111 protein-coding genes, 1 tRNA gene, 1 other RNA gene and 2 pseudogenes (1 of these 115 cut by a window edge) are annotated in these 113,476 nt (G+C 64.7%); 56 read left to right on the forward strand and 59 right to left on the reverse strand.

The window, feature by feature from the left end:
• The 3 genes and pseudogenes from H276_RS24645 to H276_RS22895 all read left to right on the forward strand — a co-directional run.
• Positions 1–152 (forward strand): annotated as a pseudogene (locus H276_RS24645) (IS1380 family transposase); the annotation flags it as partial.
• A gap of 243 nt (positions 153–395) precedes the next feature.
• Positions 396–572 (forward strand): helix-turn-helix domain-containing protein, encoded by a 177-nt coding sequence (locus H276_RS24065; protein ID WP_255327476.1) that lies wholly within the window; start codon positions 396–398, stop codon positions 570–572.
• Positions 551–754 (forward strand): helix-turn-helix domain-containing protein, encoded by a 204-nt coding sequence (locus H276_RS22895; RefSeq protein ID WP_019971500.1) that lies wholly within the window; start codon positions 551–553, stop codon positions 752–754. The genes H276_RS24065 and H276_RS22895 overlap by 22 nt, the downstream gene beginning before the upstream one ends.
• On the opposite strand, the gene H276_RS25020 is transcribed toward H276_RS22895, so the two are convergent.
• From H276_RS25020 to H276_RS22905, 6 genes are all read right to left on the reverse strand, one after another.
• Positions 720–953 carry a VOC family protein gene (locus tag H276_RS25020; protein ID WP_196807903.1) on the reverse strand — a complete coding sequence of 78 codons (234 nt, stop codon included), beginning with the start codon at positions 951–953 and terminating at the stop codon, positions 720–722. The two genes, H276_RS22895 and H276_RS25020, sit on opposite strands and share 35 nt — an antisense overlap.
• A gap of 310 nt (positions 954–1,263) precedes the next feature.
• Positions 1,264–1,458 (reverse strand): hypothetical protein, encoded by a 195-nt coding sequence (locus H276_RS0111725; RefSeq protein ID WP_155943058.1) that lies wholly within the window; start codon positions 1,456–1,458, stop codon positions 1,264–1,266.
• 31 nt (positions 1,459–1,489) lie between these two features.
• A complete protein-coding gene (locus H276_RS0111730; protein WP_019971503.1) occupies positions 1,490–2,545 on the reverse strand; it encodes a hypothetical protein in 1,056 nt (351 codons plus the stop codon).
• A gap of 58 nt (positions 2,546–2,603) precedes the next feature.
• Positions 2,604–3,893 carry a hypothetical protein gene (locus H276_RS25025; protein WP_196807899.1) on the reverse strand — a complete coding sequence of 430 codons (1,290 nt, stop codon included), beginning with the start codon at positions 3,891–3,893 and terminating at the stop codon, positions 2,604–2,606.
• The gene (locus tag H276_RS0111740; RefSeq protein ID WP_019971504.1) at positions 3,890–4,171 is read right to left on the reverse strand and encodes a hypothetical protein; all 282 of its coding nucleotides are present in this window, start codon (positions 4,169–4,171) and stop codon (positions 3,890–3,892) included. Before H276_RS0111740 ends, H276_RS25025 begins: the two co-directional genes overlap by 4 nt.
• Before the next feature lie 271 nt (positions 4,172–4,442).
• Positions 4,443–5,186 carry a hypothetical protein gene (locus tag H276_RS22905; protein WP_019971505.1) on the reverse strand — a complete coding sequence of 248 codons (744 nt, stop codon included), beginning with the start codon at positions 5,184–5,186 and terminating at the stop codon, positions 4,443–4,445.
• A gap of 393 nt (positions 5,187–5,579) precedes the next feature.
• Between H276_RS22905 and H276_RS0111750 the strand changes: the two genes are divergently transcribed.
• Positions 5,580–7,193, forward strand: a complete 1,614-nt coding sequence (locus H276_RS0111750; RefSeq protein WP_019971506.1) for a hypothetical protein — start codon at positions 5,580–5,582, stop codon at positions 7,191–7,193.
• 391 nt (positions 7,194–7,584) lie between these two features.
• On the opposite strand, the gene H276_RS0111755 is transcribed toward H276_RS0111750, so the two are convergent.
• The 7 genes from H276_RS0111755 to H276_RS0111785 all read right to left on the reverse strand — a co-directional run bounded on the left by H276_RS0111755 (position 7,585) and on the right by H276_RS0111785 (position 13,832).
• A complete protein-coding gene (locus H276_RS0111755) occupies positions 7,585–8,088 on the reverse strand; it encodes a hypothetical protein (RefSeq protein WP_155943059.1) in 504 nt (167 codons plus the stop codon).
• 31 nt (positions 8,089–8,119) lie between these two features.
• Positions 8,120–8,677 carry a hypothetical protein gene (locus H276_RS0111760; RefSeq protein ID WP_231376660.1) on the reverse strand — a complete coding sequence of 186 codons (558 nt, stop codon included), beginning with the start codon at positions 8,675–8,677 and terminating at the stop codon, positions 8,120–8,122.
• A gap of 70 nt (positions 8,678–8,747) precedes the next feature.
• On the reverse strand, positions 8,748–9,542 hold the full coding sequence (locus H276_RS0111765) for an adenylate/guanylate cyclase domain-containing protein (RefSeq protein WP_019971509.1): 795 nt from the start codon (positions 9,540–9,542) through the stop codon (positions 8,748–8,750).
• A gap of 316 nt (positions 9,543–9,858) precedes the next feature.
• Positions 9,859–12,027 carry a class 1b ribonucleoside-diphosphate reductase subunit alpha gene (nrdE, locus tag H276_RS0111770; RefSeq protein ID WP_026356885.1) on the reverse strand — a complete coding sequence of 723 codons (2,169 nt, stop codon included), beginning with the start codon at positions 12,025–12,027 and terminating at the stop codon, positions 9,859–9,861.
• Positions 11,994–12,437: a class Ib ribonucleoside-diphosphate reductase assembly flavoprotein NrdI gene (nrdI, locus tag H276_RS0111775; RefSeq protein ID WP_019971511.1), complete on the reverse strand. Its 444-nt coding sequence runs from the start codon at positions 12,435–12,437 to the stop codon at positions 11,994–11,996. Before nrdI ends, nrdE begins: the two co-directional genes overlap by 34 nt.
• A 35-nt stretch (positions 12,438–12,472) precedes the next feature.
• On the reverse strand, positions 12,473–12,712 hold the full coding sequence (gene nrdH, locus H276_RS0111780) for a glutaredoxin-like protein NrdH (RefSeq protein ID WP_019971512.1): 240 nt from the start codon (positions 12,710–12,712) through the stop codon (positions 12,473–12,475).
• A 577-nt stretch (positions 12,713–13,289) separates the two neighbouring features.
• The gene (locus tag H276_RS0111785) at positions 13,290–13,832 is read right to left on the reverse strand and encodes an NADPH-dependent FMN reductase (RefSeq protein ID WP_019971513.1); all 543 of its coding nucleotides are present in this window, start codon (positions 13,830–13,832) and stop codon (positions 13,290–13,292) included.
• A gap of 88 nt (positions 13,833–13,920) precedes the next feature.
• Here H276_RS0111785 and H276_RS0111790 point away from each other — a divergent pair, with 88 nt between their 5' ends.
• From H276_RS0111790 to H276_RS0111800, 3 genes are read left to right on the forward strand one after another with little or no spacing between them, the layout of a single operon-like run.
• The gene (locus H276_RS0111790) at positions 13,921–14,529 is read left to right on the forward strand and encodes a TetR/AcrR family transcriptional regulator (RefSeq protein ID WP_019971514.1); all 609 of its coding nucleotides are present in this window, start codon (positions 13,921–13,923) and stop codon (positions 14,527–14,529) included.
• A gap of 4 nt (positions 14,530–14,533) precedes the next feature.
• A complete protein-coding gene (locus H276_RS0111795; protein ID WP_019971515.1) occupies positions 14,534–15,634 on the forward strand; it encodes a DNA polymerase IV in 1,101 nt (366 codons plus the stop codon).
• A 9-nt stretch (positions 15,635–15,643) separates the two neighbouring features.
• Positions 15,644–16,816, forward strand: coding sequence for an AAA family ATPase (locus H276_RS0111800; protein ID WP_019971516.1), 1,173 nt, complete (start codon positions 15,644–15,646; stop codon positions 16,814–16,816).
• On the opposite strand, the gene H276_RS0111805 is transcribed toward H276_RS0111800, so the two are convergent.
• Together H276_RS0111805 and H276_RS0111810 are read right to left on the reverse strand one after the other, a co-directional pair.
• Positions 16,813–17,664, reverse strand: a complete 852-nt coding sequence (locus H276_RS0111805) for an SDR family oxidoreductase (RefSeq protein WP_026356886.1) — start codon at positions 17,662–17,664, stop codon at positions 16,813–16,815. The two genes, H276_RS0111800 and H276_RS0111805, sit on opposite strands and share 4 nt — an antisense overlap.
• Before the next feature lie 22 nt (positions 17,665–17,686).
• A complete protein-coding gene (locus tag H276_RS0111810; protein WP_019971518.1) occupies positions 17,687–18,328 on the reverse strand; it encodes a TetR/AcrR family transcriptional regulator in 642 nt (213 codons plus the stop codon).
• Positions 18,329–18,457: 129 nt separating this feature from the next.
• Between H276_RS0111810 and H276_RS0111815 the strand changes: the two genes are divergently transcribed.
• Entirely contained in the window at positions 18,458–19,939 is a 1,482-nt protein-coding gene (locus H276_RS0111815) for a cytochrome P450 (RefSeq protein WP_019971519.1), read from the forward strand.
• Positions 19,940–19,951: 12 nt separating this feature from the next.
• Here the strand turns inward: H276_RS0111815 and H276_RS0111820 are convergent, their stop codons facing one another.
• The gene (locus H276_RS0111820; protein ID WP_019971520.1) at positions 19,952–20,443 is read right to left on the reverse strand and encodes a hypothetical protein; all 492 of its coding nucleotides are present in this window, start codon (positions 20,441–20,443) and stop codon (positions 19,952–19,954) included.
• A gap of 277 nt (positions 20,444–20,720) precedes the next feature.
• Between H276_RS0111820 and H276_RS0111825 the strand changes: the two genes are divergently transcribed.
• Entirely contained in the window at positions 20,721–21,482 is a 762-nt protein-coding gene (locus H276_RS0111825; RefSeq protein ID WP_026356887.1) for a sulfite exporter TauE/SafE family protein, read from the forward strand.
• 79 nt (positions 21,483–21,561) lie between these two features.
• Here H276_RS0111825 and H276_RS0111830 read toward each other — a convergent pair whose 3' ends face one another.
• The gene (locus H276_RS0111830) at positions 21,562–22,377 is read right to left on the reverse strand and encodes a class I SAM-dependent methyltransferase (protein WP_019971522.1); all 816 of its coding nucleotides are present in this window, start codon (positions 22,375–22,377) and stop codon (positions 21,562–21,564) included.
• Between the two features lie 152 nt (positions 22,378–22,529).
• Here H276_RS0111830 and H276_RS0111835 point away from each other — a divergent pair, with 152 nt between their 5' ends.
• Positions 22,530–23,204, forward strand: coding sequence for a helix-turn-helix domain-containing protein (locus tag H276_RS0111835; RefSeq protein ID WP_026356888.1), 675 nt, complete (start codon positions 22,530–22,532; stop codon positions 23,202–23,204).
• A gap of 23 nt (positions 23,205–23,227) precedes the next feature.
• Here H276_RS0111835 and poxB read toward each other — a convergent pair whose 3' ends face one another.
• Positions 23,228–24,964, reverse strand: coding sequence for a ubiquinone-dependent pyruvate dehydrogenase (poxB, locus tag H276_RS0111840; RefSeq protein WP_019971524.1), 1,737 nt, complete (start codon positions 24,962–24,964; stop codon positions 23,228–23,230).
• Positions 24,965–25,199: 235 nt separating this feature from the next.
• Between poxB and H276_RS0111845 the strand changes: the two genes are divergently transcribed.
• Genes H276_RS0111845 through H276_RS24070 form a run of 3 tightly spaced genes read left to right on the forward strand, consistent with a single transcriptional unit; the run spans position 25,200 to position 29,207 of the window.
• Positions 25,200–26,723, forward strand: a complete 1,524-nt coding sequence (locus H276_RS0111845; protein WP_019971525.1) for an ATP-dependent DNA ligase — start codon at positions 25,200–25,202, stop codon at positions 26,721–26,723.
• Between the two features lie 46 nt (positions 26,724–26,769).
• Positions 26,770–29,070 carry a carbon starvation CstA family protein gene (locus H276_RS0111850; RefSeq protein ID WP_019971526.1) on the forward strand — a complete coding sequence of 767 codons (2,301 nt, stop codon included), beginning with the start codon at positions 26,770–26,772 and terminating at the stop codon, positions 29,068–29,070.
• Positions 29,070–29,207, forward strand: coding sequence for a YbdD/YjiX family protein (locus H276_RS24070; RefSeq protein ID WP_019971527.1), 138 nt, complete (start codon positions 29,070–29,072; stop codon positions 29,205–29,207). Before H276_RS0111850 ends, H276_RS24070 begins: the two co-directional genes overlap by 1 nt.
• Before the next feature lie 58 nt (positions 29,208–29,265).
• On the opposite strand, the gene mgtA is transcribed toward H276_RS24070, so the two are convergent.
• A complete protein-coding gene (mgtA, locus tag H276_RS0111860; RefSeq protein ID WP_019971528.1) occupies positions 29,266–32,040 on the reverse strand; it encodes a magnesium-translocating P-type ATPase in 2,775 nt (924 codons plus the stop codon).
• Between mgtA and H276_RS0111865 the strand changes: the two genes are divergently transcribed.
• From H276_RS0111865 to H276_RS0111885, 5 genes are read left to right on the forward strand one after another with little or no spacing between them, the layout of a single operon-like run.
• A complete protein-coding gene (locus H276_RS0111865; protein ID WP_019971529.1) occupies positions 32,039–33,139 on the forward strand; it encodes a 4Fe-4S dicluster domain-containing protein in 1,101 nt (366 codons plus the stop codon). The genes mgtA and H276_RS0111865 overlap by 2 nt on opposite strands.
• Complete coding sequence (locus H276_RS0111870) at positions 33,120–33,971, forward strand: FAD/NAD(P)-binding protein (RefSeq protein WP_019971530.1); 852 nt, start codon at positions 33,120–33,122, stop codon at positions 33,969–33,971. The genes H276_RS0111865 and H276_RS0111870 overlap by 20 nt, the downstream gene beginning before the upstream one ends.
• A complete protein-coding gene (locus H276_RS0111875) occupies positions 33,972–34,730 on the forward strand; it encodes an oxidoreductase (RefSeq protein ID WP_019971531.1) in 759 nt (252 codons plus the stop codon).
• A complete protein-coding gene (locus H276_RS0111880; RefSeq protein ID WP_019971532.1) occupies positions 34,727–36,019 on the forward strand; it encodes a Ni/Fe hydrogenase subunit alpha in 1,293 nt (430 codons plus the stop codon). The genes H276_RS0111875 and H276_RS0111880 overlap by 4 nt, the downstream gene beginning before the upstream one ends.
• Positions 36,016–36,477, forward strand: coding sequence for a hydrogenase maturation protease (locus H276_RS0111885; protein WP_019971533.1), 462 nt, complete (start codon positions 36,016–36,018; stop codon positions 36,475–36,477). The genes H276_RS0111880 and H276_RS0111885 overlap by 4 nt, the downstream gene beginning before the upstream one ends.
• Here H276_RS0111885 and H276_RS0111890 read toward each other — a convergent pair.
• From H276_RS0111890 to H276_RS0111905, 4 genes are all read right to left on the reverse strand, one after another.
• Positions 36,458–37,168 carry a hypothetical protein gene (locus tag H276_RS0111890; protein ID WP_231376661.1) on the reverse strand — a complete coding sequence of 237 codons (711 nt, stop codon included), beginning with the start codon at positions 37,166–37,168 and terminating at the stop codon, positions 36,458–36,460. The two genes, H276_RS0111885 and H276_RS0111890, sit on opposite strands and share 20 nt — an antisense overlap.
• Positions 37,169–37,251: 83 nt before the next feature.
• Positions 37,252–38,538: a wax ester/triacylglycerol synthase domain-containing protein gene (locus H276_RS0111895; protein ID WP_019971535.1), complete on the reverse strand. Its 1,287-nt coding sequence runs from the start codon at positions 38,536–38,538 to the stop codon at positions 37,252–37,254.
• Between the two features lie 23 nt (positions 38,539–38,561).
• The gene (locus H276_RS0111900; protein WP_019971536.1) at positions 38,562–39,665 is read right to left on the reverse strand and encodes a Vms1/Ankzf1 family peptidyl-tRNA hydrolase; all 1,104 of its coding nucleotides are present in this window, start codon (positions 39,663–39,665) and stop codon (positions 38,562–38,564) included.
• A 19-nt stretch (positions 39,666–39,684) separates the two neighbouring features.
• Positions 39,685–40,089: a nitroreductase gene (locus H276_RS0111905; RefSeq protein ID WP_026356891.1), complete on the reverse strand. Its 405-nt coding sequence runs from the start codon at positions 40,087–40,089 to the stop codon at positions 39,685–39,687.
• A 199-nt stretch (positions 40,090–40,288) separates the two neighbouring features.
• Here H276_RS0111905 and H276_RS0111910 point away from each other — a divergent pair, with 199 nt between their 5' ends.
• Both H276_RS0111910 and H276_RS0111915 read left to right on the forward strand, forming a co-directional pair.
• Positions 40,289–40,573 carry a hypothetical protein gene (locus H276_RS0111910; protein ID WP_231376662.1) on the forward strand — a complete coding sequence of 95 codons (285 nt, stop codon included), beginning with the start codon at positions 40,289–40,291 and terminating at the stop codon, positions 40,571–40,573.
• 129 nt (positions 40,574–40,702) lie between these two features.
• Positions 40,703–41,333, forward strand: a pseudogene (locus H276_RS0111915) (dienelactone hydrolase family protein); the annotation flags it as partial.
• Positions 41,334–41,359: 26 nt separating this feature from the next.
• Here H276_RS0111915 and H276_RS0111920 read toward each other — a convergent pair.
• Positions 41,360–43,060: a GAF domain-containing sensor histidine kinase gene (locus H276_RS0111920; RefSeq protein ID WP_019971540.1), complete on the reverse strand. Its 1,701-nt coding sequence runs from the start codon at positions 43,058–43,060 to the stop codon at positions 41,360–41,362.
• A 168-nt stretch (positions 43,061–43,228) separates the two neighbouring features.
• Here H276_RS0111920 and H276_RS0111925 point away from each other — a divergent pair, with 168 nt between their 5' ends.
• The gene (locus H276_RS0111925) at positions 43,229–44,338 is read left to right on the forward strand and encodes a 3-oxoacyl-ACP synthase III family protein (RefSeq protein WP_019971541.1); all 1,110 of its coding nucleotides are present in this window, start codon (positions 43,229–43,231) and stop codon (positions 44,336–44,338) included.
• On the forward strand, positions 44,322–45,212 hold the full coding sequence (locus H276_RS0111930) for a 3-oxoacyl-[acyl-carrier-protein] synthase III C-terminal domain-containing protein (protein ID WP_019971542.1): 891 nt from the start codon (positions 44,322–44,324) through the stop codon (positions 45,210–45,212). The genes H276_RS0111925 and H276_RS0111930 overlap by 17 nt, the downstream gene beginning before the upstream one ends.
• Before the next feature lies 1 nt (position 45,213).
• Here the strand turns inward: H276_RS0111930 and H276_RS0111935 are convergent, their stop codons facing one another.
• Entirely contained in the window at positions 45,214–47,259 is a 2,046-nt protein-coding gene (locus tag H276_RS0111935; protein ID WP_026356893.1) for an erythromycin esterase family protein, read from the reverse strand.
• A gap of 161 nt (positions 47,260–47,420) precedes the next feature.
• On the opposite strand from H276_RS0111935, the gene H276_RS0111940 reads away from it, so the two are divergent.
• Positions 47,421–48,077 carry a hypothetical protein gene (locus H276_RS0111940; protein WP_019971544.1) on the forward strand — a complete coding sequence of 219 codons (657 nt, stop codon included), beginning with the start codon at positions 47,421–47,423 and terminating at the stop codon, positions 48,075–48,077.
• Positions 48,078–48,081: 4 nt separating this feature from the next.
• On the opposite strand, the gene H276_RS0111945 is transcribed toward H276_RS0111940, so the two are convergent.
• The 3 genes from H276_RS0111945 to H276_RS0111955 all read right to left on the reverse strand — a co-directional run bounded on the left by H276_RS0111945 (position 48,082) and on the right by H276_RS0111955 (position 53,592).
• A complete protein-coding gene (locus H276_RS0111945) occupies positions 48,082–48,516 on the reverse strand; it encodes a pyridoxamine 5'-phosphate oxidase family protein (protein WP_019971545.1) in 435 nt (144 codons plus the stop codon).
• A gap of 85 nt (positions 48,517–48,601) precedes the next feature.
• Complete coding sequence (gene otsB, locus H276_RS0111950) at positions 48,602–52,579, reverse strand: trehalose-phosphatase (protein ID WP_019971546.1); 3,978 nt, start codon at positions 52,577–52,579, stop codon at positions 48,602–48,604.
• Positions 52,576–53,592, reverse strand: coding sequence for a 1-phosphofructokinase family hexose kinase (locus tag H276_RS0111955; protein WP_019971547.1), 1,017 nt, complete (start codon positions 53,590–53,592; stop codon positions 52,576–52,578). Before H276_RS0111955 ends, otsB begins: the two co-directional genes overlap by 4 nt.
• Before the next feature lie 140 nt (positions 53,593–53,732).
• Here H276_RS0111955 and ppsA point away from each other — a divergent pair, with 140 nt between their 5' ends.
• The 3 genes from ppsA to H276_RS23625 all read left to right on the forward strand — a co-directional run bounded on the left by ppsA (position 53,733) and on the right by H276_RS23625 (position 57,479).
• Positions 53,733–56,009 carry a phosphoenolpyruvate synthase gene (gene ppsA, locus H276_RS0111960; protein WP_155943062.1) on the forward strand — a complete coding sequence of 759 codons (2,277 nt, stop codon included), beginning with the start codon at positions 53,733–53,735 and terminating at the stop codon, positions 56,007–56,009.
• 90 nt (positions 56,010–56,099) lie between these two features.
• Entirely contained in the window at positions 56,100–56,882 is a 783-nt protein-coding gene (locus H276_RS0111965) for a universal stress protein (RefSeq protein WP_036460974.1), read from the forward strand.
• Between the two features lie 12 nt (positions 56,883–56,894).
• The gene (locus H276_RS23625; protein WP_019971550.1) at positions 56,895–57,479 is read left to right on the forward strand and encodes a hypothetical protein; all 585 of its coding nucleotides are present in this window, start codon (positions 56,895–56,897) and stop codon (positions 57,477–57,479) included.
• Positions 57,480–57,487: 8 nt separating this feature from the next.
• Here the strand turns inward: H276_RS23625 and H276_RS0111975 are convergent, their stop codons facing one another.
• The gene (locus H276_RS0111975; RefSeq protein WP_019971551.1) at positions 57,488–58,873 is read right to left on the reverse strand and encodes a wax ester/triacylglycerol synthase family O-acyltransferase; all 1,386 of its coding nucleotides are present in this window, start codon (positions 58,871–58,873) and stop codon (positions 57,488–57,490) included.
• A 294-nt stretch (positions 58,874–59,167) separates the two neighbouring features.
• Here H276_RS0111975 and H276_RS0111980 point away from each other — a divergent pair, with 294 nt between their 5' ends.
• Positions 59,168–60,049, forward strand: a complete 882-nt coding sequence (locus H276_RS0111980) for a universal stress protein (RefSeq protein WP_019971552.1) — start codon at positions 59,168–59,170, stop codon at positions 60,047–60,049.
• 44 nt (positions 60,050–60,093) lie between these two features.
• Positions 60,094–61,074, forward strand: coding sequence for an Acg family FMN-binding oxidoreductase (locus H276_RS0111985; protein WP_019971553.1), 981 nt, complete (start codon positions 60,094–60,096; stop codon positions 61,072–61,074).
• Positions 61,075–61,108: 34 nt separating this feature from the next.
• Here the strand turns inward: H276_RS0111985 and H276_RS0111990 are convergent, their stop codons facing one another.
• Positions 61,109–62,563 (reverse strand): AAA family ATPase, encoded by a 1,455-nt coding sequence (locus H276_RS0111990; RefSeq protein WP_155943063.1) that lies wholly within the window; start codon positions 62,561–62,563, stop codon positions 61,109–61,111.
• A 247-nt stretch (positions 62,564–62,810) separates the two neighbouring features.
• Here H276_RS0111990 and H276_RS0111995 point away from each other — a divergent pair, with 247 nt between their 5' ends.
• Together H276_RS0111995 and H276_RS22915 are read left to right on the forward strand one after the other, a co-directional pair.
• Positions 62,811–63,635, forward strand: a complete 825-nt coding sequence (locus tag H276_RS0111995) for a universal stress protein (protein WP_019971555.1) — start codon at positions 62,811–62,813, stop codon at positions 63,633–63,635.
• A 95-nt stretch (positions 63,636–63,730) separates the two neighbouring features.
• Complete coding sequence (locus tag H276_RS22915; protein ID WP_155943064.1) at positions 63,731–64,210, forward strand: GNAT family N-acetyltransferase; 480 nt, start codon at positions 63,731–63,733, stop codon at positions 64,208–64,210.
• Between the two features lie 20 nt (positions 64,211–64,230).
• On the opposite strand, the gene H276_RS0112005 is transcribed toward H276_RS22915, so the two are convergent.
• The gene (locus H276_RS0112005; protein ID WP_026356894.1) at positions 64,231–65,229 is read right to left on the reverse strand and encodes an Acg family FMN-binding oxidoreductase; all 999 of its coding nucleotides are present in this window, start codon (positions 65,227–65,229) and stop codon (positions 64,231–64,233) included.
• Between the two features lie 141 nt (positions 65,230–65,370).
• Positions 65,371–66,186, reverse strand: a complete 816-nt coding sequence (locus H276_RS0112010) for a universal stress protein (protein ID WP_026356895.1) — start codon at positions 66,184–66,186, stop codon at positions 65,371–65,373.
• Between the two features lie 210 nt (positions 66,187–66,396).
• On the opposite strand from H276_RS0112010, the gene H276_RS0112015 reads away from it, so the two are divergent.
• The 5 genes from H276_RS0112015 to H276_RS0112040 all read left to right on the forward strand — a co-directional run bounded on the left by H276_RS0112015 (position 66,397) and on the right by H276_RS0112040 (position 70,679).
• Positions 66,397–67,443, forward strand: coding sequence for a zinc-dependent alcohol dehydrogenase family protein (locus tag H276_RS0112015; protein WP_019971559.1), 1,047 nt, complete (start codon positions 66,397–66,399; stop codon positions 67,441–67,443).
• 137 nt (positions 67,444–67,580) lie between these two features.
• The gene (locus H276_RS22920) at positions 67,581–68,054 is read left to right on the forward strand and encodes a universal stress protein (protein WP_019971560.1); all 474 of its coding nucleotides are present in this window, start codon (positions 67,581–67,583) and stop codon (positions 68,052–68,054) included.
• Positions 68,048–68,677 (forward strand): response regulator transcription factor, encoded by a 630-nt coding sequence (locus tag H276_RS0112025; RefSeq protein ID WP_019971561.1) that lies wholly within the window; start codon positions 68,048–68,050, stop codon positions 68,675–68,677. Before H276_RS22920 ends, H276_RS0112025 begins: the two co-directional genes overlap by 7 nt.
• A gap of 86 nt (positions 68,678–68,763) precedes the next feature.
• Positions 68,764–69,585, forward strand: coding sequence for a universal stress protein (locus H276_RS0112030; protein ID WP_019971562.1), 822 nt, complete (start codon positions 68,764–68,766; stop codon positions 69,583–69,585).
• 212 nt (positions 69,586–69,797) lie between these two features.
• On the forward strand, positions 69,798–70,679 hold the full coding sequence (locus H276_RS0112040; protein ID WP_019971564.1) for a universal stress protein: 882 nt from the start codon (positions 69,798–69,800) through the stop codon (positions 70,677–70,679).
• 10 nt (positions 70,680–70,689) lie between these two features.
• On the opposite strand, the gene fabG is transcribed toward H276_RS0112040, so the two are convergent.
• The 3 genes from fabG to purU form a co-directional block, all read right to left on the reverse strand.
• The gene (gene fabG, locus H276_RS0112045) at positions 70,690–71,430 is read right to left on the reverse strand and encodes a 3-oxoacyl-ACP reductase FabG (protein WP_026356896.1); all 741 of its coding nucleotides are present in this window, start codon (positions 71,428–71,430) and stop codon (positions 70,690–70,692) included.
• A gap of 94 nt (positions 71,431–71,524) precedes the next feature.
• The gene (locus tag H276_RS0112050; RefSeq protein WP_019971566.1) at positions 71,525–71,977 is read right to left on the reverse strand and encodes a MaoC family dehydratase; all 453 of its coding nucleotides are present in this window, start codon (positions 71,975–71,977) and stop codon (positions 71,525–71,527) included.
• A 34-nt stretch (positions 71,978–72,011) separates the two neighbouring features.
• Positions 72,012–72,902, reverse strand: a complete 891-nt coding sequence (purU, locus tag H276_RS0112055) for a formyltetrahydrofolate deformylase (RefSeq protein ID WP_036460958.1) — start codon at positions 72,900–72,902, stop codon at positions 72,012–72,014.
• Positions 72,903–73,320: 418 nt separating this feature from the next.
• On the opposite strand from purU, the gene H276_RS0112060 reads away from it, so the two are divergent.
• The 3 genes from H276_RS0112060 to H276_RS0112070 all read left to right on the forward strand — a co-directional run bounded on the left by H276_RS0112060 (position 73,321) and on the right by H276_RS0112070 (position 78,087).
• Positions 73,321–74,070, forward strand: coding sequence for a hypothetical protein (locus tag H276_RS0112060; RefSeq protein ID WP_026356898.1), 750 nt, complete (start codon positions 73,321–73,323; stop codon positions 74,068–74,070).
• Positions 74,067–76,220 (forward strand): Rv1355c family protein, encoded by a 2,154-nt coding sequence (locus H276_RS0112065; RefSeq protein ID WP_019971569.1) that lies wholly within the window; start codon positions 74,067–74,069, stop codon positions 76,218–76,220. Before H276_RS0112060 ends, H276_RS0112065 begins: the two co-directional genes overlap by 4 nt.
• 67 nt (positions 76,221–76,287) lie before the next feature.
• A complete protein-coding gene (locus H276_RS0112070) occupies positions 76,288–78,087 on the forward strand; it encodes a bifunctional diguanylate cyclase/phosphodiesterase (protein WP_051111430.1) in 1,800 nt (599 codons plus the stop codon).
• On the opposite strand, the gene H276_RS0112075 is transcribed toward H276_RS0112070, so the two are convergent.
• The gene (locus H276_RS0112075) at positions 78,037–78,939 is read right to left on the reverse strand and encodes an FAD-binding protein (protein ID WP_019971571.1); all 903 of its coding nucleotides are present in this window, start codon (positions 78,937–78,939) and stop codon (positions 78,037–78,039) included. The two genes, H276_RS0112070 and H276_RS0112075, sit on opposite strands and share 51 nt — an antisense overlap.
• Positions 78,940–79,490: 551 nt before the next feature.
• Here H276_RS0112075 and H276_RS0112080 point away from each other — a divergent pair.
• Together H276_RS0112080 and H276_RS0112085 are read left to right on the forward strand one after the other, a co-directional pair.
• Positions 79,491–80,201 (forward strand): TetR/AcrR family transcriptional regulator, encoded by a 711-nt coding sequence (locus tag H276_RS0112080; protein WP_019971572.1) that lies wholly within the window; start codon positions 79,491–79,493, stop codon positions 80,199–80,201.
• An 11-nt stretch (positions 80,202–80,212) separates the two neighbouring features.
• The gene (locus H276_RS0112085) at positions 80,213–80,869 is read left to right on the forward strand and encodes a ScbR family autoregulator-binding transcription factor (RefSeq protein WP_019971573.1); all 657 of its coding nucleotides are present in this window, start codon (positions 80,213–80,215) and stop codon (positions 80,867–80,869) included.
• 4 nt (positions 80,870–80,873) lie between these two features.
• Here H276_RS0112085 and H276_RS0112090 read toward each other — a convergent pair whose 3' ends face one another.
• The 3 genes from H276_RS0112090 to H276_RS0112100 all read right to left on the reverse strand — a co-directional run bounded on the left by H276_RS0112090 (position 80,874) and on the right by H276_RS0112100 (position 85,461).
• Positions 80,874–81,236, reverse strand: a complete 363-nt coding sequence (locus H276_RS0112090; RefSeq protein ID WP_026356899.1) for a PAS domain S-box protein — start codon at positions 81,234–81,236, stop codon at positions 80,874–80,876.
• A gap of 172 nt (positions 81,237–81,408) precedes the next feature.
• Positions 81,409–83,634 (reverse strand): RNA polymerase recycling motor ATPase HelR, encoded by a 2,226-nt coding sequence (gene helR, locus H276_RS0112095; protein WP_019971575.1) that lies wholly within the window; start codon positions 83,632–83,634, stop codon positions 81,409–81,411.
• 429 nt (positions 83,635–84,063) lie between these two features.
• Positions 84,064–85,461 carry a DUF2252 domain-containing protein gene (locus H276_RS0112100; protein WP_019971576.1) on the reverse strand — a complete coding sequence of 466 codons (1,398 nt, stop codon included), beginning with the start codon at positions 85,459–85,461 and terminating at the stop codon, positions 84,064–84,066.
• 299 nt (positions 85,462–85,760) lie between these two features.
• Between H276_RS0112100 and H276_RS0112105 the strand changes: the two genes are divergently transcribed.
• On the forward strand, positions 85,761–86,474 hold the full coding sequence (locus H276_RS0112105) for an LpqN/LpqT family lipoprotein (protein ID WP_026356900.1): 714 nt from the start codon (positions 85,761–85,763) through the stop codon (positions 86,472–86,474).
• A gap of 622 nt (positions 86,475–87,096) precedes the next feature.
• Here H276_RS0112105 and H276_RS0112110 read toward each other — a convergent pair.
• The 4 genes from H276_RS0112110 to pgm form a co-directional block, all read right to left on the reverse strand.
• Positions 87,097–87,558, reverse strand: a complete 462-nt coding sequence (locus H276_RS0112110) for a DoxX family protein (RefSeq protein WP_026356901.1) — start codon at positions 87,556–87,558, stop codon at positions 87,097–87,099.
• A 301-nt stretch (positions 87,559–87,859) separates the two neighbouring features.
• Positions 87,860–87,932, reverse strand: a tRNA-Ala gene (locus H276_RS0112115).
• A 55-nt stretch (positions 87,933–87,987) separates the two neighbouring features.
• Entirely contained in the window at positions 87,988–89,301 is a 1,314-nt protein-coding gene (locus H276_RS0112120; protein WP_019971579.1) for an MFS transporter, read from the reverse strand.
• Positions 89,298–90,968, reverse strand: coding sequence for a phosphoglucomutase (alpha-D-glucose-1,6-bisphosphate-dependent) (gene pgm, locus H276_RS0112125; RefSeq protein WP_026356902.1), 1,671 nt, complete (start codon positions 90,966–90,968; stop codon positions 89,298–89,300). The genes H276_RS0112120 and pgm overlap by 4 nt, the downstream gene beginning before the upstream one ends.
• Before the next feature lie 80 nt (positions 90,969–91,048).
• Here pgm and crcB (H276_RS0112130) point away from each other — a divergent pair, with 80 nt between their 5' ends.
• From crcB (H276_RS0112130) to mbtN, 6 genes are read left to right on the forward strand one after another with little or no spacing between them, the layout of a single operon-like run.
• On the forward strand, positions 91,049–91,444 hold the full coding sequence (crcB, locus tag H276_RS0112130) for a fluoride efflux transporter CrcB (RefSeq protein WP_019971581.1): 396 nt from the start codon (positions 91,049–91,051) through the stop codon (positions 91,442–91,444).
• Positions 91,441–91,809 carry a fluoride efflux transporter CrcB gene (gene crcB / locus H276_RS0112135; protein ID WP_019971582.1) on the forward strand — a complete coding sequence of 123 codons (369 nt, stop codon included), beginning with the start codon at positions 91,441–91,443 and terminating at the stop codon, positions 91,807–91,809. The genes crcB (H276_RS0112130) and crcB (H276_RS0112135) overlap by 4 nt, the downstream gene beginning before the upstream one ends.
• Positions 91,788–92,882 (forward strand): DUF190 domain-containing protein, encoded by a 1,095-nt coding sequence (locus tag H276_RS0112140; protein ID WP_051111426.1) that lies wholly within the window; start codon positions 91,788–91,790, stop codon positions 92,880–92,882. Before crcB (H276_RS0112135) ends, H276_RS0112140 begins: the two co-directional genes overlap by 22 nt.
• 29 nt (positions 92,883–92,911) lie before the next feature.
• Complete coding sequence (locus H276_RS0112145) at positions 92,912–93,205, forward strand: acyl carrier protein (protein ID WP_081625459.1); 294 nt, start codon at positions 92,912–92,914, stop codon at positions 93,203–93,205.
• Complete coding sequence (gene mbtM, locus H276_RS0112150) at positions 93,202–94,782, forward strand: long-chain-fatty acid--ACP ligase MbtM (protein ID WP_026356906.1); 1,581 nt, start codon at positions 93,202–93,204, stop codon at positions 94,780–94,782. The genes H276_RS0112145 and mbtM overlap by 4 nt, the downstream gene beginning before the upstream one ends.
• Entirely contained in the window at positions 94,779–95,954 is a 1,176-nt protein-coding gene (gene mbtN / locus H276_RS0112155; protein ID WP_019971586.1) for a mycobactin biosynthesis acyl-ACP dehydrogenase MbtN, read from the forward strand. The genes mbtM and mbtN overlap by 4 nt, the downstream gene beginning before the upstream one ends.
• 54 nt (positions 95,955–96,008) lie before the next feature.
• Here mbtN and H276_RS0112160 read toward each other — a convergent pair whose 3' ends face one another.
• Together H276_RS0112160 and H276_RS0112165 are read right to left on the reverse strand one after the other, a co-directional pair.
• On the reverse strand, positions 96,009–96,632 hold the full coding sequence (locus tag H276_RS0112160) for a GNAT family N-acetyltransferase (RefSeq protein WP_019971587.1): 624 nt from the start codon (positions 96,630–96,632) through the stop codon (positions 96,009–96,011).
• A 54-nt stretch (positions 96,633–96,686) separates the two neighbouring features.
• Positions 96,687–97,058, reverse strand: coding sequence for a DUF488 domain-containing protein (locus H276_RS0112165; RefSeq protein ID WP_019971588.1), 372 nt, complete (start codon positions 97,056–97,058; stop codon positions 96,687–96,689).
• A gap of 19 nt (positions 97,059–97,077) precedes the next feature.
• Between H276_RS0112165 and H276_RS0112170 the strand changes: the two genes are divergently transcribed.
• The 4 genes from H276_RS0112170 (at position 97,078) to dhaM (ending at position 99,780) form a co-directional block, all read left to right on the forward strand.
• Positions 97,078–97,275 (forward strand): hypothetical protein, encoded by a 198-nt coding sequence (locus H276_RS0112170; RefSeq protein ID WP_019971589.1) that lies wholly within the window; start codon positions 97,078–97,080, stop codon positions 97,273–97,275.
• 141 nt (positions 97,276–97,416) lie between these two features.
• Complete coding sequence (dhaK, locus tag H276_RS0112175; RefSeq protein ID WP_019971590.1) at positions 97,417–98,415, forward strand: dihydroxyacetone kinase subunit DhaK; 999 nt, start codon at positions 97,417–97,419, stop codon at positions 98,413–98,415.
• A 1-nt stretch (position 98,416) separates the two neighbouring features.
• Positions 98,417–99,052: a dihydroxyacetone kinase subunit DhaL gene (gene dhaL / locus H276_RS0112180; RefSeq protein ID WP_019971591.1), complete on the forward strand. Its 636-nt coding sequence runs from the start codon at positions 98,417–98,419 to the stop codon at positions 99,050–99,052.
• Positions 99,049–99,780 (forward strand): dihydroxyacetone kinase phosphoryl donor subunit DhaM, encoded by a 732-nt coding sequence (dhaM, locus tag H276_RS0112185; protein ID WP_019971592.1) that lies wholly within the window; start codon positions 99,049–99,051, stop codon positions 99,778–99,780. Before dhaL ends, dhaM begins: the two co-directional genes overlap by 4 nt.
• A 95-nt stretch (positions 99,781–99,875) precedes the next feature.
• Here dhaM and H276_RS0112195 read toward each other — a convergent pair whose 3' ends face one another.
• From H276_RS0112195 to H276_RS0112220, 6 genes are all read right to left on the reverse strand, one after another.
• Positions 99,876–100,346 (reverse strand): PTS glucose transporter subunit IIA, encoded by a 471-nt coding sequence (locus H276_RS0112195; protein WP_019971594.1) that lies wholly within the window; start codon positions 100,344–100,346, stop codon positions 99,876–99,878.
• A gap of 107 nt (positions 100,347–100,453) precedes the next feature.
• Complete coding sequence (locus tag H276_RS0112200; protein ID WP_019971595.1) at positions 100,454–100,813, reverse strand: hypothetical protein; 360 nt, start codon at positions 100,811–100,813, stop codon at positions 100,454–100,456.
• Positions 100,810–101,409, reverse strand: coding sequence for a hypothetical protein (locus H276_RS0112205; protein ID WP_026356907.1), 600 nt, complete (start codon positions 101,407–101,409; stop codon positions 100,810–100,812). Before H276_RS0112205 ends, H276_RS0112200 begins: the two co-directional genes overlap by 4 nt.
• A 118-nt stretch (positions 101,410–101,527) precedes the next feature.
• The gene (locus H276_RS0112210; protein WP_196807900.1) at positions 101,528–102,535 is read right to left on the reverse strand and encodes a DUF2993 domain-containing protein; all 1,008 of its coding nucleotides are present in this window, start codon (positions 102,533–102,535) and stop codon (positions 101,528–101,530) included.
• A gap of 81 nt (positions 102,536–102,616) precedes the next feature.
• Positions 102,617–103,345 (reverse strand): TIGR02206 family membrane protein, encoded by a 729-nt coding sequence (locus H276_RS0112215; protein WP_026356908.1) that lies wholly within the window; start codon positions 103,343–103,345, stop codon positions 102,617–102,619.
• Positions 103,346–103,491: 146 nt separating this feature from the next.
• A complete protein-coding gene (locus H276_RS0112220; RefSeq protein ID WP_019971599.1) occupies positions 103,492–104,367 on the reverse strand; it encodes a cutinase family protein in 876 nt (291 codons plus the stop codon).
• 383 nt (positions 104,368–104,750) lie between these two features.
• Between H276_RS0112220 and H276_RS0112225 the strand changes: the two genes are divergently transcribed.
• Together H276_RS0112225 and H276_RS0112230 are read left to right on the forward strand one after the other, a co-directional pair.
• Positions 104,751–105,014: a hypothetical protein gene (locus H276_RS0112225; RefSeq protein WP_019971600.1), complete on the forward strand. Its 264-nt coding sequence runs from the start codon at positions 104,751–104,753 to the stop codon at positions 105,012–105,014.
• Complete coding sequence (locus H276_RS0112230; protein ID WP_019971601.1) at positions 105,014–105,271, forward strand: hypothetical protein; 258 nt, start codon at positions 105,014–105,016, stop codon at positions 105,269–105,271. The genes H276_RS0112225 and H276_RS0112230 overlap by 1 nt, the downstream gene beginning before the upstream one ends.
• A 92-nt stretch (positions 105,272–105,363) precedes the next feature.
• Here the strand turns inward: H276_RS0112230 and ssrA are convergent.
• From ssrA to prfB, 7 genes are all read right to left on the reverse strand, one after another.
• Positions 105,364–105,731, reverse strand: a transfer-messenger RNA (tmRNA) gene (gene ssrA / locus H276_RS24075).
• Between the two features lie 173 nt (positions 105,732–105,904).
• Complete coding sequence (gene smpB / locus H276_RS0112235) at positions 105,905–106,393, reverse strand: SsrA-binding protein SmpB (RefSeq protein ID WP_019971602.1); 489 nt, start codon at positions 106,391–106,393, stop codon at positions 105,905–105,907.
• Between the two features lie 10 nt (positions 106,394–106,403).
• A complete protein-coding gene (gene ftsX, locus H276_RS0112240) occupies positions 106,404–107,300 on the reverse strand; it encodes a permease-like cell division protein FtsX (protein WP_019971603.1) in 897 nt (298 codons plus the stop codon).
• Positions 107,301–107,990: a cell division ATP-binding protein FtsE gene (gene ftsE / locus H276_RS0112245; protein WP_019971604.1), complete on the reverse strand. Its 690-nt coding sequence runs from the start codon at positions 107,988–107,990 to the stop codon at positions 107,301–107,303.
• 45 nt (positions 107,991–108,035) lie between these two features.
• Complete coding sequence (locus H276_RS0112250) at positions 108,036–108,563, reverse strand: hypothetical protein (protein ID WP_019971605.1); 528 nt, start codon at positions 108,561–108,563, stop codon at positions 108,036–108,038.
• Positions 108,564–109,556: a mechanosensitive ion channel family protein gene (locus H276_RS0112255; protein ID WP_026356909.1), complete on the reverse strand. Its 993-nt coding sequence runs from the start codon at positions 109,554–109,556 to the stop codon at positions 108,564–108,566.
• On the reverse strand, positions 109,543–110,661 hold the full coding sequence (gene prfB / locus H276_RS0112260; protein WP_019971607.1) for a peptide chain release factor 2: 1,119 nt from the start codon (positions 110,659–110,661) through the stop codon (positions 109,543–109,545). Before prfB ends, H276_RS0112255 begins: the two co-directional genes overlap by 14 nt.
• Positions 110,662–110,821: 160 nt before the next feature.
• Here prfB and H276_RS0112265 point away from each other — a divergent pair, with 160 nt between their 5' ends.
• The gene (locus H276_RS0112265; protein WP_019971608.1) at positions 110,822–112,189 is read left to right on the forward strand and encodes an FAD-dependent oxidoreductase; all 1,368 of its coding nucleotides are present in this window, start codon (positions 110,822–110,824) and stop codon (positions 112,187–112,189) included.
• A gap of 75 nt (positions 112,190–112,264) precedes the next feature.
• On the opposite strand, the gene H276_RS23630 is transcribed toward H276_RS0112265, so the two are convergent.
• Positions 112,265–112,888: a helix-turn-helix transcriptional regulator gene (locus H276_RS23630; RefSeq protein ID WP_019971609.1), complete on the reverse strand. Its 624-nt coding sequence runs from the start codon at positions 112,886–112,888 to the stop codon at positions 112,265–112,267.
• A 265-nt stretch (positions 112,889–113,153) separates the two neighbouring features.
• On the opposite strand from H276_RS23630, the gene H276_RS0112275 reads away from it, so the two are divergent.
• Positions 113,154–113,459 carry a helix-turn-helix transcriptional regulator gene (locus H276_RS0112275; protein ID WP_019971610.1) on the forward strand — a complete coding sequence of 102 codons (306 nt, stop codon included), beginning with the start codon at positions 113,154–113,156 and terminating at the stop codon, positions 113,457–113,459.
• Positions 113,456–113,476 carry the start of a hypothetical protein gene (locus H276_RS24650; protein WP_155943066.1) on the forward strand. Its footprint extends 207 nt past the window's final position, so the window shows 21 of its 228 coding nt (coding positions 1–21); it begins with the start codon at positions 113,456–113,458; its stop codon lies beyond the right edge, outside the window. The genes H276_RS0112275 and H276_RS24650 overlap by 4 nt, the downstream gene beginning before the upstream one ends.

Consider the following 113,476-nt stretch of genomic DNA (forward strand, 5'->3'; position numbering starts at 1 on the left):
GCCGACGCATCATCACCATCGCGGCCCGCCTGGCCCGACCCCAACGCAGGCCCATCTTGCACCTACCAACGCACTGGCCGTGGGCACAGCAGTGGCTCACATTGTGGCGCAACACCATCGGCTACAGCCCACCCCCGACCACCACCACCTGACCACCCGCCGCAAGGGCCCGACCGGAGCACACAGGAAAAGCTGGACAGACCAGCGGTTACAGGCTGCACACACCCGCAAGCCCGGCAAAATCACCCCCGAAACACCTCAACAAGGTCGATCCACGGATTGAGGCTAAAGCCACCCGAACCGACCCGAACGCCAACGCCGTCACCGCCCTGATCACGGCTCTACGCGATGCTCGTCTGACACCGCGAATCCTCACTCCGGACTCGCTGCTCTCAATCCCCGAAGCGGCCAGCGAGTTGAGGATCTGTAGATCGAATTTCTACCAGCTCATGTCCCGGGGTGAGATCCGAACGCTGAAGCTTGGGAGTCGCACGCTGATCCAATACAAGGAGATCGTCAGGTTCATCGATGAGTTGAACGGTGCGGGCTCATGGGTACGCCGGGCCCTCTGACCCCCGACTCGTTGTTGACCCTTCCGGAGGCGCGGGCCCTGCTGCGCATTGGCAACACCCATCTCTACAAACTGATCGGGCAGGGGAGGATCTGGACCTTGAAGCTCGGATCGCGAACCCTGGTTCCGTACAGGGAGATTCTGCGTCTCATTCGCGAGGCACTGGAAGAGGACCCGCGGTGAGAGCGACCGAGTTACCGACCTGATCCGTCACCAGCACCGTGCCCGATAGCTGGCGAACCTCAATCCCGGCGGCGGTGAGTCTCTCAACTGCGGCGTCCAGGTCCTCGACGGCGAACTCCAACTGCACTCGACTCGGAGGCCTGTCCTCGGACGCCGGCCGCAACTCCAACACGGCCCCGTCGGCCAGCGTTGCGGACACGCCGGAGCCGAAACATACTGCTACACAACATCTATTCTCTAGAAATGAGAATGAGCGATGATGAATAGCCCACCAACATAGATTTGCTACACCTGCAAAGCACTGTGCCCCATCCCGAATCGGACAGGGGCACAGATCATCTCGCCTCGACTCCGCAGTTACGGCCCACCGAGGAGCTGGTACTGGGTCCAACTCCCGTCCTTCCACCGCAAGTACACTCCGGTTCTATCGCGCGTCCCGCAGGGAAGTCCATCGGGTGCGTCCTGCACCGCGGCGGCGATTGGGTAGTCGAACGGGAACATCGACTCGATCACGCAGTAGTGCGGTGCAGGCGGGTTGTGGAGATGGCCCGCTCGTAGTCGCGGCCGTGAAGTTTCAGGAACTCGGGCTGCGCTGACCACCAGTCGAAGACGCCGTAGCGCTGCCACATGGTGTACTGCCCCGACAGCGCGGCGAGCACCGCCAGCACCGCGGCGGTGATCAGGATGCGTTTGCGGCGGCGCACCCACATCTGCGTCGGCAGTCCTGCCTGAGTGTCAGTCGTCGGCCGTACCCGCCCGCGGAAACACCAGCGCCCTGTCCGTCACCCGAATCAGCACACGTTGGATGGATCGCAGCAGAGCGAGGGCTTCGGGATCCCGGAACGGGCTGACCAGCTCGAACTCCACTCCCGCACCGAACATGTCGCTGGCCCAACTGATCTCGGCCAGAAACTGGATCCGCGACCAATCCAGCGTCGACAGGTCCGGCTCGTCAAGACCGAGCTGCTCGCAGAACCGGTCCACATCCGCGTCGAAGTCCGCCCTGTCGGCGTAACCGAGCACTTCCACCGGCGGCAGGTGACCGGAGGCGACACCGCCCCACATCTGCAACGCGGTGACCAGGAACTGCTTCTGCTCCCCCGACAGCACCGGACCGGCCTCCATCTCGCGGCGCATCTGCTCCACATGGTCGGACACTGCGGCGGCCATGTCATCGTCGGTGGCCCCGATGTGTGCGAGGAATGCGCCCTCCACGGACTCGGAGAGCGTGCCGAACCCCGGACCGAGCCGCATCCGCGGTCCCGCACCGGCCGCGTCGATCTGCTCGACGAGCAAGCCCTGATCCGGTTCGGTCGAACCTCGCACGAAGGTGTGATAGCGCACCCATAGCAGCTGGTTATCCGCCGTGATGTAGCCGCTGGCGCGCACCCCGAACACTCCGGGCAGCTTCGGCAGCACCATCGCGTCGACGCGGATACCGTCGGCGTGCCACTCCCGAAGACCCTTGCCCGCGCCTGCCATCAACAGGTCGGAGTCCAGCTCGCCGGTGAACCGGAATGCACTCAGCGTCTGCAACCCCGACCACCCGGGGTGCCCCTCCACCGTGGTCGCTACGACACGCAGCGGAGTCGCAGCACCGTCGGCGACCGCTAACGTCTCCCATCCGTCCGGGACCGGGGTGTCGGTCAGCCACGACGCCTCCACGGCCGGCAGCGGCGTCCACCCGTCGACCTGGCCCGCGATCAGATCGAGCAGCGAGGACTCGACCAGCACGCGACCCCACGGAGACTCGTCACCGTGACTGTTCCTGAACGCCGTGGTGTCACTCATCGGCTCATCAACCCCGTCCCAGGTTCCTGCATCCGCAACTCCTTCATATCGATCAGACTCACCCCGGCGACAACAGCAACAGCCCCAGTATCGCGGCGAGGCTCAGACCGCCCGCTGCCGCCGCGGGTGCGCTCACCTGCCCCGGGTTCAGATCCCCACCCAGGCTCGGCGGAGCCAGCGGGGTGTTCGGAAAGACCGACGGCCCCACCGGTGACACCGGCATGGGAGGAGGCGAGGGGTTCGCCAACCACGGCGGAAGCCTGCTCGGATCGGCGGGCAACGGAGGTATCGCGACGGGCGCGTGCGGGGCGGGTGCCGGTACGGGGTTCTCCACCGGGTGTGGCACCGTCGGCGGAAGGTTCGGCGGCGCGCTGATCACGGGAGCAGCTCCGGCGCCGCCGATCAGTCGCAGGAATTCGTCAAATCCCTTGACCGGCCGGTACACCGTGCCTTGATCCCCAGTCAGTGGGTCGTGGATCACGATGATCCCGTCTTTGTAGATCGCCGTCGACGACCGGCCCGGTATCGCACCCACATGCAGCGATGGATCCGTTCGAGGATCCCCGGTGAGCATGTCGTGCACAACCTTGGCGAGATCGTCCTGCGTCATCCCATTCCAGTCACTGAGGTGATCCCTCCACGCGTGCCCGTAGGCGATGTGTTGGGCATCCTCCATCACCTGGTCCCGACTCCACCCACCCGGAGGCTGGGGCGCACCAGGTCCGGAAGGAGGTGGGTCCAGCTTGAAATGGTTGTCCACCAGCTGTACGCGGTCGGGTTCGGCGCCGTGATCGTCCTCGCCTTCGAACCGGATCCCTTCCAGCTCACCGGCCTTCGCGTGCAGGCGCTCACCGACAAGGCTGTCGGTTTGCACGAGCTGCTCGGCGGTCCAGCGGATGTTCTCAGCGTGAACCGAGGCGGCGGTGTAGCGCGCCTGCGCGTTGGCGAGGTCGACCTTGCGGGTGTCCTTGACCGACAGGTCTTCACCGACGCGGAACCCGTTGTCCTCGGCCTCGGTGATGGCCTCCACGGCTTTGCGCTGCGCCGCCTGGATGTCCTGGGCACCGTTCTCAGCCAGGGTGGCCGCCTCACGCAGGACCGTGCCGTGACTGCCGACCACGCTGATGTCGTTGGTGACGCGATCGAGCGCGGCGTCTTTGGCGTCGCCCTCCCAGACGGTGCCGCCAGGGGCGGCAATGTTCTGACGGTGCTGCCCGAACAGGTCCTCGGAGGCGGTAGCCGCCTTCCTCCACGCGGCACCGGCGTTGGTGAGGTCCGTGGTCCTCCACGCCTCGATCTCCGAACGGGTAGGCAACCCCACAGTTGAACCGGCGGGGACAGCGCTCACACGGACACCGTGGAGACGACCCGTGCGCCGTCTCCGTCCGTGCCGTCGTACTGGCTGCTGCCGGTCGTCAGGGCCTCGGCCTGTCCGGTGATCCGCTGGGTTTGTCGCGTCTGCAGGGAGACGAGCGCGGCGTTCACCGCGGCGATACCTGCGCTGCTGGGCTTCGAGCCCGTCGCGGCGTCGAACCCTCCGTTGGTGAAGGCCGCAGACGCGGCCGAAGTGCTGTTCGCAGCGGCCAGCCGAAGCCCAGCCGCATCCACATGAAGTTCGTTTGCCATGCCAATCCCCCAACCGGCGAAATCCCTCATCGTGAGCCTAACTCAGGATTTGCACCCGGACCGGCGTGAGAGTGACCGCAGGAGCGGGTCACGTCTACCTGCCTGGGTACAGCACCGCAGCGGCTTCGGCGAAGTCGGCGAGCAGCGTGTCTTCACGTGCCTGCTGCACCTGGACCGCCCACCGCTCCCCGGTGGACCGAGGTGTACCTGGCCCGGGAGCGGGCGTGGTGGCGGCTGCTACGGGCTGCCGGTGCGGTATCGCCGGACTCCCTTAGTCGTCGTCCTCTGGCAGCTCGCTGATTACGTGCAGGTAGGTGATCCCACCCTGGTTCCCGCCGTTGGTCTTTCGATGCGCGCCGACTGCCGCCGCCACGGTCACCGAGCCGTCGTGGTGCACACTGGCCCACGCCTCCCACCACCACGAACCATCGCCGGTGGCGTTGTTAGGTGCGACCCAACGTCGCAAGCCCGGTCTTGGATTGAGGCGGTTGACGTTCTCGAGCGGATGCATGACGTTGCGGTTCGAGTAGCTGAGTGTGATGGGCTCGGCCTGCCTGAAGATCGCCTGTGCCTCTTCGCGAGTGGGGCGAACAAGCGCCCCGAGGATGCGCGGATGCGCGACGGCGATCAGCCAGGCCCGGTTCGCAGTGTCCCGACCCGCCGCGGCCTCGGCGTACAGCGCGTCGATCGCCGCGGTGGATCGGCGCTGTTCGTCGAACCGCGCCCGGTACATCGCCGCGATCTCACGTTCCTTCATCCACACGGTGTCGGCGCTGTTCCGTACCGGGGCACCGAAGTACTCATTCCTGTAGATCAGGTGCGGGCCCAGGACAACGACATCGTCCACGGTGAGCGTCAGCGTCACGAAGTCGTCAACGTGCTCCGCACGCACCGACGGCCAGATCTCCAACAGAACGCCGTCGCCCGCAATGGCGGCGGAACCCCAGACGATGAACGACGTGCCATCGGCTCCACTGCACTGCTTGGAAACGAGCATCCAGACGAGCTCCAACATGGTTCCTCCTTCGGTTTGGGGCTCCTCGGATGGATGACCCCTCACCTCTTAGGCCCCCGCAGAGCGCGTTTCACATGCCGCGCCACTAAACCGGGTCACACCGGTACCGGAACTCCTCCCATCGCAGACCACTCCGCGAGCGGGTCACCCGGCCCAGGCGTTGGCGATCGGTTCTCGTGGTCCTACCGGGTAGAACCCACAGCCGATCCACAGAATTGGGGTAGTCAACTACCCGTGCAGTTCTCGTACGTCGGACTTCTGATTGGTTTTGGACCCAATCGACAGGAGGACCGAATCGTGTTGCTTTCTCAGGAGTCCCAGTCCGAAACCCCACGGATAACCGAACCTTCCACATCACGTGCGCCAGCGGCTTGGCCGTCCGGACTCGTAGGAGTGACCGCCACGGGGCCGATCTACCGCACCACGGCCGAGATCGGTTACATCCCGTTGGGGTCCGCGCTGCACCTTCTCCAGGAACTCGCGCTGCGGATCGACCATCCCCGTGCTCGTGTCGTCTCTTCGCTCGCAGGCAGGGTTCAAGGAGAGGTGTCCCATAAGACCTGGATCCGTATGTCCGCTGCATTCACCGCTGGCTTGGCGGTAGCTCCGGTCGCGGTCCAGACGGCGGTGCTGCGCCAGGTCATTGCCGAAGTTCGAGCTTCTGGCAAGGTCGATGGGCTCGAACCGGTGCTCTGCGCGGCGATCAACGGTGTGTGGCCGTGGCTCCATCGGGAAGCTACCGACACCGTCATCGATTTCGCGCTGGCCAAACTCGCGGCCTCGGAGATCGCGCGGCGGCACACGGTGCCGGTTGTTGACCCGAACACGCGGACCGCGACGGTGTTCGGGCCTGGTGAGCTGAACAAGTTGGATTTGTCCGGCTGGCGCGCCGACCGAGCCATCCACAACGACGCATACCTGTCCGGAATCCCGGGACTCGGACCAACAGTCGGCGATATCACCGGCCGGTCACGCCCCGAGGACAGCATCGGCTGGGGATCCGGTGGTCTGAGTGCGTCCGACTTGATGGGCGACGGCCTCGGGCGCGGGCCAGCGGGCGTTCCGGGAGGACTACCGACCGTCAACGACCTACCCAGCGGCCACGGCCGGTCGAATGGAGCAGGACACCAGAGCCTCGACGACATCGCAGCCGGATGGCTCGGTGGCGGCCTGGGGCGCGGGCCAGCGGGCGTTCCGGGAGGACTACCGACCGTCAACGACCTCCCCGGCGGACGCGGCGCCGCCAGGACCCCAGGACGTCAGAGTCTTGACGACATCGCGAACGACTGGCTTCGCGGAACTGGGAGCGAGTGGGGACACGTCGGTCGGGAAATGGGTGGAGGCAGAGCGGGCGGCCTGATCAACGGCGGTTGGGGTGGTGGGACGCCGGGTGGGCCCTTCGGGCATCCTGGGCAGCTCGGCGTCGGGGCGGACGGTGTCAGCGATGCAACTGATCGGATCGTCAACGGCCTGATCGGCGTGGCTGCGGGAGTCGGCCTCGTCGTCAGTGGTCCGGCCACTGGTCCTGGCGCGCCAATCATGATCGGCGCAGGTTTCGTAGCCGTGGGCGCTGGTGCGTACTCAGTCGGTTTGGGAATCGGCGAACTCGTCCACGGCAGCCCGACAGTCGATAAGCCGTCGTCAACGAAGCCCAGCCAGGGCGGGCAGACCCCGAAGCCGACGGATGAGAAGCCCGCACCCAAGCCGAAGGACCCGCCTCCTCCCCCAGATGAGCTCCAGAAGGGCGACACGTACCCGGCCCCTGATCCCGGTGGCAACGCGCTTTGGGACGACGAGCACCCGGGCGGCCATCCCAACACTATCTGGGACGACAACGTGTCCGGTGGCGGCACTGGCCCGAACCGGATCTGGGATGATTCTCAGCCGGGTGGCGGTGTAGGCCCGACTCGCGTCGTCGCTGCAACTGTGGTGTCGGTACCCGCATTGGCCGGACCCGGTCTCCGTGCGGGAATCACCCAAGTGGGACCCGCAACTGTAGCGTTCTAATCCCCTCAGATGGCTCGGCTCTTCGAATCTGCAAGAGCCGAGTCGTCCTTGACCAACCGGCAACCATCAAGGCAGATCAAGCCGTATGGAAGCGGATATATCAAGAGCGTTTTCGGTCCGTGGGACGACGAGTAGTTCAGTGATGAGTGAGTCCCTTCATTGCATTTAGTGGGTGGCTTGGACCCGTGATTGCGACTCCGCTTGTGGGTGCGGTGGTGGCCATCACGGCCCCATGGATGACTGGTAAGGATACGTAATGAGGCGATGACTGGTCGTTGTGAGGACCCTGTTGCCTCCGCCGCTTGCGCAGATGCACCGTGGCCTCTCGTCAAGGTTGATATGGAGAGGCCGGTGGTCAGCGGCGTCCGCTTATGCAACCGAACGTGAGAACCTAGGAGGAGAGCGCCGCCGCCGAAAGAACCGTGAAGACGCCAACGACAATCATCACGGCAAACCCGTAGATAGCAAGCTTGCAGGCGTTGAACTTGCGTTCAGCAACTCCGGCTAGATCCACTACCTGTTGCCAAGCATCCGCCTCGATGCTGTTTTGTGCAGCATGCGCAACGAGCTGATCGGCGGTGGCGCCGACCAACGACGGCCAGGCGAAACGGTTCAGCTTGTTGTAAGGAACGACGCTGCGCGGTGCGATAGCACGCATCACCCAGAACAGAGTCCACAAGAACGAGATCACGGCTGCGACAGCGAGCCCCCCGACGACCAGCTTGGCCGGGCACGACGCACTAATCGCCTTTGCGACGGCACCTGCGCTGTTGGTGAACATTGTGACCACGACACCAAGGCCGGCGGCCAGAATGGTCACCTTGGTGTCAGCGAAGCGCACCCAACCCGCTATCTCGGTGATCGCTGCGAGACTGCCACTGGTTTCTGGGGCCACCGGCGTTGGATTACCGCGCACTGGTCCCTTCCTAGGCCACAACGGTCTCGACACCTTCGACCGGCCAGCATCGCGTGAAGCGCCATTCGGAATACGCCGCCAACCAGTGCGCTGCCCAGGCAGTAACAGTTGCCGCGGTGTGCTCGGCGGGATCCCACTCGCTAACGTCCGCGACGCAGAGGTTACCGCTGGTGAACAAGTGCGGCGGCTTCTGCCAACGACGGCCGGCGTTGACTCCCAGTCGATGATTGACCACCACTACCCGTGGCAAGCCTTGATCGCGGCGGGTGATGATGAGCACGTCGAACTTGCCTCGCCCCGTGTCGATGACCCCTCCCCAGGTTGGACAAAGTTCGCCTTTTGCAGGGAGGTACACAAAGCCGGGAAAGGATTTTTCCATAGCTTCGACGTGGCGGCTGATCACCGCTTCGTCATCCCACCACTCGGTTTCGGACACGGCCTTTTCATCTTCAGCTTCGTCACCGCCGTGGAAGTGGTGCGGGGTTACCGCTGTCACCACGCCGTAAGTGGAGTGAACGGGGCCAGTAGTGGTAATTGCCACGTCGTCGAAGACGATCTGGCCGCCCACCGTCACGAACCTAGGCGTTCGCACACCGTGATGCCGAAGAAGTGCCGCGATAGTCACCAGGACCTCCCGCTCATTTGATTGATATCTGGGCGGTCGGATGGCCGCTGATCTGCTCGAACGTGCCAGGTAAATACGGCAGCGTTTTGCGCCAGTGGTAGTCGTAAAAGCGGTAGTAGCGGACCTCATAGTCGCGCTGGTACTTCTTCGGAGAATCCTTGTGCTCGACCAACGTCGGTGCGCCCGGCAGTATTTGCTGCAGTCCCTCTCCTGCGACGATCTCCCATGAGTTCGCCTTCTTTTCACACTTGGCAGCGAAGTTGGCCGGAAAGCCGATTACGTTGACCTCGTTGTGATCTCGACTTCCGGATCGAACAAATGTGAGCCGACCGTAGTCGACGCCCGCCCGCGCCTGGACCCGTTCGACTCCTGCCGCCTTCAGCCTTGGGTTCAAGCCTTCCTGGACGGCCTGCAACCCAAATGCGCACGCAGACAGCGCCATAACTGCATCGAGTTCGGAATCCCCAGGACCGAACCCCGCGAAGAGCCCGTCACCACGCAGGCCAAGTGGATACCCGCCAGCGGCGGTGACTACCTTAACGAAGCCGGTAAGCACTGCATCCGCAAGATCAACAACCTCAGCTTCATCGTCCCAGAAGCTTCGCCCAGTGAAATCTGTCAGATCGAGAAACAACACCGCCAGCGACGCGGACCGCCGCTCGCCCACCTGCAGCTCCTCGAACGCGGGGTGCCCCAACGCCTTGGTCTCCAGCGACGGACCGGCCGAGGCCACTATCGATCGCTCACTTACCGCACGGCGACGCCGGTAATCGTCCATGACTGCATCACCGAATTGATCGGCCGACATACCAACCATTGGCTAGGTCACCGCCCTTTCCTCACACCCCTCTGATTCCTCACACCCCTCTGACGACATGGGCACACGTTGACCCAGTTGGGAAGTCACCCATCCAGCATGGCCGGCCGCACCGACAAGTTGCGGCTAGCTACAGGCCTGTCGCGAATGCGTTCGCGACAGGTTTACATCGATAAATAGAAGTAGACGTAGGAAAACAGGCGCTAATCCGCGATATGGCTGGGACCGCACCCGCCTCGACATCACCGAAGGCACCCAGATCTGGACCGAGCACGGCATCCTGGCCCACGCCCTAGCTACGAAGCGCTCACAACATGCAGCTGACGCAGCCCTCGACTTCGGTGCCCTCCAAAGCCATCTGACGCAGCCGGATGTAGTACAGCGTCTTGATGCCCTGGCGCCAGGCGTAGATCTGCGCCTTGTTGACGTCGCGCGTGGTGGCGGTGTCCTTGAAGAACAACGTCAGGCTCAACCCCTGGTCCACGTGTTGGGTGGCCGCAGCATAGGTGTCGATGATTTTCTCGTACCCAATCTCATACGCGTCCTGGTAGTACTCCAGATTGTCGTTGGTCAGGTACGGCGCCGGGTAGTACACCCGGCCGATCTTGCCTTCCTTGCGGATCTCGATCTTGCTGGCCACCGGGTGAATCGACGACGTCGAGTGGTTGATGTAGGAGATCGATCCGGTCGGCGGGACGGCCTGCAGGTTCTGGTTGTAGATGCCGTGGGCCTGTACCGACTCCTTCAGCGAGCGCCAATCATCCTGTGTCGGAACGTGAATCCCGGCGTCGGCGAAGATCTGCCGGACCTTGTCGGTTTTCGGTTCCCACACCTGCTCGGTGTACTTGTCGAAGAACTCACCCGACGCGTATTTCGACTTCTCGAATCCACCGAAGCGCGTATCGCGTTCGATGGCAATGAGATTCGACGCGCGCAGGGCGTGGAACAGCACCGTGTAGAAGTAGATGTTGGTGAAGTCGACGCCCTCTTCGGACCCGTAGAAGATACGCTCGCGGGCCAGGTACCCGTGCAGGTTCATCTGCCCTAAACCGATCGCGTGCGAGCTGTTGTTGCCCTGCTCGATCGACGGTACCGACCAAATATGGGTCTGATCGCTCACCGCGGTCAGTGCCCGGATCGCGACCTCGATACTCTGTGCGAAGTCCGGCGAGTCCATGGTCTTCGCGATGTTGAGCGAGCCGAGGTTGCACGAAATGTCCTTGCCCACCTGGGCGTAGGACAGGTCGTCGTTGAACACCGACGGCGTCGACACCTGCAGGATCTCCGAGCACAGGTTGCTGTGGGTGATCTTGCCGTCGATGGGATTGGCCCGGTTCACCGTGTCCTCGAACATGATGTACGGGTAACCCGATTCGAACTGCAGCTCGGCCAGCGTCTGGAAGAACTCGCGCGCCTTGATCTTGGTCTTGCGGATCTGCGCGTTGTCGACCATCTCGTAGTACTTTTCGGTCACCGAGATGTCGGCGAACGGCAGGCCGTACACGCGCTCGACGTCGTACGGCGAGAACAGGTACATGTCCTCGTTCTTCTTCGCCAACTCGAACGTGATGTCCGGGATCACGACGCCCAACGACAGCGTTTTGATCCGGATCTTCTCGTCGGCGTTCTCGCGCTTGGTGTCGAGGAATCGGTAGATGTCGGGGTGATGAGCATGCAGGTACACCGCACCGGCACCTTGACGGGCCCCGAGCTGGTTGGCGTAGGAGAAGGAATCCTCCAGCAACTTCATGATGGGGATGACGCCCGAGGACTGGTTCTCGATGTTCTTGATCGGCGCGCCGTGCTCACGAATATTGGAGAGCAGCAACGCAACTCCGCCGCCACGCTTGGACAGCTGCAACGCCGAATTGATGGAGCGCCCGATGGACTCCATGTTGTCCTCGATGCGAAGCAGGAAACATGAGACCGGCTCACCGCGCTGCTTCTTGCCCGAGTTGAGGAATGTCGGGGTGGCCGGCTGGAAGCGGCCGTCGATGATCTCGTCGACCAGTTTCTCGGCCAACTCGGTGTCACCGGCCGCAAGTGTCAGCGCGACCATGACGACGCGGTCCTCGAACCGTTCCAGGTAGCGCTTGCCGTCGAAGGTCTTCAGCGTATAGCTCGTGTAGTACTTGAATGCGCCCAGAAAGGTCGGGAACCGGAACTTCTTGGCGTAGGCCCGATCCAGCAGCTCCTTGACGAAGTTGCGGCTGTACTGGTCGAGCACATCGCGCTCGTAGTAATTCTTCTGGATCAGGTAGTCGAGCTTTTCGTCCTGGTTGTGGAAGAAGACCGTGTTCTGGTTGACGTGCTGCAGGAAGTACTCGCGCGCCGCTTGCACATCCTTGTCGAACTGAATCTTGCCGTCTTTGTCGTACAGATTCAGCATCGCGTTGAGGGCGTGGTAGTCCGTCTCCCCCGGAAGCGCGTGCGTGCTGTCGGTTACAGGCTCTGCAGCTGTGACGGTTGGTGGCACGTCCGTTCCTTCCAGAAGTCTTCCAACCCCGCGCGGACGGCTTCCACGTCGTCGGGGGTACCCATGAGTTCGAAGCGATACAGGTACGGCACGTCGCACTTACGCGAGACCACATTGCCCGCGTAGGCGAACTCCGCACCGAAGTTGTTGTTGCCCGCGGCGATGACGCCGCGGATCAACGATCGATTGTGTTCATTGTTGAGGAACGCGATGACCTGCTTGGGCACGTAGCCACCGTTGTTGATGTCCGGGGTGGCACGGCCTCCGCCATAGGTGGGCAGGATCAGGACGAACGGCTCGTCCACCTCGATGCGGCCGTGCAGTGGGATGCGGGTGGCAGGTATACCCAGCTTCTCGACGAAACGGTGAGTGTTTTCCGAGACGCTGGAGAAGTAGACGAGATTGGTCATTCCGGCCCGATCCTTCCCCGTAGTTACTGCCTTCGCTAGGCGCTGACCGCTGCGCCGCTGAGCGCCTTGATCCGGTCTGGACGGAAGCCCGACCAGTGCTCGTTGCCGGCCACGACGACGGGCGCCTGCAGGTAACCAAGAGCCATCACGTAATCGCGGGCTTCACTGTCGAGCGTGATGTCGACCTTGTCGTAAGTGATGCCCAGCTTGTCCAGCGCCTTGTAGGTGGCGTTGCACTGCACGCATGCGGGCTTGGTGTACACGGTGACGGTCATCTGCGGTACGGCTCCTCTTGCGGTAAGTGAGACATCTGAACCCGGACTGGCAACTTGGCCGGATCACGGTGCTCGCTAAACTTCAGCGACCTCCAGCCCCCCGTAATTCCTGGCCCCAGAGGCCGCTTTCCGGCCGGTTCTGAAACCGACTCCGCCGGACTCGCTGCGCTCCGGCGGGCTCCCGAACTGTAGTGGCCTGTCGGTGTCACAGACACTACACCTAGTGGCCGACCATCCGAAGCCATACAACATGTTCTGAATAACATTTTTGAAATTCCCAGGTCGTAAGCTCACCGCAAGCCACGCACCCGGCGTGTCGCAAGCAGTCGCAGGGCCCGTGTCGCACTATCTCTATTGGTGTATCACCACCCACCGACAAGTACGGCCGACCTAGCACATCAAGATCACCGGTAGCAAACGCACTGCACGCGATCGGCGGTCATGCCGCGCCCGCCCCGACGAACCGATCAGAAGCTGGGCCGGACCGCGATACCACCCGCTAGATCTGGCCGGCATCGGACAGCAAAAAGGCTGAGGCCGACCCAGTCGACCCCAGCCCGGTTGCCTATACCTCCGCTCAGCTCACCTCGGCGGCGAGCTTGCCCACGATGTCGCGGACCGTTGCGGCGACCTCTTCGTTCTCCCGGGGATGCCGACCGTCCAGAGCCTTGGCGGGCAGTGACAGTTTGAGCTCCTCGACCACCCGGGGCCCGGCGATGCCGAACGACTTGCGGGTCTCGTCGTGCGCCCACACGCCGCCGTACTGACCCAGTGCCGTGCCGACCACAGCCAGCGGCTTGTCCTTGAGCGCTCCGTTACCGTACGGCCGCGACAGCCAGTCGATCGCGTTCTTCAGCACACCCGGGATGCTGCCGTTGTACTCGGGCGTGACGATCAGAGCAGCGTCAGCACCCGCCGCCGCGCTGCGCAGCACCCGCACCGTCTCGTCCACGTCGTCACCGTCGATATCCTCGTTGTAGAACGGCAGCTCCCCCAGCTGATCGAAGATCCGCAGGTCCACCCCGTCAGGCGCCGCCTCGACGGCAAGCTCGGCGAGCTGCCGGTTGATCGACGCGGCCCGCAGGCTGCCCACCAGTACCAATACCTTCACATCGGCCATGTTCGTTCTCCCTCGTCGTCTGACCCGATCTTCGCCCAGGATAACCGGACTGTGGTCCGATTAATTCCGGCTGAGTTAAAGTTCAAAGGTGACTGCTTCTGATCGCCGCACAAGGCTCGCGGTCACCGATTCCGCGCCACCCGAGCGTGGCGATGCTGCACGCAACCGCGAACTCCTGCTCGACGCCGCCCGCCGGCTCATCGCAGAGCGCGGACCCGACGCCGTCAGCACCGACGATATCGCGGCAGCCGCCGGCGTGGGCAAGGGAACGTTGTTCCGTCGGTTCGGCAGTCGGGCCGGGCTGATGATGGTCCTGCTCGACGAGGACGAGAAGGGCGAACAGGAAGCCTTCATGTTCGGCCCACCGCCACTGGGCCCCGGAGCACCGCCTCTGCAACGGCTGCTCGCCTACGGCCGCGACCGGTTGCGGTTCGTGCACTGCCACCACGCGCTGTTGTCCGACGCGGCGCGCGACCCGCAGACCCGCTTCGCCGGCCCGGCGATGCTGCACCGCGCACACGTCCGGATGTTGCTCGAAACTGCAGGAACCACAGGTGATCTCGAGGCTCAGGCGGATGCGCTGATCGCTCTGCTGGATGCCGACTATGTGGCATACCAGCTCGACGACCGCGGCCGCACCCTCGATGAGCTCGATGCGGCATGGGAGGCGACGGCACGCAAATTGTGCGGTTGCTGACGCCATGAGCGGAGCGCAGCGCTGGATTCTTCATGTCGACCTGGACCAGTTCCTGGCGTCGGTGGAGTTGCGGCGCCACCCCGAGCTGGTCGGCCAGCCCGTCATCGTCGGCGGCAACGGCGACCCGACCGAACCGCGCAAGGTCGTCACCTGCGCGTCGTACCAGGCCAGGGAATTCGGCGTGCACGCCGGCATGCCGTTGCGGACCGCGGCCCGCAAATGCCCCGATGCCACGTTCCTGCCGTCGGACCCGGCTGCCTACGACGAGGCCTCCGAACAGGTGATGAGCCTGCTGCGCGATCTCGGACATCCGGTTGAGGTCTGGGGCTGGGACGAGGCCTACCTCGGCGCCGACGATACGGTCGACCCCGTCGAGCTGGCCGAACGCATCCGCGCCGTGGTGGCTGCCGAGACCGGGCTGTCGTGCTCGGTAGGTATCAGCGACAACAAGCAGCGCGCCAAGGTGGCCACCGGGCTCGCCAAACCGACGCGCACGCGAGGAGCAGATCAGGCCCCGGGCGTGTACCAGCTCACCGCGGCCAACTGGATGGATGTGATGGCCGACCGCCCGCCGGACGCGCTGTGGGGCGTCGGAAGCAAGACCACCAAAAAGCTTGCCACGCTTGGTATCACCACGGTCGCCCAGCTGGCCGCCACCGACCCAGAGGTGCTCACGTCGACCTTCGGGCCGACGATCGGTCTGTGGATCCTGTTGCTCGCCAAAGGCGGTGGCGATACCGAGGTCAGTGCCGAACCGTGGGTGCCGCGATCACGCAGCCACGTCATCACCTTCGCCGAGGACCTCACCGACCGCACCGAGATCGACGCGACGGTGCGGGATCTGACCGAGCGCACCCGGACCGAGGTGGTCGAGCAGGGCCGCATCGTCACCCGGGTGGCCGTGACGGTACGCACCAGCACCTTCTACACCCGCACCAAGATCCGCAAGCTGCCCGAACCAGGCACCGACGCCGCCGTGATCACCGATACCGCACTGGCGGTGCTGGACCTCTTCGAACTCGATCGCCCGATCCGGCTGCTCGGCGTGCGGCTCGAACTGGCGATGCCGATGAGCAGCACCGCCGGTGTCGGACCCGATCAATAGCCTTGTCCCATGCTGCAGACCATCGCCATCCGGGGTTACCGGTCACTGCGTGACGTGACGCTGCCGCTGACCGATCTCACCGTCGTCACGGGCGCCAGCGGCACCGGAAAGTCGTCGCTCTACCGCGCGCTGCGCCTGCTGGCCGATTGTGGACGCGGGCAGGTGATCGGATCACTGGCCCGCGAAGGCGGCTTGCAATCGGTGCTGTGGGCCGGCCCGGAGCAGCCGGCCGAGAAAGCTCAGGGCACCACGCGGACCCGTCCGGTGTCACTCGAACTCGGGTTCGCCGCCGACGACTTCGGCTACCTGGTCGATCTCGGCCTGCCCCAGATGGCGGGCATCGGGCCGACGGCGTTCGCGCTGGATCCCGAGATCAAACGCGAGATGGTGTTCTCCGGGCCGGTATTGCGGCCCAGTTCGGCAGTGGTCCGCCGCACCGGCGAATACGCCGAAGTCGCAGCCGAATCCGGCCGGGGCTTCGAAGAGCTGAGCCGGTCGCTGCCGTCCTACCGCAGCGTGCTGGCCGAATACACCCATCCCCACGCCCTGCCGGAACTCTCCGCGGTCTCCGAGCGGTTGCGCGACTGGCGGTTCTACGACGGCTTCCGGGTCGACGCCGGGGCTCCAGCGCGCCGGCCGCAAGTGGGCACCCGCACCCCGGCCCTTTCCGACGACGGCGCTGACCTCGCCGCGGCGACCCAGACCATCATCGAAGCCGGGCTCGACGACCTGGCCCGCGCGGTGGCCGATGCGTTCGACGGCGCCGCCGTGTCGGTCGCCGTCCATGACGGGGTGTTCGACCTGCAGTTGCACCAGCGCGGCATGCTACGGCCCCTGCGCGCCGCCGAATTATCCGACGGCACACTGCGTTTCCTGCTGTGGGCCGCAGCCTTGCTGAGCCCGCGACCCCCTTCTCTGATGGTGCTCAACGAGCCCGAGACATCGCTGCACCCCGGCCTGGTGCGGCCTTTGGCGAGGCTGATCGCCACTGCCGCCACCCAGACGCAGGTGGTGGTGGTGACCCATTCGAGGGCCTTGCTGGAATTCCTCGACACCACGCCGGTCGCCGATGAGGACCGCGGCTGCGCCATCGAGGTCGAGCTCTACAAACAGTGGGGCGAAACGAAAGTCGTTGGTCTTGGCCTGCTGACCACGCCCGCCTGGCATTGGGGAAACCGTTAGCGTGGCCGCAGCGCGCGGGTGAACAGCACGTTGACCTGGCGCATCACCACGCTGTATGGCCACCACGCAATGCGTTTGAACGCGTACAGCGCACGGATGTCGGGCGAGGTGTAGATGAGGAACCGGTTGCGCCGGGCGCCGGCCAGGATCTTGGCAGCGGCCTTCTCCGGCGACACGGCGTGGCGGGCGAACCGGTCCGCCCACTTCTGCACGTCGGGGTCGTCGCGGTCAACGCCGGCGATCTGAACCGTCTGCACCAGACCGGTTTTCACCGCACCGGGCACCACCACCGACACCCCGATGCGGTGCCTGGCCAGGTCGAATCGCAGTACCTCGCTGAGGCCGCGCAACCCGTACTTGCTGGCGCTGTAGGCACTGTGCCAAGGCAGGGCGACGATGCCGGCCGCCGACGAGACGTTCACCAACTGACCGCCCCGGCGGGCCTCGATCATGGGTGGGACAAACGTCTCGATCACGTGGATCGGACCCATGAGGTTGACGTCGATCATCGAGCGCCAGTGCTGATGGGTGAGCTGATCGACCGTGCCCCACGCCGAGATACCGGCGACGTTCATCACCACGTCCATCGCGGGATGCGCGGTATGGATGTCGGCTGCGAACGCGGCGACCTGGTCGTAGTCCGAGATGTCCAGTGCCCGGTGCGCGGGCACCTGCGCCCCCAGCGCCTGCGCGTCGGCCACCGTCTGCGCCAGACCATCGGCATCGCGATCAGTCAGAAAAAGTTCGGCGCCCTGCGCTGCCAGGGCGAGCGCAGTGGCCCGCCCGATACCGCTTGCCACCCCGGTGACGAAGCAGCGTTTCCCCCGAAAATCGCTACCCTGCGCCATAGCGGTGACCATACCGGGACGGCTAGCTGGGCTGGCCACCCCACAGAGCATTGAGCCACAGCCGTTCCAACACGTCGATCGCGCGCTGCGGGTCCTCGCCGCGGCCGATGAACGCCGGATCATGCGACAGTGTCATCGCGGTGGTCGCCACCAGCATGCGCACGAGCCCGGAGATGTCGTCGGAGATCGGCCGGGCCCCTTGGTCCTGTTCGATCAGGCCGACGATCTTGGCGATCACGCCGTCCTCGAAGTCGTTCATCAGCTCGCGAATCTGTGCATCGGTGTTCTGCGCGATGGTGCAGGCCGACATGACCGGGTCGTTGCGAGCGAACACCAGGGCAGCACTGCCGACCATCCGCTTGGCAAACGCGGCGGGCTCCTCGTCGGGCTCGCGGGGCGCATAGTTGTGCGTGAGCTGGTCGAGCTGTTCCATGGCCTCGGCCACGATCACCGCGAGAACCGCGTACTTGGTGTCGAAGTAGAAGTAGAAGCCCGAGCGGGCCAGGCCAGCGCGTTCGCTGATCGCGCTGACGGACAGGTCGGCGAACGACTGTTCCTCGAGTAGCTCCCGAACGGCCTTGACGATGGCGTCGCGCTGGCGGTCACCACGACTGCGCCGCATCGGGCTGTCGTTGCTGCCCTCCGGGATCTGTTCGGCGGTCATGGCACTAAACCTTTGCATTGCGACAGGCCAGAAACAAAACTTGACATGCGTCAAGTCTGGCGATCAGGATGGCTTCAGACGGTGACTTCCACGACGCATTGTCAGTTTCAGCAACCTCGGGAGTGGGATATGGCCACGATCAGCGCTCCGCACTATCTCCTCGATCAGGCAAAGCGGCGATTCACCCCGACGCCGAACACGTTGCCCGGCATGGCCGTCGTCGAGAAGCACCTCAAAGAGAAGGACTGGAATCAGTTCGTGTTCGCCGAGCCGCCCGCGGGCAGCGGCCTCAAACCGATAATGGGTGACACCGGGCTGCCGATCATCGGCCACATGATCGAGGTCTTCCGCGCCGGCCCGGACTATGTACTGGACCTCTACCGCAAGCACGGCCCGGTGTACTACGCGCAAACGCCGGCACTGTCGCAGGTCATGGCGCTCGGGCCCGATGCCACCCAGACGGTGTTCTCCAACCGCAACAAGGACTACTCGCAGCGCGCCTGGGATCCGGTGATCGGCCCGTTCTTCGAGGGCGGCCTCATGCTGCTCGACTTCGAAGAGCACATGTTCCATCGCCGGATCATGCAGGAGGCCTTCACCCGCAACCGGCTCGCGGGCTACGTGCCCCACATCGACTCGGTGGCCACAGCCGTGCTGACCAATGACTGGGTGGCCAACGACCCGAGGTTCCTCTTCCACCCTGCGGTCAAGGAACTCACCCTCGACATCGCGTCCGAGGTATTCATGGGGCATCCCGCGGGCACCGACCGCAAACTGGTCACCACCATCAACCACGCCTTCGCCATCACCACCCGGGCTGGAAACGCAATCGTCCGCAAGCCGGTGCCGCCGCTGACGTGGTGGCGGGGCATCCACGCTCGCAAGACGCTCGAGGACTACTTCGCCAGCCGTGTCGCCGAGAAACGCCGGACCGAGAGCACCGATATGTTCAGCGTGCTGTGCCACACCCAGGACCAGGACGGGCAGAGCTTCACCGACGACCAGATCGTCGCCCACATGATCTTCCTGATGATGGCCGCGCACGACACCACGACGTCGACGCTGACCACGATGGCCTATCACCTGGCGGCGAACCCACAGTGGCAGGAGCGATGCCGCGAAGAATCGGCACGCGTCGGCGACGGCCCGCTCGACATCGAGGCATTGGAGAAGCTGGAAACCTACGACCTGGTGATCAACGAGTCGCTGCGGATGCAGACGCCATTGCCGTTCAACTTCCGCCGAACCGTCCGGGACACCGACCTGCTGGGCTACTACATCCCGGCCGGGACCGATGTGGTGACCTGGCCGGGGATCAACCACCGGCTGCCCGAATTATGGACCGCCCCAGAGCGTTTCGACCCCAATCGGTTCGCCGAGCCGCGCAGCGAGCACAAGAAGCACCGCTACGCGTTCGCCCCGTTCGGCGGCGGGGCACACAAATGCATCGGCATGGTCTTCGGCCAACTCGAGATCAAGACCGTCATGCACCGACTGCTGCGCCGCTACCGGCTGGAGTTGCCGCACCCCGGTTACCAGCCGTGGTACGACTACGGCGGCATGGCGGTGCCGATCGACGGCCTGCCGATGGTGCTGCGGCCGCTGCACTGAAGCTGCAGCCGTTCAGGCGCTCATCAACCGGTTCGCACACGCGATGACGGCGCGCAGCGCCGACAGTTCCGGGTCTGCGTCGAGCCCCAGCGCCCACATGCTGCGGTTCCCGTCGCTGCCCTGCAGGAAGGTGGCGGTGCGTCCGTTGATCGGCAGCTGATGAAAGGACACGGTTTCCACGGCGATGCCGCGGTCGTAGAGCATCGCCGTCAGGGCGGCCACCGGACCGCAGGCCACGGCGCGCGATGTGCTGATCGTCTCACCGATGCCCAGGGTGGCCTGGTAACAGCGGCTTTGCGGTCCGATGCTGCAGGCCGGCCGCGCGGCGTCGGTGCAGATCCACTGTCTCATACGCAGTAGTCCCGAACTCGGGGCGTATTCGGCCAGAAAGTCGTCCCACGAAGCGGACTCTGCAGCGTCGCGCACACCACGGGGCAACGGTGCGCCGAAGCTGGCCGCGAAGGCAGGGCGCTGGGTGGCTGGTGTTGCCGATGAGGGATGCATGTGCCGGTCTTTTCTTGCTCAGATGGATCGACCGACGAGCTGGCGATGACCCACAGCGGGGGGTCGGTCTAGATCAGACCCCGCTGCGGGTTGCTACTACGAGTGGCCACGGCATGTTGGGATGTTAGACGCTCCCCAACCGGTGGCGCAATCACTTCTTCGGCCCTTGTCGTGTCGGCTGACGTGCGCTCATCGGTCACGCAGGATTGCCCCGTAGCCGTCCAAGTAGCGTGAGCCGGATGTGCACGTCCAGTCCGCGGCATTGCCGGCACACCGTATGACCTGGTGGGATATGGCACTGCTCGTGGTAGCCGGCATCGCCGGCGGCTTGACCGGCAGCATCGCCGGACTCGCTTCGGTCGCCACGTACCCGGCGTTGCTCATGGTCGGGCTGCCCCCGGTGACCGCCAACGTGACGAACACCGTGGCTCTGGTGTTCAACGGCATCGGATCGGTGTGGGGTTCACGACCCGAATTGGCCGGGCAGGGAAGATGGATCGGACGAATCATCCCGCTGGCCGTGCTCGGCGGGGCGGCGGGCGCGGCGCTCCTGCTGTCCACCCCGGCCGAGGGTTTCGAGAAGGTCGTGCCCGTCCTGCTCGTCGTCGCTTCCGTCGCAATCCTGGTACCCCGCAGGGAACATCGGGAAGCACGCGCGACCAGTCACCGCGACCAAATCGTGCGGGTCACCTTCGAAGCCATCGCGATATTCCTGATCACGATCTACGGCGGCTACTTCGGCGCTGCCGCCGGCGTGCTGTTGTTGGCTCTGCTGCTGCGGGCCGGAGGCGCCACGCTCGCCCATGCCAACGCGAGCAAGAACGTCGTCCTCGGCGTCGCCAATTCCGTTGCTGCAGTGGCCTTCATGGTGTTCGCACCCGTGCACTGGCCAGCTGTGGTGCCGCTCGGGTTGGGCTGCCTGATCGGCTCGCGGCTGGGGCCGATCATCGTACGGCACGCGCCGGCAACACCCCTGCGCCTGTTGATCGGCGCGGCAGGTGTCGCGTTGGCGATCAAGTTAGCGCTCGACGCTTACTGACATACGCGCGAGCAGTAGCTGCAGTGCTGGTGTCACTCGACGTCGGCATTTGCTCGGCAGACATCGCGCCCGTCTCTGTTCAGCGTTTGCGTGCCGTCACCAATAGATAGCCCCAGTCCATCGACCCGCCGCTGATAGCGCGATCGCCCAGCGCGGCGATGTCGGTATCGAGGGCCGCCACCCGCTCGGTGTCAGCGGCTATCGCGCGGTATGCCGCGATCGTCGGCCCGTAGTTGGCTTTGAAATAGTCGCGGAACGCGGCACCGTCGCCGAACTTGTCGACGGTCAGCTCGCGCCGTTCGGTCACCAGGTCGGTCACCCGCTTGCCCAGCAGCGCACCCACGTACGCTTCGCCGCCCCACAGCGGCGGCGGCGACACCCCGGCCGGAGGCTTCGGCATATAAGGCTTCATGGTGGCCAAGAGCTGCCCGACGAATCCTTCGGGCGTCCAGCTGATCAGTCCGATCCGCCCGCCCGGGCGAGCGACCCGCACCAGTTCGTCAGCAGCCTGCTCATGATGCGGCGCGAACATCACCCCGATGCACGACATCACCACATCGAACTCAGCGTCCCCGAACGGCAGCGCCTCGGCGTTGGCTTCGCGCCACTGCAGCGCGACACGGTGTTCGGTGGCCTGCACGCGGCCCCGCGCCAACAGGTCCGGACACAGATCGCACGCGACGACATCCGCGCCGGTGGCTGCGGCAGGGATCGCGGCATTGCCGGTTCCCGCAGCGACATCGAGTACCCGGTCCTGCGCTCGGATGCCGCAGGCGGCCACAAGTTCCGAACCCAACGGCGCCACCAGATCGACGGCGACGGCGGCATAGTCGCCCAGCGCCCACAGCCCGCGGTGCTTGGCCTCCAACTCACGGTCGGCAATCACGGCATTCATCGACGGCTCCTTTCGCCAAACCAATGGTCGCGCCCGGGCTCGGCGGTCATCCAGTACCAGATCTGTACCGGTGCAGGTTCAAAATCTGTACTGGCCTCCGGGCGCTACGGGCGGTGTACTTGTGCACAGCGCTTCTCGCGGGAGGTATCGCCATGTCGACTTACGGCCAGTTCTGCCCCGTGGCCAAGGCCATGGAGGTGCTCGACGAACGCTGGACCATGTTGGTGATCCGCGAGCTGCTGCTGGGCAGCACGCACTTCAACGACCTGCGCCGCGGCGTGCCGAAGATGTCGCCGGCGCTGTTGTCCAAACGGTTGAAGTCGCTGACGCGGGCCGGCGTGCTGCAGCGGACCGAAAGCGATGGTCGCACAACATATTCCCTGACCCCTTGTGGACAGGAGCTGGCGGGTGTGGTGACGGCGCTCGGCGCGTGGGGTGTGCGTTGGATCGGCGAACTGGGCGAGGAGGATCTGGACCCACATCTGCTGATGTGGGACATACGGCGCACCATCCCGATCGACGACTGGCCGCGCACGCGCACCACGATCTCCTTCGTCCTCGACGGTGTCCCCGCCAAGGCGTCCCGGTGGTGGCTGGTGGTTGCCGACGGAAAGGCCGACATGTGCGATGCCGATCCGGGCCATGACGTGACGGGCACGGTGGAAACCGGTCTGCGCACGCTGACCCGGATCTGGCGGGGCGACGTCGGCTGGTCGGACGCGGTGGCCGACGGAAGTGTCGCGTTGTCCGGGCCGGCCGAGGTCCGCCAGGCCATCCCGAAGTGGCTGGGCCAGAGCACGGCCGCCGCCATCCCCCGCCCGGCGTGAAAATCCGCCTCGGGCTTCTGTTCTCAGTCCAGGATGCGCCGGGCGACGTTGGTGCTGACCAGGTCGAGCAGTTCGTCGGCGCGTCCGGCCAGGATGGTCCGGATGGCGTAGAGCGAGAAGCCCTTTGCCTGTTCGACGGTGATGGCCGGCGGTATCGACAGTTCCTGACGAGCGGTGACGACGTCCACCACCGCGGGCCCGTCGTGGGCGAACGCGTCGGTCAGTGCGCGTTCCAGTGCGGCGGGCTCGGTCACCCGTCTGCCGAACACACCCATCGACTGGGCGACGGCGGCGAAATCCGGATTCACCAGGTCGGTGCCGAAGGTGACGATGCCCGCGGCTTTCATCTCCAGCTCGACGAAGTTCAGCGACGAGTTGTTGAACACGATCAGCTTGACCGGCAACCGATTCTGGATCAGTGTCAGCAATTCGCCGAACAGCATGGTCAGCCCGCCGTCACCGGCGAGCGCGACCACTTGCCTGCCGGGATAGGCAGTCTGTGCGCCGATGGCGTGTGGCAGCGCGTTGGCCATGGTGCCGTGGTTGAACGACCCGATCAGCCTGCGCCGGCCGTTCATGGTGAGGTAGCGGGCCGCCCACACCACCGGCGATCCGACGTCGCACGTGAACACGGTGTCATCGTTGGCCAGCCGGTTGGCAAGTGCGGCAACATATTCCGGGCGGATCGGAGTTTTGTCGCGGTCGTTGACGGCCAACGCGTCCAGGGATGCACGGGTCTTGGCGTAGTGCCGTAGCGACCGGTCCAGGTGTTCATGGTCGGTCTTTGCGCGCAGCAGCGGTTGCAGCGCGGTCAGGGTGTCCTTGACGGTGCCGCGCAAACCGAGGTCTATCGGTGTGCGCCGACCGAGATTCCGCCCGCGGATGTCGACCTGGATGACAGTGGCGCCCTCGGGATAGAACTGCTGGTACGGGAAATCGGTGCCGAGCATCAGCAGGGTGTCGGCCTCTTTGATGGCCTTGTATCCCGACGCGAACCCGAGCAGGCCGGTCATCCCGACGTCGAACGGGTTGTCGTATTCGATGAACTCCTTGCCGCGCAGCGCGTGCACGATCGGCGCCTGCAGCGTCGCGGCCAGTTCGATCAGCTGGTCGTGCGCACCGGCCACTCCTGCGCCACCGAGAATGGTGACCCGCTGGGCTGCGTTGAGGATGTCTGCCGCACGCCGCACCGATTCGTCCTCGGGGCGTACCACCGACTGCGTCGGTCGTACCGGGCGCGACGCCCATTCCGATCCCCCGGCGCGGGCCAGGAAAATCTCGCCGGGAACGACGATGACCGCGACGCCGTTCTCCTCGACCGCGGCACGCATCGCCATCTCAAGGATCCGCGGCGCCATCTCCGGGGTGCTGACCAATTCGCAGTACACGCTGCACTCACCGAACAGCTGTTGCGGATGGGTTTCCTGAAAGTACTCCGACCCGATCTCGGTGCGCGGGATATGCGCGGCGATCGCCAGGACCGGCACCCTGCTGCGCTGCGCGTCGAACAGGCCGTTGATCAAGTGCAAATTACCCGGACCGCAGCTGCCCGCACAGACGGCCAGTTGGCCGGTCAGTGCCGCGTCGGCCGCCGCCGCGAACCCTGCCGTCTCCTCATGCCGGACGTGTTGCCAGGTGATGGATCCGGATCGCCGGATGGCGTCGGTGAACCCGTTGAGGCTGTCGCCCGGCAGACCGTACACCCGTTGCACGCCACTGGCGCTCAGCGCGGAAATCACCTGGTCTGCAACGGTTGCCATAACGCCTCCCGGTGTGCGATGTCGACGTGACCGGTCACGCCGTGGTCACTCTACTTGGGGGCTTGCGCCATCCGTCCGGTCATCATGGTTTCCTCAGCACCGCGAGCGTGCGCGTCTGCCGCCCGGCACACCGCAAAACGTCGGCATTTCGCGCACGCTCACGGCCTGCGACCGCGCACAGTCCGCGATACCTCACGCGTGGTCACGCCGACTTACCTCGTGGCACGCTGAACGCATGCTGCTCGCCGAGGTCGTCGCCGCCTCCACCGACGTCGCGGCGAATTCGGCACGGCGCGCCAAGACCGAGCGCATCGCCACACTGCTGACCGTGGTCGCCGAAGATGGCGACCCCGTCGCGGTCGTGGTGGCCTGGCTCTCGGGCGAGCTGCTGCAACGCCAGATCGGTGTGGGCTGGGCGGGGTTACGCGCGCTGCCGCCGCCTGCGGCCACACCGACACTGACCGTGACCGACGTGAACAGCCGGCTCACCGCGATCGGCAAGGTCACAGGGAAAGGGTCGCAGTCGCAGCGGGCCCAGCTCGTCAGTGAGCTGTTCGGTGCCGCGACCGCCGAGGAACAGACCTTCCTGCGTCGGCTGCTGGGCGGTGAGTTGCGTCAGGGAGCCCTGGCCGGCGTCATGGCCGACGCCGTCGCACGCTCGTCGGGAATCCCTGCCGCCGAGGTGCGCCGGGCCGCCATGTTGGCCGGCGACCTGCCTGCCGTTGCGGCCGCGGCGCTCACCGGTGGTGCCGCGGCGGTGCAGGCCTTCGGGCTCCAGGTGGGCCGCCCGGTGGGGCCGATGCTGGCACAGACCGCAAGCGACCTCGACGATGCCCTCGAAAGGCTCGGCGGCACAGCGGTTCTGGAGACCAAGCTGGACGGCGCGCGGGTGCAGATCCACCGTATCGGGTCCGACGTGTCCATCTACACGCGCAGCCTCGACGATGTCACGTCGCGCCTGCCGGAGGTGGTAGCAGCCACCCTGGCGCTTCCGGTGACGGATCTGATCGCCGACGCGGAGGCCATCGCGCTGCGCTCCGACGGCCGGCCGCACCGGTTCCAGGTGACCGCCGCGCGCTTCGGGCGCCGGAACCCGACCGACGAGGTGCCGCTGTCGGTGTTCTTCTTCGACCTACTGCATGTCGACGGCAGGGACCTGCTCGACCTACCGACCCTCGAGCGCCGCGCCGCACTCGATGCGATCGTCCCGGCCGCTCGACGCGTCGCCCACGTCGTGACCGCCGATCCCGCGCAGGCCCGCGAGTTCCTGGCCGCCACCCTGGCAGCTGGACATGAGGGGGTGATGGCGAAAGCACCGCAGGCCCCGTACGAGGCGGGACGTCGCGGCGCGGGCTGGCTCAAGGTCAAGCCGGTGCACACCCTGGATCTCGTGGTGCTCGCCGTGGAATGGGGCTCGGGCCGACGTACCGGGAAGCTCTCCAACATCCATCTGGGCGCGCGCGATCCGGCCACGGGCGGTTTCGTGATGCTGGGCAAGACGTTCAAAGGCATGACGGACGAGATGCTTGCCTGGCAGACCGAACGTTTCACCGAACTGGCCGACGGTCCCACCGACGGCTACCTCGTCAAGCTGCGGCCCGAGCAGGTGGTCGAGATCGCATTCGACGGCGTGCAGGGCTCGTCGCGGTATCCCGGCGGGATGGCGCTGCGGTTTGCCCGCGTGCTGCGTTACCGCGACGACAAATCGCCCGAAGAGGCCGACACCGTCGAAACTGTCCGGGCCCTGTACGAACGCTGAACAGGGTTCTGCCGCGCCGCGGCGGCGGCGATGAAAAGATCGGGCCATGGCCACACCCACCGCGTCCGACCGGATCGAGGAGACCGACGGCGACGTCACCTACATCCGCACCGACAAGGATCTGCCACCGGTCGCAATAATTGATCGCCGCGGGGTCACCACGCGGCACAAGATCGTCTTCGCGATCATCGCACTCATCGGCGCCATCGCCTGGGCGGTGATCGCGTTCTTCCGCGGCGAGACCGTCAACGCGGTCTGGTTCGTGATCGCCGCGATCTGCACCTACGTCATCGGCTTCCGCTTCTATGCCCGGCTGATCGAGATGAAGATCGTCAGGCCTCGCGACGACAATGCCACTCCGGCAGAACTTTTCGAGAACGCCACCGACTACGTACCCACGGACCGACGGGTGCTGTTCGGCCATCACTTCGCCGCCATCGCCGGAGCCGGCCCGCTGGTCGGCCCGGTGTTGGCCATGCAGATGGGCTACTTGCCCGGCACCATCTGGATCATCGTGGGTGCCGTGGTGGCCGGTTGCGTCCAGGACTATCTCGTGCTGGCCATCTCGGTACGCCGCCGCGGCCGGTCGCTGGGTCAGATGGCCCGTGACGAGCTCGGGGCAATCGGCGGCGTCTCCGCCATCGTCGGGGTGCTGGTCATCATGGTGATCCTGCTGGCGGTTCTGGCACTCGTGGTGGTCAATGCGCTGGCGGAAAGCCCGTGGGGCGTGTTTTCCATCGCGATGACCATTCCGATCGCCCTCTTCATGGGCCTCTATCTGCGGTTCCTGCGGCCCGGCCGGGTGTCGGAAGTGTCTCTGATCGGTGTCGCGCTGTTGCTGCTCGCGGTGGTCTCCGGTGGTTGGGTCGCCGAAACCGATTGGGGTACCAACTGGTTCACGCTGTCGAAGGTGACGTTGTCGTGGTGCATCATCGCCTACGGCCTGGCCGCCTCGGTGCTCCCGGTGTGGCTGCTGCTGGCGCCGCGCGACTACCTGTCCACGTTCATGAAGGTCGGCACCATCGCGCTGCTGGCGGTCGGCATCCTCATCGCCCGGCCCGTGATGGAGGCGCCCGCCGTCTCGCAGTTTGCCGCCAGCGGCACCGGTCCGGTGTTCGCGGGCTCGCTGTTCCCGTTCCTGTTCATCACCATCGCGTGCGGTGCGCTGTCGGGATTCCACTCCCTCATCTCGTCGGGCACCACGCCGAAGCTGCTGGAGAAGGAAAGCCAGATGCGGCTGATCGGGTACGGCGGCATGCTCACCGAATCGTTCGTCGCGATCATGGCGCTGATCACCGCCGCGATCGTCAACCAGCACCTGTACTTCGTCATCAACGCCCCGTCGGCACAGACTGGCACCACCGCGCAGACCGCGGCCACCTACGTCAACGGCCTTGGCCTGTCCGGTTCCCCGATCACCCCGGAAGAGATCACCGCGGCCGCCGATGGTGTCGGCGAGGAGACGATCGTCTCGCGTACCGGCGGCGCACCGACTCTGGCCTTCGGCATGTCCCAGGTGCTGCACCAGGTATTCGGCGGAGAGGGCCTGAAAGCGTTCTGGTACCACTTCGCGATCATGTTCGAGGCACTGTTCATCCTCACCACCGTCGACGCGGGGACCCGGGTGGCGCGGTTCATGCTCTCCGACGGGCTGAGCAATCTCGGCGGTCCGATGAGAAAGTTCCGCAACCCGAGCTGGCGAGTCGGCGCATGGGCCTGCAGCGTCGTCGTCGTGGCCGCGTGGGGATCCACCCTGCTGATGGGGGTGACCGATCCGCTGGGCGGCATCAACACCCTGTTCCCGCTTTTCGGCATCGCCAACCAGCTTTTGGCGGCGATCGCGCTGACCGTCGTCACCGTCGTGGTGATCAAGCGTGGTCTGGTGAAATGGGCCTGGATTCCGGGGATTCCACTGTTGTGGGATCTGATCGTCACGATGGCAGCGTCGTGGCAGAAGATCTTCTCCGGCGATCCCAAGGTCGGCTACTGGAAGCAGCATTCGCAGTATGCCGCCGCCAAGGAGGCCGGGAAGTCGACATTCGGTGCAGCCAAGAGTCCCGAGCAGATCGACGCCGTCATCCGCAACACGTTCATTCAGGGCACGCTTTCGGTGATATTCGCGGTGCTCGTGCTCATCGTTTTCCTTGCCGGCGTCGTGATGGCGCTGCGGGCGCTCCGCGGCGGCGGTCGCCCGCTCACCGACGACGATCCCGTGCCGTCGCGGCTGTTCGCCCCGTCGGGCCTGATCCCGACCCGGTTGGAGAAGGAGGTGCAGAAGCAATGGGACGCCTTACCCGGTGCACACGTCGGGCCGCACACCAAATCGGTTGGTACATCGCCACATTGATGGGCGACAACCACTACCGACGCTATGTCGAACACCAGACCCGCCAACACCCCGGCGAGCCGGTGCTCACCGAGCGCGACTACTGGAAGATGCGGCACCGCAACACCGAGATCAACCCGAACGCGCGCTGCTGCTGACGCACGAATCTGCCCCGCCACCCCGCCGCGGAACGCTGCGCCGCCGGCGAATGGCGGTTCAGACGTGGGAGAAGCGGGCCGCGCGACGGTGAACGCGGTGTTCGTATCCGCGGGTGCGGTGTGGCTGGCCGAACAGGTGCATGGGTTCTGAGTAGAACACCTTCTTGGCGAACTCGACCAAAACGAGGTAGGTGATGACAAATGCAGCCAGCACGGCAAAGAACTGCCACGGCAGTGGTGTGAAGCCAAGCGCCACTGATACCGGTGACACCGTGAGCAGCACGCCGATCACCACGACGGTGAGGCTTGTGATGGTCAGCAATCCACTGGGTCTACTCCGGAAGAACGGCACCTTTCGGGTACGGATGGCGAAGATGATCAGCGTTTGCGTGGCAAGCGATTCCACGAACCAGCCCGTGCGGAACGTGGTGGCTCCGGCGTGCAGGACACCGAGCATCAGCCCGAAGGTCATGAAGTCGAACAGGGAGCTGATGGGACCGAAGATCAGCATGAATCGTCGGATGAAGGCAACATTCCAGTGTGCGGGCGCGTGCAACTGTTCGTCGTCGACCCGGTCGGTCGGGATGGCTAGCTGTGAGCTGTCGTAGAGCAGGTTGTTCAGCAGGATCTGGCTCGGCAGCATCGGCAGAAATGGCAGCAACGCCGAGGCTGCTGCCGCCGAAAACATGTTGCCGAAATTGCTCGATGTTCCCATCAGGACGTACTTGATGGTGTTGGCGAAGATCCGGCGGCCATCGGCCACACCCGTGGCGAGCACGCTGAGATCCTTTTCGAGCAGCACGACGTCGGCCGCGTCCTTCGCGACGTCGGTGGCGGTATCGACGGAGATGCCCACGTCGGCGGCATGCAAGGCCAGGGCGTCGTTGACCCCGTCACCGAGGAACCCGACCGAGCGTTTCTTGCGCCGAGCCGATCTGACCAATCGCGCCTTCTGCTCTGGCGAGATGCGCGCAAAGATGGTGTGATCGTCGGCCGCCCGGGCGAAGCCGTCATCGTCGAGTCCCTCGAGCTCGCTGCCGGTGATCGTGCCCTTCGAGACCAATCCGAGGTCGCCACAAACCTTTTCCGCCACTTGAGCGTTGTCACCCGTGGCGATCTTGAGTTCGATCCCCAGGGCGGCCAGTTCTGTCAGCGAGTGCCGTGCCGCCGCCTTCGGCTCGTCGGCGAACACCAAGAATCCGGCCAGCATCAACTCGGCTTCGTCGGTGGCCGTGATGGCCGAAAGGTTCGGTGCGGGTCTGGCCGCCACTGCCACGACGCGCCGGCCTGCGGCGAACAATCCGGCCAGGGTCTCCTGCGCAGCGGGATCGGTCATCGAGCACCGGGCCAGTACCTGTTCGGGCGCACCTTTCACCACAAGGACCCGCTTGCCGTTGTCGTCGACCAAGGCTGACGACGAACGGCGAAGATGATCGAAGGGCAGCAGCGCCACCCGGTGAGCATGTGCGACGGCCTCGACAGCGTTCGGGGCCTCGCACAGCGCGGCGTCGAGAGGGTTGGCGCTGGCCCCGCCGGCCTGCAGGTCGATATCGGAAGCGAACAGGCCGAGCCGCAGTACCGAGTCACTGTGCGCACCGGCGGCATTGACGGTGTCCACCAGGCTGATCCGCCCTTCGGTCAAGGTGCCCGTCTTGTCGGTGATCAAGATGTCGATGTCGCCGAGATCTTCGATACACACCAGGCGCTTGACCAACACCTTTGCCTTGGCCAACTGCCGCGATCCGGTGGCCAGACTGGCGCTGACCACGGCCGGCAAAAGTTGCGGGGTGATCCCGACGGCAATCGCCAGCGAGAACAACACCGAATCGATGATCGGCTTGCGCAGCAGCAGATTGCTGACGAGGATCAGCAGGGTCAGCGCGAGCGCCACCCGCAGGAGCAGATACGAGAACCGGCGCAACCCGACCTGGAAGTCGGTCTCGGGTTGTCTCTCACCGAGACCCGCTGCGATGCGGCCGAACTCAGCATTTCGCCCGGTGGCGTAGACAACACCGAGCCCTTCCCCGGCGTTGACGATGGTGCCCATGAACGCGAGATCCGCACAATCGGCAAGATCGGCGTCGGCAGGGACGGGACTCGGGGATTTCTCCGATCCCATCGACTCACCGGTCAGGATGCTCTCGTTGCACTCCAGAGCGGCGACCTCGATCAGCCGCACATCGGCAGGGACCGCCTCCCCCAGCGTCAGTCGGATGACGTCGCCGGGAACGAGCGTGGCGACATCGACGGAGACGAACTGGCCGTCCCGCAGTACCACCGAGCTGTGACGCATACGTGAGTGGAGTGCGGCCGCCGCCTGCTCCGCACGATATTCGTTGAAGAACCCCAGCCCGACGCTCACCGTGAGAATGGCGCCGATGATGATGGCCTGCAAGCTGTCGCCGAGGAAGTAGGACACGATCGCGGTTGCCGCCAGCAGGATCAGCACTGCGTTGCGCAACTGACGGCCCAGTACCGCAAGCGCTTTGACCTGGTGAGTGCGCACGGCGTTGGGGCCCGACCTCGCCAGCCGCGCCGTCGCCTCTGCGCTCGACAGCCCCGCGGCACTGCTGTTCAACGCCGCCAGGACCTCATCCACAGAAGCCGCTGCAGCCCGCCGCGCGGTCAACACAGCCAGTTGAGGTCCGTCGCTGACCTTCGGCGTCTCCATTGCCACATTCTGAACCACTTGTCTGACAGACACGTAGGGCAGAAAGACCCCGCCGCGGCTGTCCTGCGATCCGACCGGGTACCGGTAAGGACCTTTGTCCCCCACCGGAGTGCCGAATGGACCGTGCACGTCGGCGCATCGAGGAGCACGATTGGAGTCCATGGACGGTGCGGTGATCGACACCGCGGGAGTGCACCAACTGGTCTCCACGCTGATCGACCGTGGGTACCGGGTGATCGGCCCGACTCGCTCGGACAGCGCCATCGTGCTCACCGAACTGTCCTCAGCCGACGACCTGCCCAGAGGCTGGGGCGTGGATGTGGGGCCCGGGCACTATCGGCTACGACGACGCGACGACGACGCGCTGTTCGGCCACTCTGCCGGGCCGCAGTCGTGGAAGCAGTTCTTGCACCCGCCGCGGCAGCTGTTGTGGTCATCTGACGACCCGACACCGGAGGAACCCGCCAGATATGCCTTCATCGGGGTGCGGGGATGTGATCTGGCTGCGATCGCGCGGCTCGACGACGTTCTCGGTGAGCGCCAACATCCCGACCACGGTTTTGTCGGGCGACGGCGTCGCAGCTTCGTGGTCGCGGTCAACTGCACCGAACCCGGCGGCCTGTGTTTCTGCGCGTCGATGGGGACGGGTCCGCACGTCGGGCCAGGCTACGATCTGGCGCTCACCGAACTGACCGATACTCGCGGTCAGCCCTACTACGTCGTCGACGTCGGCAGCGACGACGGCGCCGACGTGCTCGCAGCCGTGCCTCACCGCGAGGCCGACCGGCAGGAGATCGAATCGGCCAGTGCCGAGGTGGACGAGGCGGCGCAACACATGGGCCGTCAGATGCCCCAAGGCGACCTGCGGGAACTGCTGATCCGGTCCCGCGAGTCCCCGCACTGGGACGATGTCGCCAGTCGGTGTCTGACCTGCGGCAACTGCACAATGGTCTGCCCCACATGCTTCTGCACCAGCGTCGAGGATGTCACCGACCTCACCGGCGAGCACGCCGAGCGGTGGATGCACTGGTCATCGTGCTTCGAGCCCGACTTCACATTCGTGCACGGGGGCAGCGTCCGGCAGTCCGGACCGTCGCGGTACCGGCACTGGCTCACCCACAAGCTCGGCACGTGGCACGACCAGTTCGGTAGCAGCGGGTGCGTGGGTTGCGGCCGGTGTATCGCCTGGTGCCCCACCGGAATTGACATCACCGAGGAGATGACCACCCTCGCGGATCTCGATGAGCAACGCGATGACTGATACCGCACAATCGACGATGGCGCCTGTGCCATACCGGGTGCATGACAGCGTCAGAGAGAACCGCGACTCCTCGACGTTGCGCCTTGAGCCCGTGCGCACCGCGCTGAATATCCCGCAGCCGGGTGAATTCATGATGATGTACGCGTTCGGGATCGGTGAGATCGCCATCTCGGTCAGCGGCATCCCCACCGGGTCCGACCACACGATCGCCCATACCGTCCGTTCGGTCGGCGCGGTGAGCCGAGCACTGCGCGGCTCACCACCGGGCACCGTGATCGGCATGCGCGGCCCATTCGGCACCAACTGGGGTCTGACCGAAGCAGCCGGCCGTGACCTGGTGATCGTCGCCGGCGGCGTGGGCCTCGCACCGCTTCGTCCGGTTGTCCTCGGTGCGCTCGCCGATCGCACCGCGTATGGGCGGGTGACCGTGATCGCCGGTGCCCGCTCCCGCGACGACTTCCTCTTCGGCGCGGAACTGCGTGAATGGATGCACACTGGACCCGTCGACGTGCACCTGACCGTCGACGTTCCGGTGCAGGGCTGGCCGGGTGAGGTCGGCTTGGTCACCGAACCGCTGCAGCGGCTGCCGCTGCGGCCCGAGAACACCACTGCATTCCTGTGCGGACCCGAGCCGATGATGCACGCGGTCGCCGACGCGCTCATGCGAAAAGGCATGGTGGCCAGTGATATCCGGGTATCGCTGGAACGCAATATGCAGTGCGGCATCGGCTGGTGCGGGCACTGCCAGTTGGGTCCCCTGCTGCTGTGCCGCGACGGCCCGGTCGTGGGCTACGACGTCGCGCAGCCCCTGCTCTTGGTGAAGGAGTTGTAGATGACCGCACCTTCGTTGGCCGTATGGAAGTTCGCCTCCTGCGACGGTTGCCAGCTCACCCTGCTCGACTGTGAAGACGAATTGCTCACTCTCGCAGGGCAGGTGCAGATCGCCACCTTCCTGGAGGCCTCCAGCTCGGTGGTGGGTGGTCCTTATGACGTGTCGTTGGTCGAGGGGTCGATCACCACCCCGGCCGACGAGCGGCGGATCAAAGAAATCCGTGAGCAATCGGAGATCATGGTGACCATCGGAGCCTGCGCGACGGCCGGTGGCATACAGGCGCTGCGTAATTTCGCCGATGTGGCCGAGTTTGCGTCGATCGTGTACGCCCATCCCGACTACATCGACACCCTGGCCACGTCGACAGCCGTCGCCGAGCATGTCGTCGTCGACTACCAGCTACAGGGCTGCCCGATCGACCGGGGCCAGTTGCTCGAGACCCTTGCCGCGCTGTTGATCGGGCGTGAGCCGCGGTTGCCCGCAAAGACGGTGTGCACCGAATGCAAGCTGCGTGGGGTGACGTGTGTGGTGGTAGCCGACGGCATCCCGTGCCTCGGGCCGGTCACCCACGCCGGGTGTGGGGCATTGTGCCCGACGTACCATCGTGGCTGCTATGGCTGTTTCGGGCCGGCCGCCACACCCAATTCCGCGGCGCTGGTTCCGCTGTTGCGCCGCGATGGACTGTCAAATGACGATGTCGGCAGGGTGTTTTCGACATTCAACGTCACCCGTTTCTCGGCTGAGCGGAACGACCGATGAAGCCCGAGGTGCGCACGCTGTCGGTGGGTGCGCTGACCCGGGTCGAGGGCGAAGGCGCCTTGCATGTCACGCTCAGCGACGGTGCCGTCGAGAGTGTCGAACTCAACATCTATGAGCCGCCGCGGTTTTTCGAGGCGTTCCTGCGGGGCCGCGCCTACACCGAACCACCTGACCTCACCGCACGCGTATGCGGCATCTGCCCGGTCGCCTACCAGGTGAGCGCATGCAACGCCGTGGAGGACGCCTGCGGGGTCACGGTCGATCCCGAACTGGCGCAGCTGCGCCGTCTGCTCTACTGCGGAGAATGGATCCACAGCCACGCCCTGCACATCTTCCTGTTGCACATGCCGGATTTCCTCGGCTATCCGGACGGCATCAGCCTGGCCAAGGATCGACCGGATCTGATCGAACGCGGCCTGGCCCTGAAGAAGGCCGGCAATCGGTTGATGGAGCAGATCGGCGGGCGCGCCATCCATCCGATCAACGTCCGGTTGGGCGGGTTCTATTCGGTGCCCGAACGCGACGATCTCAAACCCGTGGCCGAACAACTGCGCCGCGCCCTCGACGACGCCCTGTCCACCGTGCATGACATCGCTCAATTCGATTACCCGGAAGTCGAATTCGATCACGAGTTCCTGGCGCTGACCGACTCCGGTCGCTACCCGATCGAGAATGGCACGATCGCACGCAGTGCAGGCGCCACGTTCCCGGTCGCCGCCTTCACCGACCACGTGATCGAGACTCAGGTGCGGCGTTCGACGGCGCTCCATGCGACCCTCGACGGTGCCCGTTACCTGACCGGTCCGCTGGCGCGCTATTCGCTGCACCATGCCGCGCTGTCACGTGTGGCTCAAGATGCGGCGGCGGCCGCAGGATTGGGTCAACAGTGCCGAAACCCTTTCCGCAGTATCGGAGTTCGCGCGGTCGAGGTCGTGTACGCCATAGACGAGGCATTGCGCATCATCGCCGAGTACACCCGGCCTCAGCGTCCCTTCGTCGAGGTCGCACCACGTGCCGGGATTGGGCACGGGGTGAGTGAGGCGCCGCGCGGGCTGCTCTATCACCGTTACGCAATCGGAGCTGACGGACTGATCCAAGCTGCGACGATCGTGCCGCCCACCGCCCAGAACCAGGCGGCCATCGAACACGAGATGGCAGAACTCGTCGCGGCGAATCTCATCCTCGACGATGCCTCCTTGACCGCGTTGTGCGAGAGGTCGATCCGCAACCACGATCCGTGCATCTCGTGTTCGGCGCATTTTCTGACGCGGACTGTGGACCGCAGGTGAATGGTCGCGTCCTCGTCATAGGTATCGGAAATGCTTTCCGGTCCGACGACGGGATCGACCTCGCGGTGGCCGCGGAAATCGCTCGACACCGCATGCCGGGCGTACATGTCATGACGGACATAGGCGACCCGGGATCGATGCTCGACGCGTGGGCGGGCGCCGATCTCGCAATCGTGGTCGACGCGGCGATCAACTCTGCCGGGACAACCGGGCAGGTTCGACGCTGGACGCCCGGCGAAGACCGAGAGCCGCCGGTGGTGAGCTCGCACATGCTCGGTCTGGCACAGGCGTACTCGCTGGGCGAAGCGCTCGGACGGCTACCGCGGCGACTGGTGGTCTTCACCGTCGACATCGCTGACATCGGCCACGGTGACACCTTGACGCCCGCCGTCGCCGCGGCTGTACCGCGTGTGGTCGATGCCGTTCGCGCCGAACTCCTTACAAGGAAATCGTCGTGACGCTGGCCAAATTCGGCGGCGCTGCCGCACTGACCGCTCGGTATTGCTCGTACTCCGCACGAGCGGTTCGCTGCGCACGCTGGCGGATACCGCACATCATGCCGTACTCCATGATGAAATGCGCGATGTCGAACAAGGCATATCCAACCGGGGCGCCGACCGTACGCGTAATCAGCCGGGTCCGGCCATTGCCAGGTTGCAGATGGAAACCCCATGCCCACGAAGCCTTCTCGCCGCGTTGCACGCGCTCGAAATCGCCGGGCGACACCAGCACCAAGTGAGCCTTCGGCTCGACGAGCGCCACCACCTGACGAGCGTGGGCGCCGTAGCGCCGGGCCAGCCAGACGGTGTCACCGACCTGGAGATCCTGCCACTCCGGATGGATCCGGTTCGCGTTGTGAATGCGTGCTCCCAAGGCCCGCTCCAGCAACGCATAGCTGTAGAAACCGGCGCGGCCTTCGCCGATCTGCACCAGCCACGGCCATACCGCCCGCGGCGGGGCGTCGACCATCACGGCGCGCGTCGTCCGAGGCAGGCCCGTCGTCACCAGATCGTCTCCGGGGAGCACGGCAGCCGCTTCGTCTTCACCTGCGCCCCAGGTGTACATCCACGGCCGGAATCTACCGCGGTACATCGCAATCACGCCGGCTGCTGCCATCAGGCCTGCGAGGCAAGGACGTTGCTTTCCCATGAGCCGACGGTAAGAGAACCGACACGCATGGGAGAAGGGCCGAAGGTCCCCCGGTATCGCGCGTTGCGACCCACGCTCGGCGATCACGCCGCGACCGCGATCGTCTCGTCGAAGCCTGCGGCGAGGCAATCGTGCAGCACATCAGGGTCCGGAATCGCGCCGGTATCGATGTTGATGCCGATGGCGCACGTGTCGACATAGGTGAGCAAGGTGATGTTCACACTCGCACCCAGGGTCGGGGAGAACGCATACTGCATCCGTACCGGGGCGCCACCGAGCTGCAGGGGCGTCGGGAACCCCGGAACATCGCTGGCGACGAAGTCGATGCGACGGAGTTGAGAACCGATGTAGCTGCGCGGCATGGCATTCAGAGAGGCGGCGATGAGCTGGGTGTAGGCAACGGACTTCTCGCCCCTTGCCTTGCTCGTCCGTTCGTGTAGTTCGCGGATTCTGCGTGCCGGGTCCGTAACCCCGACGGGTACAGGCAGGCGCATGAGGGTTGCCCGGTTACCGCCGGCGGCATCCTGTTGGCTGCGGGTGCTGATCGGCATCAACATCACCAGTTCCTCGACTGAAACGTCATGGTGTTCGTGATAGCGACGGAGGCCGCCGGTGACAGCCGCCACGAAAGCGTCGTTCAGGGAGCCGCCCGCGACACGACCGGCAAGCTGCAGCGCGGGCCGACTCACCTCGAGGACGTCGAGATACCGAGTTGGCGTGCGGCTCCGCATAATAGGCGATCGAGGTCCCGCGATCGGACGTGCGGCTCGATAGATCGACAGCGCTGTCGGTGCCACTGCCCGGACGGCCGTGACCGGGTGCCGCAACGTCGTTACGGCACGGGACACCGAGTCGAACGAACGCGACGGCACGACGGCACCTTCACCTGGCCCCGGCGCGTCGTCGTAGAGAACCTGCGCGATGTGCACTGCACCGACACCGTCGGTCAGCGAATGATCGAACTTGCAGAGCAGCGCCGCACTCCCGTCGGCCAATCCATCGACAAGTGTCGCTTCCCAAAGCGGTCGGTTACGGTCATAGCCGGCCATGGCTACGGTCCCGGCGAGTTCCAGGAGGTTCGATTCCCGGAATTCGGGTTCGGTCAGGCGGTGCAGATGGGATCCGAGATCGAAGTCAGGGTCCGCCTCCCAGCGCGGAGCCCACAGCGGTGCCGCTCGGACAACCCTTTGCCGGAAGCGTGGCACCGCGCGGCTGATCCGATCGAAACGATCGACAACCGATTTCCAGTCGGGGGGCCGGTCGAACAGGATGAGGGTGACGATCGTCGATCGCAACACCGGGTCAACCCCGAGTGACCACATGAATGCGTCGGTACCGCTCAAGTAGCCGTCGATGGCAGCGCAATGCATCGTTCAACCCCGCCTCGGCACCCTCAACCCATGTCGGCCGGCGCGAACCGCAACAACGCGCCGATGCCGTCAGCGAGGTCAAGCGCGTCCCCGACAGACACCAAGGACGCGTCGACAGCGAGCCCGGCGAACGGTATGGCCTCATCGGCCCGTGCGACACGGCTGACCGGCTTTCCCAGTGCCGACAGCGAATCCGCGTCAGGACCCACCATGGTGCGATCAGGCCCGGTGACCACGGTCGCATCACCGAGCTGCCCGATGATCAACGCGTCCACATTGTGCGCAACCAATGCCCGGCACACGGCCGCGATTCCGGCCACGGCCAGACCCGACTCAGCTTCCTTCTCGCTGAGAAATCTCTGGACGGTCTCGCCGACTTCGGCGCATCCCAGGCGGCGCAGCGCGTCCTCGACCAGGTCGCCGAACTCGGCTTCACTGGCCCGATGACCGTGGGATCCCGCGGGTAGCTGCGATACGCGTTGCGCGACACGTGGTGGGAGTGCGGATATGACATCGCTTCGGGAGCGCACCTCGCCGCTGACGATGACGACGTCCGCGCGCACCTCGTCGACGAGTTCGACGAGCCGGTCGCTCACCGCACGGATATTCGTACGAATGGCTTCGTCTGTTGTCCGCTGAAAGTCCACGTATCCGCTGGGACCCGAGGTTGCCGGCCTGTGTACCGGATAGCCTTCGCCCTCGACCGTTTCTGTGCGCACTGCGCCGTCCTGGTGGACAGTGATGGTGGCACCCGAACGGTCGATCGCGGCAAACACGTAGGGCCGCTGCTCGTCGCCGAACTGCATCAGCGGCAAAAGGTACGGATAGTCCGATACCCGGACAACCGGTGCGATCGGCACCCGCGGCAGATGTTCATTTATCAATATCCGTTCGGGTGTCACGACGACGGCCCGCCCCTGCCGTCCGACGGGGGGTCGGCTGTTCAGTACCGCTTTCTCGAGCCGTTCGACCGCCGCCGGATCGGCTTGCATGCGCTCCAGTTTGCTGCGGATGGCGTGCCATTCCACATCCGCCCGATTCGTCGCGTCGGACCGCGAATCGTCGAGATAGACGGACACGAACGGCCCGGAAACGTCGACGAGCCGACGGAAAACTTCAGTATTCATCTCGCTACCACCTCGAAAATCACTGTGCCAGTTTGAGTGTTACGGCCTTACGAATACCGAACCGCTCGAATGCCCTACGCCGCCACGGTGACAACTGAGACGCCACCTGGGCCAGGTCGACGACGTGCGGATCAACGACCTCGTACGTCTGGCCCTCGACTACGATCGTCGCCCGACCAGCAGCCACCACGTTGCTCAGCCAGTCCACCTGCGCACCGTACGGCAGCGGGATGACGTACCCGCCCTCGACTTTCTCGATCACGACGGGCGTCGCGTACAACTTGCCCGACGCGCGGCCGGTGTGCCGAATCACCGACGCATACGAGTACTTTCGACCAGCCAGAGGCAGCATCACGGGATTGAGCACGTATTTGTTGAAGCGACACACAGCATCACGAAACGGTATTTTCGTGTCGTTGGACATCCTTTGATGCTCGTCACCCGCTGCGGCACGCGACAGGGCCGTCCGGACCCAGAGCAGAGGACTTAAGCCACTCCCGACGGCACCCGGTGACTTCGGTACCACCGGATGCCGTCATGGGGACCTTCGCCCCTAGCGATATGCCCGCTACGCGGAAATGATTGGGTGTGTCGGTATACCCGGGAAGGGGATGGTAACGGTGATGGCGATCACCACGACCGAATGCGCAAGGCTGACCGGACCGCAGATCGAAGCTGTCGCCTGGGGTTTTCTGCGATCCGAATTCACCCAGCAGACGTACGCCAGTTGGCCGATCGACCGGCGCATTGATGCATACCTACATCATCACGGTCTGCACGACATCGTCAATGACGGCTCTGCCTATAACCGGGTGACCGAGCGAGTGATGGCGAACCTGGGTCGTGCATTGCGTACCGGTCAGCTGGGATTGCCGAATCAGTTGGGATTGCCGAAACAAAGATCGTGACCGTCGTCCACAAGGCCTCCGACGCCCGGCAAGCATTCGCACATGAAACGGTTTGACGATCACCTCAACGCCGGGCGGCACGCCCCGTTACCGCGCACTGATTCAGGGAGCGGGTCAGGACTCCGGTATCTGCGTGATGAGGAAGTACAAGTGGGCACGGGGCGGCTGTCGCTGACCGGACACCTCACGATCCCCGAGAATTCCCGGGGGGGTGGTGGTCTTTGCTCACGGCAGCGGAAGCAGTCGGCACAGTCCCCGCAATCGGTATGTCGCACAAGTCTTGAATGCGGCCGGTTTCGGCACGCTCCTCTTCGACCTGCTCACAGTCGAGGAAGAACGCAACCGCGCCAACGTGTTCGACATCGAGTTGTTGGCCTCACGGCTTGTCGGTGTCACCACGTGGCTGACCGGTCAGACCGATACCGCGTCGCTGCCGATCGGCTACTTCGGTGCCAGTACCGGGGCGGGTGCCGCGCTGACCGCAGCGGCCGATCCCCGCGTACAGGTGAATGCGATCGTGTCGCGTGGTGGTCGCGCTGATCTGGCGGGCCGTGCGCTGACGAAGATCCTGGCTCCCACTCTTCTGATCGTCGGAGGGCTCGACCACGACGTGATCGAGCTGAATCGACGTGCACAAGCGATGATTCCTGGCCGATGTGAACTCGCCATCGTTCCGGGAGCCGGCCACGTCTTCGAAGAACCAGGCACGTTGCGGCAGGTTGCGGAACTGGCATGCAATTGGTTCGCCGAGTACCTGTAAGCCTCGGCGCATCGACCGAATCTCGGTCATGGCAGCGGCGCTGACCATCTCAGCTTGGTGCCGCGGTCGGCCATTGCTTCAACGGTGAACGAACCGCCGGACTCCTCGGCGCGGCGACGCAGGTTGATCAACCCGCTGCCGGTGACCTCGTCACCGATTCCGCAGCCGTTGTCGATCACTTCGATGGTCAGCTCGTCGGCGACCGCGACATTGACCGACAGAGTGGTGGCGTGTGCGTGCCGGACGGCATTACTCACCGCCTCTCGGACAACAGCTTCGGCATGATCTGCCAAGGACGTATCGACAACGGACAGCGGACCGGAGTACTGCACCGTGGTTCGGACCCCGGAACCGGCGAACTGTCCGATGGCTTCGTCGAGCCGCTGACGCATCCGGGTGATCCCCGACTCGGCGCTGTGCAGGTCGAAGATCGCAGTGCGGATCTCCTGGACCACCTCCTGGAGGTCATCGACGCACTCGGTGAGTCGCTGCCGCACCTCGGGGGCACGGGCGCGCGGAATCGTGCCCTGCAACGCCATGCCGACCGCGAACAAGCGCTGGATCACGTGATCATGCAGATCGCGCGCGATCCGGTCGCGGTCGGTCAACACGTCGAGTTCACGCATTTGCCGCTGCGTCGTCGCCAGCTGCCACGCGAGCGCGGCCTGGTCGGCAAACGCGCCCAGCATGTCCAGTTGCTCTTCGCTGAACGGCTCTGCCCCCGCCGGCCGCAACGCCACCAATACTCCGGCAACGGTATCGGTCGCGTGCAGGGGCAGCACGAGCGCCGGGCCGGTTGCTTCGTCAGCTTCCGGCAAGATGTCAATGCCGTCGAAGCGTCCCGCTTGCCGTTGGACGAATGCCTGACCGATAACCGTTCCGGCTACGGGGATGACCGTTGCCGCCGTGCCGGGACCCGCGCCCGCGGTGGCTACCACGATCAGCTCATCGGTGTCTTCCGGTGGGGTATCGGGGTCATCCGGGACAGCGACCAATGTCGATTCCGCACCGCCCAGATTCCGGGCTTCGTCGGCAACGAGCCGGAAGACCGTCGCAGGATCGGTACCGGACAACAACTCGGTCCCGATGTCGCGAGTCGCCTCGATCCATGACTGTCGGGCCTTGGATTTCTCATACAGGCGCGCATTGTCGATGGCGATGCCCGCCGCAGCGGCCAAGGCTTGCACCAGGACCTCGTCATCCTCGCTGAACGGTTGCCCACCGGCCTTCTCGGTCAGATAGAGGTTGCCGAACACCTCGTCTCGGATGCGGATCGGCACGCCAAGAAAGGTTCGCATCGGCGGGTGGTTCCGTGGAAACCCCACGGATGCAGCATGATCCGAAATGTTGTCCAGCCGGATCGGTTTGGGTTCGTCGATGAGCACTCCCAGAACGCCACGTCCGTCGGGTAGGTTCCCGATACGCTCCCGCGTCGCCTCGTCGATGCCCTCGTAGATGAATTCGACCAGCTCGTGATCATGGCCACGCACACCTAACGCACCGTAGCGGGCATCGACCAACTCGATCGCGGTGTGCACGATGGTCCTGAGGGTGGCGTCGAGTTCCAGCCCGGACGTGACCACCAGCATGGCATCGAGCAATCCGTCGAGGCGGTCACGGCCCTCGACAATCTGTTCGACGCGGTCCTGAACTTCCACGAGTAGCTCACGCAACCGCAGCTGCGACAACGTCGCCCTGAGCGGATGCACCGTGCAGTCAGCGCCCATCCCTCCGGCCACGTCACGATGATCCCACTCAACAACCGCTAACGCGAGTGGAAGTTCGTCCCGGTTGTTGCGAATCCAGCGATTTCCGCTGTACCTGAGGACTTTCGGACCACAGCCAGCCTACTTAGCGCCCTGTTCACGCGCCGGTCCGGCAGGCATGATCCCTGGATGAGGCATGACAACTGGCTGATGATGGAACCCACCGGAGACCAGCCACCGGCGCCGTTTCGCGCCCGTCTGGCCGGAGCGGGCCGTCACCTGCCCGACACGCACCTGACAACCGAGGCTTTGATGTCGGCGACGCGTCACCGCACCCACATCGACCTTGAGCGCCTGACCGGTATCAGGGAGCGCCGCATCTCCATCGGTGACGAAGACTCTTTCAGCCTCGCCACCGCAGCAGCACAGAACTGCCTGGACGCCGCGCAGTGCGAGGCCGTGTCGGTCGACGCCGTCATCAACTGCAGCATCACAAAGTTTCGGGGTGGATTGATCCAACGGGTGGAGCCGCCGATGAGCGGCATGGTCGCCCACGCCATCGGCGCGGACAACGCCATCACGTTCGACCTCTCCAACGCGTGCGCGGGAATGCTGACCGGCGTCATGATCGCCAACAACTGGATTCGGCACGGGATCATCCGTCGGGCGCTCGTTGTCAGCGGTGAGTACATCTCGCAGCTCGGCCGCAATGCCTCCCGCCACATCCGGACCATCATGAGCAAGGAACTCGCCTCGCTGACACTCGGTGACGCAGGCGCTGCGCTACTACTCGAGCGAGCAGATGACGACTCGCCGGCTGGAATCACCTTGGCCGGGTTCACCACGGTGGCCGGTTACAGCCGGCTCTGCCTCGCCTATCCGAAAGGTCACGAATCCGGCGGGCGAATGTTCACCGATGCCAGAGGCATTCAGCAGGCAGCGATGTCCGACACTCCCCTGCTGTTGCACGAGGTGCTCGATTCGGTGGGCATCTCGATCCACGACATCGACCACGTCATAACCCACCAGACCTCCGCCCGGGCGATCCGCAAGGGCATGGCGAAGGTTTCCGCGGCCTTCGGTGATCGGCCCCGGCACGACGCGGTGATCACCGTCGACCGCTACGGCAACACCGCGTCGACAACCCACACCGTGGCGCTGATCGAAGAACTCGAGGCCGGGCACATCGAACCCGGAGAAACAATCGCCCTGATCGCCCTGGCCTCCGGACTCGAAATCGGCATCGTCCTCCTGACCCTCGACGAGACGGTGGTGAACCATCATGGGCACAGTGATTGAAGCGACCGCTCTCACCTCCGGCCGGCATTGGCGCGATCGGCACAGCGCGCTGAGGCTCGCGGTGCGAGCGGCCGAGGATTGCCTGCACAGCGCCGGCCGCGAGGCCTCCGATGTCGACCTGCTGATCAACACCGGGATCTATCGCGACCGCAATCTCGGCGAGCCTGCGCTGGCCGCAATGATCCAGCAGGACATCGGCGCTCACCCAGAAGACCCACACCCGCAAGCGCACGGGACGTTCTCGTTCGACGTCGCCAACGGATCGTGTGGAATCCTCACGGCGCTGCAGATCGTCGACGGTTTCCTGAGCGCGCACGTCATCGATCGCGCACTGATCGTCGCGAGCGACGCCGACCCGGGCCACAGACTGAGCGAGGACTTTCCGTTCGCACCCGCAGGAGCCGCATTGTTGTGCCGGTGGTCCGACGACGACGAGGGGGTCGGCCTCGTGCAGTGGACGAGCATCTGCGACGAGGGGGAAAGCTTCAGCGCCACGGTCGGACAGGGCAACCGAAATGTCCTCAGGGTCAGCGAACGTGGCGTCATGGACGAACGGTTTGCAGCGGCCGCTGCACAATCCGCGACTAGGTGCATCGACGCCGCGGCACTCGACATCGCCGAGATCGACGCAATCGTCGCCGCGCCCGCCCGTGATCAGTTCCGGAGCTTGCTCGCCGAGCACCTCATGGTTCCCGAAGGCACCATCTTCACCGCCGATGACGAGCACAGCCACACCGCCGCTCTGGCCGGTGCGTTCGAACGCGCCGTAGGAGTGGTCGGTCCCGGTGATCGCATCCTCATGGTGGCGGCGGGCGCCGGTGTCACGGCCGGCGCCACGCTCTACCGGATGCCTCACGAAGCGTTGGCGAACTGAGCTACAGCCCCGTCGGATACGTCTCGGGCGTCTCACCCTGAACCCACGTGCTGGTGGTCTCAAGCGGTTCCAGCGCGCGTGTCCGATCGATGTGGATGATCGCATCGAACTGCTCAGACGGACGGACGTGGTAATAGTGGCTCTGGCGTTCCGTGGCGGGCAGGTAGATCACCCCGATGGCACGGCCCAACCGGACGACGTCGAGAGGCTCTGCTGCGGCTCGGCTGATCATCGCCGACACCAGGAACTCCGGTTCGCCGGCCTCATGGAAAAGCTCTTCGATACTCCCGTTCAGTGCCGGCCTGACCACTTTGCGCTCGGCGACTCCGCCCCATTCACTGGCCGCCGTGACGGTGCCCGTGTAAGTGGTGAAACCGATCGAACGGGAGTCCTCGGCCCAGCGCTCGCGCACCAACTGTCCCAGGGTCAACTGACCGTCGTTGCCTACTTCGGTGGCTCGAGCATCGCCGACATGAGAGTTGTGGGCCCAGACCACGATTCGGGCCGGCTCGCGGTCTCCGTGGCGATCGAGGTGCGCCAGCAACGCCTGCAGCGTTTGCGCCATGTGCTGGTCACGCAGATTCCACGACGTCACCCGCCCACCGAACATCGCGCGGTAATACACCTCGGCATTACGCACGGTTTGCGCGTTCTGCTGGGCATAGAAGAGTTCGTCTTCTGCGAGCAAGCCGTCACGACGCGCGTACTCCACCGCGTTGCGTTGCATCTCGACCAGTTGGTCTACCGCTTGACGTTCGCACGACAGGCCGGCACCGAACGCCGCGGCAAACCCGTAGGCCTGGCCGTCGTCGGCCGAGGTGTGGTCGAAGCACGCGTAGCGTTCTCGCGCCCGTTCCGCGGCAACCGGATCGACGTTCTCGAGGTATCTGATGACCTCCTGCATGGACCGATGCAGGCTGTAGAGGTCCAAACCGTAGAAGCCGGTCTCACTTTCACCGTCGGCTCGCCGGCGCCCATTGTGCACATGCAGCCAGTCCACGAAGTCGCGGACCACGACGTTGCGCCACATCCAGGCCGGGAACCGCTCGAACCCACTCAGCGCCCGGGTGGCCGAGCCGTCGTCACCGAGTCCGCGGACGTACCGGTTCACGCGGTAGGCATCCGGCCAATCCGCCTCGGCGGCAACGGCACAGAAGCCCTTTTTCTCGATCAGCCATTTGGTGATCTCCGCTCGTGCCGCGTAGAACTCGTGTGTGCCGTGCGAGCTTTCGCCGATCAGTACGATCCTGGCGTCGCCGATGATCTCCTCAAGGGCCTCGGTCGGGGGTACGCCGCCCGGGGCGTCGACGGCCACCCGGCGGACGATCGCCGCGGGTGTCTCCTCGGCCCGAACCCGTTCTGCGACACGGCCCGTGGTCGGTGTCGCGAGCAGTTCGCGCACCTCTTCGTCGCTGACCTGCCGGAAGTCCCAGAACGACTCACCGACCGCCACAAATGGCGTGGGCATCGACGCGCACACCACGTCGTCGACCACGGCCGCGAACTCGCGGCAGGTGGATTCCGGTGCCGCAGGCACGGCAATCACGATTTCGGCGGGGTCGGATTCCCGCAGCGCCTGCACCGCAGCGGCCATGCTCGCTCCGGTTGCCAACCCGTCGTCGACCAGGATGACGGTCTTACCGGTGACGTCGACGCGCGGGCGGCCGCCGCGATAGGCCGCTTCACGCCGGTGCAGTTCCCGCCCTTCGCGTTCGGCGACAGCGCGCAGTTGCTGCGGGGTGATCCGCAAGGCACGAAGCATGTCGTCGTTCACCACGACGCGTCCATCTGCGGCAAGCGCTCCTACGGCGAATTCCTCGTGTCCCGGCGCGCCGAGCTTGCGCACGACGAACGCATCCAGCGGAGCTCTGAGGGCCGCCGCCACCTCCCAGGCGACAGGGATACCGCCGCGGGGCAGCCCCAGAACGATGAGGTTCTCGCGGTCTCGGTATGCGCCCAGCAGACTGGCCAGGACTTGTCCGGCCTCACGGCGATCGCGGAACACATGCCGCGGCGTACCTCGGGTGAGGCCTCGTGATCGAGTCATGATTGCTCCCTCGGTGCTGTTCGAGCTATAGGCGAATCTGACCACCGCAGCACCGCCGCCACAAGGGACCGAAGTCCCCGGTGCCCGGGGTCATTTGTCGACGTCCAGTTGAGGGACCACCGGCCCTAGCACAGAACGCGCGACCGCTGCATGGTCGGGATATGACGACGAACATCACGCGCGGTGCAGGTGCGCTCGCACTTCTGTATGCGGCAAGGCGCTTCTACCGGAACTGGGGGACGACGAAGGAAGAATGCCAGCTGTCGATCCCCGGTGACAAGCTGATCAGCAAGCCCGCAGGCGTTACCACAGAGGGCATTTGGATCGACGCCCCGCCGCGCGCCGTCTGGCCGTGGCTGGTTCAGATGGGGCAGGATCGCGCTGGTTTCTACGCCTTGCCGGGGTTTCAGAACACCGATCGGATTCATCCGGAATGGCAGCGTCTCGCCGCAGGCGATACCGTGCGACTCACGCCGGCGAACTGGGCGGGCCGGCCCAACGGGTATGTGCTGTCGGTCGTGGAAGTCATTGAGCGGCAGGCGATCGTGCTACGCACACCCAAGGGCAGCAGTTGGGACGCCACCTGCACGTTCCAGCTGGCGCCACATTGGCAAGACCGGTGCCGGCTGCTGGTCCGGACCCGCATCGGGTTGGTCCATCCTGGCGCGGTCATGCTCACCGAACTCGTGGGAGCCCCCAGGGCACTGACTGTTCGACACATTCTCAAGGGCATCAAACAGCGCGCAGAAACTGCGTACGAGGCCGAGGTGTCCGCCGAGACATCCAATGCCGCAGCGGACATTCACCCCACGAACTGATCACCTACTCGTCGGCAGTGTCGCGGGCAGGTTCAGGGCCGAAGATAAAACGCCTTCCGGTGACCCTCAGTGGTCGGATCCGCACGTAATGTCGTTTGGTCGTTGCCGTCCAGGGATAGAGTTCGGCACGCTCGGCCTCCTCGATCTCCTCGTCGGTACGCAGTGTTTGTGCGAGCCCTCGGACGACCACACTCCAGCCTTCGCCGGCCTCGTGGTCGTCGGCCTCGAACAGCACATGGTTGTTGATTGCGGCACTGACCAGCTTGGCCCCCTCGGCGGTACGAAAGAGCACGGTGCGTCGCTGCACGACGAAATTCACCGGGAAGATCTCCGGCTCCCCCTCCACACTCGTCACGAGCCGCCCCAGCGCGACACTGGACAGCAGATCCCAGCTTTCGGGCTCGGACAGAATGGAAATCGGTTGCGATTCTGTGGTCATGCGGAAGACGCTACCCAGCGTGAGGCCTGCACGGACATGGCCGAAAGTCCCGAAAGATCAGACACCAACGGCCTTCGTCGAGCGGCTAGCGGACGGCCGACGAATCAGCGGGTGTGCCCGGGAACCGGACCATGTGCCCTGGCGCCACTCGTTCGACGCGACCACGGCATTCGACCGTGACGGGAGGAAGGTCGCGCGGGCTCACACTCACCTCCGCGCCGAGGCCGCTGACCCGGATATACAGGTGATGACCTCGATAATGGATCGGAAAACCCAATGCGCCAAGTGATTCGGGCCAGTGCGGGGAAAGGACGATCCGGTTGCCGCGGGTTTCGAGACCGGTGAAACAGCGCTGCATGAGGTCGACGCTGCCGGCCATCGCGGCGAGGTGAATCCCCTCGGAGGTCGTACCGCCCTGGATGTCGGCGACGTCGGACTTCAGCACGTCGCGGAAAAACTCCAAGGCGTGATCACGGTTGGCACGAGCGAGAACCCACGAGTTCACCACCGCGCTCAGCGTGGACCCGTTCGAGGAGCGCGCGATGTAGTAGTCGACCATCACCGGGATCCGCTCGGGCGGAAATTCGTAGTCGAGTCGGTCGAGCAACTCGCCCAGCTCATCGGACGACAACAGGTACAGCAGCATCAACGTGTCGGCCTGCTTGGCGGCCTTGTATCGATTGACGTCATCACCCTCGGCTTCCAGGATGCGGTCGAGCCGCTGGATGTTTCCGTACCTGCTGCGGTAGGTCTCCCAATTCAGTTCCGCCAGTTGGTCGTACCCGTCGAACTGGCTGATCAAGCCCTCATGGAACGGCACGAACATCCGGCAGCTGACATGGTCCCAGCGTGCGAGTTCATCGTCTGTCAGGGCGAGCTTTTCCCGTAGGTCGAGCCGGTTCGCCAACGGCATGGCCGTCAGTGCGTCGATGGCCCGCAGGATGACCCATACGGCCATGACGTTCGTGTAGGCGTTGTCGTCGATTCCGTCGTGTGGTCTATCGGGGGACCCGGAGTGGAACTCATCTGGCCCGATCACGCCGTTGATGTGATAACGGTCCGCGGTGCTGTCGTAAGTCGTTCTGCTCACCCAGAATCGAGCGATTTCGACCAGCATCTCTGCTCCGTAGTCGATCAGATAGGCCAGATCTGCGGTGACCTGGTAGAACTGCCAGACGTTGTAGGCAACGGCAATACCGATGTGGTGCGCACGATGGCTCGCATCGACGCTCCAACGGCCGGATCGCGGGTTGAGGTGCAGCTCAGGGCTTTCCTCGCGGCCATCGCTGCCCGACTGCCACGGGAACATCGCACCCGCGTAACCCGCCAACTGCGCGGCACGGCGCGCCTCGGTGAGCCGCCGGTACCGGTAGCGCAGCAACGCGCGGGTGATCGTCGGGAAATGCAGGTTGAGCACCGGGAAGATCAGCAACTCGTCCCAGAACACGTGGCCGCGGTATGCCTCGCCGTGGAGGCCACGAGCCGGGATGCCGACATCGAGGTCCTCGCTGTTGTACGAAACCGTTTGCAGCAGGTGCATCAGGTGCAGTCGCAGCACTCGCAACTCATCGACATGACCGTCGAAGTCGATGGTCAACCGTTCCCAGATGTGCGACCAGACCAGCTCATGAGCGCCTCGCAACTCGGCGAATCGGCCCTGCCGTTCCAGCCGGCGTTCGGCGCCGCCGGCCGCATCGGATGTCGCCACGTCGCGTCCGGTCACCAACACCGCGATCTTCTCGATCGCCAACGACTGCCCCGCAGTGAGTTCAGTGCTGATCTCATGGCCGATCTCGTATCCGTCGTCGACGAGCCGATACTTCGCTACCGCGGCGGCATCGTCACGCCACACTGTGGTTCGCGCAGCAAGCGCCATGGGAATCTGCGACTGCTTGGTCTGAACCGTCAGGAGAACCGAATTGTCGGTCAGTGCCCGCTTTTCCAACGACCGGAGATGGTCACCGGCCAGCTCGCGGTAGCGCTCGACACCGACATTGCAGACGTTCGCGTCCAGTGTCGAACGAATCTCGATCGTGCCGCACCAGTCCTCGGCACGGACAACGGTTTCCAGAGCCGCGACATGAGCCTGGTTCATCGCGGCAAATCGATTCTGCGTCACGGCCGTCGTGCGTCCGGCTTCATCGCGGAAACGGAACTCCCGGGTCAGCACGGCGGCCCGGAGATCGAGGGTCTGGCGGAATGAGAGCAACGTGACGGTGTCGATGTCGAACCAGTCGCCACCGTTCACGCGAAAGCTCAGGGGAAGCCAGTTGGGTACGTTCACGAGGCTTTCGTTCTCGACCGTGGTACCGCCGACCAGATCGCCCAGACGGTTGTACACGCCCGCGATGTAGGTACCCGGATAGTGCACCTGACCGGCCGTCGATTCGGGCGCCGCGCCGCGGGTGGCGAAGTAGCCATTTCCCACTGTGCACAGGGCTTCCCGCAGCTTCTCCTCCGCCGGCAGGTACTCGTCGTAGGTAAACGTCCAGCCGTGGCGGAAATCACTTTGCCGGTGAGCCAGCCAAGCCGCGCCGCGCCGCAGGAACCGGCCCACTTCGGCGGGATCGTCCAGGCGGTACTGGGCGGCGGTCCGGCGATCACCGTCTTCGCCATGACAGACGATCACACCGACACCTTTGAGTCGAATCGCGTCGAAGACGTCTTCGTCGGTGAGGTCGTCGCCGAGGTAGATGGGCAACACGTGGTCACGCGGATGCATCTGGTTGCGGATCCAGGTCAACGCTGTGCCCTTGTTCCAGTCGATGTCTGGCCGCAACTCGACCACCATCCGTCCACCGGTGACCCGTAATCCGCGGCGGTGTCCTTGCCGGTGTACGGCGGCGAGAATTTCATTCACGTGCTGTGGCGCCACGTTGCGGTAGTGGATCGCGACCGCGTACCGCTTGGCTTCGATGCGCACACCTGGTACGTCGGCCAGTTCGGCGTGCAAGGCCTCCGCCGCGCGCTGCAGAGCCGGTACGGCGGCCTGGGCCGCGTCTTGGTCGTGATGATGTCCTTCGGGGTCGACGAGTTCGAAGCCGTGGTTGCCGGCGTACCACAAACCTGGCACACCTACCCTGTCGCGGATGTCAGCCAGATCGCGTCCGCTGAGTATGGCGACAGGACACCGCGCGGCCAGATCGACCAGTGTTTCGGCGACACCGTCGACAAGCGTCGCAGTGTCCGGATCCGTCACGATCTCCGACAGCGTCCCGTCGAAGTCGAGACAGACCAACGGCCGCCTGCCGTCGACGACACCAGTCAGCTCACCATGGGCATCCATCACATTGGGCAGCCCTGACATGGGTTTGTCTCCGGTGCGCACCACGGCAGCCGCCAGATCGGGAACCACGATGTCGGCACCCGCGCGGAGCAGTTCCTCTCGGTAGCCGGTCCGGTCGACGCCGATGACAAGAGCGAAGCCGCCATTACGTCCTGCCGTCACGCCGGCTTGTGCATCCTCGACGACCACGCAGCGTTGCGGCGTCACTCCCAAACTGGCAGCGGTCTCCCAAAGCACTGCCGGGTCGGGCTTGCCCGGCAGCTTGAGTGCTTCGGCAACCACGCCGTCGACACGGATGGGAAACAGATCGCCCAGTCCGGCTGCCTCGAGCACTTTTTCGCAATTCCGGCTGGACGAATAAACTGCCGTGGCCACACCTGTTTCAGCGAGGCTGCGCACCAACGCCACCGTGGACGGATAAGCCCGCACCCCATTTGCCATTCGCGCCGAGAAGAGCTGCTGCTTACGATTCGCCAGACCCCAGACCGTGTCGTATCCGGTGTCGTCCGGGCGGCCGCCCGGAAGCGAAATCCCCCGGGCCCGAAGCAGCGCCGCGATGCCGTCTCGGCGAGGCTTGCCGTCCACATACCGGCGGTAGTCCGCTCCGGTGAATGGCGAGACATCCTCGTCAACGCCGGCCGCACGGTGTGCGAAGAACTCGGCGAACAGCGCCGTCCACGCCGCGGCGTGCACAGCGGCCGTATCGGTGACCACGCCGTCGAGGTCGAAGATGACCGCGTCATGCGACCGTGGATCGATCGTGACCGACGCAGTCATTGACGGCCGCTGCCGGAAAGCGATACGTCGACATCGCTGTCCCGCTCGCCGAAGTCCTCGAGGATGACCGGTTCCTCGGCGAGCGCAAAAAGTCGTTCTACGTCGGCTTGCGTGCACGGTTGGCTGCCCGGCGTCAGCAACTCCGCCGTACCGGCTGCAATCCCGTACCGCACAGACTCGTTCAGTGACCAATCCCTGCTCAACCCCACAGTGATCGCCGCGACCATCGCGTCACCCGCACCGACACCACTGACCACTGTGCTCATCGGGATTGCGGGGAACCACAGCGCTCGCCGTCCGGTTATCAGCAGTCCGCCATCGGGTCCCAGGGAAACGACGACAGTCTCCGCTTGACCGCACGCGATGATGTCGCGGGCGGCGGCGACCTGCTCGGACCTGGTTGCCAATTCACGTCCGGACAATTCCCGGAGTTCGCGCACGCTGGCCTTCAGAAGGAACACTCCCGAGGTGAAATGCCGTAGCCCGCAGCCGGAGGTGTCCAAGACCAGCCGCGCGCCGACATCCCGACACACGAGGGCAACCTGCTGGTAGAAGTTCTCGGCGGCACCCGGTGGAAGACTCCCGCTGGCCACCACGAACCGAGCCGATGTGGCCTGCTGCCGCAGCTCTCGCAGGCAGCGCTGCTGTTCGACAAAGGACACCTGCGGCCCCGGGAGCACGAAGCGGTATTGCAGACCGGTACGTGTCTCATCGACCGTGAAGCTTTCCCGGGTTGCGCCCTCGATCGTGATGCGTCGGATCGGGATACCGTCCCGGGCAAGAAGTCCGGTCAACAGATCCCCGGATGAACCACCCGCGGGGTAGATGGCACAAACCGACGCACCGAGCACGTCTGCAACCTTGGCGACATTGATTCCACCGCCGCCGGCGTCGTAACGAGGGTCGGCGCAACGTATCTTGTTCGTCGGTCGCACCTCCTCGACAGAGCTGGTGATGTCGACCGCTGGATTCATCGTCAATGTGACGATCGTTGGCGAGATTGGCCGCTCCATACCGTCGATCCGACTACGCGCATCCGCCCAGCACTAGGGGCCGAAGTCCCACATCGGCATTTTGAGGACTTCTTGCCTGACGTATCGGTGACCTTCAGCCCATCAGTTGTGGTCCTCGGACGCTACGCTCGTTATACGGCATGTCGAAAGCTGGTTCCATGCAACGCGATACCTACATCCGTGCCATCTCGACGCTGCGAATCACCGATGCCGAGGAAGCGGGCGGCAAAGGTGCCAACATGGGCGAGTTGGTCGCCGCGAACCTTCCCGTCCCACCCGGCTTCGTCCTGCTGCGGGACTGCTACCGCGAGTCGATGAACGCGGGTGGAGTGGCTGCACAGCTCAACGACCTGCACCGTGAGGCAATGAAGAAGGCAGCGGACACGGCACGACTCAAGGACATGTCCAACCACATGCAGGACCTGGTCCGCAAGGCCGGTGTCACAACTGTCGTACGTGATCTGCTCATCGACGCCTATCGCACCCTGGGGTCCGACGCCGTTGTCGCCGTTCGCTCCTCGGCAACCGGTGAGGATGGTCGCGACGTCTCGTTCGCCGGCATGAACGCCACGATCACCAATGTCAGCGGCGAGGACAATCTGGTCGCCGCGGTGCTCCGGTGCTGGATGTCGCTGTTCAGCCCCCGCGTCATCACCTACCGCGCCACCCGCGGCTTCACCGCGGACCCGGCCATGGCCGTGGTGGTCCAAACGATGGTCGACTCCGAGAAGGCCGGTGTGGCGTTCACGGCCGACCCCAGCAGCGGCGCACTCGATCGAGTGGTGATCGAGGCCGCGTTCGGTCTCGGTGAAGTCGTGGTATCGGGAGAGGTCGAGCCCGATACCTACATCGTGTCCAAGGAAACCCTGAAGCCACTCGATATCAGGGTCGGCCACAAGAGCTTCAAGATCATCCGTGGTGTGGACGGAAACGACCATGCTGTCGACCTCGACGACGGTTCGGCGGACACCCGCGTGCTCGACGACGACGAATTGCGGTCGATCGCCGAACTCGCCATCGCGACCGAGCAGCACAACGGCTGTCCACAAGACACCGAATGGGCGATCGCAGAAGGCAAGACATATCTGGTGCAAGCCCGCCCCATCACGACGCTGCCGACCGCGTCGACTGACCCACATGCGGTTCTCGTGCGCGGGCTGGCCGCCGCCCCCGGGAAAGTCACAGGCAAGGTCCGGGTGCTGCAGTCGCCGGACGAAGGCGTCCAGTTGCTCGACGGCGAGGTCCTGGTAGCGCCGATGACGAATCCGGACTGGCTACCCACGATGCGCCGGGCTGCGGCATTGGTGACCGATACCGGCGGCATGACCTGCCACTCCGCAATTGTGGCCCGCGAGTTGGGGATTCCGTGCCTGGTAGGTGCCCGCACCGCGACCCGTGACCTCCATGACGGCACAACGGTCACCGTGGACGGGACGCGCGGACAGGTGATATCCGGTCGGGTCGATACCACGCCGATCACGGTCTCCGACCGCACGTCGCCTGCCGAACCGACCGCGGAGGTCACCGGCACCCGGATCTATGTCAATCTCGCGATGCCCGACACCGCGGAAGCCGTTGCCGCGCAGGGGCCAGACGGCGTCGGGCTGCTCCGGGCCGAGTTCATGCTGACCAACGCGTTCGATGGCCGGCATCCGCGCGACGTGATCGCCCACGGGGAGCAGGACGCCTTCGTCGACAAGATGGTGGCAGCCGTCGGCCGAATCGCCGCCGCGTTTGCCCCGCGGCCGGTCATCTACCGTGCCACCGACTTTCGCAGCAACGAATTCCGCGGTCTGACCGGAGGCGCGGCCTACGAACCGGTCGAACACAACCCGATGATCGGCTACCGCGGCTGCTACCGGTACATCAAGGAGCCCGACCTGTTCGCGCTCGAGTTGCGGGCACTGGCGAGGGTGCGTGAGCAATCGCCCAACGTGCATCTGATGATCCCGTTCGTGCGCACCCGTTGGGAGCTTGAGGAATGCCTGACGCTGGTGGACGCGAGTCCGCTGGGGCGGCACCGAGGCCTGCATCGTTGGGTGATGGCCGAAGTCCCGTCGGTCGTGCACTGGCTCCCCGAGTACATCGGGATGGGCATCGACGGCGTGTCCATCGGCAGCAACGATCTGACGCAGTTGATGCTGGGCGTCGACCGCGACTCGGACGTGTGTGCCGAACTGTTCGACGAGTCCGATCCAGCCGTTCTCGATGCCATCGGTCAAATCATCAGCACAGCGAGGAAGTTCGGCATCACGTCCTCCTTGTGCGGGCAAGCGCCGTCGACCGACCCGACATTCGCCGAACACCTCGTCCGAATGGGTATCACGTCGGTATCGGTGAACCCGGACGCACTGGCCGCGACTCGTCGCGTGGTGGCCGCGGCCGAACGTCGCCTGCTACTCGACTCGGCGCGGTGACTCTCGGCACCGACTCCGGGACTTTGGACTCCAGCACAACGTATTCGACCACCCATAGCGTCGTCAGTAACCAGCGGATTGGAGAGCATCATGAATGACAGCCGCATGGCGAAGCCCGTCGTCGTCGGGATCGATGGCTCCGCGCAGTCCATCGCCGCAGCGCAATGGGGCATCAAGGAAGCGATCAGCCGCGATGTACCGCTGCGGCTGGTTTATGTCATGAAGTCCAAGCACCCATCCAATGACGACTATTACCGCGATATCCATCACGCGGAGGAGTCACTCCGGTTTGCGCAGGCCGCCGTGGACGCTGCCGGAACCTACGTCAAGGTCGAGACCGCGATCCTCGACGGCCCGCCCGGCGCCGTCCTCATCGAAGAATCGCGGGACGCGGCGCTGATCTGTGTCGGCTCGGTGGGGATCGGGCAGTACGCGCGGTCGATCCTGGGCTCCACCGCCGCCGAGCTCACCGAAAAGGCGCACTGCCCCGTCGCGGTCATCCGCCCGGAGGTGTTCCCATCACAGCAGGATGTCGACTGGGTGGTGGTCGCCGTGAACGACAAGCCCGACAACGACCTGGTGGTCGAATCCGCCCTGACGGAGGCGGAGCTACGCCGCGCACCGGTGCTCATGCTGGGCAGCCATGGCAGCCTCGAGCAGCGCGTGAAACAGTGCAGCCAACACCACCCCGGCGTACACATCTATCCGATCACCGAAGGTGCCGGTGTCGCCCGATTCCTCAAGAGGCACGACGAGCGCGTGCAACTCGCCGTGATCGGCAGCACCGAAGCCAATCAGCTCGCACACATCATCGGACCGCACGGCCACCGGCTCTTCAATCACGCTCGGTCATCGACGCTGATCGTGCGTTGATGGGAGACTTCCATGCCGAAATGTCCGAACGGTCACCGCAATCCCAAGAACCAGCAGCTCTGCAGTCAATGTGACGCGCTGATCGTCGCGAATGCCGCGCACCGACCATCGAGCGGCAGTCCGTGGCGATACGCCGTTCCGGTCAGCGTAGCGACATCGATCCTGTTGGCGACGGCGTTGGGCTTCGCTGTCGGACACAACGTCGTACCGGAAACACCGCGGACCGACGTGCATACGTCAACGCAGCACTGGTGGGTGGTGGCGCGACCGTCATTCGACGAACTCCGAAACAGCCTGTTGGACACCCGTTCCGCTCTTGCGCGTCAGGACACGTCAGCGCTCGGCACCGTTTGCCGCACGTTGCATGACGCTGCTGTGGTGAAGCTGCGTGCGCAATTGCCGGCACCGGACCCCCAGTTGACGGCCGAGCTCGATGCAGCCATCAACGATGCCCACGACGCCGCGCATATGTGCCTCGCGGCGATCAGCGGGTCACAGAACAACTACGGCGGTGAATTCAGGTCTGCTCTCGACCAGGCCGACCGCAACCTCACCGCAGCGTTGGTGTCGGTCAACGACAGCCTGTCCGAGGCGTGACTTGCCACTCAGTTCTTTTGCTTTCCCGCGTCCTGCAGACTCAGAGCGACGAGCCGACGGACCCCGTCTTCGATACCACGCGCGAACTCCTCGATATCTCGGCCGGTGTCGTAATCGGCAGTGATGCCGAACACGAGATCGTCGCCGTAACTGAGAATCGCTATGCCCGTTCGTAACTGGAGCGCAATCGGAGGGATGGGCAACAGCCGGACCACCTCTTGTCCCATGACCCGCAGATGCTTGCGCGGCCCGGGTACATCAGTGGCAACCGTGACGACGCCGCGCTGCGGCAGTTTCATCAGCGTCCTGAAAGTCCAGGCCGCCAGCGGAAACGGGGCGGCATTGACGAGATCGACCAACCAGGTCCCGCCTTCGCGCTGACCAGCCACCTTGGTGCGCATCAACCGCCGGTGAACCACCTGGAGCTGCTCCAGCGGATCCTCCTTGTCAACGGGAAGAAACGGCAACATCGCCGAAACCCGGTTGTCGGCAACATCGAATGCGTCGTTGCCGCGAATCGACACCGGTACCAGAGTCCTCAGCGTCGTTCGCCGGGGTTTCTCGCCGCGGCGGGCCAACTCGGTCCGAAAACTGTGGGTGATCGCTGCCAGTGCAACGTCGTTGAGCGTCACGTCGAATTCGTCACACACCTTCCGTACGTCACAGAGGCTCACTCGCGCGGCGCTGAACCGGCGCATGGTGGTAACCGGGCCGGTCAATGACGATTCCGCCGCGGGATTCAGCAGTCCGGCAGCAAGTTCGATCGCACCTCCCATTGCAAGAGTCGCTGTTCTGGTCGTCGTCGCTGCCAAGTGCCACATGCCACTCGCCCAACCCACGGGGTTCAGACCGATCCTGGTCCAATCGAACCCCGAACTGGATTCCTTGGTAGCGGCCCGTATTGAGCTGGCGAACGTTTCTCCCGCGCCCTCGTCGCTCAACCCCGCGAAGATCCGCATCGTCGCTATGCCGTCGGCGATGCAGTGATGAATCTTCATCAGCACAGCCCATCGCCCGTCGGCGAGACCTTCCACAACCCAGCACTCCCAGAGTGGTCGGTCACGGTCGAGTCGTCTCGCTACGACATCGGCGACAAAGCGAAACAGCGCCTCATCGTCCCCGCCATGCGGCAGTGCGGCCAGATGGATATGGCGGGAGAGATCCAAGTTGGGGTCTTCGGCCCACACTGGCGGGCCCAGATCCAGCAGATGCGTGTGCAGGACCTGTCTGAGCCGTGGTACCGCCAGGATTCGTGGCGCGATCAACGCGGCGATCGTGTCGAAATCCGGCATCGGCCCCTCGATGATCGCGAGACCGCCAACCGCGAGACTGACGTGCCGGTCGGAATCCTCTGCCTCGAGAAACGCTGCGGCAAAGGGCGACAAGTGCTCCATACGATGACTGTGCGCCCACTTAAGGAATGGGTGAAGGGAACGAGGTCACCTACCTGCAGGGACCACGTCCTCTTTTCGGCAACGTTGGCTGAAGACCTGAACCGCGCCGGGTATCCGATATCACGTTCCTGACCTTGGTCGTATGGGTTGATGACCAACGGCCCACGAAACGGTCGCGACCGCACGCCTAGGCTCATCTCAGACAGGCGAACATCGCGCAAAGCCACGGGTCTCACCTTGGCGTGGCGCCCTTGACAACTGTGCAGCTTTCGACGACAACAAGGGAGAAAAGCCATGTCTCATCAAGGTATTCTCGTCAGCGTAGACGGCTCGTCGCAGAGCGATGTCGCGGTGCGCTGGGCCGCCCGCGAGGCGGTGATGCGAAACGCTCAACTGACCATCGTCAATGTGGTCAACCCTTTGACCGCCGACTGGTCACCGGTCGGCATGATCGGCGCGCCGCTGCCCGAAGAGATCGGCGAGTGGCAGGAAGACGCAGCCCGACGAATCATCCAAGGCGCAGTCCGTATCGCACGCGACACTCCTGCCGGTGACTCTTTGCGGATCCAGACCGAGACGCCGTGCGGTCCGATCGTGCCCGTGCTGCGAGACCTCACCAAGCAATTCGCGATCATCGTGGTTGGTTCGCACGGCCGCCGGGCGTTGGCCCGCGGGGTGCTCGGATCGGTCAGCACCGCGCTGGTACATCACTCACACTGCCCGGTCGCCGTCGTGCGTGATCAGTTGCCGCCCCAGCGCCGGCGGGCGCCCGTCGTGGTGGGCATAGATGGATCCCCGGCATCTGAAAGCGCCACCGCCCTGGCTTTCGACGAGGCTTCCTGGCGCAATGTCGAACTCGTCGCCGTGCACGCGTGGATCGATGAGGAATGGCCGGATGCCCTACCCCTGCCGTGGTCCAGCGTGATCGCCAACGCCGACGAAACGGTGGCTGAACGTCTGGCGGGGTGGCAAGAGCGGTACCCGGACGTTGTCGTGCGCAGAGTGGTGGTGCGCGACGACGCCGCCGGCGCCCTGCTCGCACAGTCCGAATCGGCACAGCTGATTGTCGTCGGAAGTCATGGGCGAGGCGGATTCGCCGGTATGTTGCTCGGATCGGTCAGTTCTGCAGTCGTCCACGGCGCTCGCATCCCGGTGATCGTGGTCCGTCATGACTGATGTCTGCTCCTGGAGTTCTGTTTGACAGGAAGGTGAGGTTCGTCATGCGCGATGCCGTAGTAGATACCAAAATCATCAAGGATGCAGTCACTTTGGCCTGCCGTGCCCCATCGATGCACAACAGCCAACCGTGGCGATGGGTCGCCGCCGGCCGGACGGTCGAACTCTTTGTCGACCCCGACCGGGCACCCCGACACGCTGATACTTCGGGCCGTGAAGCGTTGATCTCCTGCGGCGCGGTTCTCGATCATTTCCGGGTGGCGATGGCAGCTGCCGGGTGGACGACGAACGTCGACCGATTCCCCAATCCGAACGATCTTCACCACCTGGCTTCCCTCGATTTCAGCCCGCTCGGTTTCGTCACCGATGGCCACCGACGCCGAGCAGATGCCATTTTGCTGCGACGAACCGATCGCCTGCCGTTTGCTGCCCCACCGGACTGGGAATCGGTTGAGCCTCGCCTGCGCTCAAGCGTCAACGCTGAGCTTGTTCGCGTTGATGTGGTGCGCGACGACCTCCGCGCCGAACTCGCGGAGGCGTCCGCGCTGACCGAGTCGCTTCGCCTGTACGACTCGTCCTACCATGCCGAGCTCGAATGGTGGACTTCCGATTTCTCAGGGCGCGAAGGGATCCCGCACAGCTCGCTGGTGTCGGCAGCGGAGAGCGATCGCGTCGACGTAGGGCGGACGTTCCCCGTCACGCATCACCGTGAGCGACGTCGTGAAGTGGGTGAGGATCACTCCAAGATCATGGTCTTGTCGACATACGACGACACCCACGACGCCATGCTGCAGTGCGGCGAGATGCTGTCCGCCGTGCTCCTCGATGCGACACTCGCCGGGCTGGCAACATGCACGCTGACACACATCACCGAGCTGCCGGCCAGCCGACAGATCGTCGCGACATTGATCGGACAGCCGACGACACCGCAGGTACTGATCCGGATTGGACTCGTACCCAGCTTGGACGACGTTCCCCCGGCAACGCCTCGACGACCAGTCAACGAGGTGTTCGAGGTCCGCTGACTCATCGGTCAGTGATCAACCGCGCTGAGCGGTGTCAGGTTGCCCGACAACATAACTCGTAGGCATCGTGCACCGATTCGGCCAGACTGCGGGTGGTGTCGATTCGGTGAGCGGTGCTCCATGAATGGTCATCAGAGGCCATCGCGGCGGCGATCGCCGGAGTGGCATCGGAGGTGCTTCCCGACCGCCGGCTGATGCGATCCATCGCCTCGGACAGCGGCGCTTCACAGACCAGCTCTACTGTCGGGCACGAATATTCATCGGCAACCTTCGCTGCCCGCAGCCGTTGACCCGCGTCACGCCAGGTACCGTCGAGGATGACCGACCGTCCGCGGGCCAAGGCTGTGGCCGCCCGGCGCAGGGTGTGTTCGTATACGGCGTTCACGTTGTCGGGCAGATAGAGTCCGCCTCCGAACACGCCTTCCGAGCCCTCGATGATGCCGGACTCGAGCAATTCACGTCGCACATCGTCAGTGGATATCACGTCGGCCTTCATGCGCTCCGACAGCGCCCGCGCCAACGTGGTCTTGCCGGTTCCCGGTCCTCCTCCGACCAGGACCAGCCGCACAGTTCCCGATCGCAGGTGCGTCAAGGCGATGTCAAGGTGGCGCTGCGCATCGGACCGGGCATCGGTGACACCCTGATCGAATCTGATGCAGTCGACCTTCGCGCGAACAACGGCGCGGTAGCTGATATAGAAGTGCCATAGGGAGTTTGGTTCAGACCCACTCGTCAACCGCACATAGTGGGACCGGAACTTCGCAGCCAGATCGTTGCGGCCCAGAAATTCGAGGTCCATCACGAGGAACGCGGCGTCGTCGACGCAGTCGACATGGCGAAGCCGGTCGTCGAACTCCAGACAGTCGAGCAGAGCCGGCCCCTCGGGCAGGCAGAAAATGTCGTCGGCCCTCAGGTCGCCGTGGCCGTCGACGATACGGCGGTCTGCGATCCGCTCCGCGAACAGTTCTGTCCTGCCCGAGATGAACCGAGCAGCCAACCGAGTGACTTCGGCTATCCGTTCGGTGGACAGGATGGTGCCGCCGTAGCGGCCGAGCTCGGTCAGGTTCTCCTGCCAAAGCGCGGTGATTTCGGGCGGCGTACCACGCTCGTCGATCGCGGGCGAGCGCTCGGCACGCTCGTGGAACCGGGCGAGTGTCTCTGCGATGCGCACAATGTGGTCGTCGACGTCGTCGCCGACCGACTCGTCGGTGGCGACCAATGTGGTCAGCCGCAGCGAGTCCGGGTGACGTCGCATGATGATGACGGGTTCGGCCGGACACTGTCCGGCGTTGTCGAAATGTGCTATCCCCAGGTAGCTCTCCGGTGCCAGCCGCCTGTTGAGTTCGACTTCGCGGGCGCAGACCTGCTCGCGTCGCTCGACCGAGCTGAAGTCGAGAAAATCCGTCACCACAGGCTTTTTGACCTTGTACGCCCTGTCCCCAACCAAAACCACGATACCGGTATGGGTTTCGAAAACCTCTGCGTTCATCTGCCAGCCCACTCCCCTCGTCCGGCCCTTCGCTGTCAACCGAACACCACCACCATTTCGCACCGGCAGGCGGGGGCCCAGAGTCCAAAGTCCCACCTTGCCGGTGGTCCGAGATGACGTTGCGCACAGCGCGGGTCTGGCAGATGACCTTGGTCCCAGCTCAGGTCGACCAAAGCCCGCATACCCACACATGCCCGACGTCATACCGTTTATCCCATAACGACCGCAGGCAGCTGAGGGGGCCACCATGACCAGCGCAGCCGATGTCCGGCCCGTCGTGGTCGGCGTGGACGGATCTCAAGCAGCGCTGCAGGCCGCGCTGTGGGCGATGGAGGACGCCATCCACCGCGAGGCGCCGCTTCGTCTCGTGCATGTCACAGGAATCCCCCTTGAGCCGTCGATTCCGATCGACGTCTATCGTCCCGAACTCCATTTCGGAGAAAGCGCACTGCATGCCGTGTCATCCGCCATCGAGGCAACTGGCAAGACGGTCAAGGTCGAAACTGACATCGTCTGGGGATCGGCAGCGGCGGCACTTGTCGAGGAATCCCGTTCAGCGGCCATGATCTGTGTCGGATCGGTCGGTATCGGTTATCTGGCGCGCCGACTGCTGGGATCGATCGCGGCGGAGCTCGCCGAAAATGCCCACTGCACCGTCGTTGTCGTCCGACATCGCACATCGTCCCCTGCTCCGACGACACCCGATTGGGTGGTGGTTGGAGTCGACGATCGAACCGACAACGAACTCGTGGTGGCACAGACACTCGACGAAGCCCGACTACGCGGCGCACCGGTCCTTGCCGTGGCGACCTGGTGTGACACGGCAGCCGGCGTGTCGGCGGAGGACCTTGACGACCGCGTCGCGAAATGGCGCCGCCGATACCCGGATGTCCACATCTATCCGGTGTCGACGAGATCCGGACTGCCCGAGTTCTTGGAGGACAACGGAACTGGATATGTTCAGCTCGTCGCGCTCGGATCGGCGGACGTCACGGAACTCCAACGGATCATCGGACGACATGATCGACCGTTCGCCCCGCATACGGATTGTTCGGTGATGGTCATCCGTTGAGCGGGTGTGCGGCGGAGGTGACCGGTGTGGGAATCGTGCGACATGCCGACTGACAAGGCTGGACAACGAACGAATTCACCACGACCGCTACGCTTCTGGATGGTGCGACCGTAACGATCAGGCGCCTGGTCACAGATGACTATGACGCAGTGGTCGCGCTGGCGGTCGCGTTGAGCGACCAGGAACGGTACCTGCGGTTCTTCACCGTCCACCCAGCCTATATCGGCGAGTGGGCGCTGTCGTTGACCGCACCAGCGGCCGGGACGGTCGCCCTCGGTGCATTCGAAGCCGCCGACCTGATCGGAATGGCGAACTATGTTGCGACGGATCGGCCCGGTTATGCCGAGGTCGCTGCCGTCGTGGCACACGACCAGCACGACCGCGGTGTGGGCACCGCACTATTGCGCAACCTCGGTCACCTCGCACACTGCTCAGGCCAGCGCCACCTTGTTGCCGACATTCTTGCCGAGAACCACGCAATGTGCCGAGTCATAACCGATGCCGGCTGGCCGATGACGCAGCATCACGATGCGGGAGTGCTCAGCATCGATATCGACCTCGACCACCTCCGGTAACGGCCCCCGCCAGACAGTTCCTACTCGAAGTCGAAGGGGGAACCGTCCAACCGGGTCACGACTTCGTCCAACGGTCGGCGGGGTGTTGCGGGCAGTGGGTCGGCGTTGATAGGTGCCCAGCCGATACGCAGCAGCACTTGCGGATAGCAGTCATCGTCGAACACGTCTTGCCGAATGATCTCGCGGCTCGCGGCAACCTCCAGCGGTTCGGTGATCGGGCAACTCGCCAAACCGGCCGCCGTGGCGGTCAGCAGGATCATGCTTGTCGCCTCACCGGCCCGTATCCGGTGCACCACACCGTCGGTGGCGGTCCCGAGTGCGAGCACCGTCGCACCGTCGCGATGCCCCGTTCCGTCTGGCGATTGCGCCAGTACCGGAGCGGCAAACAATCGCGAAGGTACGGCATCGTCGGGGTCAGATTCCGGAGTATTGCGTGCAGGGACCCCGGCCGTGGACGCATACCTACCGCTCCACTGCGTCAACTCGGTCAGGTAGTCGGGATCGCGGAGATGTTCGCGAACAGCCATCGCGAGCAGCGCGTGAAAGTTCGGCGTGACATCGACGCGACGCATCGTGACCCCCATCCGCGCAACGCGAGATCCCATCACGGCGATATCGCCGGGCGGGACCGACCACGAACTGAAGTGCCTGCGGTCGGTGCGCCGTCGCGGTATGGCGGCCGCCAGTGCGATATCGACCGGACCAGGCTCAAGTGGATGGGGCTGAATCGATGCCAGATGGTCGGGGTCCGCCGGATTCGGTAGGTAACTCACCCTGGACTGCCACCCGAGCGCGGCCAGTGCGATGACGCAGTGGTTCAGTGCCGCGCCGCAACTGACGATCAGCTCACGGCAGTCGGGATCGGTATGCGACAAATGCAACTCGGTGTCCGCGTACAGATGCACGCTCTGTGGCCCAACCCGCCACCGCCAGGGCTGCGAATTATGGACGGACGGTGCTCGGTTCGCGAGCGACAACGCCGTACGAACCGTCTCGGTATCGGGAAAATGGGCGTTCATCTCTGGCTACCTTCTGTCCGAAATCGTGGCTTCTACTATCTGTCGGCCGAGAACGTCCAGATAGAGGCACAAGTCCCCATTTTGGCGTGACCTATTTGCCGCCCCGGCGACCCTCCTGGCTCGTGTCAGCGGGTGAAGAACTCAGCGGATAAAAAGCAACGAGCAATCTGTCCCCCGCAAGATCTCGCGGGCCCGCGGACCGGTCAGCTCCTCGACCAATACCTGATGATCGGCGGCGACAACCAGCAATTGGTCGATACTGACGCTCTGACGTAACAGGTGTAGCAGGTGGGTCGGCATGGGTAAGGTGCACACCTGTCCATCGGTGACGCCCCGGCCGGTCAGATACTCCTCGAGGATGGTCCGCACCGGATGGCGGTCGGCGTCGCCGACGTCGGCGCGAGGACCATGCGACCACGACTCCAGCACGAGAACCGGCGCGGCACGGAGGACACCCTCGTGCATCGCAGCCCGTAGTGCGTCGAGCGCAGAGTCTGTTTCGTCGAGGACCACCACGATCCACTTGCGCGGGTCGATGGATTCTGCGGTGCGGCGGTGAATGACCGCGACCGGTCCGTGCGCCTGCTTGACCAGGGCGGCCGCCGTCGCGCCTCGCCCTTCGCCGGCCCCGACGCACACCATCGCCGCCCCGCGGGACGCTGCGACCAGGCAATCGACCGGCCGCCCGAAAACTATCTCCGATTCGAGCTTGACCGCGACACCGGTGTCGGTCACTGTCTCCCAGGCACGGTGCAGGACCGAGCGGGCCTCTGCCATCGTCCGCTCGATGTCGGCGTTGTCGTCGTTGTCGGCTTCTGCCGCATACACCAAGCGCAGCACGGTGTTTCGGGCCGCTGCTTCCTTGGCGGCCCAGACCGCCGCGTATTCCCCGGCAGGTGAGCCGTCCACGCCGGTGACGATCGGCCCCGCTGTCGTCATAGGCACAGTGACATTCATCATTGTCCTCGATTCAATTCGAGCGGTATGCGACCTATTGGGGCCCATCCCAATCCCATCGCCGGACCCCGGGTTGCCATAGGGCCGAAGGTCATCGTCCGGACAGCACTGAGGTCTTTCGTCCCCATCAGTGGGGTCACACGACCGCTGCGCCACCCACCTGCCGTGCGTGAGGATCCCAAGTATCCGGCTATAACAGGAGGACAGAGCGTGAAGGCATTGATCTATGACGGTCCGGGAAGGCCATCCTGGACCGAGGTTCCCCAGCCGCGGATCGTCGACGACACCGACGCCGTGGTCCGTGTCGACGCAGTCACCATCTGTGGTACCGATCTGCACATCCTCAAAGGGGATGTGCCAGAGGTGACGCGGGGCCGGGTACTGGGCCACGAGGCAGTGGGCACGGTCACCGCAATCGGTCCAGCGGTGCGCACCGTCGCACCCGGGGACCGGGTCCTGGTGTCGTGCATCAGTGCGTGCGGTAGCTGCCGCTACTGCCGCGACGGGTGCTACGGACAGTGCCTCGGCGGAGGTGGCTGGATTTTGGGCCACCGGATCGACGGGACCCAGGCCGAGTATGTCCGTGTGCCGTTCGCCGACAACTCGACCTACCGTCTACCCGACGAAGTCAGCGACGAGCAGATGGTCATGCTCGCGGACATCCTGCCCACCTCCTACGAGGTAGGGATCCTCGCCGGCGGCGTACAGCCCGGCGACACCGTTGCGATCGTCGGAGCCGGTCCGATCGGTCTGGCAGCCGCAGTGACGGCTCAGTTGTACAGCCCCAAACACGTAATCGTCATCGACATCGCCGACTCGCGACTGGACGCAGCGCGAAAGTTCGGTGCGGACATCGTCATCAATGCCGACAAAGAGTCCGCACGCGATCTGGTGTTGCAAATGACCGACGGGCTGGGCGCCGATGTTGCGATCGAGGCCGTCGGGACACCGGCGACCTTCGAACAAACAGTGAGTCTCGTCCGTCCGGGAGGACACGTCGCCAACGTCGGTGTCCACGGTGCACCCGCGACCCTTCACCTGGAAGACATCTGGGACAAGAATCTGACCATCACAACAGGTTTGGTCGACACCCACGCCACCCCGACGCTGATCGACCTCGTGGCCGACCACCAGATCGACGTCGCTCCGATGATCACGCACCGGTTCGCTCTGGATGAGTTCGAGGATGCCTACCGGGTATTCAGCCGGCCGGTTGAGACCGGTGCGTTGAAGGTCGTCCTCATGAGACAACGCTGAACACGGGTGCGCCACTGACGACGGGACTTTCGGCCCTGCCGCCAGGTACGCGACGAATCTAGCGTTGATTTAGAACCGGTCTTACGAAGTGGGAGTCTTATATGTCGTCGACCTGGCTACCTTCTCCAGGAGTCGTCGTGGGCATCGATGGCTCGAGGTGGGCGCTGAACGCTGCACTGTGGGCCACCGATGAAGCACTCAGGCGCGACGTACCTCTACGGCTGATCTACGTCGTCGAGCCCCGCACATACGGCCAGTTCGATGCCCAGCAAGCCGCACGTGATCTGGCACGTGCCGATATCGCGATCCGTCAGACGGTGGTGGCGGTGGAGTCAACACAGAAACCCATCAAGATCGAATGGGAAGTCGTACACGGCGACCCGGCCGCGGTGTTGTTGCATGCCTCGCGATCGGCCGACATGGTGTGTGTCGGATGGCTCGGGCTCGCGCACGGGATCGATGACAAACGACTCGGACCAACTGCCGCAACGCTTTCAGCGAAGGCCGGCTGCCCGGTCACCGTCGTCGACACCGATCTCCGACCGCACACCACGGCTGGACCCGGCGTCGCCGATGCCGCCGGAATACCGCAGCAGCCACCGCGATGCTGAAAGTCTTCCTCGTCGACGATCACGAGATCGTTCGCCGCGGGTTGGTCGGGCTGCTCGGCACTGATCCCGAGCTCGACATCGTCGGTGAAGCCGGCACGGTCGCCGAGGCAATGCTCCAAATCCCGGCCCTGCAGCCCGATGTCGCGGTCCTGGACGTGAGCCTGCCCGACGGCAACGGCGTCGAGCTGTGCCGCGACCTGTTGTCGCGGCTGCCGAACTTGAAGTGCCTCATGCTCACCTCGTTCACCTCCGACGAGGCGATGCTCGATTCCATTCTGGCCGGGGCCAGCGGCTACGTGATCAAGGACATCAAAGGGTTGGCGCTCGCCGAAGCGGTCAAGACTGTGGGAGCCGGACGATCTCTGCTCGACAACCGGGCGGCCGCTGCGCTGATGACCAAGCTCCGTGAAACCCAACATCACAGCGACCCGCTCTCGACGCTCACCAACCAGGAACGGGAACTCTTGAATCTGCTCGGCGAAGGCCTGACCAACAAGCAGATCGCCGATCGGATGTTCCTGGCAGAGAAGACGGTGAAGAATTACGTATCCCGGTTGCTGGCGAAGCTCGGGTTGCAGCGGCGTACCCAGGCTGCGGTGTTCGCGTCACGGCTGGATCACTGACAGCAACGTGATCAGTGACCACTGCATCGCCAGGACCGCCCGACAGCGGCCCAAGCCGCCGCGGTCACGACAGCGAAGGAACACCGATGATCGCCTCGCACAGCGACAAACCCGTCGTGGTAGGGATCGACGGGTCCACCGCTGCGTTGCATGCCGCGCAATGGGCGATCGACGAAGCAGTGGCTCGCGATGTGGCCTTGCGACTGGTGTCTTACATCGATCGGGGGGACGGCACGACACTCACCGACAGCGAGTGCCGCATGGACCTCGAATACGCCCAGACATGCTTACGGGCAGCCCGCTCGGTCATCGGCGCCACCGGAAAACCGGTGAAAGTCGAAACCGCAGTCCTCTACGGCCGACCGGATGCCAATCTGCTCGACGAGTCACGCCGCGCCGCCATGATCTGTGTGGGATCGGTCGGCATAGGGCGTCTGGCCAAGCTACTTTTCGGGTCGACAGCCGCCAAGGTTGCTGAAGATGCGTGTTGCCCTGTCGCGGTAATCAGAAGTCTCCCAACGCGACAGTCCCATCACATGGGGATGATCGCCGTGCCGGTCGGTGCCTCCGGTGATGATGACCATGTCATCGACGCTGCCGTCACCGAAGCTGACCTGCGCGGGCGACCTGTCCTGGCCGTCGGGGTCTGGCGGCGGGATTTCGGCGACATCTCCTATGACGAGCTGGATCGCCGCATGACGAGATGGCAGCAGAGTCATCCTCGTGTACGCATCCACGTCACCGCCGGCGCGGCCGGGATCGGCCAGTTTCTGGCCGCACACACCGAGCCGGTCGACATGGTCGTTCTCGGCCCGGACGACGCGGCTGATGTGACCAAAATTATTGGACCGCACACAAACCCGCTGGCCAGCCATCCCGACTGCTCAGTCCTCGTGGTGCATCAGTAGCGGTTCGTCTGCCGGAGCCTTGATACCGGTATCGAAGAGTGTTGCGGTGTGGCCGCCAGGGTCGAACGACCCGGCGTTGGTCCCGAATTCCGATGACCGTCGGCGCCGCACCGACCGACCTACGGCTCTGCTTTGCTGCCGTGGGTCCGGCCTAGCGTCGACTGCTATCGGCACCGCGTAATGCGTCGCCGTACCGGACAGGAGGATTCGAAATGAGCCTGACCCCAGCCGAATACAGAATTATCGTCGCGGTGGACGGATCGGCTGCGTCGAACGCAGCCGTCGAGTGGGCCGCCCGCGAAGCCGTCATGCGGGCGGCGTCAGTGACCCTGACCCATGTCATCGAACCGGTGGTTGTGAGCTGGCCGATTGCGCCCATGCAAGGATCCATCACCGAGTGGCAACAGGAGAACGCCGATCAAGTCATTGCGCAAGCTCAAGAAATCTTCGTCACGAATATCGACGAAGCGCAACGCCGCACCGTGCACATTGACGTGAAGGCTGGCATCGCCGTGTCCGAGCTGACCAAAGCATCCACCGACGCACAGATGGTCGTCGTCGGCAGTCAAGGCATGGGGGCCTTCGAGCGAGCCATTCTCGGATCAGTCAGCAGGGGTCTGCTCCATCACGCACATTGCCCCGTTGCCGTGGTCCACGCTGACGAAAGCCGGGCGGTGGCCACCACATCCTCGGTCCTGCTGGGCATCGACGGGTCACCCGCTTCTGAGGGCGCGACCGCGTTGGCGTTCGATGAAGCGTCGCGGCGCGGCGTAGACCTTGTGGCGTTGCACGCGTGGAGTGACGTCCCCGTCTTCCCGATCTTCGGGATGGATTGGCGTCGTTACGAAGACGAGGGACACGAGGTGCTCGGTGAACGACTGGCGGGCTGGAACGAGAAATACCCAGACGTCCACGTACATCGACGAATCGTCTGCGACGAACCGGCACGGTGGCTCGTCGAGGAATCCCGGCAGGCGCAGCTCGTCATCGTGGGCAGTCACGGCCGCGGCGGCTTCACCGGCATGCTCCTCGGCTCTGTCAGCTCCGCCGTGGCGCAAGCTGCGCGGGTTCCGGTGATCGTGGTTCGCGGCTGAAGCCACGACGTCATACATACCGACCACCGGTCACCTCGAGCACCGTGCCGGTCATGTACGACGACAGATCGCTGGCCAAGAACAGCGCGACCTTGGCCACCTCGTCGGGCTCACCAGCCCGTCCCATCGGCACCTCGGCCAGCTTCTGGTCCCAGATGCGTTGCGGCATGGCCTCGGTCATGGCTGATCGGATCAAGCCAGGCTGGATCGCGTTGACACGCACCCCGAGGTGCGCCAGTTCCTTGGCGGCGGCCTTGGTCATGCCGACGATGCCTGCCTTGGCCGCCGAGTAGTTGGTCTGCCCGACGAGGCCGACCTTGCCGGAGATCGACGACATGTTCACGATCACCCCGCGCTTGTTCTCCCGCATGATCGCCGCGGACGACTTGATGCCGTTCCAGGTGCCTTTCAGATGCACGGCGATGACCTGATCGAACTGTTCCTCGGTCATCTTGCGCAGGGTCGCGTCGCGTGTGATACCGGCGTTGTTGACCATGATGTCCAAACCACCGAACTGTTCCACGGCGGCAGCGACGAGTGCCTCAACATCGGCAGGAGAGGTCACGTCACAGCGCACTGCCGCCGCGACATCGGGACCGCCGAGCTGAGCAGCCGCCGCCACGGTGGCTTCCAGGTTGAGATCGCCGAGCACCACGCGGGCGCCCTCCTGGATGAACCGTTGCGCGATCGCCAAACCCAGACCCTGAGCTCCGCCGGTCACCACCGCAGTTCGGCCGGTAAGCAATGACACCTGGGTCACCTAACTTCCGATTCTGAAGGGGCCGCCCCGAGCATATTTCATCTACGACAATGGCCATTTGAGCTTCTGCGGATGCGGAGAAACCTCAGCCGATGAATCGGACGATGGACTCCGCCACCGCAGCTGGTTTGGCCGAGCCGTCGATCTCCACGGTCACCGTCATCTTCACCTGCACGGCACCGTCGAGCTCGACGACCTCGTCGATATGCGCGCGGGCGCGCACACTGGCACCGACCTTCACCGGCGTGATGAAACGAACCTTGTTGTAGCCGTAGTTGATCGCCAACGCGATGTTGTCGACACGGTACAGCTGGTGAGTGAAATGCGGCAGCAGCGAGAGCGTGAGCAGGCCGTGCGCGATGGTCCCGCCGAACGGCCCACCGGCGGCCTTCTCCGGGTCGACATGGATCCACTGGTGATCGTCAGTGGCATCGGCGAACAGATTCACCCGATCCTGGGTGATCTCCATCCACGCGGTCGGCCCCAGCTCGCTGCCCGTCGCCGCCACGAACTCGTCAAGCCCATTGAAGACCTTCATCCCCCACTCCTCTCGGAGTGCACTCCAGCACCGTTCAGAACACCACGGTCTGGTTGCCGAACCGAATCACGCGATCCTCACAGTGCCACAGCACCGCACGCGACAACACCACCCGCTCGACATCGGATCCCAAGCGCACCAGATCCTCGACGGCGTGCCGGTGGTCGACTCGAACCACGTCCTGTTCGATGATCGGACCTTCGTCGAGGTCGCCCGTGACGTAATGCGCTGTCGCTCCCACCAGTTTCACACCGCGCTCCTTGGCCCTCCGATACGGCGCCGCTCCGATGAACGCCGGCAGAAACGAGTGGTGGATGTTGATCAACGGGCATCCGACGGCATCGAGGAACTCTGGGGTGAGAATCTGCATGTACCGCGCGAGCACTATCAGGTCGACATTGCCGCGCAGCAGATCGAGCAGCCGCTGCTCGGCTTCGGCGCGATTGTCTCGGGTCGCGGGAACGTACAGATACGGAACACCGAAAGCGCGCACCTGCTCGGCGAGATCCGGATGGTTCGAAATCACCATCACCACGGACATGTCCAGCTCGCCGCGGCGGTTGCGCCACAACAGGTCGAGCAGGCAGTGGTCCTCGCGGGAGGCCATCAACGCCACCCGCTTCGGTTTGGCCGCTTCGGTGAGCCGGAAGTCCATCGCGAACGGTTCCGCCACCCGAGTGCGGAACTCGCACTCCAACTCGTCCCGAGCAGCGGTCAAACCCGGCAGGTGGAAGATGGTGCGCTGCATGAAGGTGCCGCCGGTCTGCTCGGTCGAATGCTGATCCAGCGACACGATGTTGGCGCCCGCACCTGTCAGAAAGCTACTGATCGCCGCGACCAGGCCGGGTCGGTCCGCGCAACGCAGCAAGAGGCGGCCCATATCGCGGACCGGCAGGGTTTTCGCTCTCGGGTACTCCTCAGCCATCACCCGTCAGATTCTCACCCGAGTGGTTCCGCCGTGCGCCAACCGGGTACCCATAGGCATGGCGCCGAAACGTCGTCAGGATGACTGGCGCGCGGCCAGGCAACAAACTGACCGAAACCGGCAGCGAGAATGGCCGCCCCAAATCCAGCGACGGGCTAACTTTGCTCGGCAGACATTCAATCGGAATATTCAGTACCGTCATCAATCATCCGATTTGCCAAATTTGCACATCCCTGTAAATACATGGAGTTGGGGAGTGAAGAATTGGACTCGCCGCTGGACAAGTCTTGTCAGCTAGCTGGAATTACCCGTCCCTGCCGCGTGATACTCATCTCGCGTAATCGCGCACAACCGCGGTACGCATGACAAATCAGCCAACCCGGTCGGGGGTGAGGCTGCCAGAGGAAATGGATTGCCAATGACCGCTCCCCAGCGCGATGTCGCTGCTCGTTCAACCCCGTCAGTGGAGAAAGCTTACAGTTGGTTGGATCCGGACAGTGACTGCACGATCGTCATCGCAACCCCTGGTTCGGAACGCGAATTGTGGCGCGAGTATGTCAACGGGGCAAGCCGCAACTATCGCAAGTATGGCGTCGAGCACGCACTCGACATGGAGGCCCTGCGCGCCGGGCACGACACGGCGCTGTTCTGCGTAGGACTCAACGACGCAGGCGATGTGGTCGGCGGCCTACGAGCCAAAGGTCCGTACCGCGAGGTCGACGAATGCCACGCGGTGGTGGAGTGGAACGGGCAGCCGGGATTTAGTGCAGTACGCAAAATGGTCGCCGACCGGTTACCCTTCGGCGTGGTCGAGATGAAGTCCGCTTGGGTCGGCGAGGACCCTCAGCAGAGCCGTGCACTCACGGGCACGTTGGCCCGGATGTCGTTCCACACGCTGGCACTGCTCGATATCCAGTTCATCGTGGCGACCGCGGCGGCCTACGTGCTCAAACGTTGGCTGTCGTCGGGCGGTGTGCTGGCCAAGATCCCGGCAACCCCGTACCCGGACGAGCGTTATCAGACCAAGATGATGTGGTGGGACCGGTCGACCGTAGCCAGCCATGCTGATCCCAAGCAGGTTTCGGCGTTCTACCGCGAGTTGAAACTGGCCGCCCCGCGGATTTCCGCCGCAGGCAGTGTTGACCTCACTTCCGCGGTAGGCCGATGATCGACAGTATCGACGAGTCGACCTATAACGACGAGTCGGCCTATAACGCGGTCATCATCGACGGTGACGACCCGTCGGGAGCCACAATGCTCGCGGCGCTACGTGGCGATCCGCGCATCACCACGATCGACACCTGCGAGCAACAACGTCGTGCGCTTGGCGAGCTCACACCGCGGCCGGAGCCCGAGTTCCTCGATGAACCGACGCGGTGGGCGTACTACCCGTGGCGCCGGACCGTGGTCGCTGTCCTGGGCCCGCTTGGCTTCCGGCGGCTCAGGTTCGATCGCAACCGCAACCTCATCAGCGCCGATGAGCAGCAACGGCTCTCACGTCAGCGGATCGGGGTCGTGGGGCTCAGCGTCGGCCACGCCGTCGCGTACAACCTCGCGATCGAGGGGGTGTGCGGTCTTTTGCGGTTGACTGATTTCGACGAACTCGAGCTGCCCAACCTCAATCGGGTACCTGCGACAGTGTTCGATCTGGGGCTCAACAAGGCCGTGGTCGCGGCCCGCCGGATCGCCGAACTCGACCCGTACCTCCCTGTCGAGGTCGAGCTCGGCGGGGTGAACGAGGACACCATCGACGAATTCCTCGACGGGCTCGATGTCGTCGTCGAGGAGTGCGATTCGCTTGACGCGAAAGTCCTTGTCCGCCACGCGGCCAAGGCTCGAAAACTGCCGGTGCTGATGACCACGAGCGACCGTGGCCTGCTCGATGTCGAACGCTTCGACCTCGATCCCGGCCGTCCCTTGCTGCACGGCCTGCTCATCGATGTCGACGCCGCTGCGTTGGCCGGGTTGTCGAGCAAGGATAAGGTGCCGCACGTGCTGGGAATCCTCGACGCCGGCCAGTTGTCACCGCGGATGTCGGCGTCGTTGATCGAGGTCGGCAAGACCGTGTCCACCTGGCCGCAACGCGCCGGTGAGGTCGCGCTCGGCGCGACCGTCATCGCCGACGCGGTCCGGCGCATCGGTCTGGATGAACCATTGCCGTCGGGACGGGTCCGCGTCGACGTCGACGCGGCACTCGACGCGCTGGTCGATCCGCTGTCCGATCCGCCCGCGCCCGCTCCGTCACACCCGGCGCCCAGCGCGGCGCCCGAACCGACAGATGTACTCGGGCTCATCGCGACGGCGGCCAACCGTGCTCCGTCCGGCGGCAACGTCCAGCCGTGGCATATCGAATCGAACACCGACGGGCTGACCCTGCGGCTGGCGACCGAGTACACCACCACGATGGACGTGGGCTACCGGGGGAGCGCCGTGGCACTGGGCGCGGCGGCATTCAACGCCAGGGTCGCCGCCGCGGCCCATGGCAGGGCCACAGACCTGCAGTGGTATCGGGGCGATGAGGGCACGCCGCTGTATGGGACCGTGGCGATGTCCCCAGGTTCCGACCCGCACCTCGCAGCGCTGTATGAGCCCATGCTGCAACGTGAGACCAACCGCGCCTACGGATCGGTCGCGGCGTTGTCGCCCCAGGTGGTCACAGCGCTCAAGGCGGCCGCGCGCAACGAAGGGGCTCGACTACAGATCCTGGACAGCACGGACGATATCGAAGCGGCCGCGGGCATCCTGGCCCAGACCGACCGCATCCGGTATCTCACGCCAAAGCTGCACCGCGAGATGATCTCCGAACTGCGCTGGCCCGACGACCCCGACCAGGACACCGGTCTGGATGTGACGACGCTCGGTCTGGCGCCGGGCGATCTCATGGTGCTGGAGATCCTGCGCAGGCCTGAGGTGATGGCGAGGTTGGCGGCATGGGACGCTGGGTCAGCACTCGGCGACGAAACCCACAAGCGCGTGGCAGGCAGCGCCGCAGTGGCGGTCATCTCGGTGCCGGGGCGCCGCTTGACCGACTATGCCCTGGGCGGCTCAGCGGTCGAGTCGGTGTGGGTGCATGCCCAGCAGCACGGGCTGGCCGTGCAGCCGGTTTCGCCCGTCTTCCTCTACGCGCACAACGACGACGATCTCGCCGAACTGTCACCGGCGCACGTCACCGCGTTGCGTGGTCTGCAGCACGCGTTCCGGGAGTTGACGGCAACCGAGTACGACGAGTCACAGGCGTTGGTCCTTCGCTTGTCGTACGCCGCGCGCCCGGCGGTACGGAGCCGGCGACGGCCGTTGACTACGCACGCGGTCGGCTGAGACCGTGACGAACGGACGGCCTGTGCGCAGCCTGGAAACGGTGGTGACCAATGTCGCCACCCATCTGATGGCGGTCAATGCCGCTACCGCTGCGGCAGTCAGCCAGCAGGTACTGGCCGATCTGGTGTCTTATTTCGACGTCGACGTGAGTTTCCTGCGGCACAACGACCACTGCGCCCGCGTGACCAGGCTCGTGGCGGAGTGGCCCCCGCGCCCGGTGGACATCAACACCGATCCACTCGCGGTGATCCATTTCGCCGATGCCGACCCGGTTTTCGCGATGTCCGAGAACTACAAGGAACCCGCCGTATTCCGGCCGGAGCCCGCGACCGACGACTATCAACGCACTATCGAGGCCGGCAGGCACGTCCCGAGTACCTCGATGGCCGCCGTCCCGCTGCTGTCCGGAGAGGTCACCACCGGGGTCCTCGGCTTCGTGAAGTTCGGTGATCGCGAGTGGAGTACCGCCGAACTCAATGCGCTCAAGGCGATCGCCTCGTTGTTCGCCCAGGTGCAGGCCCGCATCGCCGCCGAGGAACGACTGCGCTACCTGGCCGACCACGACGATCTCACGGGGTTGTACAACCGCAGAGCGCTGTTGGCTCACCTCGATGACCGGCTTGCGCCCGGCCAACCGGGCCCGGTTTCGGTGATGTTCCTGGATCTGGACCGGCTCAAAGCGATCAACGACTATCTGGGCCACACCGCCGGGGATGCGTTCATCAGAATTCTTGCGCGGCGCCTGCAGGAGGGCGACGACGAGCCGAGACTCATCGCACGCCTCGGCGGTGACGAGTTCGTCGTAGTCCCGGCGACCCCGATGTCGGCCAAAGCCGCTGAGGCATCGGCCTACCGGCTGCAATCGATGTTGCGCGAGCGGGTGACCGTCGACGGTGAGATGCTCACCCGGACCGTGAGCATCGGCGTGGCGGAGGGGATACCGGGTCGGGACTCCACCTCGGACCTGCTCAGCCGCGCTGACCAGGCTGTGCTGACCGCCAAGAACGCCAGCGGCAACCAGGTGGCGGTGTTCTCCGACGCGATGGCGCTGGAGATCGATTTCCGCAACGACATCGAACTGCACCTGCAGAACGTGATCGAGGACGGATCGCTGGTGCTGCACTACCTGCCCGAAATCGACATGCGTACCGGTGAGGTGCTCGCAGCCGAGGCGTTGGTTCGGTGGCAACACCCGACGCGCGGCCTGCTCGCGCCGGATTCATTCATCGGCGTCGCCGAATCGATCAACCTCGCAGGCGAATTAGGGCGATGGGTGCTGCGCAACGCCTGCGCCGAGTTTGCCCGGTGGCGCGCGAACGGGCTCGGCCGGCGCATCCTGTTACGGATCAACGTCTCCCCCGTGCAGTTGGTAACCGAAGGCTTCGTCGACTCGGTGGCCAGCATCATGGCCGAATTCGGGCTGCCTCGCGGATCGGTCTGTCTGGAAATCACCGAAAGCGTGGTGGTTCAGGACATCGAGACCACTCGCCGCACCCTGTTCGGCCTCAAGAACGCGGGCGTCCACGTGGCGATCGACGATTTCGGCACGGGCTACAGTGCGCTGTCTCTCTTGAAATCGCTACCGGTCGACACGCTCAAGATCGACAGGAGTTTTGTCGCCGAACTCGGCTCGAACCCGGGTGATCTGGCGATCGTTCGGGCTGTGATCGCACTTGCCGGCGCCTTCGGTCTGCAACTTGTCGCCGAGGGCGTGGAGACGGAGACCGCCGCGCTCACACTGCTTCGGCACGGCTGTTATCGCGCGCAGGGGTTCTTGCTGTCCAGACCGATATCAGGTGGTGAAATGCAGCGGCTGCTAGCCAAGGGGCGGGTTTCGGTGCGTTTTCCGCCAGTGCCGCACATGTGAGCGGCCCGCATCGCGGAGCCCATCGTGCACCCGGGGGGATCTGCAGTACGCCGATAAACTCGAATCCGCAGCGACGTCGGCGGCGAACAACTCGACCCGAGCGAACCGGCTGGCGCTGTGCCCGACCAGCGACACCTGGAGCCGCAAACCAGGCTCGTCGACCGGGGATGCGCCGCCCGTCGGGGCTTCCGGCTGGCTGAGCGTGCCAACCGCCACACCGTGCCTGGCCCGGATAGCTTGTCGACCCTCCGGGGTGCCGATCACCACACCGACGATCTCGCCCTCCTCGAACACGATGCGCTCAAGCGCGCTGCTCTCGTAGATCGGGATCTCACGGTTTCGGGTCTCGGCGGTCAACCAATCGCTGAGCGCTGCCGCGACACCGGCGCTGTCCGGTGTCAGCGAGCCGACGACCTTGACCTCGATTTCCTCACCAGAACGAGTCTTCATCGCCGTGGTCTGCCTGCCGGTCAGCCGGGTGTAGAGCACACCGTAGGGCGAGTGCAGACAGTCCAGAGCCCAGTCACGCAGGCGAGCGCCGTAGAACGGCTCGACCAGACCCCCGGGCTTCGCCGGTACCAGATCGGCAGCGGATCGAACCGTCAGTTGGGCATCAGCTGGTCCGGACGAACCCAGGTCAGCCGACAGTGCGTCGAAGTACTCCCGCGTCTCCGGATCCTCTATGCCGGGAGCCAACAGCGGACCGACGGAATCTTCACCACCATGCCGATACTCGGTGCCGGGCTGCACGATGAGCACGTCCAATCCGGCGTCAGCCGCCGCGACAGCGCATGCCAAAGCACCGAACCCGGAACCACAGCAAACGACATCAAATTCGTCGTCCCACATCATCTATGGCTACCTCAACGTTGGTGGGGCCGACGGCACGGGGCCCGTCAACCCTGCTGCATCCGCACTGTCCGGTGCGCTATCACCAACACCGAACAGGGATTCTTCTGCTAATTCACCATATTGTCGCCGCAGCGAACAAGCTTCGGTCGCGCCCCGCACACGACCGGAAGGAGAAGTTGCCACAGCCCGCACCGGGATTTGAGGGGGGTAGCCAGAACGAGCCATGGCAACGCTTCTACGATAACTCGCGGCAACTGCCGGCGACGTCGCTATCCGGTCGGAGCACTTGTCCACGGTGATGACAGACGCACCGGTTGCATGGTCCGCCGACTGCGAACCAAGAGTTATCACGCTAAGCACCATACATACCTTTAGAATGATATGCACCCGTGGCGATGACTTTAGGTATTCCAATCCGCAGGTGGACATCCCACCTCGACCACCGAAGTGTCCGTGGGCGGAGACAGCGGATGAAACAATCCCCATGCACACGCCGGGCATCGCCCGATGTCCCACCGACCACACAGCTGTGAAGATCTTGAGGTGTCCTGGTGACTGAGCAGCTCGACCGACGGGCCGACGTCACCCGACTTCAGATCCTGCAGGCGGCGGCACGGCAATTCGCGCACAAGCCATACAGTGCGGTGAGCCTCGACGACATCCTCGCCGATGCCGCAGTCACCAAGGGAGCGCTTTACTTCCATTTCCGGTCCAAGTACGCGCTGGCATCCTCGATCGTCGAACACCGCGCCCAACTGGCCCGCGAACAGGTCGGTGAGGTGCTGGCCCGCAACCTGTCCGCGGTGGAGACACTGGTCGACATCTCCTACCAGGTGACCGTCGACGACATCGGCGAGCCAATGGCGCGCGCGGCCGGGAACCTGCTGGAATCGGTCGGCCGGACCGACAGGCTCGGACCGCAAGTGCTGGAGCCCTGGATCGCCGGATACGCCAAGATCATCCGCCGCGGTATCGAGGAAGGCGATTTCGCCGACGGCACCGATCCGCACGTCGCTGCGACACTGTTGGTCTCGATGCAGCTCGGCATCCGCCAGACCAGTGATCTGGACGACCCGCAACGGTTTCTCACCGATCTCGAGCAGGCGTGGAAATTGGTGCTGCCCGGCCTCACGAACCCGGATCGGCTCGGGTATCTGGACCAGTTCATCAGGCGCCGCACCATCGTGGCGCTCAAGAAGGCCCTTCCCATCAAGCCCGCCGAGGCTGAACTCGATGCGGGTCCAGCCGCCGGGTCGGCCTGACGGAGTACGACATGGCACGCCAGGCCCGCTCAGAACTCACCCGCCGCAAGATCATCGACGCCGCTGTCGACCTGTTCAGCGAAATCGGCTATCCCGCGACTGGACTGGGTGAGATCATCGAGCGCGCCGAGCTGACCAAGGGAGCGTTCTACTACCACTTCGACGCCAAGGAAATGCTCGCCGAAGCCATCATCGAGGAGGCCGGCGCGCGCATGCTGGCGACGTTCCGCACCATCGCCGCATCATCGTCGCCGGCGCTGGAGAACCTGGTCCACGGGCTGTTCATGGTGACCGACTTCACCGCCTCCGACAAGCTCACCTGGATCGGCATGCAACTGATGCGCACCTTCAGCGGTCTCAACGAGGCGCCCGGCCGGGTCTACGGGAGCTGGCTCGAAGAGCTCACCCAGCAGCTCGGGCAGGCCGGTTCGGAAGGCGACCTCCGCGGCGGTATCGACCCCAAGAGCGCCGCCGAGGTGATCCTGAGCTCGCTACTGGGGGCAGAGGCGCTCTCCCAAGCCACCGCAACCGGCACTGATCTGCGACAACGCGTGGCGCACACCTGGGAGCTGCTGCTGCCCGCCATCGTGAGCGACGAGTCGCGGGACTACTTCAGGGAGTTTCTGGCACGCGAGTCACTGCGCCGGTCGCCGGACGCAGGCAGATAGCGGCCTACAGCTCCTCCACCCACAGCTGTTCGGTGAGATCTTGGAACGTCGCCAGCGCTACCGGATCGTCCCCACGGAGCAATGCGGACTTGCTCATTCGCGCCCGCACGAGCGAACCGTCCTGGTGCACGAGGTCTACGATTAGATCGGCGTTGGCCCGCACGACAGACACCGCTGACTCGTCATCGGGCAGTGAATGAAAAATCTGGGCAAACTTCAGGGCGTTTACCGATTCCGCGCTGCGGCCCACCATTTCGGCGAATGCGCTGTTCGCGAAGAGAATGCTGCCATCCTCCGCGATAGCGAGCACCGGAACAGGGAACCGCTCCAAGACGACCAACGCCGGCATTTGCTGCAACGTTGTCATCGGAGATCGGGTGTCCTGCTCGTTGCGCCGCCGCTCCACCCCCCGATTATTGCCGACACAACAGACTGTTACCAGCGCACGTGGCGGCTTGTGGCACAGAGGCCCCTCGACGCCCCGACCAGGCCACGTCAGTTAGCTGACTAGGTTTACTCCCTGGAAGGCGGCGGCGCGGTCACCGGTGCTCGGCCAGACCTGCCAGCGCCGCCGGCAAAGGATCCCGGTGCAGGACACCGAGACGCTGCGTGGCGCGGGTGAGTGCGACATAGAGCTCGGCCGCGCCGCGCGGCCCGTCCGCCAGGATCTGCTGCGGCTCCACCACGAGGACCGCGTCGAATTCCAGTCCCTTGGTTGCCGACGGCGGTACCGTGCCCGGCACCCCCGGTGGTCCGATCACCACACTTGTGCCTTCGCACCCAGCCTCGTCTTGCACGAATTCCTCAATGGCAGCCGCCAATTCATCATCAGCGACCTGCCGTGACCACGGTTTCACACCGCACGCCCGGACCGACTCCGGCGGTTGGACACCCGGGGCGAACTCGGCCAGCAACGCGGCGGCGACCTCCATGATCTCCGCCGGGGTGCGGTAATTCACCGACAGCGCCCGGTAGACCCAACGACCTGCCCGGTTGGTGCCCGTCGTCTCCGCTGGCACATACGGTTCGAGCATCGATCCCCACGATGTCGCTCCCGCGGCCGAGCGGCGCTGGGCGAGATCACCGACGATCGTGAACGATCGCCGGGGGCAGCGGCGCATCAACACCCGCCAGTCCATCTCGGACAGTTCCTGCGCCTCATCGACGACCACATGTCCGTAGGTCCAATCGCGTTCCGCGGCAGCACGTTCGGCGAGTTCACGATTGTCCTGCTCTTGGAAACGCTCCGCCAATTGCTCGGCGTCGAGCAGGTCCGCGGCCAACAGGTGGTCCTCGTCGTCCATGAGGTCCTCGCGGTCGACCATGAGGTCGAGCACCCCGGCCGCGTAGGCGGCCTCCTCCTTCCGCTGCCGCTCGGCGGCCTCGTCGGCCGCCTTGTCGCGGCCCAGCAGATCAACCAATTCATCGAGCAACGGCACATCGGACACCGTCCATGCGGCGCCATCGGTCCGGTACAGGGCGTCGTCGGCTCCCACCGCACTCAGCCGCTCGCGTGAGGTATACAGCTGCGCCAGAACGTCTTCCGGGGTGAGAATCGGCCAGAGGCGATTCAGTGCCGCGGTGAACTGCTCGTGGTCCTCGAGCTCGTTGACCACGTCGGCCCGCATCTGCGCCCACGCGTGCTTGTCGTCGCGGGTCAGCCAGCCCTTCCCGATCCGAGCGACAGCCCGTTCGGTGAGCACGTAGGTGACAACGTCGATGAACTCGGCACGGGCCTCGTTGTGCGGCAGACCGGTCTTGCGTGCCTCCTCCCTGGCCCACTCCGCCGTCGCGGCGTCGATCCGCGCGGTGACGTCGGAAAGCTCGATGGGTATCGGATCCTCCGGCAGCTCCTGGCGATCGGCCACCGCTGCAGCGAGCACGTCGAGCATCTTCAACGAGCCCTTCAACCGTGCGGCATCCGGGCTGTCCTCGGCACGCGCCCTGAGGCCGGGGACGAAGTCACCGGTGGTCATGAACACCGCCTGGGACTCCCCCAGTGAAGGCAGCACCCGCCCGATGTGATTCAGGAATTCCGGACTGGGGCCGACCACGAGCACACCGTGCCGTTCCATCTGCTTGCGCTGTGTGTAGAGCAAATAGGCCACCCGGTGCAGGGCTACCACCGTCTTCCCGGTACCCGGGCCGCCCTCGATCACGAGGACGCCGGGGTGTTCGAGTCGGATGATCGCGTCCTGCTCGGCTTGGATCGTCGCGACGATGTCGCGCATCCCCTCACCGCGCGGAGCGTTGACTGCCGCCAACAGAGCCGCGTCTCCCGGGCCGTCGCGCTCCTCACCGAGCTCGGCACCGGTCGGACGGCCCAGGGTCTCATCGGTGAAGTCGATCACCTTGCGTCCACGAGTGTGGAACTGCCGACGTCGCCGCATCCCCTCCGGACTGGCCGCGGTCGCGACGTAAAACGCCCGCGCCAGTGGAGCCCGCCAGTCGAGCAGCAACGGTTCATAGTCGTTCTGGCTGTCCAGCAGACCAAGGCGCCCGATGTAGAGACGCTCGTCGTCCAGAGTCTGGAGCCGACCGAAGCACAGACCATAGTCGGCAACGTCCAAGCGCTGCATCTCCTTGGCCATCGCGCGCACTTCGGCGTCGCGTTCGACGAGCGTGCTGCCGTTCTGGGGGTCGATGGGGCTGCTCAACGCCGCCTTGTAACGCCGGTTGGCCTCGGCACGCTCGTTGTCCAGGCGCGCATACAGCCCGGCGATGTATTCCCGCTCGGACTGCAGTTCGTCTTCGTACTTTGACATACCTCTCGCTTTTCGCTCTCACATCTCGCAACGCACCAGCACCGGATGCTCGCCGAGTTCCGGCTCAGGCCAGTGATTTGCGGCATACCCCCGCCCTTGCCGCAAGTCCCCCTGTGCGCTACAGAGTGAAAAGCAGGCGGGCGCGGGCACTCGTGGCTCTGTACCTACGATGCGGGTATCTCCGACGTGACCGCACCGCCCGGCCGGACCATTCTACGGCCTCCCCAGACCCGGCTGCTACGCGCAACCCGTCGGATCAATCGCTCGTCCCGGAGAAATATTGTTGCTGCACAATGGTTTTCGCACAACTCAGGCAGCGTCATCGACCACATGTCATCGATGCTCAAACCGCCCGCGGTTGTTGCCGGTGCTCATTCCCTTTGTCTCCGTTGCGGATTCCCCCATCGAGCTCAGCAGAAAATCTGGGGTTTACCTCGCCGGGTCGTCAGCGACCTCGATCTCCCCGGCCCTAGCTGCGGACTGCAGTCGATGGAAATCCTCGAGCGCCTTCTCTGCATACCGGTATGACCACTCCAGTACCGCGGCGTCGACCTTGTCACCGCTGCCGACGTAGCCTCGCAGTATCGACCCGTTTGCGCTCTGCGCGTGCCCGCGGGCAAGCACCATGGCGCACGCCGCCGCGTACTGACCGAATGCGGTCGGCGACATACCCTCGGTTTCGATCGTGCCCTTCATGTCCTGGAACTGACGGACGTAGAAGTCGCGTCCACCGTGGCGCGCGGCGCCGAGGAATATGTCCGACATCGCCTGCAGCACCCGTTGCCCGTCGACGACCCTGGCTCCCTGGCCGGACGCCGCTATCGCGCGAGCCACGCTGCTCGGCTGCCGAACACCTCCGTATTCTTCGAGAACAGAGGTTTTGGCCTCTTTGACCTGCAAGATCAACGGCGTACCGTCGGGTCCGGCCAGGATCACCAGGTAGCAGCGAGTCCCGACACTGCCGACCCCGACGACGCGCTGCGCGACATCGGAGACCTGGAAATGGGACAGCAGAAGTGCCACATCGCCGGGCACGCTCGTGAGGTACTCCCGAAATGACTCCACTACGCCGGCCTCGTGATCGACATCGAGGTGCTGAAGGACGGGAGGATCCTCTCGAAGACGCGGCGTGCCGTCCGGTCCAGGCACCATGATGCGGCCGAACACGCGCGCCGAAGTCCGCTTGCGCGCCCTCTCGGCGCTGCGGGCGATGAGCGCGGCGAGGCTCTTAGTGGCCTGTTTCAGGTACCGCTCCGGTTCCGCCCGCAAGTAGTAGCGTTCCAGCACATTCATATCGAGGATGGTTTGCAGGCCATCGCGGTAGGCAACTACCGCTTCGCCGGCGAAGCGGCGGATCTTCTTCTCGGGGTAACCGGCGTGCCGCCCACCCACTATGACGCTGGTGATCAGACGTTTGAGATCCCATTCCGCGGGTGCGACTGCCGCTTCGTCGAAGTCGTTCAGATCGAACACCAGCTCCCGGTGTGGAGCCGCGTAGATTCCGAAGTTTGATAGATGCGCGTCGCCGCAGCACATCACCTCCACACCGCTGGAGGGGCTGGTCGCCAAGTCGGCGGCCATCACCGCCGCTGACCCGCGATAGAACGAGAAGGGATCGGTCAGCATCCGCGCGAAACGCAGCGGGACCAAATCGGGCAGTCGGTCTCGGTTCTGTTCTACGAGGATCTCAGTCGCGCTACGGTGGCTCGGAACCAACTCGGCGAGCGCACTCCTGGGGGCGGTCTTCCGCAGAGCGCGACCTCGTACGACGTCATCCTCAACGTTTTCGACCTCGATGACACGATCCCGTAGCGGTGCGCCGGACATGGGGCCAGCGTAAACCCATCCCTCATCGCCCAAACCCACCTTTGGACCGGAAAGCGCATGCGGTATATGGCATTCCGTCTACCCGACGTATAGGCGCCGACGTGTCAGCGTGGGATGATGGGGCCGTCAACCACACGCGCCGGGTCGTTTGCGACGAGTGCCTGGACGGGTGACGCGCGTAGGGTCTGCTCGACACGATCGTGACGGCACGGTCAATTTTGCACACCGCTCAAGCGCCTTCGTGAGATGCTCTGGTTACGCATCCAGCACACTGCCGAACGGCGAGGAGAACCAATTCCATGAGGAACACGTTGGTGACAGCGACAGCGGGCTTGTGCGCCACCGCACTGAGCTTTGCCATCGTTGGCTGCGGCAGCGGCACGAAGACCGAAGCAACAACGTCAGAGTCCACGACAACAACCTCAGCGGCGGCACCAGCGACCACTTCGGCGCTGCCGCCTCCTCCCAACCGGCCCGACGGCACTAAGGAGACATTGCACGATTACATCGTCGAGCACAACATCGCGGAGGTGCCCTACAAGGACAACGAACCCGGAACGCCGGACGTCGACCTGTCCTTCCCCCCCGGCTGGAGCCAACTCGCGAAAGAGGACACTCCCGATTGGGCGTACGGCGGCATCATCTACGACAACCCCCAGGACCCGGCCGTCCCGCCGACCATGCTCGCGATCGCCAGCAAGCTGGTCGGCGACGTCGACGCCGCCGAGATTCTCCAATACGCACCGGGCATGCTGCAGAACCTGCCCGGATTCCAGCCAGTCGGTGATCCGGTGGTAGCCCCGTTCTCGGGCTTCGATTCCGTCACCTATAAGGGCACCTACACCAATGACGGAAAAAATATGGTTGTAGGTGAGAAGACCGTGGTAGTGCCCGGAAAAGACAAGGACTTCTTCGTCTTGCAGCTACAGGCGACCGCGCCGGCGGACGAGCGGCAGGTCGTGCTCGATGCCGTGGATTACATCAACACGAATACCAAAATCACCGCCCCATGACCGCTCCCACCACAGCCGGCCCGGAAACTTTGGAGAGTAAGCAATAATGACCATATTTCGCACCTCCATGTTCGTGGCGGCGATCATCAGCGGAACCATCATGTCGGCACCTCTGACGGCTCCTCCCGCCCACGCCGCTCCCTGTAACGGGCTGACAGATCCCCGCACCGGCATCTGCTGGAGTAACCAAGACCTGAACAACCGGGGCACTCCGAAGGGTCCCGGCGGTACGACACACTGCAGCCCGGGACGACTGGGCCAGTGTTTGGGCGCAGCACAAAACGGAGTAACCCCCGGTGCCAATCTGCGGACCCAGCCGCCGGCCGGCCCGGCACCGCGCAGCTGGCCAAGCCAGTAGGTGCACAGCGTCCGGACCGTCGGCCATGCCCTGACAGCAGAGAACCGGTGCACACTGCAGACATCACCGACATCGCTCCACCTCACGATCCAGAACACCGAGGTCTGCGTCGTCTTGCCCTACGGATGTCTTCGACGATGGTGCGGATCGTGACTGTCGGCCTGTGGCCGCGGTGACGTCGAGGCACGATCAGCTCGGCGACCACCCTACGCCAGCTTGGGCGCATCACTGGGTGTCGGGCGACCACTGGGTTCTGTTCTGATATCAGGACCGAGCGGCTTCAGGTACGACACTTTCTCGCACAGCAGCATCCGCCCCCCGCGCTAGCCATCGCCGGATCAACGATTCAACGGCCAGTTTCCCAGGGCCGATGAATACCAGGATGAACAGCGCCCAGCAGAACAGGGCCGACAATTCGCCATCGTTCTCGATAGGCCACAGCCCGTCCCCCTGATGCCTCCAGAAGTAGGCCACTGCCATGCTTCCCGAGCTGAGGAACGCAGCGGAACGCGTAAAAAGGCCCGCCATGATCAGCCCGCCACCGACCAACTGGATCATCGCGGCCCACCATGACGGCGACGCCATGAAGCCTGGCGTGGAACCACCGTGGGGTTCGACCGGCCAGGCGAATAGCGTGGATACGCCGTGGAAGAAGAACAATAACCCAATTGCGATACGGTAGGCGGCAATTGCCCACTGCGCCAATCTATCGACTGTTGTCGTCACTGCGTGATAATCACATGATTCACGACTCAGCGGTTGGCTAGCTTTCCGCGTAACGCCTGAGCTCACCGGCCACTGACTCCGGCCGAGCCCACCGAGTTGGCGCGGTTGCGTAAGCGGGTCGCCGAGCAGGAGAAAGACAACGCGTTTCTGAAAAAGCCTCCGCGTACTTTGCCGCCAACGGACCGAAGTAGACCGGTTCGAGTTGATGGCCGCAGAGTAGCCACAACTCAAAATGTTACGCGATCCGTTACGCAGATCGTCACGCAACAGCGGATATGCTGCCTGAACTGCGAAAACTAAGTGGAGCTAAGGGGATTCGAACCCCTGACCCCCACACTGCCAGTGTGGTGCGCTACCAACTGCGCCATAGCCCCGTTTATCGTGCTCCACGAAGTTACACCACGGCTACCCGCCATTCAAAATCGCTGGTCAAGGCGCCTCACCACCGGCCTCTGGCCCCAGTGTGCGGGCCAGAGTGTGCTCGGTAGCTGGGATGTGGCGGGTCTCCGGGGCGAAGGTCCAGCCGAGAGCCGCCAGCAGCAGGATGGTGCCGCTGATGGCAAACGCCCCCGAGAACGACCAGTGCTGAGCGATGAGGCCCACCACCAGAGACCCGCCGATCGAGCCGACGTCGGACATCATCTGGAAGGTCGCCACCGCGGTGCCACCGCGCGCCTTACTGCCGATGATGTCGGCCACCGCTGCCTGCTGCGGAGCCGTGAAAATCCCGGTGGAGAACCCTGCGATGAATGCGCTGACGAGAAACAGAGTCAACCCGTCGGTGAATCCGACTATCACGGTGGAAATGCCCGCCGCGGTCAACCCGATGATGAGCAGCACCCGCCGGCCGACCCGGTCGGACAGGTATCCGCTGGGGATGACAGCCGAGACGTTGCCGATCGCGAAGGTGGCCAGCGCCAAGCCGGCAACTCCGGCTCCCCGGTGGAACACCTCGGTGATGAACAGCGGCACGAGGGCAACCCGCAAGCCCAACGCCGACCACCCGGTGGCGAAGTTTGACAGCAGCGCTGCGCGATATGCGCGATTACGCAGTGCAGTCCGCACACCCACCTTGGGTCCGTCCTCAGGTGCCGGCGCGGCCAGCGACGAGTGCCGCAGGCTGATGAACACCACCGCCGCCGCGACGAGCAATGCGCCACCATAGATGACGAACGGTGCGCTGAGCCCAAGCCCGGCAGTGACGCTGCCCAGCACCGGCCCGCCGACCGAGCCGACGAGGAACGCCGAGGAGAACATGCCGGCAACCCGGCCCCGGGCATCCTCCGGGCTGATCCGGATCATCAGTCCCAGCGCCGAGACGAAGAACATCGTCGAGCCGATTCCGCCGAGCGATCGGAACAACAGCAGCTGCCAGTAGGTCTGCGCGAACGCGCACGCACCTGTCGACAAGGCCACGATGAGCAGTCCGGCGACGTAGATCCGTCGCTCCCCCAGCCGCTGGATCAGCAGCCCACTGGCCGGCGCGAAGGCCAGCCGCATCAGCGCGAACGCGGTGACGACGAATGTCGCGGCGCTGATGCTGACCCCGAAGTGGCGGGCGTAGGCCGGGAGCACCGGTGCCACCACGCCGTAACCGAGCGCGATCACCGCATTGGCGGCGATCAGGACCCAGACTTCACCCGGGAGCTTGGGTTCGGTCTGACTCGATGCAGTCTGCTCCTCGCGTCCGCAGTGCTTCTTTTGCTCCTCGCGTCCGCAGTCACCCTCCGCGATAGAACTCACCCAATGACTGTATTAACCAACTCCTTGGCGGCCTGCTGCACCTCCGCAAGATGCTCGGGCCCCTTGAACGACTCGGCGTAGATCTTGTACACGTCCTCGGTGCCCGATGGGCGGGCGGCAAACCAGGCGTTCTCCGTCGTCACCTTCAACCCGCCCAGCGGCGCTCCATTGCCCGGGGCTGCGGTCAGCTTGGCGGTGATCGCCTCACCGGCCAGCTCCGTCGCAGTGACCTGATCAGGTGAGAGCTTGGCCAGCCGCGCCTTCTGCTCCCGGTCGGCGGGCGCGTCGATACGCGCATACGTCGGCGCCCCGTACCGCTGCGCCAACTCGGCGTAGCGCTGTGACGGCGTTTTCCCCGTGACCGCCAGGATCTCCGAGGCCAGCAAAGCCATGACGATGCCGTCCTTGTCCGTCGTCCACGTCGATCCGTCGGTTCGCAGGAACGACGCACCGGCACTTTCCTCACCACCGAACCCGATGCTGCCGCTGATCAGACCGTCGACGAACCACTTGAACCCGACCGGAACCTCCACGAGTTTGCGTTCCAGCCCTGCGACCACCCGATCGATGATCGAGCTGCTCACCGCGGTCTTGCCGACAGCGGTGGAGCCCGGCCAGTTCGGCCGGTGGGTGTAGAGATAGTCGATGGCCACCGCGAGGTAGTGATTCGGGTTGAGCAGGCCGCCGTCGGGAGTGACGACGCCGTGCCGGTCGGCGTCGGCGTCATTACCGGTGGCGATCTGGTAGAGGCCGGGGTTGGAGCTCATTGTCCGAAGCAGCCCGGCCATCGCGTTGGGCGAGCTGCAGTCCATACGGATCTTGCCGTCGGTGTCCAGCGTCATGAACCGCCAGGTGGCATCCACCAGCGGATTGACCACGGTCAGATCCAGATTGTGCCGCTCGGCGATCGCACCCCAGTAGTCGACACTCGCCCCGCCCAGAGGATCGGCGCCGATGCGGATCCCCTCGGCACGGATCGCGTGCAGGTCCACGACGTTGGGCAGGTCCGCGACGTAGGCATCCATGTAGTCGTGGCGCTGAGCGCTCTGCAAGGCCCGGGTCAGCGGGATTCGCTTCACCGACGCTAGGCCTTCTCGCAGGATGTCGTTGGCGCGCTTGGCAATCACACTCGTCGCATCGGTGTCGGCCGGCCCGCCGTTGGGTGGGTTGTACTTGAACCCGCCGTCCCGAGGTGGGTTGTGTGACGGGGTGACGACGATGCCGTCGGCCAGGTCACCCGCACGCGAGGAGGATGAAGTACCCGCACGGCCCCGGTTGAAGGTCAGGATGGCATGGCTGACCGCCGGGGTCGGGGTAAACCGATCAGCCGAATCGATCATCACCACAACATCGTTGGCGGCCAGCACCTCCAACGCCGAAGCCCACGCCGGCTCGGAGAGGGCATGCGTGTCACGCCCGATGAACAACGGCCCGGTGGTGCCTTGGGCAGCGCGGTATTCGACGATGGCCTGGGTGGTGGCCAGGATGTGATCCTCGTTGAACGCCGTGTCCAGACTCGAGCCCCGATGCCCGGACGTACCGAACGCCACCTGTTGCGCCACATCTTGTGGGTCGGGGTGCAGCGTGTAATACGCCGTCACCACCTGCGCGACATCGATGAGATCCTCGGGTTGCGCCGGTTGTCCGGCACGGGGGTTGGCAGCCATGGTTGACGATTCTGCTACCAGAAGCACGTCGGTGTCTGCCGGTCGCCGAGTTGCCGCCATACTTTTACTTCATGTTTGGCATGCGCGGCCAGATCGACCCTCGTGAGCTGGGCGCAGTGTTTGTCGGCGGCGCGCTGGGCACGGTGGCCCGGGCTGTCTTGGCCGACGTGGCTGCCCCCGCGCCCGGCCACTGGCCGTGGCCCACCTTCGTCGTCAACATCGTCGGGGCGTTCCTGCTCGGGTACTTCACCACGCGACTGCTGGAACGTCTACCGGTGTCGAGTTATCGCCGCCCGTTGCTGGGCACCGGCGTGTGCGGCGGTTTGACCACGTTCTCGACCATGCAGGTGGAAACCGTCCGGATGCTCGAAGCCGGGCAGTGGAGCCTCGCCGCGGGCTACACCGCGGCCAGCCTGGTACTCGGGTTGCTCGCGGTGGCGCTGGCCACGGCACTGGTTCGACGGGCGCGCGTGTGACGACCCTGGCGATATGGACAGGAGTGGTGCTGCTCGGCGGGGCCGGTGCGGTGTCGCGGTTTCTGGTCGATCGGGCGGTCTCGGCGCGTCACAGCCGCGGGTTCCCGTTCGGCACGCTGGTGGTGAACCTCAGTGGCGCGCTGCTACTGGGATTTTTCGGCGGGCTGGCATTGAGCCCGCATCTCGCGCTGCTGGCCGGCACGGCCTTCGTCGGGTCGTACACCACGTTCTCGACGTGGATGTTGGAAACGCAGCGGTTGGGTGAAGAACGCCGCCTCTGGCCGGCAGCGGCCAATATCGTGGTCAGCGTGGTTCTGGGCCTGACGATGGCGGGATTGGGGATATGGATCGGGGCCCAGCTGTGAGCGAGCACGCTGCGGACTACCTCAAGCTCACCGCCTATTTCGCCGAACGGATGCGCCACGGCCACCGGTTCGCTGCTGATGCCCTGTTCGACCTCTACGGCAGCAACGATGTCGCCACCAGCGTGATGATGCGCGGGATCGCCAGTTTCGGTCCGCACCATCACTTGCGCAGCGACGAGACGTTGAGCATGTCGGAAGACCCTCCGGTGGTCGTCGCGGCGGTGGACGTCGCCGACAAGATGGCGGCCCTGGCCGAACAGACCGTGACATTGACCACCCGCGGTCTCATCACGCTGGAACGTGCGCAACTGGTCAGGCGTGGCAGCCCGGCACCGACTATCCCCGAAACGGCCAAGCTGACGGTCTATGTGGGGCGGCATCACCGCGTGAGCGGCGCGCCGGCCTACCGTGCGGTCTGCGCCGCCCTCCACCAGCACGGCTTCGCCGGAGCCACAGTGCTTCTCGGGGTCGACGGGACTGCACACGGGCAGCGTCGCCGGGGCCGTTTCTTCAGCAACAACTCCGACGTCCCGATCATGATCATGGCGATCGGCACCCGGGAGCAGGTCGCGGCGGCACTGGGTGAGCTCGACGATCTCCTCGATGAGCCACTGCTGACCGTCGAGCGGGCACAACTGTGTAAGAGCGGCGGTGAGCTGCTCACCCGCCCGCTTACCCTGCCCGCCACCGACACCGATGGCCGGCCGCTATGGCAGAAACTGATGATCCACACCTCCGAGGCCACGCTGCACGATGGCGTACCGATTCACCGGGCCATCGTGCGTCGACTCCTGCAGTCGGGCGTCAGCCGCGGAGCGACCGTGCTACGCGGCGTATGGGGATACAGCGGCAGCCGGGAACCTCATGGAGACAAGCTCTTCCAGATCGGCCGCCAGGTGCCCGTGACGACGATCGTGGTCGATACCTCGGACCGGATCGCCGCGGCCTTCGACACGGTGGACGAGCTCACCGACGGCCACGGGCTGATCAGCGCCGAGATGGTGCCAGCCGCGGTGGTGGTCGACGACGGGGTGCGCTACGGCAGCACAGACTTGGCTCGACACTACTACTAGCCACAGGAGGTAAGCCTAGCCTCCCCTTACTGGCCGGTGTACCGTCGCACCCCATGCAACCGACTACGCCTGATGCCGTGAGTGCTGCCCTCACCGAAATCCTGCGCGACGACATGAACGTCGATATCCGACGGGTGACCCGGGAATCCCGGCTCATCGATGACGCCGGTCTGGACTCGGTGGCATTCGCGGTCGGAATGGTCGCAATCGAGGACAAGCTCGGGGTGGCCCTGTCCGAAGAGGACCTGCTGGGCTGCGACACCGTCGGCGACCTGGAAGCCGCGATCCTGGCCAAGGTGCCTGCAGCTCAGAGCAACCAGTGAGCACACTCGCTGCGGCGCTGTCGAGGTCAATGACCACGACGAGCGCCGATCTTGTCGTCTTCGACCCCGAAACCCGTACCTGGGCGCGTCATCCGTGGAGTCAGGTCCACGACCGTGCCGAGAACGTTGCCGAACGCATCGGCGAAGACGGCTCCCGCGCGATCGGATTGGTCGGCGAGCCGACCGTCGAGTTCGTCGCCGCGGTTGTGGGAGCAGTCATGGTCGGCGCGGCCGTCTCGATCCTGCCCGGCCCGGTACGTGGCGCGGACTCCCAGCAGTGGGCGCAGTCCACGGTGAGGCGGTTCATCGGTATCGGCGTGGACACCGTGTTCAGCCACGGCAGCGACCTGGAACAACTGCGGGCGGTCCCGGCTGGGCTCAATATGTACGACGATGTGGCGGTCGCTCACGCGCGGCGTTCGACCACCTGGCGCATCTCGACGCAGCCCACCGATATCGCGGTGCTGCAGGGCACCGCCGGGTCGACCGGCGCACCGCGCACCGCGCAGATCTCCTCGGCCGCCATACTGGCCAACCTACGCGGCCTCAGCGAGCGAATCAGCCTGTCCGACAACGATATTGGTTGCTCCTGGCTGCCGCTCTACCACGACATGGGGCTGACGTTCCTGTTGGCCACAGCCGTCGGCGGAATCGAGGCGTGGCAGGCGCCGACCACCGCCTTCGCAGCGTCCCCGTTCAGCTGGCTGAACTGGCTCTCCGACAGCCGAGCGACCTTGACCGCAGCACCGAACCTGGCCTACGGCCTCATCGGCAAATACGCGAGCCGGCTGCAGGACCTCGACCTGTCGACCCTGCGATTCGCCCTCAACGGCGGCGAACCAGTCGACTGTGACGGCACCCAGCGGTTCGGCGCCGAGATGATCCGCTTCGGCTTCGACCCCGGCGCCCTCTGCCCGTCCTACGGCCTGGCCGAATCATCCTGTGCGGTAACGGTTCCGACGCCCGGTACCGGCATCATGGTCGATGAGATCACGGTCGAGACCGACGCGGGTGCCGGCATCCGCCGCCAAGCGGTGCTCGGCGAGCCGATCCCCGGCATGCAGGTACGGTTGCGGCCCAGTGAGCACAACGCCGGAATCTTGGATCGCGAGGTCGGCGAGATCGAGATCCGCGGCGCGTCGATGATGTCGGGATACCTGGGTCAGGAGCCACACGACAGCGAAACCTGGTTCCCCACTGGCGATTTAGGCTATCTGGTCGACGGTGGGCTGGTCGTGTGCGGCCGCGCCAAGGAACTGATCACCGTAGCCGGACGCAACATCTTCCCCACCGAGATCGAGCAGGTTGCCGCACGGGTCAACGGAGTTCGCGAGGGCGCCGTAGTGGCCGTCAGCACCGATGAGCGCGCCGCGCGTCCCGGATTGGTCATCGCCGCAGAGTTCCGGGGCGGCGACGAATCTGCCGCCCGTAGTGAAGTGGTCCAGCGCGTGGCATCCGAATGCGGTGTGGTGCCCGCCGATGTGGTGTTCCTGGCACCGGGCTCGCTGCCCAGAACCTCCTCAGGCAAACTGCGCCGCCTGGAAGTCAAACACAACCTGGAGACAGTGAAGGCATGACAGTAACTGAAGCGGAGACCACGGCAGCAACCACAACCGTCGACGAATACCGCAAGCTGGTCGCCGGCGTATTCGATGAGCGGGTGAAGGCTTGGACGGCTGAAGCTGAAGAGACTGAACGCTTCCCACGTCAGCTCATCGAGCACCTCGGGCGTTCGGGAGTGTTCACCGAGAAGTGGGGCGACGGACAGCAGCCAGACATGGCCAAGCTTTTCGAACTGGCGTTTGCCTTGGGCCGAACGGGGTCAGCGGGCATCGGAGTGGGTGTGAGCCTGCATGATTCGGCGATTGCCCTCCTGCGCCGGTTCGGCAAGTCGGACTATCTGCGCGCCATCTGCGAACAGGCGGTCCGCGGCGAAGCAGTGCTGTGCATCGGCGCGTCCGAGGAATCCGGCGGCTCGGACCTACAGATCGTGGAAACCGAAGTCCGCACGGCCCGCGACGGGTTCGAGGTCAAGGGCATCAAGAAATTCGTGTCGCTGTCCCCGATCGCCGACCACATCATGGTGGTGGCCCGCAGCGTCGACCATGACCCGACCAGCCGACACGGCAACGTCGTCGTCATCGCCGTCCCGACCAGCCAGGTCGAGGTACAGACGCCCTACCGCAAGGTCGGCGCGGGCCCCCTGGACACCGCGGCCGTACACATCGACACCTGGGTACCCGCGGACGCACTTGTGGCGCGCGCAGGGACCGGCTTGGCGGCGATCTCGTGGGGCCTGGCCCACGAACGGATGTCCATCGCCGGGCAGGTGGCCTCCGGAGCACAGCGCGTCATCGGAATCACGTTGGCGCGCATGATGAAACGCCGCCAGTTCGGTCACACCCTCTACGAACATCAGGCGTTGCGGATGCGAATCGCTGATCTGCAGGCCCGCGTGGACATGCTGCGTTACAGCCTCGCGGGTATCGCAGCTCAGGGCAAGCTGGATCTGCGTGCCGCTGCCGCGATCAAGGTGACCGCTGCCCGTCTGGGGGAAGAGGTGCTCTCGGAGTGCATGCACATCTTCGGTGGCTCGGGCTATCTGGTCGACGAGACGCCATTGGGCAAATGGTGGCGGGACATGAAGCTGGCCCGCGTCGGCGGTGGCACTGACGAGGTGCTCTGGGAGTTGGTGGCCGCAGCCATGAAGCCCGACTACGACGGCTACGCCGAATTCGGCCAGGACTGAGGCAGACCCGAACCCGAAAGTGGGCCGTTCACACCGTGAGCGGTCAACTGTGGGCTACGAACGGGGTACATCCTGCGGTGTGCGGGGCAGCGCGTAGAGCGCCATACGCCGGTTGGACATGTCGTGCTCACCGAGAAAGGCGCATCCCGCCCACTCACAGAGCCGGCGCGCACCGGTATTGCGATGGTCCGGGTCGAACATGATGCGCCTGCATCCCGGTTCGAGCTCGAACACGCTGGCCACGACGCGCGGCAGCATGAACGCCGCGATGCCGCGATTGACATACCTGAGGTCGGCGATCGCGGCGTGGATGCCGATGTCGTCGGGCTCGGCGGCGTAGCGGGGTGCGATCGAATCCTTCGCGGCCCGGTACAGCTCGATATAGCCGACCGCTTCACCCTTGAAGCTACCGATGAACGGTCGGGAGTATTGGCCGTCGAGCTGCGCCTGCAGATAGCGCCGCCAGCGTGCCGGCGTCCACTCGTATTCCCATGCCTCGACCAGATGAGGACGGTTCATCCACTCAGACACCATCTCGGCGTCGATCTGCGGGTCGGCCAGCCGAATCGCATAGGGTTCGGCCACGATCGGAGTGGGCGGCGCCGGCACGGCCCGGACGACGTCGGATATGTCGGTCAGTTCGCGCTTGAGTACGGGCGCATCGTCGATCTCGGTCATTGATCGGCCAGCCTACCTCAGCAAGTGAGGGTAGGTTTACCTACGTTCTGACGGTCACGGCAGCAGCTTCGCCAACACCACGGCTTGGCTCAGTTCCAGCTCCCGCGTCGCCGTCACCAACGTGACCGGGCCATCGCGCACCATCGCCCGGAGCTCATCCAGCGCCTCGGCAGCCGGGGAGGTCTCCAACTCCGCGGTGTAGCGTGCGGCGAACTCGTCGAACCGCTCGGCCCGGTGGTCGTACCAGTGCCGCAGCTCGGCGGACGGCGCAACAGCGGGCAACCACCGCCCGACCCTGGGATCGGTCTTACGGATTCCCCTCGGCCACAACCGGTCCACAAGGACCCGCTGCCCGTCGGCAGAATCGGGCTGCTCGTACACCCGCGCCAGCCGCACCTGCGGCTCGTTAGCCTTGAGTTCAGCCATCAAGTGAAATGCTAGGCCGATGGAGGTCAACCGCGTCGCCGATCTACAGCGTTGGCAGGAATCCGGTGCGCACTGGCAGGTGATCGCGCGAACGGGTGACACCGTGACCGTTGCGCTGCTCCGCTGCGACGGCGGTGAAGAGGTCGACAGGTTCACCTCAGATGATCCCGCGTTGCTGGCCTTTCTCGGCCAGCGGGTCAGTAGCGAGGATGAATAGCGGCGCGGAATCCCTAATTGCTCCTCACGTCCGCAGACTTCTAATTGCTCCTCACGTCCGCGGAATCCCTAATTGCTCCTCACGTGCACGGTAACGTCGTGGCGTGCAATGCCACCGACGGCCCACCCCGAGGAGCCAGCGATGAAGAAGCTCATCAACGATCCCGCCGACGTGATCACCGAGGCCCTGCAGGGCATGGCCGCCGCCCATCCCGAACTTCGTATCGACCACAGCAATCGAATCATCTACCGCGGGGACGCCCCGGTCGCCGGCAAGGTCGGTCTGGTCTCCGGCGGCGGGTCGGGGCACGAACCGTTGCACGGCGGGTTCGTCGGGCCGGGCATGCTCGACGCTGCTTGTGCGGGTGAAGTTTTCACCTCGCCGGTGCCGGACCAGATGCTGGCCGCAACCCAGCACGTCGACGGCGGGGCAGGTGTCCTACACATCGTGAAGAACTACACCGGTGACGTGATGAACTTCGAGATGGCCGCCGAACTGGCCGCCGCGGAGGGTATTACGGTCGAGTCGGTGATCGTCGATGACGACGTCGCGGTGCGCGACAGCACGTTCACCGCCGGACGCCGCGGGGTCGGCGCGACCGTTCTGGTGGAGAAACTCGCCGGCGCGGCCGCAGACCAGGGTCGCCCACTGAACGACGTGGCCGCCGTGGCGCGGCACGTCAACGCCTCCGCCCGGAGCATGGGGGTGGCACTGGCCTCGTGCACGGTACCTGCGGTGGGACATCCCACCTTTGACCTGCCCGACACCGAGATCGAGCTGGGCATCGGAATTCACGGTGAACCCGGACGCCAACGCGTCCCCATGCAACCGGCTCGCGCCGTGGCAGAACTCATGGCCGAGCCGATCCTCACCGACTTCGACTTCACCGGTGGCGACGGGGTGATCCTGTTCGTCAACGGCATGGGCGCAACCCCATTGATCGAGCTGTATGTCATGTACGCACAATTCGCGGCCATCCTGGACAAGGCCGGCGTGCAGGTCGCCCGTTCCCTGGTCGGCCCCTACATCACCAGCCTGGACATGGCGGGCTGCTCGGTCACCCTGCTGCGCGCCGACGACGAACTGCTGCGGCTGTGGGATCACCCGGTGAGCACCGCGGCGCTACGGTGGGGACGCTGACATGGACCTGGCCCAGCTCACCGCATGGCTGCGCGAATTCGCCCGCGTGATCGGTGAAAATGCGCAGTACCTCAGCGATCTCGATGCGGCGATCGGCGATGCCGACCACGGTATCAACATGGAGCGCGGGATGACGGCTGTCGTCGCAGCGCTCGACGACACTCCACCGGCCGACCCGGCGGCCCTGTGCAAGCTGGTCGGCATGACCCTGGTGAAATCCGTGGGCGGCGCCAGCGGTCCCCTGTACGGCACGTTCTTCCTGCGGATGGCGCCCGCGCTGGGGACCGACAGCGAGGTCAGTGCCGCGAATTTCGCGTCCGCACTGCGGGCCGGGGTCGACGGCGTGGTCCAGCGCGGCCGCGCCGAGGCGGGCGACAAGACCATGTACGATGCCCTTGCCCCTGCCGTCGACGCGCTGGACTCCGCGTTGTCAACCCACGCCTCGCTGCCCGAAGGTCTCTCGACAGCGGCTGCCGCAGCCCAGAAGGGCAGGGATGCAACGGAATCACTGATAGCCAGAAAGGGCCGAGCCAGTTACCTCGGGGAACGTAGCGTCGGGCATATCGATCCGGGCGCGGCGTCGGCAGCTCTGCTGATCGCCGCGGCGTCCGCGGTGCTGAACGGCGGTCCGGCGTGACGGCGGGTTTGGTGGTCGTGTCACACAGCCGCCAGCTGGCCCGCGCCGCGGTCGCACTGGCCCGAGAAATGGTGCACGACAATGAGGTCCGGTTCGAGATCGCCGCAGGGCTGGACGACACCACGTTCGGCACCGACGCCGCGGCGATCGCCGAGGCGGTCACGGCGGCCGACGACGGCGATGGCGTGGTGGTGCTGATGGACTTGGGCAGCGCCGTCCTTTCCGCCGAATTCGCCCTGGAATTGCTCGATGATGACGCGAGGCAACGCACCGTGCTGTGCCCTGCCGCACTGGTGGAAGGTCTCATCGTGGCGGCCGTATCCGCAGCCGGCGGGGCATCGACCGCGACGGTGGCAGCCGAAGCGTCCAACGCGTTGGCCGGCAAGATCGCGCAGCTCGGAACGGTGACGTCGGCAACGACCGACGAGAGCGACGGCGCAGCTGAAATCACCGGCAGCTTCGTCATCACCAACCCGCACGGACTGCACATCCGGCCCGCCGCCCGGCTGGTCCAGGAAGTCCGCCGTCGCGATGCACAAGTGTGGATCCGCAACCGGCGCAGCGATTCCGATTGGGTCGACGCCAGCATCCTGTCGGGTCTCACGACTCTCGACGTGCGGTGCGGCGACGAGATGCAGCTGCGTATTTCCGGTCCCCACGCCGCTGAGTCGCTGGCCGACATCCTGGCACTGGCCGACCGTCAGTTCGACGAGACCCCGACCAGCTGACCTTCAGGTGGCCGGGCGAAACCGCACCAGCCGAGCCAGCTGGTCCCGGTCCTCGATGCCGATCTCGGCGAAAATGCGGTAGAGGTGGCCGTCGATCACCTGTGCGCAGTGAAGAGAACAGCCCCGGAATCGATATCCGAACCCGTCCGCACCGCATCGGACACCGTGATGTTTGCGGCTTCACGCTCGTCCATGATCACAACCGGCACAATCGGATTGAGGCCTTTCGCGATCACCGAAGCGGCGTCATAGGTGATGACGACCTGCCCCGCGGTGACGTCATCGCCCTGGCTGAGGTGGATGGTGAAACCCTCGCCGTTGAGCGCGACGGTGTCCAGCCCGAGGTGCACGAGGACACCGACATTGTCCGCGGTCAACACGATGTACGCATGCGGCATCAGTTTCAGCAACTTCCCGCTGGCGGGGGCGACCGCATCCACCACCCGGGTGCCCGGGTCGACGGCAGCGCCGTACCCGACCAGTCCGGCCGAGAAAACCGGATCGGGGACGTCGGAGAGGGCGACGGCGCGCCCGCTGACAGCGGCCAGTACTGGCGTAGTACTCATGTCTCGGTCTCCTTTGTTCGGCTGCAAGCTTACGAGGCTCGCCCACTCGCCCGGCGCATCTCGGTAAGGCTTCCGGACAACGCCATCAAGGAGATCTTGTCGACGGTTCAGACCGACAACAGCCGCTGGAAGAAATCGCGGTAGCGCGTGAGAGCCACACGCAGTTCCTCCGTCGAAACATCCTCGCCGCGAGCCCATTGAGCCTCGAGCCGAGAACGAGTGTCGGCGAAACTCGCGTTCAGCTCTTCGACGACTTCTCCCACGAGTCTGTCCGCTTGCTGCACACACTGTTTCGGGTCATCGATGAATGCCGCCTGAATATCGGTCCAGCGCGAACGCAGTCCTGACCGATGCTGTTCGGCAAACAGCAAGGTGTCATCACCGGTCGACACTTCAGCGTCCCGAGTCTCCTGCATCTCTGCGGGATCGGGCCGACCGGTCGACGCCTGCTCGTCGTGAGTGGTCATGCTCGCGCCTCCCTCGACGAATCTGTACCGGACTCACGCCCAGTCGGTGTTTCATGCTCAGCGCCGAGCAGTTCCTCGAAGAGCACCCGATAGTGCACGATCGCCTCACGTTGAGCCTCGGTGCCGATCTCACCATGCTCTTGCGCCAGGTGAAGGATGTGTGCCGCCCGATAATGCTCGACCACCTTCGGGTGATCCACCGAGATGTCGGCCGCTTGCTGCTCGAAATCGTCTATCGGGTAACCGCGTTCGCGCAGGACCTCGGTCACCAGTCGATCTGCTTCGCTGACCGATTTCGCAGGATTGTCCACGAACCCGGCCTGCGTTATCCCCCACGCCTGGACGTATCGCGCCCGCGATTCCGGTGTCAACTCATCGATGTTCAGCTTGTTGTGCTTGCGTTCACGTGCAAGAAGTTCCTTCTCCGCGGCGCGTTGGCCGCCTGCGCTGTCCATTGCTCGCTCATACTCCGGACCGAACCGGCCCTTCAATCTGTCGCTGCGCTTCTTCCGCATGATCGAAGCGAACGCGATCAACGCCAGCACAACGATGACCACGACGACTACCGCGATGACGATCCAACTCCATGTAGGCATCTCTGACCTCCTGCACGGGTGTTACCCGAAGGAGCTCTGTGCAAACGTCGATTCTCGATGGACGCGTCCCCTGCGCGGCGGCGACGGCATCGGTTTCGGCAACGGCACGAACGCGCGCTCACACCTTCGCGAAGCAGGAGTTGGCTTCGCCGTTGGGAATTGACGCGTTCTGGCTGGAGAACTTTCCGACGACCCCGGTGCTGGTCACCTCGACGCTGTCGGCGTGTATGCCCAGCGGATAGTTGTCGTTCAGCTTTTTGGTGAGGCCGTCCAGCGCTGACTGCACGGTGTCTTTCGAGAAAGGTCCGGTGGCATCGAGCACCTGCAGGTTCAAGTCACCGTTGGCGACGACGGGCTTGGCGGTGACGCTGGTGCCGCCGGCGGCGTCGAGGACGAGGGTCCCGGCAGCGGTGTCGGTGTGGACACCGGTGAGCAGGTCGCCTACGACGGGTAAGTTCTCGGCGACAGTCTCCTTGATCCCGGCCGACGTCCACGACAGCGTGGCGGCCAGGGATCCGATGGTGCCCTTGGAATCGGCCGTGCCCTGCAAGCGAATGTCCGACAGGCTCACGTCGGCCGTCATCCCCTTGGCCGCCTGGACTCGATTACCGGCGGTGTCGACGGAAATGTTGGTGTAGTGACCGGTGATGTGCTGCCACAGAAACGGCGGACTCACTCCGAACGAGATGGTGGCACCGTCCTGCACGACGCATTGGGTGACGTCGGCCAGCAGGCTTCCAGCCCGGTGCCGGGCATACAGTTCGGCACCGGCCAGTCCGCCCGCCAACAGGGCGACGACGATGATCGCGATCAACACGACCGTCTGCAGGCGGCGACGCCGTGGTCGCTCCTTGCCCTGTGGATGGTGCGCACCGGGCGGCCCGACCGCGCGGGGACGCTGTCGGGCGATCTTCTCGGTGGCGGGGGTATCGGCGGGTTGACGGCGAGCGTGAAACTGCTCGGTCGGTGCTTCGTGATGGGTGGGCGGCTGCTGTTGCGGCGGAGGTGGCCTCAGACGCTGAGTCGGCGGCTCGGGTGGCCGCAAACGCTGGGTTGCGGGGTCGGGCGGCGGCGCTCCGGGGCCGCGCCAGCCAGGTTGTCCGGGGCGTTGCGGCGGTGTCGGCATCCGGGCAATTCTGCCCCATCGACATGGGTGCGAGCTAAGAAGGAAGCATTCCACAGCCCACCCACCGTTGCTTGCGGGCGATCAGACCACACCGGAACTTTCCTCGGCATCTTGCTTCGTGCGCTCCCAGGGCCAGGTCATCAGCGCCCACACGATGAGAACGATCGTGACCTCGGTCAGCAGATACAGCGGCCACGGGCCCAGTACGTCCAGCAGCGATGCGGTGGGCGGCTTCCTGTTGAGATAGCCGTAGTTGGTGCCAGTGATCACGTTGAAGATGAGGGTCAATGCTGCCCACGCGAACGTCGCGATGGCTGCGAACCGGTAGTCGCGCCACCGCGGACGCATTCCACGCCCCCAGGTGAGATAGATGGCCGCCCAGACAACGAGCACGTGAAGCGTGAAGAACGTGATGAACAGATGGTGCGGAAAGTCCGGGGCGCCGTCTCTCGGCGTACCGATATCCGGCGTGATCAACGCCTGTGAACTCAGGACTAGACCCCAGTAGTAGGTGAGGACGAAAGCCCACCGTCGCTGCGACCACAGGGCGTACGCCGCCGCGAGTTCCGCGATGTCGCACAGTTGCAGCGGCACCGAGGTATCGACGGTGGGCTCGACCAGCTTGTAGACCAATGCCACGATGAACGCCGCCAGGAGCAGACCCGCCAGGACGCGGCCGAGGAGCCGGGCCTGCGCTTCGGTCTGTCGACGGCCGATCATGACCAGCACGACCGCGCCCGCCGCGAACACCGCCAGCACCACCAAGTGTGACGGGCCGTAGGCCGAAAACTCGCGTTGTGCAGAGAACAGTTCGATCAACCCCGTTTCGTCGCACGCACGGAACGATTACCCATAATCGCAGGCGGCGTTCGACCTGCCCGCTCGAAACACCCGCATGGATATTGGGTCAACCGCTCAACCAGACAAGCCGCATTTGACCCGATGTCCCGACTTCGTCAGCGGACCGCCGAGACCCAGCCGAAATCGGGGGCCGGCGAAGCAGGCTCGTATGTCGACGGGTCAGGCCCCAGAGACTGCTGACCGCCATACCCTGGTGTCTCCGAGCCGTACCCCGGTGGCGAACCGTAGCCCGGTCGCGGGCCGTGCATTGACGTCTGCGGGCCGTAATCCGGCGTCGCGGGGCCATATCCCAGCGATGGCCCATACCCAGGCACCGTCTGACCGGACCCGGCCAGTAGCTTAGATGCGACAAAAGCCGCTGCCTGGGTGGTGTACACGGGGATGTAACCCTCGGTGTGGCCGCTCCAGTCATTGCCTGGACCGGCGTGACAGATCGGGTCGTTCGGGTTACACAGGTCGATCGCTTTGGAGCTGAGCAGCGTGCTCTTGGCCGACAGCGCTTCTCCCGTGCGGGTAGCGACGTCGCCGAAGGTGGCGACCGCCGCGACGTTAGCCGCGTACTGGGGCGGAAGCGGATCAGCCCATGTGATGCCGCCCAGAGGATTACCGGCCACGATGTTGATCACGCTCGCGCCCTGCGAGTAGCCGCCCAGGACGATCTTGGTGTCGGGGCAGGAGGACACCGTCGATTTGAGGTGGGCAATCGCGTCTTTGGCTCCGTCACCACCGTGCAGCTGCAGCTTGGAGGCCTTGTAGTTCACCGCGTAAGTGTCGATGTTCATACCGCCGGTCTGCTTGCGCAGCGAGTCGACGAAGGCGTCGCCGACCCGACCGAGACCAGCCGGCTCATCGGTGCCGCGCGCGAAGATGACCTCGGCGCCCGGGCAGTCGGTGGCGGACGCTACCGGCAGCGCGCTTGGGGCGACGAGCAGGACACCGGCAGCGAACAGTGCCGAAGCGCCAAACCCCACCCAACGACCGGCGCTACGCTTGCAGCGTTTGCGGCGAGAAAGCACCCCTCAATCTAACCCCGTACGCAAGACGGCTGAACTTCACTTCGTGTACACGGGTAGCTTCGCCCAACCGCACCTGTGCCAGTTGGGACCACGCGCCGGCGACCAGCTCTTGACGGCCAGCGGGGTCCCGAGTTGGCGACGCCCCACGAGTGGAGGGGCTGGGGGTGTGCTATCTGTAGATACGGCACGTCATCTAGGCGTGACCCCGGACGAGGGCGACCGTACCCGGACTCGACGACGGCCAGCGCGTGGAGGCTGCCGTGGGTAGATCTTTTCCCGATGTAGTAAACGCACTGCCCGGTGCGGTGCCCGCTCGAACAGCGGGGGCCTAGGCGCACATGGGCGGATTGGTCTTCGAGGTCACTCAAATTGTCGGCGCGCTGCTTGTGCTCGCCTGTTTCCTCCTAGCGCAGGTTGACCGGATCAACCCGGCCGGCTATCCGTACCTGGCCGTGAACCTCGTGGGCTCCGGCGCGATGACGGTCACCGCCGTGATCGCGCAGGAGTGGGGTTTCGTGTTCCTAGAGGGTGTGTGGGCGCTGGTGTCCCTGTGGGGGCTGATCCAGCGAGCGCGTGGCGTCGTCCCAACGGCGGTGCACTGATGGAGATTGCCCTGCAGTTCGTCGGCGCACTGGGCATCCTGACGCCATTCACGTTGATGCAGTTTCGACGTTGGAGCACACGTTCCTGGCCGTACCTGGCGCTGAACTTTGCCGGCGCATCGGTGCTGACCTGGTTGGCTGCGGTGGAGTCGCAGTGGGGCTTCGTCATCCTGCAGGGTGTGTGGGCGCTCGTCGCGCTGATCGGGCTCATCCGTCGCGCGGCTACCCGGAATACGCAGTCCGAAGCCGCACTCTGACCTCTATAACCGGTCTCCGCGCGGCTCGCCGAACCGCCACACAGCAGAAGGGCCACCTCCCGGTCAGGAAGATGGCCCTTCTCTCGTGCTATCGGTGGAGCTGCCGGGAATTGAACCCGGGTCCTACGGCATGTCTTCGAGGCTTCTCCGTGCGCAGTTCGCTGTGTCTCTACTCGGATCTCTCAGTCACGCGAACAAGCCGAGATGACGATCCCAGTCGCTGTTTGATGTCCCCATGGATTCCGCGACCGAACCCATGGGTGGGTCCCTCTAGCTGATGCCAGGGTCCGGGCCGAGGGCGCTCCCGGTCTGACAGACTAGCCTCGCTTAGGCAGCGAGGGCGTAGTCGCGCTGATTGGAATCGGCGCTTAATTGGTTGCAACGACGCTTACGGTGGTCTCTTGCCTGCACCGGCACGCTTCCCTTGATTCGATGCGCGAAGTCGAAACCGATCAGCCCCTCGCATCCCTGCCGACTTTCGGCAGGACACATCATCCTACGCCGGCATCAACAGCCGATGCCAAGCAGTCATTCCCGTGATTGGGCAGCTGTCGACGAGCGTGCGCGCAACGCCGACAAAAGGCGGTGTGTCGGCCGACAGACACGCACGGTCGCGGTGCAGGGTGGGCCGGGTTACATGCCCTTGGCGCGGCGGCCGAGTTCACGGATGATCTCCCGGTCGGCGTCACGCTTGGCCAGGTCTTGGCGTTTGTCGTGCGCCTGTTTGCCGCGGGCCAGCGCGAGCTCCACTTTGACTTTGCCGTCGGAGAAGTACATCGACAGTGGCACCAGCGTGAGATTGCCGTCGCGGATCTTGCCGATGAGGTTGTCGATCTCCCTGCGGTGCAGCAGCAGCTTGCGATTGCGGCGCGGCGCGTGGTTGGTCCAGGTGCCGTGGTGGTACTCGGCGATGTGAACGTTGCGCAGCCAGATCTCGCCGTCGTCCACGGTCGCGAAGGCGTCGGCCAACGATGCCTGACCTTCGCGCAGGCTTTTCACCTCGGTGCCCATCAGCGCGATACCGGCCTCATAGGTGTCGAGGATCGCGTAATTGTGCCGCGCCTTGCGGTTGCTCGCCACGATCTGCTTGTTGCCAGCGGGACTGGACTTCTTGGTCGCCACTACCTCACGCCTACCTGCGTACGTAAAGCCGCAGGGTGACGTACGCGGTCACCCCTGCCATCGCGACACCGACCAACAACAAGATCGGCGAGATGTACAGGATGTCGGCAAAGTCCACCCTGGCAATCAGGTTGGCTTGATAGAACTGGTTGAGCGCGCGTTCCATGAATACCGCCCGCACGACGGTCAGCCCGATGATCGCGATGACGACACCTATGAGGGCCGCCAGCATCGCCTCCACCAGGAACGGCAGCTGGGTGTACCAGCGAGTGGCGCCGACAAGGCGCATGATGCCGATCTCGGTTCGTCGGGTGTAGGCCGCCACCTGCACCATGTTGGCGATCAACAGCACGGCCCCGATCGCCTGTACCAGCGCCACCGCGAACGCCGCGTTACTCAGGCCGTTGAGCACCGAAAACAACCGGTCGATCAGCTCTTTCTGGTTGAGCACACTGCGCACACCCGGCTGCCCGATCATCGACTTGTCGAATTCGGCGTGCTGCTCGGGATTGTTCAGTTTGACGATGAACGACGCCGGAAAGGCGTCTTTGCTCGCGACATCCTTGAACTGCGGGATCTTGCGGATGGCGTCCTGATAGGCCTCGTCGCGGTTGAGGAACCGCACCGACTTGACCTGGTCGGTGTCCTCTTCGAGCTTGCTCCGCAACGCCTTGCACGGGTCGGCATCACAGTTCGGATCGTTGGCCGACACGTCGTCGGTCAGGAACACCTGGGTCTCGACCCGGTCGAGGTAGATGTCGCGGGACTGGTCTGCCAACCGCACCACCAGCAGGCCGCCACCGAACAGCCCGATGGAGATGGCTGTGGTCAGGATCATCGCAACGGTCATGGTGACGTTGCGGCGAAGCCCGGTCAGAACTTCATTGACAAGAAAGCCGAAGCGCACTTAGCGATCCATTCCGTAGACGCCGCGCTGTTCGTCACGAATCAGCCGGCCGAGTTCGAGTTCGACGACCCGTTGACGCATCGAATCGACGATGTGATGGTCGTGCGTGGCCATCAGCACCGTCGTTCCGGTGCGGTTGATCCGCTCCAGTAGGTCCATGATGTCCTTACTGGTCTCCGGGTCCAGGTTCCCGGTCGGCTCGTCGGCGATCAGCACCAGCGGGCGGTTGACGAACGCCCGGGCGATCGCCACGCGTTGCTGCTCACCGCCGGAGAGTTCGCTGGGCAGCCGGTTGGCCTTCCCGGACAGCCCCACCATCTCCAGCACGTCTGGGACGACCCTGTTGATCACCTCGGATCGCTTACCGATGACCTCGAGGGCGAATGCCACGTTTTCGAACACGGTCTTCTGCTGCAGCAGCCGGAAGTCTTGGAATACACAGCCGATCACCTGTCGCAGGCTCGGGATATGCCGTCCCGACAGCTTGTTGACGTGAAACTTGGAAACGCGGATGTCACCCGTCGACGGCGTCTCCACTGCCAGCAGCAGGCGCATGAACGTGGACTTGCCCGACCCGGACGGGCCGATGAGAAACACGAACTCACCCTTGTCGATCGTCAACGAGACGTCGTCGAGCGCTGGTCGCGCCGACGACTTGTACTGCTTCGTCACGTGGTCGAGGGTGATCATCACGGCACGCCAGTGTAGCGGTGAGAGCGTAGAAGCCGGACCATGCTAAGGCTGCAATGTCGGCGCGGTGGGTTGCTCGGCAGCCGGCGAGGGTTGCTGCGCGGGGGCCGGGGTCGATGCCGGCGCAGTCTCGCCCGGCAAGATCGGCAGCGTGATCGCCGGCAACGGACCGGGACCGTCCGGATCGATCACCGTGGTGCGCGGCCCCGGCGAACTGGACGTCGTGGTCGGGCTCGTGGTGGTCGGACTCACACCGGTCGTTTCGGGCGTGGTGGTTTCCGTCGTCGTCGTTTCGGTCGTCGTCGGCGTGGTGGTGAGCGTGGTCGTCGGCTCCGTCGTCCGGGGCGCCACTTTGGTGCGCGGCACCCACGTGTAATCGGGATCGGGTACGAAACCTGGAGGCGCCGCCGGCACAGGTGTCGGCGGCCGATAGGCCTGCTGCACCCAGAACAGCGCCACGAACGCCACCATCAGGACCACCGTCGACGTACGGACCCGACCGAGGTGCTTGGGCCAGTACTTGACCGCGGTGTCCTTGACGACCTTGAACTGCGAGGACAGATCGAATTTCATTTACGTGGTCTCCCGGGTGGGGCGTCCCGCTGGCGTCTGCTCGGTCCCCGCCGCCGTCGCCGGAAGGGGAATCGACTCCACGGTCGGGGTCGCGCCATCGCTGGGCGTGGCCACTCCGGCGCGTCGCAAGGCCCGTACGACGCGGACCCGCAGTCGCCGCCCCACCTCGAACTGCTTGCCGGGCAGGGTCCGGGCGACCATCTGCAGGTTGACGGTATCCAGTCCGATGCTCTCCACACCCATGAGCTGCGGTTTGTCGAGCAGCAGCTTGGACAGTTCCTCGTCTTCGGAGGCCTTGTCCGCCACGTCGTGCAACACGTCGTTGACGGCGTTGAGGTCTGCGCTGGCCGGTACCGGGATGTCGACCACAGCGCGGGCCCAGTCCTTGGAGAGGTTCAGCGACTTGACGATCTGGCCGTTGGGAACGGTGTACATCTCCCCCTCTGAGGACCGCAGCTTGGTGATCCGCAGCGTGACATCCTCCACGGTGCCCTCGGCCTCATTGGCCGCCCCGATCGTCAGTCTGACCAGGTCACCGAAGCCGTACTGCTTCTCCGTGATGATGAAGAAGCCTGCCAGCAGGTCTTGGACGATGCGTTGTGCGCCGAAGCCCAGCGCAGCACCGACCACCGTCGCCGGAGCCGCCAACGACACGATCGGCACGTCCAGCGCGTCGCTGACCTCGACCAGCACGACGACGAACAGCATCGCCACCGAGACCCAAGAGATCACCGAGGCGACGGCCTGCCGGTGCTTGGCGCTCTCCGAGCGCACCAGCTGGTCGCTTTCCTCATATTCGGCGTCGATGCGCCGCACGAATCTCTGCGCGGCCCAGCTGATGAAGCGGGCCAGCAGCAGCCCGCCGATCAGCAACAGCGCGATGCGCAGACCCTTGGTCAGGATCCATACGCCGAACTCGCCGTGCCAGAAGTCATGCCAGCGCTGGGCCATCGGATGGGCCAGCATCGTGGTGGCCAAATTACTCGTCGTCATCTTTTCTGTTGCGCCACCTGATTCCTGCTTCCAGGAATCCGTCGATGTCTCCATCGAGCACCGCGGTCGGGTTACCGACCTCGTACTCGGTGCGCAGATCCTTCACCATCTGATAAGGCTGCAGCACATAGGACCGCATCTGAGTCCCCCAGGAACTTCCGCCGTCACCTTTCAGTGCGTCCATCTCGGCGCGTTCCTCTAAACGCTTGCGCTCCAGCAACTTTGCCTGGAGAACCCGCATCGCCGAGACCTTGTTCTGCAGCTGCGATTTCTCGTTCTGACAGGTGACCACGATACCGGTCGGGATGTGGGTGAGGCGCACCGCCGAGTCCGTGGTGTTCACCGACTGTCCGCCGGGACCGCTTGAGCGGTAGACGTCGACGCGGAGGTCGCCCTCGGGAATCTCGATGTGATCGGTGGTCTCGACCACCGGCAATACCTCGACGTCGGCGAAGGAGGTCTGGCGCCGGCTCTGGTTGTCGAACGGGCTGATCCGCACCAGCCGGTGGGTGCCCTGTTCGACCGAGAGGGTGCCGTAGGCGAACGGCGCGTGCACCGCGAACGTCGCGCTCTTGATGCCGGCTTCCTCGGCGTAGGAGGTGTCGAACACCTCGACCGGGTACTTGTGCTGCTCTGCCCAGCGGATGTACATCCGCATCAGCATCTCGGCCCAGTCGGCCGCGTCAACGCCTCCGGCGCCGGACCGGATGGTGACGACGGCTTCGCGCTCGTCGTATTCGCCGGACAGCAGCGTGCGGACCTCCATCTGCTCGACGTCCTCGCGCAGCTTGTCGAGCTCGGCGTCGGCCTCGGCGAGGGTGTCGACGCCCGCCTGCCCATCTTCATCCGCGGCCAGCTCGTACAGCACAGGCAGATCGTCGAGCCGGCTGCGCAGCTCCTCCACCCGGCGCAGCTCGCCCTGGGCATGCGACAGCTCGCTGGTGACCTTCTGAGCACGGGTCTGGTCGTCCCACAGCTTCGGGTCCGACGCTTCCTGCTCGAGTTTGGCCACCCGGTCACGCAGGCCGTCCAAGTCAAGCACCCGCTCCACCGTCGTCAGGGTGGTGTCGAGTGCGGCGATATCGGCTTGACGGTCTAGATCCACGAAAGTTGAGGTTACCTGTAGCCCGTTCGGGGAAGTTATCGCTGACCGGCGGCAGCTCGAAGGATCCACGTTTAGAGTCGGGGGGTACCAGCCCTGACGCGCCGCGACAGCCCCTTGCGCGGGTCAGGGTGGTCAATTGATGGCTCACAGAAGGTTGTGCATGCGCCCCTATCACGTGGCAATCGTCGGCTCTGGTCCGTCAGGATTCTTTGCCGCCGCATCACTGCTCAAATCCGCCGACTCCCCCGAACACCGCGATGTCCGCGTCGACATGCTCGAGATGCTGCCGACCCCGTGGGGTCTCGTGCGGTCGGGCGTCGCGCCGGATCATCCCAAGATCAAGTCGATCAGCGCCCAGTTCGAGACCACCGCTGCCGATCCACGTTTCCGGTTCTTCGGCAACATCACCGTCGGCACGGATGTCGCACCGGCCGAACTGGCACAGCGCTACGACGCGGTGATCTATGCCATGGGCACCCAGTCGGACCGGTCGCTGAACATTCCCGGCGAGGAGCTGCCGGGCAGCATTGCCGCCGTCGATTTCGTCGGCTGGTACAACGCACACCCCCGCTTCGGTGAGATGGATCCGAACGTGTCGGGCAGTCGCGCGGTCGTGGTCGGCAATGGCAACGTGGCCCTGGACGTGGCCCGCATTCTCGTGAGCGATCCCGCGGCGCTGGCCCACACCGACATCGCCGATCATGCTCTGGCTTCGCTGGACGCACATGGCGTCGAGGAGGTGCTGGTGATCGGACGACGTGGCCCACTGCAGGCCACCTTCACCACCGTCGAGCTACGCGAACTCGGCGGCATGGAAGGCCTCGAGGACGTCGACGTCATCCTCGATCCGGCCGATTTCGCCGACATCACCGACGAAGACCTCGACGCCGCGGGCAAAACCGTCAAACAGAACATCAAAGTGCTGCGCAGCTACGCCGAACGCAAGCCCGAAGGAGCCAAGCGACGCATCATATTCCGCTTCTGCACCTCGCCGATCGAATTGCGCGGCGACGCCCGGGTCGAGTCGGTCGTGTTGGGCCGCAACGAGCTTGTCCGTGACGCCGATGGACGCGTGGTCACCAAGGACACCGGTGAGCGTGAGGAGTTGCCGGCGCAACTCGTGGTCCGAGCCGTGGGCTACCGCGGTGTGCCTATCGCGGGGCTTCCGTTCGACGAGCGGTCCGGCACCATCCCGCATACCGACGGCCGTATCGAGGGCAGCCGCAACGAGTACGTCGTCGGCTGGATCAAGCGCGGGCCCTCCGGCGTCATCGGCAGCAACAAGAAGGATTCGGCGGACACGGTGGACACCCTGCTCGCAGATCTGCGGGCGCGCGAACTCAGCGAGTTCGGTGACGACCACGGTGCCGCGCTGGCCGCGTGGCTCGCCGAACGCCAACCCGAGCTGGTCACCAACGACCATTGGCGCGCCATCGACTTGCACGAGCGCGCCGCCGGGGAGCCGCTGGGCCGGCCGCGGGTCAAAGTGCCCAGTCTGGCCGAGCTGCTGCGCATCGCCCACAGCTGACGGCCGGGACGTGTTTGCACCTGACCAGGCGTCCACGTTCCGCCGGAATTCGGTACGCGCGCGACCGTTCTTGGATCAACCGGGTGGGTTCTGACGCTCTGCAACCGGTCCCGGCGAAGGCGGCGTTATCGATCGGTGGGCAGCCGGATTGGATCGGCCAGTACCGAACGATACGTCGAGCCGGCGAAGATCGGCTTGTTCACGCCGATAACGGCGAATCTCCCGCTTGAGTTGACGCAGTCGTCGTTCGTCGCCTCCGACAACCTGCGACGCAACGGCGTGGATCGCATCCGCCACGATGTTGACCTCGTTGACAAGGTTCCTGATCGCCGTGATCACCTCGTGAGCTTCGCCCATCTCCGCGATATCGACGACAGCGTCGATGTCGGACGCGGCAGATTCAAGTTCGTCGGCGTCGACGGCGAGCGAGATGATCAGGGCCGTGTAGGCGGCATCGATGCTCATCGGCTCGGCAAGGTATCCGGTGTCGTGAAGCGCCGCGATCAAGACTGTCGTGTAGGCGGTCTGTGTCAACTCGGCGAGCGCAGTTAGATACTGCCGGCGAGGCAGTTGCTTCATCTCGCCATTGCGCCAGGTGTTGACCGTCTGCGGTGTTGCACCTATGCGGCGCGCAACCTCAGCTTCGGACACCCCGTAGTCGTCCATGTGCGTCTGGACGATCTGGATCAGCTGGCGCATGGAATCGTCTCCTATACCCAACCGACCAGCCAATCACGCCACCTCATTCGCTGTTGGTCGCTGTCGACGCACCATCGCTGATGCCATGACGTCAACCAGACAATAAGCGACATACTGCCCATTTCTGCAGGCAGTGCGAAAGCCGATCTAACGCCATGCCATATTCGTCAACTACCTATTGATGTTTCGTTAGCTAATTAGTGATAATTTGCCGTAACCTGGACCGCAGTTGGCTGGCTATCCGCGAAGACGGGGTTTGAAACAAGTGCGGTTGCATTCCGGCGATACGCTGCGGGCGCTCATGCGCCAACGGGGATACTCAATGGCACAGCTAGGCACCCGTGTTGGATGCAGCAAGGCATTCATTCACGGCTTGTGCTCGGGTATCAAACACTCATGTTCACCGCAGCTGGGTGCGCGCATCGCGGAGGCGCTGGACGCCCCGGTCGACCTTCTCTTCGCGGTGAACACCGAGAAGATCAACGGACGAAAGATCAATCAAAACTTGACTCCCCTGACGGGGGTGTCTCGCGTCGCACCCGCACGAACTCGCGAGGAGAGCGAGCGATGACCACGCACAAACTCGAC

The organism is Mycobacterium sp. 141 (assembly GCF_000382405.1).
Lineage (GTDB): Bacteria > Actinomycetota > Actinomycetes > Mycobacteriales > Mycobacteriaceae > Mycobacterium.

Bases quoted from the DNA above. Each gene is read 5' to 3' on its own strand.
- H276_RS0112105 (WP_026356900.1), top strand. From the start codon at position 85,761: ATGAGGAACACGTTGGTGACAGCGACAGCGGGCTTGTGCGCCACCGCA.
- H276_RS0111980 (WP_019971552.1), top strand. From the start codon at position 59,168: ATGTCTCATCAAGGTATTCTCGTCAGCGTAGACGGCTCGTCGCAGAGC.
- H276_RS0111730 (WP_019971503.1), bottom strand. From the start codon at position 2,545: ATGAGTGACACCACGGCGTTCAGGAACAGTCACGGTGACGAGTCTCCG.
- H276_RS0111890 (WP_231376661.1), bottom strand. From the start codon at position 37,168: ATGGGAAAGCAACGTCCTTGCCTCGCAGGCCTGATGGCAGCAGCCGGC.
- H276_RS0111905 (WP_026356891.1), bottom strand. From the start codon at position 40,089: ATGTCCAACGACACGAAAATACCGTTTCGTGATGCTGTGTGTCGCTTC.
- H276_RS0111800 (WP_019971516.1), top strand. From the start codon at position 15,644: ATGCTGCAGACCATCGCCATCCGGGGTTACCGGTCACTGCGTGACGTG.
- H276_RS0111740 (WP_019971504.1), bottom strand. From the start codon at position 4,171: ATGGCAAACGAACTTCATGTGGATGCGGCTGGGCTTCGGCTGGCCGCT.
- helR (WP_019971575.1), bottom strand. From the start codon at position 83,634: ATGTCAAAGTACGAAGACGAACTGCAGTCCGAGCGGGAATACATCGCC.
- H276_RS0111820 (WP_019971520.1), bottom strand. From the start codon at position 20,443: ATGCATCCCTCATCGGCAACACCAGCCACCCAGCGCCCTGCCTTCGCG.
- nrdH (WP_019971512.1), bottom strand. From the start codon at position 12,712: ATGACCGTCACCGTGTACACCAAGCCCGCATGCGTGCAGTGCAACGCC.
- H276_RS0112210 (WP_196807900.1), bottom strand. From the start codon at position 102,535: ATGCCGACACCGCCGCAACGCCCCGGACAACCTGGCTGGCGCGGCCCC.
- H276_RS0111875 (WP_019971531.1), top strand. From the start codon at position 33,972: ATGACCGCACCTTCGTTGGCCGTATGGAAGTTCGCCTCCTGCGACGGT.
- H276_RS0111995 (WP_019971555.1), top strand. From the start codon at position 62,811: ATGACCAGCGCAGCCGATGTCCGGCCCGTCGTGGTCGGCGTGGACGGA.
- H276_RS0111795 (WP_019971515.1), top strand. From the start codon at position 14,534: ATGAGCGGAGCGCAGCGCTGGATTCTTCATGTCGACCTGGACCAGTTC.
- H276_RS0112200 (WP_019971595.1), bottom strand. From the start codon at position 100,813: ATGACCACTCACGACGAGCAGGCGTCGACCGGTCGGCCCGATCCCGCA.
- H276_RS0112250 (WP_019971605.1), bottom strand. From the start codon at position 108,563: ATGAAATTCGATCTGTCCTCGCAGTTCAAGGTCGTCAAGGACACCGCG.
- H276_RS0111955 (WP_019971547.1), bottom strand. From the start codon at position 53,592: ATGGAGCGGCCAATCTCGCCAACGATCGTCACATTGACGATGAATCCA.
- H276_RS22895 (WP_019971500.1), top strand. From the start codon at position 551: ATGGGTACGCCGGGCCCTCTGACCCCCGACTCGTTGTTGACCCTTCCG.
- H276_RS0111935 (WP_026356893.1), bottom strand. From the start codon at position 47,259: ATGACTCGATCACGAGGCCTCACCCGAGGTACGCCGCGGCATGTGTTC.
- ftsE (WP_019971604.1), bottom strand. From the start codon at position 107,990: ATGATCACCCTCGACCACGTGACGAAGCAGTACAAGTCGTCGGCGCGA.
- mgtA (WP_019971528.1), bottom strand. From the start codon at position 32,040: ATGGACTCCAATCGTGCTCCTCGATGCGCCGACGTGCACGGTCCATTC.
- dhaL (WP_019971591.1), top strand. From the start codon at position 98,417: ATGGACCTGGCCCAGCTCACCGCATGGCTGCGCGAATTCGCCCGCGTG.
- H276_RS0111845 (WP_019971525.1), top strand. From the start codon at position 25,200: ATGCTGCTCGCCGAGGTCGTCGCCGCCTCCACCGACGTCGCGGCGAAT.
- H276_RS0111940 (WP_019971544.1), top strand. From the start codon at position 47,421: ATGACGACGAACATCACGCGCGGTGCAGGTGCGCTCGCACTTCTGTAT.
- H276_RS0111920 (WP_019971540.1), bottom strand. From the start codon at position 43,060: ATGGGCGCTGACTGCACGGTGCATCCGCTCAGGGCGACGTTGTCGCAG.
- H276_RS0112030 (WP_019971562.1), top strand. From the start codon at position 68,764: ATGATCGCCTCGCACAGCGACAAACCCGTCGTGGTAGGGATCGACGGG.
- H276_RS0111850 (WP_019971526.1), top strand. From the start codon at position 26,770: ATGGCCACACCCACCGCGTCCGACCGGATCGAGGAGACCGACGGCGAC.
- H276_RS0111895 (WP_019971535.1), bottom strand. From the start codon at position 38,538: ATGCATTGCGCTGCCATCGACGGCTACTTGAGCGGTACCGACGCATTC.
- pgm (WP_026356902.1), bottom strand. From the start codon at position 90,968: ATGGCTGCCAACCCCCGTGCCGGACAACCGGCGCAACCCGAGGATCTC.
- H276_RS0112085 (WP_019971573.1), top strand. From the start codon at position 80,213: ATGGCACGCCAGGCCCGCTCAGAACTCACCCGCCGCAAGATCATCGAC.
- H276_RS0111900 (WP_019971536.1), bottom strand. From the start codon at position 39,665: ATGAATACTGAAGTTTTCCGTCGGCTCGTCGACGTTTCCGGGCCGTTC.
- H276_RS0111865 (WP_019971529.1), top strand. From the start codon at position 32,039: ATGGACGGTGCGGTGATCGACACCGCGGGAGTGCACCAACTGGTCTCC.
- H276_RS0112010 (WP_026356895.1), bottom strand. From the start codon at position 66,186: ATGAATGTCACTGTGCCTATGACGACAGCGGGGCCGATCGTCACCGGC.
- H276_RS0111815 (WP_019971519.1), top strand. From the start codon at position 18,458: ATGGCCACGATCAGCGCTCCGCACTATCTCCTCGATCAGGCAAAGCGG.
- H276_RS22905 (WP_019971505.1), bottom strand. From the start codon at position 5,186: ATGTTGGAGCTCGTCTGGATGCTCGTTTCCAAGCAGTGCAGTGGAGCC.
- H276_RS23625 (WP_019971550.1), top strand. From the start codon at position 56,895: ATGCCGAAATGTCCGAACGGTCACCGCAATCCCAAGAACCAGCAGCTC.
- H276_RS0112265 (WP_019971608.1), top strand. From the start codon at position 110,822: ATGCGCCCCTATCACGTGGCAATCGTCGGCTCTGGTCCGTCAGGATTC.
- H276_RS0111975 (WP_019971551.1), bottom strand. From the start codon at position 58,873: ATGGAGCACTTGTCGCCCTTTGCCGCAGCGTTTCTCGAGGCAGAGGAT.
- H276_RS0111810 (WP_019971518.1), bottom strand. From the start codon at position 18,328: ATGACCGCCGAACAGATCCCGGAGGGCAGCAACGACAGCCCGATGCGG.
- H276_RS0111965 (WP_036460974.1), top strand. From the start codon at position 56,100: ATGAATGACAGCCGCATGGCGAAGCCCGTCGTCGTCGGGATCGATGGC.
- H276_RS0112230 (WP_019971601.1), top strand. From the start codon at position 105,014: ATGGAGATTGCCCTGCAGTTCGTCGGCGCACTGGGCATCCTGACGCCA.
- H276_RS0112205 (WP_026356907.1), bottom strand. From the start codon at position 101,409: ATGCCTACATGGAGTTGGATCGTCATCGCGGTAGTCGTCGTGGTCATC.
- H276_RS0111835 (WP_026356888.1), top strand. From the start codon at position 22,530: ATGTCGACTTACGGCCAGTTCTGCCCCGTGGCCAAGGCCATGGAGGTG.
- mbtN (WP_019971586.1), top strand. From the start codon at position 94,779: ATGACAGTAACTGAAGCGGAGACCACGGCAGCAACCACAACCGTCGAC.
- H276_RS0111830 (WP_019971522.1), bottom strand. From the start codon at position 22,377: ATGAATGCCGTGATTGCCGACCGTGAGTTGGAGGCCAAGCACCGCGGG.
- H276_RS0112165 (WP_019971588.1), bottom strand. From the start codon at position 97,058: ATGGCTGAACTCAAGGCTAACGAGCCGCAGGTGCGGCTGGCGCGGGTG.
- H276_RS0112140 (WP_051111426.1), top strand. From the start codon at position 91,788: ATGGATCGGGGCCCAGCTGTGAGCGAGCACGCTGCGGACTACCTCAAG.
- dhaK (WP_019971590.1), top strand. From the start codon at position 97,417: ATGAAGAAGCTCATCAACGATCCCGCCGACGTGATCACCGAGGCCCTG.
- H276_RS24070 (WP_019971527.1), top strand. From the start codon at position 29,070: ATGGGCGACAACCACTACCGACGCTATGTCGAACACCAGACCCGCCAA.
- H276_RS0112255 (WP_026356909.1), bottom strand. From the start codon at position 109,556: ATGACGACGAGTAATTTGGCCACCACGATGCTGGCCCATCCGATGGCC.
- H276_RS0112075 (WP_019971571.1), bottom strand. From the start codon at position 78,939: ATGATGTGGGACGACGAATTTGATGTCGTTTGCTGTGGTTCCGGGTTC.
- H276_RS0112070 (WP_051111430.1), top strand. From the start codon at position 76,288: ATGGCGGTCAATGCCGCTACCGCTGCGGCAGTCAGCCAGCAGGTACTG.
- H276_RS0111985 (WP_019971553.1), top strand. From the start codon at position 60,094: ATGCGCGATGCCGTAGTAGATACCAAAATCATCAAGGATGCAGTCACT.
- H276_RS0112025 (WP_019971561.1), top strand. From the start codon at position 68,048: ATGCTGAAAGTCTTCCTCGTCGACGATCACGAGATCGTTCGCCGCGGG.
- H276_RS0112040 (WP_019971564.1), top strand. From the start codon at position 69,798: ATGAGCCTGACCCCAGCCGAATACAGAATTATCGTCGCGGTGGACGGA.
- H276_RS0111805 (WP_026356886.1), bottom strand. From the start codon at position 17,664: ATGGCGCAGGGTAGCGATTTTCGGGGGAAACGCTGCTTCGTCACCGGG.
- H276_RS0111945 (WP_019971545.1), bottom strand. From the start codon at position 48,516: ATGACCACAGAATCGCAACCGATTTCCATTCTGTCCGAGCCCGAAAGC.
- H276_RS0112100 (WP_019971576.1), bottom strand. From the start codon at position 85,461: ATGTCCGGCGCACCGCTACGGGATCGTGTCATCGAGGTCGAAAACGTT.
- H276_RS0112050 (WP_019971566.1), bottom strand. From the start codon at position 71,977: ATGAAGGTCTTCAATGGGCTTGACGAGTTCGTGGCGGCGACGGGCAGC.
- H276_RS0112090 (WP_026356899.1), bottom strand. From the start codon at position 81,236: ATGACAACGTTGCAGCAAATGCCGGCGTTGGTCGTCTTGGAGCGGTTC.
- H276_RS0111930 (WP_019971542.1), top strand. From the start codon at position 44,322: ATGGGCACAGTGATTGAAGCGACCGCTCTCACCTCCGGCCGGCATTGG.
- H276_RS0112060 (WP_026356898.1), top strand. From the start codon at position 73,321: ATGACCGCTCCCCAGCGCGATGTCGCTGCTCGTTCAACCCCGTCAGTG.
- H276_RS0111910 (WP_231376662.1), top strand. From the start codon at position 40,289: ATGGCGATCACCACGACCGAATGCGCAAGGCTGACCGGACCGCAGATC.
- H276_RS23630 (WP_019971609.1), bottom strand. From the start codon at position 112,888: ATGCGCCAGCTGATCCAGATCGTCCAGACGCACATGGACGACTACGGG.
- poxB (WP_019971524.1), bottom strand. From the start codon at position 24,964: ATGGCAACCGTTGCAGACCAGGTGATTTCCGCGCTGAGCGCCAGTGGC.
- H276_RS0112225 (WP_019971600.1), top strand. From the start codon at position 104,751: ATGGGCGGATTGGTCTTCGAGGTCACTCAAATTGTCGGCGCGCTGCTT.
- H276_RS0111870 (WP_019971530.1), top strand. From the start codon at position 33,120: ATGAGCAACGCGATGACTGATACCGCACAATCGACGATGGCGCCTGTG.
- H276_RS0112065 (WP_019971569.1), top strand. From the start codon at position 74,067: ATGATCGACAGTATCGACGAGTCGACCTATAACGACGAGTCGGCCTAT.
- otsB (WP_019971546.1), bottom strand. From the start codon at position 52,579: ATGACTGCGTCGGTCACGATCGATCCACGGTCGCATGACGCGGTCATC.
- crcB (WP_019971581.1), top strand. From the start codon at position 91,049: ATGCGCGGCCAGATCGACCCTCGTGAGCTGGGCGCAGTGTTTGTCGGC.
- H276_RS0111765 (WP_019971509.1), bottom strand. From the start codon at position 9,542: ATGTCGGCCGATCAATTCGGTGATGCAGTCATGGACGATTACCGGCGT.
- purU (WP_036460958.1), bottom strand. From the start codon at position 72,902: ATGGCTGAGGAGTACCCGAGAGCGAAAACCCTGCCGGTCCGCGATATG.
- ppsA (WP_155943062.1), top strand. From the start codon at position 53,733: ATGTCGAAAGCTGGTTCCATGCAACGCGATACCTACATCCGTGCCATC.
- H276_RS0111880 (WP_019971532.1), top strand. From the start codon at position 34,727: ATGAAGCCCGAGGTGCGCACGCTGTCGGTGGGTGCGCTGACCCGGGTC.
- nrdI (WP_019971511.1), bottom strand. From the start codon at position 12,437: ATGACCAATCTCGTCTACTTCTCCAGCGTCTCGGAAAACACTCACCGT.
- H276_RS0112170 (WP_019971589.1), top strand. From the start codon at position 97,078: ATGGAGGTCAACCGCGTCGCCGATCTACAGCGTTGGCAGGAATCCGGT.
- H276_RS0111785 (WP_019971513.1), bottom strand. From the start codon at position 13,832: ATGGCCGATGTGAAGGTATTGGTACTGGTGGGCAGCCTGCGGGCCGCG.
- H276_RS0112195 (WP_019971594.1), bottom strand. From the start codon at position 100,346: ATGAGTACTACGCCAGTACTGGCCGCTGTCAGCGGGCGCGCCGTCGCC.
- H276_RS0112005 (WP_026356894.1), bottom strand. From the start codon at position 65,229: ATGAACGCCCATTTTCCCGATACCGAGACGGTTCGTACGGCGTTGTCG.
- H276_RS0111990 (WP_155943063.1), bottom strand. From the start codon at position 62,563: ATGAACGCAGAGGTTTTCGAAACCCATACCGGTATCGTGGTTTTGGTT.
- H276_RS0112160 (WP_019971587.1), bottom strand. From the start codon at position 96,632: ATGACCGAGATCGACGATGCGCCCGTACTCAAGCGCGAACTGACCGAC.
- H276_RS0111925 (WP_019971541.1), top strand. From the start codon at position 43,229: ATGAGGCATGACAACTGGCTGATGATGGAACCCACCGGAGACCAGCCA.
- H276_RS0111825 (WP_026356887.1), top strand. From the start codon at position 20,721: ATGACCTGGTGGGATATGGCACTGCTCGTGGTAGCCGGCATCGCCGGC.